The sequence below is a fragment of the Nocardiopsis sp. NPDC057823 genome (assembly GCF_042797335.1).
Classification (GTDB): Bacteria; Actinomycetota; Actinomycetes; order Streptosporangiales; family Streptosporangiaceae; genus Nocardiopsis; species Nocardiopsis changdeensis.
Genome location: NZ_JBHVLR010000012.1, coordinates 55,733 through 165,871, shown reverse-complemented (window position 1 = coordinate 165,871; position 110,139 = coordinate 55,733). Strand labels below are relative to the sequence as shown.

Below are 110,139 nucleotides of genomic sequence, written 5' to 3'. Positions count from 1 at the left end.
GGCGTCGAACCCCGCACGGTCTCCGAGGCCGTGGCCGCGCAGCCCGAGCTGACCCTCACCGCCGTCGTCACCGCCGTGGACGCCGACCGGCTGCTGCCCGACCTGGCCTGCCACGACGACCTCGTCGACCGCGGCCTGGACATCGCCGAGAACGACGAGCGCGCCGTCAGCGAGGTGCTCACCGCCCAGATCGAGTACCCCACCGCGATCGCCCTGCACGGCCGCCGCCACCTGGCCGAGGCCCGCGCCCTGGTCGAGCACCTCAACCCGGCCGCCGCCGTCCTGGACCCCGACGACACCTCCGCCCTCACCGCGGGCCGGTTCGACACCGCCGCCGCGCACAACCGCTGCGACCCGCTGGGCGCCCACCACTGCGGCCGCACCACCGGGCGGGTGAGCACCGTGGTGTGGTCGCGGCGCCGACCGCTGCACCCCGCCCGTCTGCACGAGGCCATGGACGACCTGGTGTCGATGACCCTGCGCGGCCGCGGCCGCCTGTGGCTGGGCAGCCGCCCCGACACCGTCCTGGTGTGGGACTCCCACCGCGACCTGGCCACCGTGGCCGCCGCGGGCCCCTGGCTGGCGGCACTGCCCGAGGCCGCCCTGGAGATGGTGCCCGAGGCCCGGCGCACCGCCGCCCTCCTGGACTGGGACCCGGCGGTGGGCGACCGGGGCCAGCACCTGGCGTTCACCGGCGTGGACCTGGACGCCGGCCGGCTCACCGCCCTGCTCGACTCCTGCCTGACCACCGACGACGAGACCGCCTTCGCCGACGACCCGTTCGCCGCCGCCGAGAACTGAGAGGACACCCCGTGGCCGACCGCCGCCCCGACAAGAAGAGGGCACCCCGCAAGTTCGCCAACCCGCTGGGCGACCTGGACTACGTCGACTACAAGGACGTCGACCTGCTGCGCCGGTTCATCTCCGAGAAGGGCAAGATCCGCAGCCGCCGCGTCACCCGGGTCACCGCCCGCCAGCAGCGGCTCATCGCCGCCGCGGTCAAGAACGCCCGCGAGATGGCCCTGCTCCCCTACCCCGGACCGCAGTCCGCCCGCTGACCCCGAAGGAGTCCACCATGTCCCGTATCTGCCAGGTCACCGGCAAGGCGCCCGCCTTCGGCCACACGATCTCCCACTCCCACCGGCGCACCAAGCGCCGCTTCGACCCCAACATCCAGACCAAGCGGTACTGGCTTCCCAGCGAGCAGCGGTTCGTCAAGCTCAGGGTGAGCACCAAGGGCATGAAGGTCATCGACGCCCGGGGCATCGAGCGCGTGGTCGCCGACATCCGCGCCCGGGGGGAGAAGGTCTGATGGCCAAGAAGAGCAAGATCGCCCGCAACGAGCAGCGCAGGGCCGTCGTCGCCCGCTACGCCGAGCGCCGCGCCGAACTCAAGCGCCTCATCAAGAGCCCGCACACCGACGAGGACACCCGCGCCGCCGCCGCGGCCGAACTGCGCCGCCAGCCGCGCGACGCCAGCGCCACCCGCGTGCGCAACCGCGACTCCGTCGACGGCCGCCCCCGCGGCCACCTGCGCAGGTTCGGCCTCTCCCGCATCCGCTTCCGCGAGATGGCCCACCGCGGCGAACTGCCCGGCGTGACCAAGTCCAGCTGGTAGCCTCCGCCGCCCCGCGGTCCGGGCGCCCCCGTCCGCTCCTCCTCCTCGCGGCGGGGGCGCCCACCGGACCGTGTTCCCGCGTCCCCCTCCCACCGGGGACGTACGCCCTCTACTATGACAACCGTTGTCATTTCCATAACGTGGCGCGACCGCGCCCCGACCCTCCAGGAGCACGGGTGTCCCCGACCCCAGCACCCCCGCTGACCGCACCACCGCCCACGGCACCCGCACACCCCGCCGGCCCGCGCTGGCTCACCACCCCCGCCGGCACCGCCACCGCCGCCGCCGTCCTGGCCCTGCTCCTGGCCGCGTCCACCCTGCCCGCCATCGGCCTGGGCACCGCCCTGGTCCCGCCCGCCGAGACCGCCCGCTACCTGTGGGCCGCCCTCACCGGCGGCACCATCACCCCCGACGAGGTCACCCGCTACCAGATCATCTGGAACATCCGCACCCCGCGCGTCCTGCTGGCCGCCCTCGTCGGCGCCGGCCTGGGCGCCGTCGGCGTCGCCGTCCAGGCCCTGGTCCGCAACCCCCTCGCCGACCCCTACATCCTCGGCGTCTCCTCCGGCGCCTCCGTCGGCGCGGTCACCGTCGGCGTGCTCGGCGCCCTGGCCGCTCTGGGCCCCTACGCCGTCTCGGCCGGGGCGTTCGCCGGAGCGCTGGCCGCCACCCTGCTGGTGCACCTCATCGCCCGCACCGCGGCCGGGATCACCCCGCTGCGCCTGGTCCTGACCGGCGTCGCCCTCTCCTTCGGATTCCAGGCCGTCATGAGCGTCATCGTCTACCTCGTCCCCGGCAACGAGGCCACCTCCACCGTCCTGTTCTGGACCATGGGCGGGTTCGGCGCCGCCACCTGGGGCTCCCTGCCCGTGGTCGCCGTCCTGGTCCTGGCCGGACTGGCCGTCCTGCACTCCCTGGCCCGCCGCCTGGACGCCACCGCCCTGGGCGACGAGACCGCCGCCAGCCTGGGCGTGGACACCGACCGGCTGCGCCGCGTCCTGTTCCTGGTCACCGCCCTGATGACCGGGGCGATGGTCGCCGTCAGCGGCGCCATCGGGTTCGTGGGCCTGGTGGTCCCGCACGTCGTGCGCATCCTCGTCGGCGCCGCCCACCGGCGCGTCCTCACCGTCGCCCCGCTGGCGGGGGCGGTCCTCATGGTCTGGGTGGACCTCGTCTCGCGCACCGTCGCCGCGCCCCGCGAGCTCCCGCTGGGCGTGCTCACCGCCCTCATCGGCGTCCCGGTGTTCCTCGTCCTCATGCGCCGCCGCGGCTACCTGTTCGGAGGCCGCTGATGCGGTTGAGCCTGGACGGCCTCACCGTCGCCATCGACGGCGCCACCCTCGTGCACTCCCTGTCCCTGGACGTCCCCGACGGCTCCGTGATCGGCCTGGTCGGCCCCAACGGCTCGGGCAAGTCCACCGCGCTGCGCTGCGTCTACAGGGCGCTGCGCCCCACCGGCGGCACCGTCCGCGTCGGCGGCGACGACCTGGCCTCGCTCAAGCCCCGCGAGGGCGCCCGCCGGGTCGCCGCCCTGACCCAGGAGAACGGCAGCGACCTCGACTTCACCGTCGCCGAGGTCGTGGCCCTGGGCCGGGTCCCGCACCAGAACGGCAACGGGCCGCTCACCGCCCGCGAACGGGAGCTGTGTGCGAACGCCATGGACGCCATGGACATCGCCCACCTCGCCCACCGGGGCGTGCTGACCCTGTCCGGCGGCGAGCGCCAGCGCGTCCTGATGGCCCGCGCCCTGGTGCAGGAGCCCCGGGTGCTCGTGCTCGACGAGCCCACCAACCACCTGGACGTGCGCCACCAGATCCACCTCCTGTCCCTGCTGCGCGAGGTCGGCGCCACCACCCTGGTCGTCCTGCACGACCTCAACCTGGCCGCGGCGGCCTGCGACCGGATCGGCGTCCTGAGCGGGGGACGGCTGGTGGCCGCCGGCGCCCCCTCCGAGGTGCTCACCCCCGACCTGGTGCGCGAGGTGTTCGGCGTGGAGGCGACCGTGGTCCCCCACCCGCTGACCGGCGCGCCCCAGCTCCTCTACCGGCTCACCCATCAGGAAGGCACCCCGTGAACCACCCTCCCCTCCCCCTGCGGCCGCTGGCCGCCGTGTCCCTGGCCCTGGCGGCCCTGGCCGCCACCGGCTGCGGCGCCCGGGTCGAAGAGGACCCCGCGCAGGCGGGCGCGGCGCCCGAGACCGCCACCGTGAACCGCTGCGGCGAGGAGGTCGAGTACACCACCCCGCAGCGCGCCGTGGTCTACGAGGGCGGCAGCGCCGACAAGATGTTCGCCCTGGGCCTGACCGACCACGTGCACGGCTACGTGATGCCCCCGGCCAACCCGCCGGTCACCGAGTCGCCCTGGGCCGACGAGTACGCGCGGGTCGAGTTCCTCAGCGACGACCTGCTCAACCGCGAGCTGGTCGTGGACGCCGAGGCCGACTTCGTGGTCGCCGGGTGGAACTCCGGGTTCAGCGACCAGCGCGGGATCACCCCGGAGATCCTGGACGGGCTCGGCATCCAGAGCTTCATGCACACCGAGTCGTGCTTCAACTACCCCGGCTTCCCCGAACGGGTCACCCCGTTCGAGGGGCTGTACACCGACCTGGAGCGGCTCGGGGCCATCTTCGGCGTGGAGGACCGGGCGGCGGAGCTGGTCGCCGACTACCGGGCCCGGGTCGAGGCGGTCCAGGAGCAGGCACCCCAGGGCGACCCGGTGCCGGTGTTCCTCTACGACTCGGGCACCGACCAGGCGTTCACCGCCGGGTCCCAGGTCCCGCCCAACGACATCATCCGCTTCGCGGGCGGGGAGAACGTCTTCGGCGACCTGGACGAGCGCTGGACCCAGGTCGGCTGGGAGGCCGTCGTGGAGGCGCGGCCCGAGGTGGTCATCATCCTGGACTACGGCGACCAGCCCGCCGAGGACAAGATCGCGTTCCTGAAGGAACTGCCCGCGCTGTCCGACGTCCCGGCCGTCGCGGAGGAGAACTTCTTCGTCCTGGACTACAACGAGGGCATCTCCGGGCCGCGCAACATCGACGGCCTGGAGAAGTTCGCCGAGTACCTGCGCGAGCACACCGCCTGACCGGACCCGGCGCCCTCCCCGCACCCCCGCCGGGGAGGGCGCCGCCCCCTCCCGCCGCGCTCCGCCGCACACGCCCCCGGGCGCCCCGGTGTTCCCCCCGGTGTCCCGGTGTTTCCCCCCGGGGCGCCCGGGTAGTGGCCCGCCCACGACGGAACGAAGCACCTGCGGCCACGAGGAGGGGGCATGAAGGCTGTCGTCTGGAACGGCACCCGCGACGTGCGCGCCGAGACGGTGCCCGACCCGCGGATCGAGGAGCCCGCGGACGTGATCCTGCGGGTCGGCAGCTCCGGGCTGTGCGGCTCCGACCTGCACCTGTACGAGGTCCTGGGCCCCTTCATGCACGAGGGCGACATCCTGGGGCACGAGGCCCTGGGCACCGTCGAGGAGACCGGCCCCGGGGTGACCTCGCTGGCGCCCGGCGACCGCGTGGTGATCCCCTTCCAGATCTCCTGCGGCCACTGCGCCATGTGCGAGAGCGGCCTCCAGACCCAGTGCGAGACCACGCGCGACGACGACCAGGGCACCGGCGCCCCCATCTACGGCTACAGCTCCCTGTACGGATCGGTCCCGGGCGCCCAGGCCGAGTACCTGCGCGTGCCCCGGGCCGAGGCCAACGCCATCCCCGTCCCGGCCCAGGGCCCCGACGAGCGGTACCTGTACCTGTCCGACGTGCTGCCCACCGCCTGGCAGGCCGTCCGCTACGCCGACGTCCCGCCGGACGGCTCCGTGGCCGTCCTGGGGCTGGGGCCCATCGGCGACATGTGCTGCCGGGTGGCCCGCCACCTGGGCGCGGGCCGGGTCTTCGGGGTGGACCCGGTGCCGGAGCGGCGCGCCCGCGCCGCCGCCCGCGGCGCCGAGGTGTTCGACCCCTCCGACGGCACCGACGGCCTCATCGGCGAGATCCGCGAACGGACGCGCGGCCAGGGGCCCGACGCCGTCATCGACGCCGTCGGCCTGGAGGCGCAGGGCCACGGCTCGGCCCGCCTGGCCCAGCGGCTCACCTCGTTCCTCCCCAAGGGCGCCGCGGCCAAGCTGATGGAGACCGCGGGCGTGGACCGGCTCGCGGCCCTCCAGACCGCCATCGAACTGGTCCGCCGGGGCGGCACCGTCTCCGTCATCGGGGTCTACGGCGGCACCGCCGACCCGCTGCCGATGCTCACCATGTTCGACAAGCAGATCCAGCTCCGCATGGGGCAGGCCAACGTGCGCCGCTGGGCGCCCGACATCCTCCCCCTGCTCGACGACAGGGACGTCCTGGGGGTGGAGGACTTCGCCACCCACCGCGTCGCCCTGGACGACGCGGCCGACGCCTACGCCATGTTCCAGGCCAAGCGGGACGGGGCCGTCAAGGTCGTCTTCCGTCCCTGAACACCGCGCCCGCGCACGACACCCGCACCACGACACGCACACGAGGGAGGTGGGTCCCATGCCCGGGACCCGGGAACTGCCCGACACGCTGCGCAGGTCCTCCAAGAAGGCCCAGCGCACCTGGATCAAGGCCCACGACTCGGCCGTGGACCAGTACGGCGAGGGCGAACGCGCCCACCGGGTGGCCATGGCCGCCGTCAAGCACTCCTTCGAGAAGGTCGGCGACCACTGGGAGGCCAAGGACGGCAAGGGTGCCTCCGACTCCCGCGCCTCCGACCCCGGCGCGAAGAACCGCAAGGGGTCCAAGGGCACCGCCGGGGGTGTGGACGCCAACGCCAGCAAGGACCACCTGTACGAACAGGCCCGCCGCCTGGGCGTCCAGGGGCGCTCCAAGATGACCAAGGCCGAGCTGGTCGACGCCCTGCGCAAGGAGAGCGGCACCCGCACCAAGCGCGCCCGCGGCTGACCGGCACCGACCCGCGGGGGCCGCGCACCGACCGCGGCCCCCGCACCCCAGGGGGAGACATGACGCAGAACGTCGCCGACCACCTGCTGCGCCGGCTGTCGCAGTGGGGCGTCACCAAGATCTTCGGCTACCCCGGTGACGGGATCAACGGCCTGGTCGCCCAGATGGGCCGCCTGCCGGAGGGACCCCGCTTCGTCCAGAGCCGCCACGAGGAGATGTCGGCCTTCGAAGCCGTCGGATACGCCAAGTTCGGCGACGGGCCCGGCGTGTGCCTGGCCACCGGCGGCCCCGGCGCCATCCACCTGCTCAACGGCCTCTACGACGCCAAGCTGGACCGGGTCCCGGTCGTCGCCATCGTCGGCCAGGCCGACCGCACCGCGCTGGGCGGCTCCTACCAGCAGGAGGTGGACCTGCACTCCCTGTTCAAGGACGTCGCCGCCTACCTGGCCACCGTCACCGTCCCCGAACAGCTGCCCAACGTCCTGGACCGGGCCGTGCGCACCGCCCTGGGCCGCTCCGCGCCCACCGTCCTGATCATCCCCGGCGACGTCCAGGAACTGGACTACACGCCGCCCGAGCACGCGTTCAAGCATGTGCCCTCCAGCGCGCCCGACCGCCTCCACGAGCACCCCCGGACCCTGCCCCCCGTCCACGCGCTGGACCGGGCCGCGCAGGTCATCGACGCCGGGGAGCGCATCGCGATCCTCATCGGCCAGGGCGCGCGGGGAGCCGGCCAGGAGGTCCTGGACCTGGCCGACGCCACCGGCGCCGGCATCGCCAAGGCGCTCCTGGGCAAGGACGTGCTCCCCGACGACCTGCCCGAGGTCACCGGCAGCATCGGCCTGCTGGGCACCCGCCCCTCCTGGGAGCTGATGCGCGACTGCGACACCCTGGTCATCGTCGGCTCCAACATGCCCTACACCCAGTTCCTGCCGCCGTTCGGCCGCCGGGCCGTGCAGATCGACACCGACCCCGGCGCCATCGGCATGCGCTACCCCACCGAGGTCAACCTGGTGGGCGACGCCAAGGCCACCCTGCGCGCGCTCCTGGAGCGCCTGGACCGCCCCGACGAGCTCACCGGGCCGCGCCGCCGCTGGCGCACCTCCATCGAGGAGGGCGTCGCCCGCTGGTGGGACGTCCTGGACGCCCAGGCCCGCATCCCCGCCGACCCCGTCAACCCGATGCTGATCGTGCACGAACTCTCCCTGCGCGCGCCCGACGACGCGGTGATCACCGCCGACTCCGGGTCCGTCACCAACTGGTACGCGCGCCTGCTCAAGATGCGCGCGGAGATGCGCGGCTCCCTCTCGGGCACGCTGGCGACCATGGGGTGCGCCGTCCCCTACGCCATCGGGGCCAAGTTCGCCCACCCCGACCGGCCCGCGATCGCCCTGGTCGGCGACGGCGCCATGCAGATGAACGGGCTCATGGAGATGCTCACCGCGCGCCGCTACCACGAGCTGTGGGACGACCCCCGGCTGGTGGTGTGCGTCCTGCACAACAACGACCTCAACCAGGTCACCTGGGAGCTGCGCGCCATGGGCGGATCGCCCAAGACCCCGTTCTCCCAGGACCTGCCGGAGCTGTCGTACGCGGCCTTCGCCGAGCAGGCCGGGCTGGTAGGCATCACCGTGGACGGCCCCGACGGCGTCGGCCCGGCCTGGGACCGGGCCCTGGCCGCCGACCGGCCGGCCCTGATCGACGTCCGCTGCGACGCGGACATGCCGCCCATCCCGCCCCAGGTGGACCGCGAGCAGCTCGTGGACACCGTCAAGGCCCTGCTGTCGGGCGACCCCGACCGGCGCGGCGTGGCGGTCCGGGGCCTGGCCGCCAAGGCCCGGGAGTTCTTCCCCGGCAGCGGCTGACCGCGCCGGCCGGGCACACCGCCCGGCGGCACGGGGGCACCGCCGGACACGAAGGGGCGGGGCGGACCGGGTCCGCCCCGCCCCCCGCGCGCGGTCAGCCGGCCTGGATCTCGCCGCCGGTCGGCGCCAGCGTCTCCCCCGTGTAGTACGACGACAGCCGCCCACTGGCGAAGAACACGTAGGAGGGCGCGATCTCGTCCGGATCGGCCGCCCTGCCCATCGGCGCCTGCTCCCCGAAACCCTCGGCCCCCTTCTCCCCGAGGGTGGCGGGGATGAGCGGCGTCCACACCGGCCCGGGTGCCACACAGTTCACCCGGATACCGCGGTCCATGAGGGCCTGGGAGAGCGACAGCGACAGGTTCATCACCGCGGACTTGCTCGCCGCGTAGTCGATGAGCGTGTCGTTGCCGCGCAGCCCGTTGATCGACCCGGTGATGATGATCGACCCGCCCTCGGGGATGTGCGGCACGGCCTCGCGCACCGTCCAGAACACCCCCATGACGTTGACGTCGAACGTCCGGCGCAGCTGTTCGGTGGTCAGGTCGGTGATGTCCTCCACCGGCGCCTGGGTGGCGGCGTGCTCGACCAGGATGTCGATCCCGCCGAGCTCCTCCACCGCGCGCTCCACCAGGTGGGAGCAGTACGACTCGTCGGCGAGGTCGCCGCGCACCCCCACGGCGCGCCGCCCCTGCTCCTGCACCAGGCCCACCGTGTGCTGTGCCTCGGCGTCCTCGCTGAGGTAGCCGAACACCACGTCGGCCCCCTCCTTGGCGAAGGCCACCGCGGTGGCCCGGCCGATGCCCGAGTCGGCTCCGGTGATCAGGGCCCGCTTCCCCTCCAGCAGCCCGCTGCCCCGGTAGTCGCGCATCTCGTCGCGCGGCCGGGGATCCATCGGCTCGGTGCGCCCCGGATAGGGCTGGCTCTGCGCCGGCGGACGTTTCTCGGTCATCACCGATCCCCCCTCTCCTCTTCCCGCGTGCCACTGCCCGGTTCCCCCGCCTTCACACATGGCCCGGGCGGCCGCCCGGGCCGCCGGGAGCCCGCCCGGGCGTACGGGCGTGTCACGCGTTTGCCCGGGGCCCGAACCGGTCAGTGGCCCCCGGACGGAGCCGGAGGCCACGGCTGTGAGCAGGGGGTACAGATGAACGACGAGACGCGCGACGCCAAGGACCGGGCGCTGGACGCCGCCCGTACCGATTCCGAGGGTCCGCTGACCACCGACACCGGCGTACGGGTGGAGGACACCGACAACTCGCTCTCCGCCGGCACGCGCGGGCCGACACTGCTGGAGGACTTCCACGCCCGGGAGAAGATCACCCACTTCGACCACGAGCGCATCCCCGAACGGGTCGTGCACGCCCGCGGCGCGGGCGCCTACGGGCACTTCCGCCCCTACGAGAGCCTGTCGGACGTGACCGCCGCCCACTTCCTGAGCGGCCCGGACGTCGTCACCCCGGTGTTCGTGCGCTTCTCCACCGTCGCCGGGTCGCGCGGCTCGGCCGACACGGTGCGCGACGTGCGCGGGTTCGCGGTGAAGTTCTACACCGAAGAGGGCAACTACGACCTGGTCGGCAACAACATGCCCGTGTTCTTCATCCAGGACGGGATCAAGTTCCCCGACTTCGTGCACGCGGTCAAACCCGAGCCGCACAACGAGATCCCGCAGGCGCAGTCGGCGCACGACACCCTGTGGGACTTCGTCGGCCTCCAGCCGGAGACCACCCACATGATCATGTGGCTGATGTCGGACCGGGCGCTGCCGCGCAGCTACCGGACCATGCAGGGGTTCGGGGTGCACACCTTCCGGTTCGTCGACCGCGCGGGGCGGGGCACGTTCGTCAAGTTCCACTGGAAGCCGCTGCTGGGCACCCACTCCCTGGTGTGGGACGAGGCGCAGCGCATCCAGGGCAAGGACCCCGACTTCAACCGCCGCGACCTGTGGGAGTCCATCGAGCGCGGGCAGTTCCCCGAGTGGGAGCTGGGCGTGCAGCTGGTCCCGGAGGAGGACGAGCACGCGTTCGACTTCGACCTGCTGGACGCCACCAAGATCATCCCGGAGGAGCAGGTGCCGGTCCGGCCGGTCGGGAGGCTCACCCTGGACCGCAACCCCGACAACTTCTTCGCCGAGACCGAGCAGGTCGCCTTCCACACCGCCAACGTGGTGCCGGGGATCGACTTCACCAACGACCCGCTGCTCCAGGCCCGCAACTTCTCCTACCTGGACACCCAGCTGCTGCGGCTGGGCGGCTCCAACTTCCAGCAGATCCCGGTCAACCGGCCGCTGGCACCCGTCGACCACAACCAGCGGGACGGGTTCGCCCAGCACCGGGTGCACCGGGGCCGGACCTCCTACTTCCCCAACTCGCTGGGCGGCGGCTGCCCCGCCCTGGCCGACGAGGGCGTCTACCGGCACTACACGGAGAAGGTCGAGGGGCACAAGATCCGCGAGCGGGCGGAGAGCTTCAAGGACCACTACTCCCAGGCCACCCTGTTCTACAACAGCCTGGCGTCCTGGGAGCGCGAGCACCTCGTCGCGGCGTTCCGCTTCGAGCTGGGCAAGTGCGAGGAGCCGGAGGTGCGCCGGCGGGTGGTCGCCAACCTCACCAACGTCGACCACGACCTGGCGGTGGCCGTGGCCCGGGGGGTGGGCGTGGAGGCGCCCGCGCAGGGGGCCTCGCCCAACCACGGGCGGTCCTCGCCCGCGCTCAGCCAGGCCGAGACGGCCTTCGGGTCGGTGGTGGGCCGCAAGGTCGCGATCCTGGTCGCCGACGGCGTGGACGCGGCGAGCGTGGAGGGGCTGCGCGAACCGCTGACGGCCGAGGGCGCCGTCGTGGAACTGCTGGCCGTCACCGACGGGACGGTGCGCACCTCCGACGGGGGGACCCTGGCCGTGGACCGTGCGCTGCCCACGATGTCCTCGGTGCTCTACGACGCGGTGGCGGTGCCCGACGGCGCCGACGCCGTCACGGCCCTGTCCGGGGACGGCATGGCCCGCCACTTCGTGCTGGAGGCCTACAAGCACCACAAGCCGCTGGCCCTGGTGGGCGCGGGCGCGGAGCTGGGGATCGCGCCGCCGCTGCCCGAGCACGCGGTCACCCCGGCGCAGCGGACCCGGGAGGAGCTGGGCGTGGTCGTGGCCCCGGAGGCCGACGGCACCTGCGCCGCCGAGTTCTCCCGGCTCATCGGGCTGCACCGCGTCTGGGACCGGCCCACCGACGCCGTCCCGGCCTGACCCCGCGCCCCGACCCACTACGAGGGGCCGCGCCACCCGCCGGCACGGCCCCTCCCCATGTCTCCCGTGCTCCACGCGTTCCCGTGCCCCCGGATTCCCCACGTCCCCGACCCCCGAGGCCCACGCGCCCCCGTGGCCCCAGGCTCCCCACGTCCCTCGTGACCTCCGTGGTCCCCGTGACCCACATGGGCCCCGAGGCGCGCAGCCCTTGGTGTCCGGCCCCGTGTCACGCGGCGCGCTGGGCCGCCTCCAGCTCCTCCTCCACCCGGGCGGGCAGGCGCCGGCGCCGGGCCAGCACGGCAGGGAGCCGGTACAGCGCCGCCGCCAGCGCGCGCCGCCGGACCCGGTCGGCCGGGCACCGGGCGGCGACCCGCAGCGTCCGGTCCCGGACGACCGCGGGCCTGCGGCGCAGCCACACCGTGAGCAGGGCGTTGCGCTCCTGGAGGACCGCCCGCCGCAGCCCCGGCGGGCGGTGCGGGGAGGGGTGGTGGCGGACCACGGCCCCGGGGAGGAGCCGCAGCTCCCACCCGGCCGCCGCCAGGTCCAGGGCCAGCAGCTCCTCCTCGCCGCCGAAGAACAGCAGCGGCTCGAACCCGCCGGCCTCCTCGAACGCGCTGCGCCGCACCACCGCGGCACAGGCCAGGAACCCCATGACCCGCGGCTCGGCCCCGCCCCCGGGCAGGGGCGCGCGCAGCTGGGCCTCGGTGACCGGGTCCGGGCGCCCCTGCGGCCCCACCCGGACGGCCGCGGTCACCAGCCCCCACCCGGGATGGGCGTCCAACGCGTCGGCGGCCGCCTCCAGGGAGCCCGGCTCCCACCACGAGTCGTCGTCGCAGAAGGCGACGTAGGGCGTGCGCGCCCGGGCCGCCCCCGCGTTGCGGGCCGCGCAGCCCAGGTTGCGCTCCCGGCGCAGGACCCGGACCCCGGGGAACCGCTCCCGCACCGCCGCCGCGGTGCCGTCCGAGGACCCGTTGTCCACGACCACGACCGGGGGCCGGGGCTCCAGCCCCTCCAGCCGGGCCAGCGTCCGGCACAGCTCGCGCACCCGGTCGCGGGTGGCGATCACCACCGTCACCCGCGGCCCCCGCCCGCCTTCCGCGGCCCGGCCCCCTCCGTCGGCCCCGCGGTCCCCGCCCGGCGCGGTGCTCACGGGTTCGACGCGACCGCCCTCCCCGAGCGGTTCCGCAGCTCCACGAAGTGGTCGATGGTGCGCCGCATCCCCTCGCGCACCCGCGTCCTGGGCTCCCACCCCAGGAGCTCCCGGGCGAGCCGGATGTCGGGCCGGCGGAACCGCGGGTCGTCCTCGGGGCGTTCGACGAACACGACCCCCGACCGCGTCCCGGTCAGGGAGGCCACCAGCCCCACGAGCGAGATCACGCTCAGCTCCTCGTCGCTGCCGATGTTGACCGGCCCGCGCACCCCGCGCCGGGCGCCCAGCGCCATGAGCCCGCGGACGGTGTCGTCCACGTAGCACAGCGACCGCGTCTGCCGCCCGTCCCCGGCGACGGTCAGCGGCCTGCCCTCCAGCGCCTGGTTGACGAAGGTGGGCACCAGCCGCCCGTCGTCGGCCCTCATCCGCGGGCCGTAGCTGTTGAAGATGCGCGCGATCCCCACGTCGGCCCCCCGGGCCCGGCCGTGGGCCATGACCAGCGACTCCGCGTACCTCTTGGCCTCGTCGTACACGCTGCGGGGCCCGACCGGGTTCACGTTGCCCCAGTACGTCTCCCGCTGCGGGTACTCCAGCGGGTCGCCGTACACCTCGCTGGTGGAGGCCAGGACGAACCGGGCCCCGCCCTCCTCCGCCAGCGCCAGGGCGTTGCGGGTGCCCAGGCTGCCCGCCTCCAGCGTCTCCACCGGCAGGCGCAGGTAGTCGGGCGGCGAGGCCGCCGAGGCCAGGTGGAACACGGTGTCCACCGGCCCCTCGACCTCGACCGGCCGGACGAGGTCGGCCTCCTTCAGCCGGAAGCGGGGGTGCCCGAACAGGTGCTCCACGTTGCCCGGGCGCCCGGTCGCGAAGTTGTCCAGGCACACCACCTCCGCCCCCTGCTCCAGCAGCCGTTCGCACAGGTGGCCGCCGAGGAACCCCGCCCCGCCGGTCACCACCGTCCTCCCCCAGTGCGTCACCGTCTCCACGTGCGTCTCCCTCCTCGTGCCGTCGGGCCTGGGACGTCCGGTCAGGGCCAGGAGACCTCCTGCGCGGGGCACACGACCATCTCGCGCACCTCGCACCCGGCCGGGCGGGTGAGGGCGAACAGGACGGCCTCGGCGACGTGCTCGGGGTCGTTGAGGGCGGCGTCGGGCCCGGGCCGGTACTGCTCGGGCCTGCCGTCGAAGAAGGCGGTGTTCATGCCCCCGGGGATCAGCAGGGTGACCCCCACCTGCCCGGCGGTCTCCGCCGCCAGCGCGCGGGTGAACCCCACCACCCCGAACTTGGACGCGCAGTAGGCGGTGGCGTCCCCCACCGCGCGCACCCCCAGGGTCGAGGCGCAGTTGACCACCCTCCCCCCGGAGTCGCGCAGGTGGGGCAGGGCGGCCCGGGTGACGGCGGCGGTCCCGAGCAGGTTGACCGCCAGGACCTTCTCCCAGTCGGCCGCGGGCACGTCGGTCAGCGAACCGCAGGCGTCGATGCCCGCGGCGTTGACGACGGCGTCGATGCGGCCGTGCCGCTCGACCACCCGCCGGACCGCCAGCTCCACCTCTTCGCGCTCGGCCACGTCGACCTGCTCGAACGGCACGTCCCCGCCGGGATGGCGGCGGTCGAGCACGATCGGCTTGCCGCCCGCGTCCTGTACGGCGCGGACCGTCGCCGCGCCCAGCCCGGACGCGCCTCCGGTGATGACGGTGTTCCCCAAGGAGACCATGTCCCCCTCCTCTCCCTGTCCTCCGCACCCGGTCCGGGCGCGGTTCACGACACGGCCTCCCGGCCGCGTATGCGCGTGATGATCCCTGTGGTGGACCGCCCCGGGATGAGCGGGACCGTGACCACGTCCCCGCCCCAGGAGCGCACCACCGGCGTCTCCGGCATCCGGGACGCCTCGTAGTCGCCGCCCTTGACCCACACGTCGGGCCGCAGGCGCGCCAGCTCCCGCACCGGGGTGGGGTCGTCGAAGATCCGCACCCCGTCGACGCAGTCCAGCGCCGCCAGCAGCCGGGCCCGGTCCGCCTCCCCCACCACGGGGCGGCCCTCCCCCTTGAGGGCCCGCACGGAGGCGTCGCTGTTGAGCAGGACCACGAGCCGGTCCCCCAGGCGGCGGGCGTACCGGAGCAGCTCCACGTGCCCGGCGTGCAGGATGTCGAAGCAGCCCCCGGTCGCCACCAGGCGCTCCCCGCCGCGGCGGGAGAGGGCTCCGGCCGCCCCCGTGAGCGCGCCGAGCGCCTCGGGGCCGCGCTCCCCCTCCGGGGCGAACGCCCCCGCCCCGCCGCCGGCGACGAACTCCGACGCCGCGGCCACCCCCACCCGGACGGCGGCGGCCTCGCCCCGCCCGTCGGCCAGGGCCGCCGCGCAGGCCGCCGCGAAGGCGTCGCCCGCGCCGCAGGGGTCGGACCCCCCTGCCGCGGGGACGGCGCGCACCCGCTCGCCCTCCCCCCGCGGATCGGCCCGGACCGCGCCGTCCTCCCCCAGGGTGACGGCCACGCAGCGGGCCCGCCAGGTGCGGGCCAGGTGGGCGGCCCGCTCCAGGGCCGCGCCGGGGTCGCCGTCCTCCACACCGGCCTCGGCGGCGTTGGGCGTCACCACCCATGCCCCCGGCACGGGCGGCGCCCCCCGGGGGTGGGGGTCCCACACCAGCGGGACCCGCTCCGCGCACGCGGCCAGCAGGTCGCGCACCTCCGGGCGCGACGTCAGCCCCCGGCCGTAGTCCGAGACCAGCACGGCGTCGGCGCCCGCCAGCGCACCCGCGACGGCGTCCCGGTCCACCGCCCCGTCGATCCGGCCGCCCCCGCCGTCCACCCGGGCGACGGTGCGGCCGTCCGCCATGATCCTCGTCTTGGTGGGGGTGCCGGCGGCCATGGGCAGGCCCACCAGGCGCACCCGCGCCCCCAGCACCCCGGCCAGGGTCTCGGCGGCGGCGTCCCGCCCGAGCCCCGTGACCAGGGTGACGGCCCGCCCGCCGCGGGCCGCGCGGTGGGCGGCCAGGGCCGCGCCCCCGGGCCGGTGGCGCGCGGCCGCGTCCTCCACTACCGGCGCGGGCGCGTCGGGGCAGTCCCGGTGGGAGGTCCCCCGCAGGTCGACGTCGAGCAGGGCGTCCCCCAGCACCGCGATCGTTCCCGCTGCGGAGTTCACGTCGCCCCCCTCTCCCGTGCGGCCGCCGCCTCCCGGGGCGAGGGCACCGACGCCGCACGCTCCCTCAGTCCCCGCTCCACCCCCGAACAGAACACGTGCACCAGGGCCAGGTGCACCTCCTGCACCGTGGACGTGTCGGGCGCGGGCACCGCCACGGTCTCGTCGCTGAGCGATTCCAGCACCGTGGGGCCGGGCCCGGTCAGCGACCAGCACAGCACCCCCAGCTCCCGGGCCGCCTCCGCGGCGGCCAGCACGTTGGCGCTGCTCCCGCTGGTGGACATGCACACCAGCAGGTCCCCGCTGCGGGCGTGGGCGCGCAGCTGGCGCTCGTACACCCGCCGGTAGCCGTAGTCGTTGGCGATGGCGGTCACACTGGAGGTCTCCGCGTGCAGGGCGATCGCCGACAGCGGCTCCCGCTCCCCCTCGAAGCGCCCGGTCAGCTCCGCCGTCAGGTGCTGGGCCTCGGCGGCGCTGCCCCCGTTGCCGCAGCCGAACAGGCGGTGCCCCGCACCGAGCCTGCCGGCGGCCAGGACGCCCCACTCCTCCACGCGCCCGGCGTCGGTCAGCTCCAGCGCCGCCGCCAGGGACCGCAGGTGGCCGTGCATCACTCCCCCTCCCCCCGCCGGACGGCGGCGATCGGCTCGGGCCGCTCCCTGCCGGGGAGCGGGACCGTGCGCGGACCCAGCAGCCCGCGGTAGCACTCCTCGCTGCCCCGGGCCACCTCGGCCCACGAGTACAGGGACCGGGCGCGCTCGGCGGCGGCCGCCCCGAACTCCGCGCGGGTCTGCGGGTCCGAGGCGAGCCAGGCGATCGCGTCGGCCGCCGTGCGCGGGTCGCGCTCGGGCGTCAGCAGGCCGGTCTCCCCGTGGACCACGGTGTCGAGGTGGCCGCCGACCCGGGAGGCGACCACCGGGACGCCGCAGGCCATGGCCTCGACCGTGGACATCCCGAACGGCTCGTACCAGGGCAGGTTCACGGCGATGTCGCACGAGCGCAGCAGCGCCGGCACCTCCGACCGGTCCACCGCCCCCAGGAAGCGCACCCGGTCGGCGACCCCCTCCCGGGCGGCGATCCCGCGCAGCCGCCCCACCTCCGGGTCCCGGTCCAGACGCCCCGGCGCGGGCCCGCCCGCCACCAGCAGCTCGGCGCCGGGGACCCCCGCCAGGGCGCGGATCACCGTGTCCACCCCCTTGCGGGGCACCAGGCGGCCCAGGCTGAGCAGGCGCACGCGCTCGCCCCGCGGGCGCGGGGCGGCCGGGCCCGCGGGGGTGAACCTGTGCGTGTCCACCCCGCACGGCACCACGGCGACCCGCCCCGGGGCGATCCCCCAGGACAGGAGTTCGCGCCTCTCCTCCGCCGAGGTCGCCACGACCAGCTCGCTGCGGGCGGCCACCGCCCGCTCGACCGGGATCCTCTCCCGCGGGCTGGTGTCGGCCGTGCCCTGGTGGCGCGCCTTGACCACCCCCAGGGCGTGGAAGGTCTCCACCACCGGCAGGCCGAGCCGCCCGGCCGCCTCCAGCGAGGCCTGCCCGCTCATCCAGAAGTGGGCGTGGACCACGTCGGGGCGGTCCACGCGCCAGGAGGCGCGCAGCCGCCGCGCGAACTCGCCCATGTAGGGGAGGAGTTCGTCCTTGGGCACCGGCTGCTCGGGCCCCGCCCGCACGTGCTCGACCCGTAGGCCCGGCCCCACCGACACCGTGTCGGGTCTGTGGACGTCGGTGCGACGCGTGTGGACGACCACCTCGTGCCCGCGTTCGGCCAGCGCCAGGGCCAGCTCGGCCACATGGACGTTCTGCCCTCCCGCGTCCTCGCCCCCGATCGCGGCCAGAGGGCTGGCGTGCTCGGAGACCATGGCGATCCTCATCCCGTCACCTCCTCGATCAACCGGTCCCAGTCGTCCAGGAACCTGGTGAGTCCGTAGCGGCGCAGCGCGGCCCGCCGGGCCTGCGCGCCGACCCGTTCGGCCAGCCCGGGGTCCTCGACGAAGGACCGGGCCGCCTCCGCCAGGAAACGGGGGTCGGTGGAGACCGCCCCCGCCCCGGCCGGCACCGCCTCGTAGGCCTCGGTCGCGCCGAGCGCGACCACCGGCAGGCCGAGCATCATGGCCTCGATGAGGGACAGCCCCAGCGAGGTCCACCTCGACGTGTGGACGTAGACGCTGGTCCGGGACAGCTCGTCGTGCATCAGCGCCTGGGGCAGGTCCTCGCGGACGCGGATGCGCCCCTGCGGGGTCCCCAGGTGCTCGGGGACGCCCTCCACCCCCATCCCGAACAGGTCCAGGGGGACCTCCTCGGCCAGGCCGGCGAGGAGGTCGGTGCCCGTGAACCGCCAGCGGCGCAGCGGCTCGTTGACGACCACCCCCGCGCGCGGCTCCCGGGCGACCCGCCGGTGGCCGGGGTCGGGGACCCCGTGCTCCACCACGCGCACCGGCGCCCGCCCGCAGTCCCACATCAGGGCGTTGAACCCGGTGACGTGCACGACCGGGATGTCGTCGCGGTCGGCGAGGGGGTGCCGGGTCAGCGGCACGTCCCCGCGCGGCGTGTTGTGTTCCACGTACACCGCGGGCACGTCCCGCCCCGGGACACGGCCCAGCAGCCGCTCGGCCAGCCCGACCTCGTGGGGGCGCTGGAGCACCACCAGGTCCGGCTCGCTCGCGCCCACCTCCTCCCAGGGCACCTCGCGGGCCCGGTCGGGCCAGTCCCAGGTGCGCGCACGCCCCCGGCCGTCGGGGCCCCGGTCCGGCGTCACCGGCAGCAGGAAGGTGTGCGCCCCCTGCACGAAGGCGGTGGTCCACGACCCGTGGACGTGCCAGAGCAGGATGCGGCGCCCGCGCACCGGCGCGCGCTCCCCCGCCGGGGAGGTCCGCTCCTCCCCATCGGTCACGGTCATCGGTCCTCCCGTATCTCGTCGACGGCGGCCAGAACGCTCTCGGGGGAGACACCGGACAGGCAGGGGTGGCCCGGCACCGGGCACACCCGCGCCCGGCTGCCCGCGCACCGGGCGCCCTGGTCCCCCAGGACCCGGACCCGGGAACCGCGCGGCGCCCACACGGCCGCGGGGACCACCGGCGAGAACAGGGACACCACGGGGGTGCGCACCGCCGCGGCCAGGTGGGCCGGCCCCGTGTTCCCGCACACCGCGGCCGCCGCCCGGGACAGCACCCCGGCCAGTTCCGGCAGGCGGGTGCGCCCGGCCAGGACCACCACGCCCGGGTCCCCGTGCGCCCGGGGCACCCGGTCGGCCTCCTCGGCCGAACCGGTCAGGACGACGCGGCCGCCGCGGGCGCGCAGCGCCGCCACGATCTCCCCCGCCTTGGACGCGGGGATCGCCCGGGCGGGGGCGTCGGAGCCGGTGTGCACCACCGTGTACCCGTCCGGCCCGGTGAGCCCCCGGGTGTCGGGCAGGGGCCCGCGCACCGCGGGCAGCCCGTCGTCGCCCGGCGCCGGCTCCATCCCGCAGGCCCGGACCAGGGAGAGCATCCGCTCCGTCTCGGGCAGCCCCTCCTCCACCCGGTGGCGGACGTCGAGCAGGCTCCCGGGGTAGTCCTCGCTGATGGCCCCGATCCACGGCACCCCGGCCATGCGCAGCACCAGCGCCAGGGGCAGCGGCGACTGGTGGAAGGAGGTGGGCAGGACCGCGCGGTCGATGCCCAGGCCGGCGAGCAGGCGCACCAGGCGCCGCACCCGCACCGGGTCCACCGGCGGCGGGTCGGCCGCGATCCACGGCACCGTGCAGGTGATCACCCGGTCCACGCCGGGCAGCATCCGGGCCGCACCGGCCCCGCGCGGCCCGGCCAGGTAGACGACCCGGTCCGCGTGCCGGGCCACGGCCCGCACCGCCGGGCCGGACAGCAGGACGTCGCCCATCCCGTCCGGGCGGGCCACCAGGACCGTGCCCGCCCTCACGGCGCACCTCCGCCGAGCAGCCGCACCACGGCGCCGAACGGGTCGGCCGCCGACTCGGGGGCCGCACGGCGCTCCTCCCCGCGCGTGGCCGCGGTGGGCACCAGGATCCCGCGCGCCCCGGCGGCCCGGGCCGCCTCCACGTCGGAGCCGATGTCGCCGATCACGGCGCACTCGTACGGGCGCACGCCCAACCGCTCCGCCGCCTCGCGCACCAGCCCCGGCGCCGGTTTGCGGCAGGCGCAGCCGTCGTCCTCCCCGTGGGGGCACACGCACCAGGCGTCGAAGCGGCCCAGGAGGCGCTCCACCCGCTCGTTGACCGCACCGACCTCCCGCTCGGTCAGCAGCCCCCGGGCGATCCCCGACTGGTTGCTGACCACCGCGACCGACAGGCCGCAGCGGACCGCCAGCTCCACCGCCCGGGCGGCGCCCGGGCGCGGGCGCACCCGGTCGGGGTCCCCGTTGTAGGGGACGTCCTCGATGAGCGTGCCGTCCCGGTCGAACAGGACCGCGCGCACCGCCGGGCGCCGGGACGCGCCCGCGTGGACCACCGCCCCCCGCAGCCGGTGCAGGCACGCCAGGGGCGGAACGGCCGCGCTGGTCACCGCCATGTCGGCGACCTCGGCGAAGGTCCGCGGCCCCGGGCGCACCCGCTCCAGGGCGAATCGTGCGGTGCGCCCCGCCCACCACAGCGCCAGCGCCCCGGCGGGGAGCCGGCGCCCGGCCAGGGCGGCCCCGACCGCCGCGGCCAGGACGGCCGTCGTCACCACGTGCCGCCGCAGCGCCCCGCGGCCCTCGCCGACCCGCCGCCGCCAGCCCCGCCCGTGCAGGCGGTCCATGAGCACGTCGTCGGCGTTGCCGCGCTGGGCGCCCAGGCTCCGCAGCCGGCCGCCCCCGCGCAGGGGGTGGACGCACACCCGGTCGCCCCACTCCAGGCGAAAGCCCGCGTCCACCACGCGCAGGGCCAGGTCGGTGTCCTCCCGGTAGGCCCGGCGGAACCGGACGTCGAAGCCGCCGACCCGTTCCAGGGCGGACCTGCGGTAGGCCATGTCCGCCGTGATCCACCGCGCCCCCGCCAGCGCCAGCGTGGCCCGCTCGGCGTCGGTGGGCGCGCGGCCCTCGGGCGGCGGGACGACGATCCGCCCCTGGACGCCGCCCACGTCCTCCGGGCGGCCGTCCAGGTCCTCGCACAGGCGCGCGGCCCAGTCGCCGGGCGGGGCGACGTCGTCGTCCAGGAACACGATCCACGGCGCCCGGCAGGAGTGCCACCCGGCCTGGCGGGCGGCCGCGGGACCGCGGCCGCCGCTGCCGAGCACGCGCAACCGCGGGTGGTCGGGCACCTCCAGCGGAGCGCCCCGCCCGAGCGGCCGGTCGTCGACCACCACGATCTCCCGCGGCGCCGCCCCCTCGGGCGCCTCCACCAGCGGCCGCAGCGCCCGCGCCAGGCTCTCGCGGCCCACCGTGGGCACGACCACCGCGTACTCCACGCGCGCGCTCACGCCGCCTCACCCCGGCGGCGGCGCACGAGGAACGGGCCGATGGCCAGCACGTCCACCGGCGCGGACCCGAAGCACTCCAGCGCGTCCCGGGGCGAGTCCACCATCGGCCGCCCGGCGGTGTTGAGGCTGGTGTTGACCAGGACCGGCAGGCCCGTCCGGCGCTCGAACTCCGACAGCAGGCGGGCGGTGAGCGGCTCGTCCGTCGCGGAGACCGTCTGCACCCGGGCCGTGCCGTCCACGTGGACGACCGCCGGGATGCGATCACGCCACTCCTGCGCCACCTGGTGCACGAAGAGCATGTACGGGCTGGGCAGGGGGCCGCCGAAGAAGATCTCCGGGGCCCGCTCCTGCGCCACCATCGGGGCCACCGGCCGGAACCGCTCCCGCCCCTTGACCCGGTTCAGGCGCTCCAGGTTCGCCGGGTCGGCGGGGTGCGCCAGCAGGGAGCGGTGCCCCAGCGCCCGCGGACCGTACTCCGAACGGCCCTGGAACCACGCCACCAGGGCGTTGTCCGCCAGCGCGGCGGCGACCGCCGCGGGCAGGTCCGCGGGGCGCTCCATGTCGACCTCGGCGTCGCGCAGCAGGGCGGCCAGCTCGTCCTCGTCCCAGGAGCGCCCCAGGTCCGCGCCGGGCATCGGCTGCGGGTCGTCGCCGGTCTTGGCCGCCACGTACAGCGCCCCTCCCAGGGCGGTCCCCGCGTCCCCCGCAGCGGGCTGGACCCACACGTCGTCGAAGGGGCCCTCGCGGAAGACCCGGCTGTTGGCGACGCAGTTGAGCGCGACACCGCCCGCCATGGTCAGCCGCCGCAGGCCCGTGCGCTCGTACGCCCAGCCCACGACGCCCAGGAGCGCCTCCTCCACGGCCTCCTGGACGCTCGCGGCCAGGTCGGCGTGCTCGGGCCCGGGCTCGGTACCGGGGCTGCGGGCGGGGGCCAGGGACTCCCAGGGCACGTCGCGGGCGCGCACCCGCCCCTCCCCCTCGTACCGCAGGTGCTCGCGGACCGCGTCGAGCATCGTCGGCCTCCCGTAGGAGGCCAGGGCCATCACCTTGTACTCGTCACTGGAGCGGTGGAAGCCCAGGTGCTCGGTCAGCTCCTCGTAGACCAGCCCCAGCGAGTCCGGCAGCGGCTGGCGGACCAGCACCTCGAACTCCCCGCCGGTGTAGGAGCCGACCAGGTGGGACCCGGACTCGCCCCGGCCGTCGGCGACCAGGACCACGCAGTCGCGGCGGCCCTCGAACGGGGGCGCCGCGAAGACCGCCGACGCGGCGTGGGCCACGTGGTGGGCCACGTGGACGACCCGCCTGCGGTCCAGCCCGGGCAGCGCCGACGCCAGGAAGTGCGGCGCCCGTTCGACGTAGAACAGACGCAGGTGCTCCCAGCGGGCGTCCTGCCCCGGCCCGTCGGGGTCGGCCAGGTCCGGGTGGTAGGAGTAGGTGACCGCGTCCAGGTCCCGCGGCGACAGCCCGCCCTCCTCCAGGCACCAGCGCATCGCCGCCACCGGCAGCTCCCAGGTGGAGAAGGGGACCGGCTCCTTCCCGTGCTTGCGGCGCGAGAAGCGCTCCTCCTCGGCCGCGGCCACCGTGCGGCCGTCCACGACCAGCGCTGCGGCCGGGTCATGGAAGACCGCGTTCACACCCAGGACACGCATTGCGGTTCCTCCCCCTCTCCACGGACCGGCGAGCCGATGCTCGACGCAAGCACTCGACTACCTGCGGGAACGGTCGCTAAACATGGGCGCCGGACATGGGTGCGCGGCCCGAAGCGCCGCCGGGCGAAGGGGTTTACGCGCCGCGGCGCGGGCTAGTGGCCAGGTGCACTCCCATTGGCTCCGACCCGAGGAGGGGGACCGGAAATGGCGACGAAGAGCATCTCCGACGTGATGACCACCCAGGTCCGCACCGTCTCACCCGACACGTCACTGCAGGAGGTCGCGCGGATCATGCGCGACGCCGACCTGGGCGACGTCCTGGTGACCGAGAACGACCACCTGGTGGGCATCGTCACCGACCGGGACATGGTCGTGCGGTGCGTGGCCGAGAACGGGAACCCCGCCGACCACACCGCCGGCGAGATCTGCAGCTCCGACGTGGCCACGGTGCCGCCGCAGAGCGACATCCGCGACGCCGTGAACACCATGCGCGAGGGCGCCGTACGCCGGCTCCCCGTCGTGGACGGCGACCGGGTCGTGGGCGTCGTGAGCATGGGCGACCTGGCCCAGGCCGTCGACGAGAAGTCGGCCCTGGCCGACGTCAGCTCCGCGGATCCCAACCGGTGACGCGGCGCCCCTGCGACGGGCGCCTCCCGCCCGGCCACGGGGGGCCGGACGGGAGGCCCGCGGTCGGCGAACGCCCCCTGGTCCTGGTGAGCCGCTCACTGGGACTGGGGGACTTCGTCACCGCCGTCCCCGCGCTGCGGGCGCTCGAACGGGCCCTGCCGCAATGGCACCGGGTCCTGGCCGGGCCCTCCTGGTACCGCCACCTCCTGCGCCTGGCCGGACTCCGCTGGGAGGTCCTGCCCACCCCCGCGCTGCACGTCCCCGAACCGCGCCCGCGCACGGCCCCCGAACTCGCCGTCAACCTTCACGGCCGCGGCCCGCAGAGCACGGCCGCCCTGGCCGCGCTGGCGCCCCGCCGCCTGTGGACCCACCGGCACCCCGAGGCCCCGCACCGGCCGGGCCCGCCCTGGCCCGACGGGATCCACGACGCCGACGTCTGGGCCGCCCTGACCACCTGGCACGGCGTCCCCGCCGACCCCCGCGACCTGCGCTGGCCCCGGCCTGAGCAGCCCGAGGGGGCCGACCGGCCCATCGCCCTCGTCCACCCCGGGGCGGCCTCCCCGGCCCGCCGGTGGCCGCCCGAGCGCTTCGCCCGCGTCGCACGGGACCTCTCCGGCCTCGGCCTGCACGTCCTGGTCACCGGCTCCCGGCAGGAGGCCGCACTGGCCGAACGCGTCGCGGAGACCGCCGGCCTGCCCCAGGGGTCGGTCCTGGCGGGCCGCACCTCCCTGGGCCTGCTGGCCGGGCTCGTCGCCCACGCCCGGCTCCTGGTGTGCGGCGACACCGGCGTGGCGCACCTGGCGACCGCCTACGGCACACCCTCGGTCCGCCTCTTCGGGCCGGTCCCCCCGGCCCTGTGGGGCCCCCGCCGGGACGGCCACCTGCACACCTGCCTGTGGTCGGGCCGCCGCGGCGACCCCCACGGCACGGAGCTCGACCCGGGCCTGGCGCTGCTCGGGACCGGCGAGGTGACCGCCGCGTGCCGCCGCCTCCTGGAGGCCACCGCACCCCGGGCCGCCCGGCACATGGACGGCCACTCCGGAGTCAACACTCCAGAAAAGAAGTGACCGAAACGTTAGCAACCGTCTCAGTGGGCACATAGGCCACGAGGTCACCCACCGGAGCCGCTCACACGGCACCGGGTGAACACGGTCGGATCCGACCGCCGTGACCTGGGCGGAAGACCGGTACCACCCGCCCGGCGCACAACGAGGACGCGGCACCGCACCGGCGAAGGCGCCGACCGCGGACCGCATCACGAGCACCACTCCCGCTCACGTGGAGGAAGCCATGCCCATCGAGACCGGCCCCGCAGTCGACGAGAAGGAAGTCGAGGGGCGCTCGGCGGAAGAACTCCTGGAAGGGCTCCAGGCCCTGCCCCAGGACGACCCGGAGGCGATCCGCATCCAGGAGGAGGTCCTGGAGCTGTACCGGCCCCTGCTGTACCGGATCGCCCGCCACTACAGCGGACGCGGCGAACCCTACGAGGACCTGCGCCAGACCGCCCACCTGGGCCTGGTCAAGGCCGTCCACGGCTACAACCCCCACCGCGGCAAGAAGTTCATCTCCTACCTGCTGCCCACCGTCACCGGCGAGATCAAGCGCCATTTCCGAGACCACACCTGGGCGGTGCGCGTGCCCCGCCGCCACCAGGAGCGGCGCGGCCGCCTCCACCGGGTGAGCATCGAGTTCCAGCAGCGCCACGCCCGCGAGCCCGGCATCGACGAGCTCGCCCGCGAGATGGACCTGCCCCGGGCCGAGGTCGAGGAGCTGCTCCAGGCCTCCGAGGCCTACAGCACCCTGTCCCTGGACCTGCCCGACCACAAGGACGAGGAGGGGAGCCCCACCTTGGAGGAGAGGATCGGCGGCGAGGACGAGTCCTACGAACTGGTCCTGGAACGCGAGTCCCTGCGCCCGGCCATGTGCTGCCTGGACGACCGCGAGCGCGTCCTGCTCCGGCTGCGCTTCTTCGAGGACCTCACCCAGGCGCAGATCGCCGAGGAGATCGGCTGCTCCCAGATGCACGTCTCCCGACTCCTGGCCGCCACCCTGGACAAGCTCAGGGAACGGGTGGACCGGGACGACACGCCGAGCTGAGGGGCACGGTGACCCGCGACGTCCGAAGGACCGAGCGACTCCCCGCCCGCGCCGCCCGCCGGGCCCGGCGGGCCCTGACCCGGGGCACACCGGAGCGGGAGACCGCCGTCGTGGTCCTGAAGGCCGCCCTGGCCGCCACCCTGTCCTGGCTGGTCTCCTTCGGCCTCATCAAGGCGACGACACCCGCGTTCGCGCCGTTCGCCGCCCTGCTGATGGTGGAGACCACCCTCTACCGCTCCCTGCTGCGCTCGCTGCGCATGCTCGGGGCGGTCCTGCTGGGCCTCGCCCTCACCACCGTCCTGGCGATCCTGGCGGGACCGGGGTACGCGGTCTTCGCCCTGGCGGCGCTGGCGGCCCTGCTGATCGGCCGCTGGCGCCGCCTCGGCGACCAGGGGAACCAGGTCGCCACGGCGGCGTTCTTCGCCTTCTCCGTCTTCGTCTCCCTGAACGGGGCGCAGGCGGTGGTGTCCCAGGCCGCCGAGATCTTCGCCGTCGTCCTGATCGGGGCCGGCATCGGGGTGGCCGTCAACCTCCTGCTGCTGCCGCCGCTGCGCCTGCGCGGCGCCGCCGCGGCCGTGGCCTCCCTGGCGGGCGGGCTGCGCGGCCTGTGCGAGGACATGGGCGGTGCCCTGCGCGAGGGCCGCCCCGACCGCGACACCGCGCAGCGGTGGGGCGAACGCACCGACGAGCTGCTGAGCAGCGTCCGGCAGGCGCGCGAGGCCACCGGGACCGCCCGGGAGAGCACCCTCTACAACCCCCGCCGGGTGTTCCACTCCGGCACACCCCACGTCCGCGACCACGACCGGCTCGTCGACGCCCTGGAGCGCGCCGTCCACCGGGCCGCCTCCATCGCCCGCAGCCTCACCTACAGCCCCCAGGACGACCGGGACACCGGGCCCGCCATGATGGCGCGGTGCGGGGACCTGCTGCTGACCGCCGCCGAGGCGTGGCGCGTCCTGGAGGAGTGGGAGGACACCGAGGTCCCCGGCTGGGACCCGCCGGTCGAGGGGTTCCACACGGCCGTCGAACGCGCCGACCGCTCCGAGCGGGAGCTGGAGCGGCACTGCCGGAGCGGCGGCGGCCCGCCGCTGGACGACCCCTCGCTCCCCTACGGGGTGCTCCTGGTGGAGTCGGTGCGCCTGCTCGACGAGCTCCAGGCGGTGGACGAGGTCCTGGCCGCCTCCGCGCCGTCCTCCCGCTGAGCCGTGCCGCCCTCCGGCCCGGAACCGCCCGGGGCCGTTCGCAGACCGTGCGGACACCCGCCGACGGCGGGACCGGACGTGAGAGCGTTGCCCCGGGGCTCCCGCCCCGGGAACCGCACCGTCTCCTCCGGAAGGGCGACCATGCCGACTCTGTTCACCCGCATCATCGACCGCGAACTGCCGGGCCACTTCGTCTGGGAGGACCCGGTCGCCGTCGCGTTCCTCACCATCGCGCCGCTGCGCCCCGGGCACACGCTCGTCGTACCGCGCGCGGAGGTGGACGACTGGACCACCGCCGACCCGGAGCTGCTGGCCCACTGCACGGGCGTGGCCCGGGCCGTCGGCCGGGGTGTGAAGAAGGCGTGGGACGCCCCGCGGGCGGGACTGATCATCGCCGGCCTGGAGGTCCCCCACCTGCACATCCACGTGTCACCGATCTGGGAGCCGAGCGACCTCGACGTCTCGGACCTGCCCGTGGAGAAGGACGACGCCGTGCTGGGCGAGGCCGCCGACCGGCTGCGCCGGGCGCTGACCGAGCTGGGCTACCCCGAGGCCGTCCCGCCCCGCTGAGGAACGGCGCGGCGCCCCCGGGGGCCGCGGTCCCCGGCTCCGGCCCGCGCCCGTTGGACAACGGGCGCGGGCCGGAGCAGAGTTGGACCGTCGTACCGGCCGGCCCGCCCGCGCGGGACACCCCGGCCGCACCGCCCACCTGAGGAAACCCGCACGATGACCTACGTCGCCGCCCCCGAACGCTACGACGGAACCATGCTCTACCGGCGCACCGGCCGGTCCGGCCTCGACCTGCCCGTGCTCTCGCTGGGGTACTGGCACAACTTCGGCGACGACCGCCCCTTCGAGACCCAGCGGGCCATCGCACGCCGCGCCTTCGACCTGGGCATCACCCACCACGACCTGGCCAACAACTACGGGCCGCCCTACGGGGCCGCCGAGATCAACTTCGGCCGCCTCATGCGCGAGGACTTCGCCCCCTACCGCGACGAGATGGTCGTCTCCACCAAGGCCGGGTGGGACATGTGGCCGGGGCCGTACGGGCAGGGGGGCGGCTCCCGCAAGTACGTGCTGGCCTCGCTGGACCGGTCGCTGCAGCGCATGGGCCTGGACTACGTCGACATCTTCTACTCCCACCGGCTGGACGCCTCCACTCCCCTGGAGGAGACCATGGGGGCGCTGGACACCGCCGTGCGCCAGGGCAAGGCGCTGTACGTGGGCGTCTCCTCCTACGACGCCGAGCGCACCCGGAGGGCGTACGAGATCCTGCACGGGCTGGGGACGCCGCTGCTCATCCACCAGCCCTCCTACTCGATGCTCAACCGGTGGATCGAGACCGAGGGGCTGCTCGACACCGTCGGCGAACTGGGCGTGGGCGTCATCGGGTTCACGGCGCTGGCCCAGGGGCTGCTCACCGACCGGTACCTGAACGGCGTGCCGGAGGGGTCCCGGGCCACCCAGGACAAGTCCTTCGACGCCGGGTGGCTGTCGGAGGAGACGCTGGGGCACCTGCGGGCGCTCGCCGGCATCGCCGCGGAGCGCGGGCAGACGCTGGCGCAGCTGGCCCTGGCCTGGGCGCTGCGCGACCCGCGTGTGACGTCGCTGGTCATCGGGGCGTCGTCGGTGGCGCAGCTGGAGCAGAACGTGGCGGCGCTGGGGAACCTGGAGTTCACCGACCGGGAGCTGGCGGCGATCGACGAGCACGCGATCGACGGCGGCGTGGACCTGTGGCACGACGCCCGGACCGGCGCGCTGTAGCGGCGGGGGCGGGGGCGGTGTAGCGGCCGGGGCGGTCGCGCCGACGGAGGCCGTCGTCGGCGCGACCGCGGCTCCCCGCGGGTCAGCGGGTCAGCGAGCGCAGGAGCGCGGACCACTCGCCGGGGGTGAAGGAGAGGTGGCCGGCCTCGCGGTGCTGCGTGTCCCGGACGTCCGTGGCCCGAGGGGTCTCCCGAACCTCCACGCAGTTGCCCTCGCAGTTGCTGTAGGTGCTCTTGCGCCATTCGTCCATGGATATGCCCTTCGCGTTCTTTGACAGTTTCGACCTACTTGTACACCGTGCTTCCCATTGAGAAACAGAACACGCATGTGAGGGGCGAGGCCCCGTCCCGGGCGGAGGGGACCGAGCCCCTGGCAACGCACAAGGAGACCCCCCGCGCGGACGCGGGGGGTCGGGTGAGGGATCGGAAAGGTCAGCGGCTCACGGAGCGCACCAACGCCGCCCACTCCATCCGGTCGAAGGTCAGGTGTCCGGCCTCACGGTTCTGCGTGTCCCGGACATCGGCGCCCGCGACGAACTCGCGCGCCTCAACGCAGTTCGAGCCGCCGTCCGAGTAGGTGCTCTTGTGCCACTCAGCCATGGACTGCCCTCCTGGATTTCGACAACCGTTCGGGTTCTACCCACACCCCGCGTCCTCATCCGGGACTTGATACCTCCCACGCGAACGCGGGAGCCGAGGGGAGGATCGGAAAGGTCAGCGGCTCACGGACTGAAGGAGAGCCGCCCACTCCACCCGGTCGAAGGTCAGGTGCCCGGCCTCACGGTTCTGCGTATCCCGGACATCCGCGCCGGCCGCGAACTCGCGCGCCTCAACGCAGTCATTCGATCCCCCGCTGTAGCTTGACTTGTGCCACTCAGTCACTGCCCAACCTCTTCACTTCTTCGCGGACGGCCCGGAGAGAGGTCTCCGGATCCCATGCCAACCCTTGCAGACTCCCCAGCAACATCCTGCGCTGGGCAACCACTGTCGCACTGGTCAGGATGCGTCCTTCTTCAGCGCTCTCAACGTAAGCGAGTTCCGTGGAGTCTCGCATGGTGATCACCCGGAAGGAACCTGAGTTACCAGGGTGCCTAGGGTGATCCGCCGGCATGACCTGTAGCGTAATGCGCCCGCTCTCCGCCAGATCAGCGAGGTGCGTGAGCTGCTCCCTGGTGACTTCCACTCCTCCGTACCTGCGGTGCAGCAGAGTCTCATCCAGCACCAGCCAGAGCAACGGGCGCAGCGATTCCGCGAAATGCCTCGCGCGCGTGACTCGCTCGGTCACACTTCTTTCCAGCTCATCCGGCGAAAGCCACGGCAAAGCCGTGCGAACCAGCGTCTGGGCATACCGCTCGATCTGCAGATAGCTGGGCAAGGCCAGAGCTTGGTACTCCCATATGGCCTCCGCGTCCTGGATGGCCGTGGCGATCTCCGACAGCCAGGGCGCACGGTTGCTGCCGGTCAGGTCCTCCCACAGGCGCGAGAGTCTCCCGAAGCCGATCGACTCGTCCAGCGCTTTCCGCAGCCTCGGCGACGGCGGAGCCTTTCCGCGCTCCACGTCCGATATCTGGCTTTTGCTGCTCTGGACACGATTGGCCAGCGCGGTTTGCGTCAGCTCCGCCTCGGTGCGCAGGCGTGCCACCTCACGGCCGTAACGCGACAGAACCTGTTTCGGTACAGGGGGCATACGTCCAGGAGAGCACATCCGCCGCTCCCTCCGGAGCGATTCCGTGAAATTCCGAAGGCACCGGAACCTCGCCGCTGAGCAGACAAGTCCCTTTACCTGGCACTTTCCATCGGCGGACACTTCAAGTCGTACCCGAGCCCACTATGTGCCAGGAGCCGCCGCATGCCGCCCGCACCGTCTTCGGAACTCCACGAGGAGGCCGTCCTCGCCCTCCACTCCGCGCTGCGACGGCGCGGGATCGCCGCGGGGGACGGCGACCTCCCCGGCTCCGTCCGCGCCGAGTACGCGGGGCGCCGCGTGACCGTCCGCCACGTCGACCGGCAATGGTGGCGCCCGATGCCCGGCGAACCCCACGTCACCGTCCCGGTCGCCCGCTCCGGCGACGAGGACGCCCTGGCCCGCGACCTGGTCGCCGAACTCTTGGGACGGCTGTGAACCCCTTGGGCTTCGACGACTTCGCCCGCCTCACCGCGCCCCGCGCCCGCCCGGTCCCGGCGCCCCGGCCGGCCGAACGGCTTCCGCTCCCACGACGGACACGCACACACCGACCGACCACAGAAGGGAACGACGCCATGTCCCGGACCGAACCCGGCGGCCCCCGCCGCAAGCGGCCCCCGACCCCGGCCCAGCAGGAACGCGCCGACGAACTGTTCGACGACCTCTCCTCCGCCCTGCGCGACATCGAAGAGCCCGATGCCGACCCGGTCACCGCCCTGCGCGACGCGGACCGCGCCTTCGGCATCCTCCACGCCCACCTGTGCAGGGGCGGCGCCCTGCCCACCCCCTGGCACAAGGCCCGGCGCCCCTGAAACGCCCCCGCGCCCCAAGGGCCCCTACGCCCCGGCCGCGGCGGCGACCCGCACGCGGCCGGGGGCCCGCCGTGCCGGCCCCCGGCCCGCCTCCGGCGGCAAGGACCGGAGCCGACACCGCCCTACCCCTCACACTCTTCAGGCAGGAAAAAACACCACGGCCACCGGCGACACGGCCGTCCCCCGCCTCACCCCTCGCTCTCCAGGATCCACCGCAGCGTACGACGGCCGATCCGGCTCATCGGCGGATTGCTCTCGCGGTAGTACCAGACCAGCCCCAACGCCTGCTCGAACGCCCAGGCCCGCCCGCGCTCCCACTCCGCGTCGCCGACCCCCAACGCCTCCCGGAACACGGCCCGGGGACCCTCCTCCAGCACATCCCAGGCGCACAGCAGATCCAGCGCCGGATCGGCCGCCCCCAGCCCGCCCACGTCCACCACACCCACCAGGCGCCCCTCGCGCACCAGCAGGTTGCCCGGCATGAGGTCCCCGTGCGACATCACGTCCGGGTCGCTCCCCCGCGGCAGGTCGCGCAGCCGCCCCTCCCACAGCCGGCGCAGCCGGGGCACGTCCAGCAACCCCTCCGAACGCTCCAGGCAGGTACGCACCCACGCGTCGTGGTCGGCGATCCGGCCGCCGCGCCCCTGACCGCGGAACACCCGCCCCCGGGTGTCGATCGCGCGCACCCCGCGCACGAACTCGGCCAGGTCCAGGGCGAAGTCGGTGCCGCTCCCGGCGTCGACCCGGTCCGCGGGCGTCCCCGGCAACCGCGTCTGCACGCTCCACGGCATCGGGTACCCCTCCCCCGGCGCGCCGATCGCCACCGGCTCGGGGGTGGCGAAACGGGTGCGGCCCGCGAGCTCGCGCGCCGCCGCGGCCTCACCCTCCAAAACGAGCAGCGCGGCCTGCGGGTCGGCCGGCTGGAGGGGGAACCGGGCGACGAGGTCGTCGCCCAGCAGGAACACCGCGTTCACCGTGCCCCCGGGCAGGACCGGGACCAGCGGCAGCCCCGCCCAGTGCGGGAACTGGTCTTCGATGAGCCGTGCGGCGGTCTGCGGGGTGAGGACGATCTGGTCGCTGTGCATGAACATCGGCCCAGTCTGGCGGCCCGGCGCCCGCGGAGCACACGATTTTTCCGGCCGCCCGGCCGCCCGGCCGCTCACCCGGTCAGCGCGGCACCCGGTACGTCACGTGCGTCACCCCGGTCGCCGCCCGCGACCCCACCTGCTCCAGCCTCAGCGGCGGAACCCCCTCGAACAGCCGCGTCCCGCCGCCGAACACCACCGGCACGATGTGCAGCCGCAGCTCGTCGATCAGCCCCGCGGCCAGGAACTGGTTGACCGTGGCGGCACCGCCCGCCACCGCGACGTCCGCGTCCCCGGCCGCCTCGCGCGCCCGCGCCAGCGCGGCCCCGATCCCGTCGGTGACGAAATGGAACGTGGTGCCGCCCGCCATCGGCTGCGGATCGCGCGGATGGTGGGTCAGCACGAACACCGGCGCGTGGAACGGCGGGTCCTCGCCCCACCACCCGTTCCACTCCCGGTCCCACCCGCCGCGCACGGGACCGAACATGTTCCGCCCCATGATGTAGGCCCCCGCCCCCGCCATGAGGTCGAGTTCGGCCCGGTTCTCCTCGGGGGTGTCGAACATCCAGGCGTGCAGCGCGGCGCCCGAGCCGTCACCGCCGTCGTCGCCGAACGGGCGCTCCTCGGTCTGACCGTGCCCGGCCGCACAGCCGTCGGCCGAGATCGAGAGGTCGCAGGTCACCTTGGTCATTTCCGCTCTCCCCTTCCGGGTTCCGGGACGCCGGGCCCAGGCCGCGCGGAACCCGGTCCGGCCGGGCCGCGAACGGCGGCGGGAGGGCCGGGCCGCCCGGGGCCCGCCACCGGACACGATCCTGCCCCAGGCCGCCGACACGCCACAGCGGCCACACCGGCGGGAGGGGCGCACGCCCCCGGGCGCGCCCCGACCTGCGGGCGCCGCCACGGGGCGTCCGGGGACCGCGCAGGACGCGCGGCGGACGGCGGTCGTTCCCTAGCCGGGGAGTCCGGCGACGACCTCGTCCAGTTCCGCCAGCCGGTCCGGGCACACGTGCTCGACGTTCACCCTGCGCAACGCGAGTTCCGCGTCGTCCTCGGCGGTCATCGTGGTCGCCAGGGCGAACACGCCCTCCTCCTCTTCGCAGGTGCTCTCGGCCTCGCTCTGGATCTCCGCCCACGTGGTGTCGGTGAGCTGGTCCCTGCCCAGGGCCGCGGCCGCCGCGGCCCGGTGGGCGTCCTCGCCGGAGGGGGATCCGCAGCCGGTGAACAGGAGGACGGCCGCGACCGAGGCCAGGACCGGAACAGGGGTCGGCAGAAGTGTTCGCGTCATCATGGGGGATGCCTCTCAGAGGGCGCCGGAGCGGGCAGCGCGAAAATGTGATGCCCAACAGTGTGCAGCACGCCACCTGGAACAGGGTGTTCGGGGTTACGTGGCGTGGGCCTCACTTCCCGTACACCCGGACTTCACCCACCCGGGCAACAGCCCCCGGTCACCACCGGAGGGAGCAACCCCGCCCCGGCCGTGCCGTGTCCATCCGGCCCGCCGCCGGTCACAGCCGACCGACCACCCCGCCCGGAGCAGTCCCGCCCCGGCGGCGCCACGCCCATCCAGCCCCACCCGCGGCACTCCGCCCCCGGCCGCCCGGCCCGGAGTGAAGGGGCCCTGAGGCGCCATGCCCGCCCTGCCCCCACTCGCGTCGCTCTGCTCGGGGGAGCCGGTCCCGGTCACCGCCCCGGAAAGGACGAACTCGTACCGGCGGCGCCATGACCACCCGGCCCGCCGCCGGTCACAGCCGACCGGCCGCCCCGCCGGGAGCGCCCCCGCCCCACGGCACCACGACCACCACGGGCCGCCCCGACCGCACGGGCCCCGAACGGTCCCGGCGCTCCCCGGGCACCGCTCCCGCCCCGGGCACCGATCCCGCTTCCACTCCCGCCACGGCCTGCACCCGCGTCACTCCGCCTCGCCCCGGCGAGCGGACGCCAGCACCCGGTCCACGAGGTCCTCGACGAACCCCCGCGTCGCCGGCCGCGCCTGGAACGCACCCCGGGCGAGCACCCCGCCCACGAGCAGCGCCAGCGACGGCTCGACGTCCTCCGGCGGCAGGTGCGACCGCAGGACCGCCTCCAGCGACCGGGTCCCCGCCTCGTAGAGCCGCCGGCGCAGCTCGTCCACCTCCGGGTCGCTCCCCGCCCGCTCCAGCAGCCCCCCGAACACCCGGTCCAGGTGGCCCCCCGCCAGGTCCTCGGCGAAATCGACCAGCCCCCGCACCAGATCCTCACGCAGGTCGCCGGTGGGCTCCGGGTGGTCGGCCTCGTCGCAGATCTTCCCGATCGACGCCCGCATCAGGTCCAGGCGCGTCGGCCAGTGCGCGTAGACGGTCGCCTTGGAGTAGCCGGCCCGCTTGGCGACCTCCGCGTGGGTGACCACGCTCCACCCCTCGGTCACGAACAGTTCCGTGGCGGCCTCGACGACGTCGCGCCGGGTCCGCAGGACCCTGGGGTCCACGCCGTCCGGCTCCTTGGTTCCCATGGTGAGCGATACTAGCCGGTTTTCCACACACCCCGGCGACTTCTGAACGAGTTGTCTACTATCTGGTTGATGGGCTATTTTCTGAACCGGATGGACGACACCGCGTCGCCCGTCACGCCTGACCCGTTCCCACCCCCGAACCCCGGAGAGACCTCATGAAGACCGAACCCCGACGGCACCCGACCCCCTCTTCCCGCCCCCGTGTGCTCCACATCGGCCTCTGGGCCGCCCAGCTCCTCCTCGCCCTGGTCTTCGTCGGCGGCGGAGTCTGGAAGCTCACCACCCCCGTCACCGAACTCGCCCAGGTCTTCCCCTGGGTCGGGCAGACCCCGCCCGCGCTGCTCTACACCACCTCCGTACTCGACGTCCTGGGCGGCCTCGGCGTCCTGCTCCCCGCCCTCACCCGCATCCGGCCGGGGCTGGCCGTCCTGGCCGCCCTCGGCTGCGCCGCGCTCCAGGCGTCCGCCATCGTCTTCCACCTCTCCCGGGGGGAGTCGGACGTGGCGTTCAACGCCGTACTCCTCGCTCTCGCGGCCTTCGTCGCCTGGGGGCGCCACACGAGAGAGCCCATCGCCCCACGTTCCTGACACCGGCGTACGGCAGAATCCGAGCGACCGGCCCGACCGCACCACCCGCCCCGGGAGCCCGCGATGACGCACATGACCGACCTGCTGACCCCACACCTGCCCGCCGGGATCACCCTGCCCGAGCCCCTGGAGCGGGCCTGGGCGTGGATGGAGGCCCAGGGCTTCGGGTTCACCAACGAGCACGGGTACTTCCTCACCCCGTACCCGGGCAACCGGCAGCTGGGCGTGGTGTTCTCGCCCGGCGAGAGCCTGACCGGGCGGTTCGAACCCGGCGAGCCCGGTCACGGCGACCTCGTGCCGCTGGGCGAGATCTCCGGCGACGGCGGCATGTGCCTGCTGTGGAACGACTCCGGGACGACGCGGTTCGTCGCCCTGAGCTCGGACGGGGAGGCGTTCCTGCTGGCCGACTCCGCGGTCGACTTCCTGCGGCTCATCGCGATCGGCTACGCCGACCTCCCCTTCTCCGAACTCCTGACCGGGCCACCGGAGGAGGACGAGGCCGTGGCAGCCCTCGCGCCCTTCCGGGCCTGGGTCGAGGCGGAGTTCGGCACCGAGGTGCCCGCCCACTGGCACACGGCCGACCCCGACCCCTTCAACACCTGGGTCTCGTCCCTCAAGGGGTGGTGACCGGTATCGACCCTCGGTGGTGGGGATGGTCTCCGTCCGGCGAAGGGCAGAGTGCACAGACCGCCACCTTTACGCCATAGATCTCATCTGGCCCGCGCGGCAGCGCGGACCTGTCCCCCGTCCCGGCTAATGTCCCTCCCATGTCGGAGCGCGACCTGATCCTCGACACCCTCCGCCGGGCCCCGGGGGTCCTCTTCATCGAGCCCGGCCGCCACCTCGTCACCCAGGACGAGGTGCACGGCCGGGCCGGGGATGAGCGTGCCCGCCGCGGCCTCCCCGCCTCCCACCCCTACCTCGGCTGGCACACCCAGGCCGAGGGGTTCGACCCCTCCGGCGCCCTGGTCGGCCCCCAGCGCGTCTACTTCGGCGGCGACCGCGCCGCCGTGGCCCGCGCCCTCTCCCTCCTGGAACCGCACGGCTTCGCGGTCCTGGGCGGGCGCTCCGACACCGAGGTGTTCGTCCTGCGCCGCGACGCCGCGCCCCGCCGCGTCGACCCCGCGCTCACCGACGAGTGGCGCACCCGCCTGGAGGTCCTGGGCGACGACCGCTCCGGCCCGGTCCCCTTCCGGGACGGCGAGGAGGAACTCCTCCACGCACTCGTCGCCCACCCCGCCATGTGCGACCTCCTCGCCCCCGCCGCCCGGGCCCTGCGCCTGCGCGGCGCCCTCTCCCGCGCCGACCTCGACACCGCCCTCTCCCCCGACGGCCTCGACGCCCTGCGCCCCCACGGCGACGAGGCCGCCGCCCTGACCGCCCACGCCCTGGAGACCGGCCACCCCCGGGCCCGTCCGGCGGCCACCGTCCTGGCCGAACTCGGCCGCGCCGACGCCCGCGTGCTGAACCGGTGGAAGGACCCCGGAGCGATCCGGGCCGCCCGCGCCGCGGCCCTGGAGGGGCGCCAGGTCTCCACCTTCCTCGACCTGGCCGCCGCCGACGGCGCGGACCCCGTGTCCGCGGCCGTCGACCTCGCCGAGGAGATCAGGGCCGCGGGCGGCGAGGACGCCGCGCCCCGCGTCCTGGAGGCCGCCGTCCGCCTCGTCTCCCGCTTCGGCGGCTCCACCCGCGCCCACGCCCTGGCCGCGCTCCGCGACGAGCGGGTACCGCCCTGGCTCCGGGTCGTCGTCGCCGACCGCTGGACCCGCACCCCCGTCCCGGCCGGCGCCCCGGCCGGCGCCCCGGCCGCGCGCACGGCGCCCGAGATCCGGGCGGCTGACGCCGCCTGGCCCGACGCCGTCGACGAGGTGCGCGCCTCGGCCGGCCTGCCCCCGAGTCCCGGGTTCGACCCCGAGCACCGGCCCGGGCGGGACGCCGCGGTCGAACTGCGCGAGGCCGTCGTCGCCCGGCACCTGGACGGCCTGCGGGCCGCGCTCGCCCGCCCGGACCTCTCCGAGCCCGCCCTCGCAGTCCTGCTCGAACTCCTCCACGGTGCGAACGCCCTGCGTCCGCAGGACCTCGCCCCGTTCGCCCGCACGTGGCGCAAGCGCCTGTTCGTGAAGCCGGACCCGTACACGAGCGCCCCGCCCGCCGTCGTGACGTACGCGGCGGCCCTGGCCCGCCTGGGCGAGGCCACCGCGGACAAGGTCGCCGACACCGTGCTGCGCGACAAGCGCCAGTGGTCCCTGCCCGTCCGCCTGCTCCTACTCGGCGCGCTCGACCGCGGCCGGGACGCCGACCTCGCCGCGGAGGCCGAGATCCTCCCCCACACCCACAGCGGTGACAAGGGCACCCAGGCCGCGGCGCACGCCCTGGCCCTGGTGCGCGCCCGTCTGCGCGGGATCCCGCCGGTCGCGGCCGCCTGCGCGTCACTCCTGGAGGCCCCCGAACGGCCGCCGTTCGTGCGCCGCGGGTTCGCGCACGTCGCCGTGGCCGTGGAAGAGGGCGGCTCGGGCCTGTGGGCCCACCACTTCCGCGGGGGTTCCGTCCGGGCGCTGGAGGCCGCGCTGCGCGTCGCCGGGAACGAGGACCTCCCCGCCCCGGCGCGCCTCGCCGCCCTGGACCTGGCCGACGAGTCGTCGGCCCTGGACCGCGCCGGCCGGGCCCGGCCCGAGAACGCGGCGCGGCTGCGCGCGGAGCGCGAGGAGCTGCGTTCCCGGCTCCGGGCGTGACCGCGGCCCGGCGGGGGCGGACGGTGCCCGTCCGCCCCCGCCGCGTTCACCTCCCCGGAGGGCGCCGCGCCCGCACCGCCGTCACCGTCCGAGCGCCGGCGCGTAGAACTTCGCGGGGTCCTCCGCCAGCGCCGCCTTCACCGAGCGGCTCGCGTCGTCGACCAGCACCTCGATCGCCCCCGAGCCCACACCGTCCAGGCTGGCCCGGGCCACGTCCGCGGGATCGATCTTGGGCACGTCGTAACCGGCCATCATGTCGGTGTCGGCCGATCCGAGGTGCACCCCCTGCACCAGGGTCCCCTGGCCGGCCAGTTCGAGGCGGACCGCGTTGGTCATGTTCCAGGCGGCGGCCTTGGCCGCGGAGTAGGCCCCCGCGCCGTCGTAGGCGAACCACGACAGCGCCGACAGCACGTTCACCACCGCTCCCCCGCCGTTCGCCGCGAGCACGGGCGCGAAGGCCCGGATCACGCCGAGCGTGCCGAAGAAATGGGTGTCGAACTCCAGCCGGATCGCGTCCGGGTCGCCCGTCACCAGGTTCGCCCCGGTGGCGATCCCGGCGTTGTTGACGAGCAGGGTGACGTCGGCGGCCCGCGCGGCCGCCTCCGCCACCGAATCCGCGTCCAGCAGGTCCAGTCGCAGTGCCTCGACCCTGGGGTCACGGACCTCGACGGTCTCGGGACGGCGGGCCGCCGCGTAGACCTTCGCGGCCCCGCGGGCCAGGAGTTCGTCGACGAAGCGCCGGCCGATACCCCGGTTCGCTCCGGTGACCAGTGCGACGGAGCCGGTGACATCCATGGGTTCCCCCGAAATCTCGTGTGCGGGCGGACCAGAGCGCCGCCCCGTCCGGATACCGTAGGACCTGACGTTGACGTCAAGGGCAAGCCCGCGGACTGTGATCCACGACAAAAGGGGCGGGGAGCGGATGAGCGGTTCCATGCGCATCGGTGTGCTGGCGGAGCACGCCGGGGTGAGCACCCGGGCGCTGCGCTACTACGAGGAGCAGGGGCTCCTCACCCCGGAGCGCACGCCGAGCGGGCAGCGCGTCTACCCGCCGTCGGCGGTCGAGCGGGTTCAAATCATCCGGCAGTTCTTCGCGGCGGGGCTCAACAGCCGCACCGTCGCCGCCATCCTGCCCAGCGTCGACGCGGGGCGTGCGGCGCCCGGGGTGCTGGAGTCCCTGCGCGCCGAACGGGCCCGCATCACCGCGGGCATCGCCGAACTCCAGGAGGCCGGGCGCCGGCTCGACCGGGTCATCGAGCTCACCGAGCACCCCGACCCCGAGCACTGCCCCGCACTGCGCGAGCAGGCGGCCGCCTCCTGACGGGCGGCGCCCGCCTCACCCGGCCAGGGCGTCGAACTCCTCCCGGTTCGCGAGCACCTCGGCCATGTGCTCCTCCGCCCACGCCTTGACGCCGCGCATCAGCTCGTGCAGCGAGAGTCCCAGGGCGGTCAGCTCGTAGGTGACCGTCACCGGCACCGTCGGGGTCACCGTGCGGGTGACCAGGCCGTCGCGCTCCAACGAGCGCAGGGTCTGGGTGAGCATCTTCTGGCTGACCCCGGCCAGGCGCCGGGACAGCTCCGAGTAGCGCATCGCCCGCGGCTCCTCCCAGGATTCACCGGCGGGGCACGGCCCGCCCCTGCCCAGCGCGGCCAGGACCAGCGTGACCCACTTGTCGGAGATGCGGTCGAGCAGCTGGCGGCTGGGGCAGGCCGCCAGGAACGCGTCGTAGTCGGCCTTCGCCTGTGCCCGCCGCTGGGCCGCGGTCATCGTCGCCATCGGCCGGTCCTTCCTACCCGGGGGTGGGTTACGCACTTCGAGGTGCGTACTTCCCATTGGAGAGTTACTCCACCAGAGTGATGCCTGTCAGCTTCCGAGCGCAAGGCCCCCAGGGGCCTGAAAGGACGCCACCATGGGAACCCCCACCTTCCGCACCGCCGTCGTCCGCGTCCCGAACGGGCCGGACTCCATCGAGTTCATCGACCGTCCGCTGCGCGAGCCCGGCCCCGGCGAGATCCGCGTCCGGGTCGCCGCCGCCCCGGTCAACCCGGTCGACCTCGCGGTCGCCGCCGGGTTCTTCCACGGGATCGGGGTCATCGACCAGCCCGAGCACACGGGGCTGGGCTGGGACTTCTCCGGCACGGTCGAGGCCGTCGGCGAGGGAGTGGACCTGGCGGTCGGCACCCGCGTCGCGGGGCTGGTCGGCGGCCTCGACCGGGACTTCGGGACCTACGCCGAGCAGCTGGTGGTCCCGGCCGCCGACGTGGCCGAGGTGCCCGAGGGGCAGGACCTGGCCGCGGTGTCCACGGTGCCCCTCAACGGGCTGACCGCCGCCCAGCTGGTCGACCTGCTCGGCGACGCGCCGCAGCAGGGGAACCGGCTGCTGGTGACCGGCGCGGCGGGCGCCGTCGGCGGGTACGTGGTGACGCTCGCGCAGGAGCGCGGCTGGCGGGTGACGGGGCTCGCCCGGTCGGCGGACGAGGAGTTCGTCCGCGGCCTGGGGGCGGACTTCACCGACCGCGAGATCGGGGGCTGGGACGCCGTCGCCGACGCCGCGGCTCTCCAGGAGCGCGGGCGCGACCTGGTGCGCGACGGAGGGGTCTTCGTGGGCGTGCAGCCGGTCTCGCCGATCGCCCCGGAGCGCGGGATCGACCTGCGCGCCGTGAATGTGGTGCCGGACGGCGCCCGCCTGGCGGACCTGCTCGCGCGCACCGCCGCGGGCGAGCTGCCCACCCGCGTGCACGCGGTCGTCCCGCTGGCCGACGCCGCCGACGCTCACCGGTCCTTCGCCAAGGGCGGCATCCGCGGCCGCTACGTCCTCCAGCCCTGACCCTGACCCGCTCCCCGCGCGCGGGGAGCAGACCATCGCCCCGGAGTCCTTGCCGCCGCCGACGGGACCATCCCCGCGTGCGCGGGGAGCAGATCGGAGGCCGGCGCCGCTCAGCGCGGGCCTCGGGACCATCCCCGCGTGCGCGGGGAGCAGACACGCCAGTACATCGCGGAGAAGGAAGCCGAGGGACCATCCCCGCGTGCGCGGGGAGCAGGACGCCCCGCCGTTCTGACCACCCCGGGGCGGGGGACCATCCCCGCGTGCGCGGGGAGCAGTCCTGCACCGTGATCACACCCCGGCCGCCGCCGGGACCATCCCCGCGTGCGCGGGGAGCAGTTCAGCACGCGCGGGTCGATGGGGTAGTTGTCGGGACCATCCCCGCGTGCGCGGGGAGCAGGTTCGGACATCGGGGCTCCTCTGGTGGGCCGCGGGACCATCCCCGCGTGCGCGGGGAGCAGAGGGGAAGCCACCAGTGCCTGCCCCACTTCTTGGGACCATCCCCGCGTGCGCGGGGAGCAGAGTAAATGACCTGCGACGATTCCACCGAAGATAAGGCGATTTTACAAGTTCTCAAGAATCAGTCACAGAACCCACAGGAGCACTTTCTACGCATCAAATGCGAAATCACCCCTCGACTCGGCGGCTGCTGAACATCTCCTCCACCATGAGCTCCACCGTGCGCTCCCGCTCCGGCCCGGCCACCTGTCTGGCCATGGCGGCGAGGCGCTGCGCCTCCTCGGTGGTCGGCAGCAGTCCGACAAGGAGCCCGGGCAACATCAGGCGCCGCAGCAGCAACTCGTTCGCCGAGGTCACGTGGGGCCGCCGCACCACCGACACGTTCACCCGGACCGCGTGCTCGTTCCCCGGCGGAACCCCCGGGCGGTCGCACTCGATCGCCACGTAGCGAAAACCGTGCGCGAGATCGCAGGGGGCGCAGCCGAGCGGCCCCCGGCCGGTCCGCTCACCACAGTCGGCACAGGTCAGCCGGTCGAGGGCGGCGTCCACCACACGCCAGTCGTGGCGGTCGGGTTCGTCGGCCACCATGGCGGCGAGCTCCACCTCGTCGCCCCCGCCGAATTCCTCGACGAAACCGGCCCAGCCCTCCTCGACGACACCGTTCACCAGGCCCCGGCACATGCCGCACGCGGGCGCGCCCGCGTACTCGTACCCGCCGCATTCGGCGCACCGCCGCAGGGCGGCTCCCACCTCAGGCCGTCCCATCGCCCCTCCCCGGTCCGCCACCGACGATAGCGGGGCACGCCCCCGGCAGAGTTATCCCCAGGTCCGGCGAACCGGTACCGGGGCCGGGCCCTCTGGCACAGAATGGAAAGCGCCCGGGAAGCCCACCAGAGGGGCCTTCCATGTGCCGTCGAGAGCAGAGGCGGGTGCGAGTCCATGTGCGTCACCGAGATCGCCGTCGGAGGAGCCGTGACCACCGAATCCCCGCGCGGGCACGCCCTCCGGCCCCCGGCGGAGCCCGTCCGGCGCTCCCGCACCGCCCGACCATGACGCACACCCTCGCCCACGAAGGCCGCGTCTTCCTCAACTTCCGCCACTACAGGTTCTCGGACCCCCACTCCCACGCCTTCCGGTGGGTGGACGTCAAACACCTGCGGTTCTCCGGCTCCCCCGGCGACCGGGAGCTGCTCGCCGCGCTCATCGGGCACGAGCAGTTCCGGGACACGTACGCGGGCTACGGCGCCCACCCGGAGGAGACCCGGCACGGTTCGTACTGGCTGGCGGCGATCTCCCCGGAGGCGTACGAACCCGTCGAAACCGCAGAGAGCGCGGCGGTCCTGCGCGCCTGGGCCGGGCAGTACGGGGCGGTGCCCGCCGACCTGGAGGCCGACCTGCGGCGCGAGGTGTTCGACGTCCTGGACGCGGCCGCGCGGGTCTTCCACCTGAACGGGGTCGGAGAGGAGGATTTCCACGACTGGGGAGGTGTCCACGGCGAATTCCACGAGTTCGTGTCCATCGACCGCGCGCGGGGCCGGATCACCCTGCTCGTCGCCGCCGACGACTGACCGTCGGGGCCGGGCGCCGACCGCGCGACCCGGCGGCCGTCCGCCTGACGCGCAGTGCCCGCCCGGACCGTTCCCGCGCGACGGGGCACTACCCGGCGGGGGCGTGCAGGCGCAGGTAGCGGTCGAGGTCCGCCGCGGCGGTGAGCATCGCGACCCCGCGCGCCGTCAGCTTGCGCTGCCAGTCCTCCAGGGCGGCCGCCAGCGCCTCGGTGTCGCCCGCCGCGCGGACGCGGCGCACCACCGCGGCGATGTGCTCCAGCGGGTACCCGCCGCGGCGGAGCAGGTGGGCGAGTTCGGCGTCGCGGATGTCGTCCGCGCGGAACACCCGGTACCCGGTGACCGGTTCCCGGGCGGGCGCCAGGATCCCCGCCGCCTCCCAGTTGCGCAGGGTCGCCGGGGTCACCTCCAGCCGCCGGGCGAGCCCGCCGATGGTGCGGGGAGCACGGTCGCCGGTCCGCGCCGGAACGGCGTCGCCCTGCGCCACGAGGTGGTCGACCGCCGCGCGCACGGCGTCGAGGGTGGCGCGGTCGCGCAGCGACTGCCGGTGCCCCTCGTCGATGGCCGTCAGGGCCTCGTCGAGCCGCCCGGTGTTCACCGCGCGCATGATCCGCCCGGCGGCGGCGTGCCCGTGGGCGGCGATGAGGGACATGTAGGCGCGCAGGGCCGCCGCGTGCACCTCGGTGTACACCCGGTATCCGCTGGGCGTGCGCTCCGCCGCGGGCAGGCACCCGTCCCGTTCGTAGTTGCGCACCGCCTGGGTCGAGATGCCGTGCTCGCGCGCGAGGTCCGTCGGTCTCAAGATTCGATCACCGCTTTGAGACTTTACAGCACCGCTTCGGAAGATCGACGGAGAAAGTCTCAACAGCTCTTTCAGAGATACGCTTGAGACACATGAACCTGGACATCCACGACCTCGCCGCCCCGTCCTGTGAGCTTCTCGCCCTGGGCGAGCCCACGCACTCCGAGCCCGCCTTCCCGCTGGTCCGCAACGAGCTGTTCGCCCGGCTGGCCGAACACGGTTTCCGCTCGATCGCCCTGGAGACCGACCGCGCCGCCGCCCTCGCCGTCGACGACTTCGTCCACGGCCGGACCTCCCCGAGCCTGGACGCCGTGATGCGGGAGGGCTTCTCCCACGGCTTCGGCGAGCAGGCCGCCACCCGGCAGCTGGTGGTCTGGATGCGGGAGTACAACCGCGACCGCCCGCCCCGGGAGCGGCTGTCCCTGCACGGTTTCGACGCCCCGACGGAGATGGTCTCCGCCCCGAGCCCGCGCCGCCACCTGGAGCACGCCCGCGACTTCCTGGGCCTGGACCTCGACGTCGCGGCGCTCGCCGGCGACGACGACCTCTGGAGCCGCACCGAGGCGATCATGGACCCGGCCGCGTCGGTGGGCGCCACCGACGCGGCGCTGCGGCTGCGGGCGCTCGCGGACGACCTGCTGACCGAGCTCTACGCCCGTGCGCCGGAGCTGGTCGCGGCCACCTCGCGCACCGCGTGGTCGGCGGCCCGCACCCACCTCACCACCGCCCTGGACCTGCTGCGCTACCACCGGGCGGCGGCCGAGCCCCTGGACCCGGCCGTGCGGACCTCCCGCATGCTGGGTGTGCGGGACGCGGTCATGGCGCGCAACCTCCTCGACATCCGGGAGGCCGAACGCCACCGCGGGCCGACGCTCGTGTACGCGCACAACCGCCACCTCCAGGGGAACCCGAGCCACTGGACGCTGGCGGGCATGGACCTGGTCTGGTCGGGGGCGAGCTCCATCGTCAGGGCGGTGGTGGGTGAGCGGTACTCCTTCGTCGCCGGAAGCCTGGGCCGCAGCGACGCCCTGAGGCTCGCCGCCCCCGAACCGGGCACCCACGAAAGCCTGCTGGACGAACGGGTCGACGCCTGGGGGCTGACGGAGGCGACCACGGACCCCGCGGCCCGGTTCCGCCGCGACCCGACCCCGGAGCAGGGGTACTTCCCGCTCGACGCGGAGACGCTCGCCACGGCCGACGCCGTGCTGCACATCCGCGACGGGGCCGCCGCGGCCGCCTCCCTCTGAGCCGCCCGTCGGGGCCGGGCCGCGGCCCGGCCCCGACGACGGGCCGTCCCTCAGAACCGGTCGAGGTTCTCCCGCACCCACTGCGCGAACGTGCGGGCGGGGCGCCCCGTCACCCGTTCCACCGTGCCGTCGACGGTCCTGGAGGCGGGGTCGGAGGCGGCGTACCAGCCGATCACGTACTCGGCGTCCTCCCGTGGCACCCCGGTGGCGGTCAGCCGTTCGACGGCCTGCTCGTGGGTGATGCGGTCGAACGCGATGTCGCGGCCGGTCGCCCGGGACAGGGCCGCGACGCGCTCGCTCGGGGTGAGCGCCTCGGGCCCGGTGAGGTTGTAGGCCCTGCCCGCGTGGCCGTCCTCCAGCAGCGCGATCGCGGCCACCTCCCCGATGTCGCCCTCGTGGACCAGGGCGCTGGGGAAGTCGTAGGGCTCGCGCACGACCCCTTCCTTGCGGATCGCGTCGGCCCAGGTCAGCGTGTTGGACATGAACTCCTGGGGTTCCAGGCGGGTCCAGTCCACCCCCGAGTCCGCCACGGCCTGCTCCACCGGTCCCATGCCGCCGCCCCACACCACGGTGATGCGGTGCACCCCGGCGTCGACGGCCCGCCGCACGAGTTCGGGGCCGACCTCGGCGAGCCCGGCGGTCACCGTGATGTGCAGGCGGTCGACACCGGCCAGCGCGGCCCCCAGTTCGGCGGGAGCGGTGTGCGTTCCGGCGGCGATCTCGACCCCGGCGGGGAGTCTGTCGCGGGCGGCGGCCGGGTCGCGGGTCAGCGCCCGCACCCGCTCGCCGCGGCGCAGCAGCTCCGCCACGACGTGCCGTCCGGTGTTCCCGGTCGCCCCCGTCACGAGCGTCGTCATCGTGGATCCCCTTCACTTCCCGGCCCGGTCCCTCCCGGGCGGCTGGGGATGACGTTAAGAACTCAACCCGACTTGAGGTCAAGGAACGGCGTCGGCCTCCGGGGAGCGGGGAATAATCCGCCCGCCGGCGCTCCGCCCCCGAGGGCGACCGCCGCGCGGCTCAGTCCCGGTGCACCGGGTCCGGGTGTGCCGGGCCCGAGCGTGCCGGGTCCGGAACGGGCACCGTGATCCCGGCCAGCTCTTCGAGTCGGAGCCACAGGTCTCCGACCAGCTCCGGCGGGGCCGCCTCCCGCGGTTCGATCCGCACCGGCACGCCGCGCCTGCCGTTCGCGGGCGCGTAGAGTTCGCCGCCCCGGACGCCCAGATCGGTGAGGGCCCGGACCGCGGGCCAGGCGGCGGCGTCCTTGCCCTGCGCCCACGGCGTGTAGGGGTTGCGCCGCACCGGGACCGTGTGGTCGCGGATGCCCGGGCGGTGCGGGGTCCTGGCGTCCACGCCGATGCCCGGTCGCACCACCAGGGACCGCACGGGCGCGTCCGCGGCGCGCAGCCGCCGGTCGAGCTCGAACCCGAACACCTCCGTGAGCGCCTTGGCCCGGCTGTAGGCGACCACGCCGATCCGGGAGGTGCCGTGCACGTCGGTGACGGGCCGGCGGAGCAGGTCGACGAACCCCGTCGAGGTGTGGACGATCCGGGCGGGGGCGCCGCCGCGTTCGCCGCTGCGGACCAGGGCGGGCAGCACCCCGGCCGTCAGGGCCACGTTGGCGACGACGTGCGTGCCGAGCTGCATCGGGAGGCCGTCGACGGTGACCTCTGACGCCTTCATGGCCATCGAGCCGCCGTTGAGGAGCAGGCCGTCGATGCGGTCGAGCTCCATCAGTGCGGCGGCGGCCTCCGCCACCGAGGCCTTCGAGGCGAGGTCGACGACCACCCGGTCCAGGGCGGCATCGGGTACCTGGGAGCGGATGGCGGCCTCGGCCGTCCGCAGGCGTTCGGGCGAGCGTCCGGCGAGCACCACGCGGGCGCCCGCGCCGGCGAGCTGCTCGGCGGCGAAGTACCCGACGCCCGCGGTCGCGCCGGTCACCACCACGGTACGACCGCGCTGGTCGGGGATCCGCGCCGGATCCCAGACCTCCTGTGCCTCCTGTGTCCCCCGTGTCTTCTGTGTGTCCTGTGACCTGCGCGCCATGGCCTACTCCTCGCACCCAAAACGGATAACTTATCCGCTGACCCTAGCACCCAAAACGGATGAGCTATCCGCTTCCTCCGCAGAAGGGAACGTGATCCGGATCCCTCATCCGTTTCCCGGGCGGCCGGATAGGATCCCGGACATGACCTCGACCCCGCTCCGCGCCGACGCCGCTCGCAGCCGCGACCGCATCCTGGCGGCGGCCCGCCGCGCCGACCCCAGGGATCTGCGCCTCAACGAGGTGGCCCGCGAGGCGGGGGTGGGCGTGGGCACCGTCTACCGGCACTTCGCCACGGCGCACGCGCTCGTGGAGGAACTCACCCGGGACGCCCTGCACCGGCTGAACGCGATCGCCGTCGAGGCCGCCGTCGACCCCGACCCGGCGCGCGCCTTCGAGAGCGCGCTGCGCGCCGTGGTGGACCTGCACCTGGAGTCGGGCGGCCTCCAGGCGGTCCTGCTCGCCGAGCAGGACATGAGCCCCGAGATCACCGAGCTCAAGGCCGCCACCTTCGACGGGCTGAGCGACGTACTCGAACGCGCGCAGCGCGCCGGGGTGGTGCGCACCGACCTGTCGGGCGACCGGATCGAGCGGCTCATCTGCGGGATCGAGTACGCCATCCGTCTCTCGGCCCCGGACGCGGACGCCGACGAACCGGACCCTGACGACCGGGCCCTGTTCGTCGACGTCCTCCTCGCCGGCCTCCGCCCCTAGCCACCGCCCCGACCCGCCCCGGCCGCTTCAGCCACCCCGAGCACCCGTCACCCCAACTGCCGCAGACACCCCGGTAATCTCGATAGCCCCGGCCGACTCACTCACCCACGGCCACCTTGCCCGCTCCGATCGCCCGCGCCCTGCTGCTCCGCCCACGCCAGTCGTCCCAAGAACCCCGGCTGCCCTGCCTGCCCCAGCCATCCCAACCACCTCAGCCAACCCGGCTGCTCCTGCCGTCCTGAGCACCCCGGTCAGCTCGGCTGCCGCGCCCTGGCAACCCGGGCACCCCGACTGTCCCGAGGCACCCTGCCCATCTCGGCCGCCCCGAGCGCACCGTCCGCCCCAGCCGACCCGGGCGCCCAGGTCTGCCTGGTCAGCGCGGGTGACATGTATGGCCTAGGTGGGCGGTGCGGGCTCCGGGTCGGCACGCGGGCGAACGCCCTGGACGGTACTGGGGGCGCGGGCGCCGGGTCGGTGCAGGCGGACGACCCCGACCAAGGGGACGGCTCGGCCAGCGCGAACGGCCGACAGGAGCGAACGGGCCGGGCGGAGGGTGGGGGCGGCGCGGGAGGGCGCCCCGCCCGGCGGCCGTCCGGCCGGACGGCCGCCCCCGGGAACGAAAGGGCTCCGAGAACAGAAGGGCCCCGCCAACGGAAAGGCCCCCGCCGACGGAAAGGGCCCCGGAGGGCCGAAGCCGCCCGGGGCCGGGGAGTGGCTGCGCGGGCGCCCCTAGAAGGGCGGCATCATCGGCTGCGGCGGGGCCGCCTCCGGGATCAGCAGGAAGGCGGCCGCCCCGGCGAGCACGAACAGCACGCCGACGATGATCCCGACCATGGCGGCCCACTTGGCCCAGGGCCGCGTGGTCGCGGTCCCCAGGAGCAGCGACAGCAGCGACGTCACCACGGTGAGCAGGGCCAGCGTGCCGCCCGCGGCGATCTGGATCCGGATCTGGGCGATCTGCTCTGCGGCGATCGGCTCGCCGCCGACCAGGATCATGCTGGTGAGGATCTGCACCAGCTGCCCGGACAGGATGGTCACGGCGAGCAGGGCGACGCCGACGAGCGCGAAGGTCTCGGCGGAGAAGGCGCCCCCGACCGCGGGCTCAGCGGCGGCCGCCCCGGTGCCCTCCTCGTCGGAGACCTCCCCCTCGTACTGCTCCGATGCGCCGTACTCGGCCTCGGGCGCCTCGGCCACGGCGGTCGCGGGCTCGAAGGTCGGCTGTCCGGCCCCCTCCGGCGCCCGGCCGGTGTCCTCGCGTCCCGTGTTGTCTTCCGGTGTGGTGCTCATCCGGTCACGGTACCCGCGGCACGGTATCGGTAAGACCCGGGAAACGCCTGTTCAACACACTGTTCCGGAGCCGTTCATGACCTTCCGCCGGGCGGGACCGGGCCGAACCCGTCCGCCAGGGCGGTCAGCGCGACCCGCAGCAGGGCGCCCGTCCCGGCGGGCTCGCCGCCGTGCAGGGCCTGCCGCTCGGCCGCCGCGCGCAGGGCCGCGTTCAGCGCGGCGGACCGGACCCGCACGGGGAAGTCGCCGGGGCCGACGCCCACGCGTTCGGCGAGGATCTGCGCGAACACGTCCTCGGCGGCCCGGTGCACGTCCAGCCAGACGGCCATCAGCCCGGGCTCGTGCGGGGTCATGCGGATCAGGGCGGCCACCGGCTCCTCCACCGCCTCCCCGCCCCCTGCGAACGCGCCGACCCGGTCGAGGTGGTCCACCAGCGACAGGTCGGCGGGCCAGCCGCGCAGGTGGTCGGCCATGACCTCCAGTCCGCTGGTGAGCAGCGGCCGGACGCAGCCCTCCTTGTTGGGGAAGTAGCGCCACAGCGTGCGCGTGGAGATACCGATGGCGCGGGCGATGTCGTCGCCGGTGGTCCCGGCCACGCCCCTGTCCGCGAACAGCTCCATGGCCGCACGGGCGATCTGGAGCCGGATGATCCGCTTGCGCCGCTCGGTCATGGGCGGCCTGCCCTTCGCCACCGCCTCCATCGTCCCCGCCCTCCCCTTCGCCGCCGTCACCCGGATCAGCCTATCCTCTATGTCACTGCCGGACAAAATGTCACTCAGCGACAAAAAAGACGTAGGATGGCGTGCGCGGCCGGAGGGGCCGCCGTACAGAACGAGGGGGCAGCGATGGAGACGGGTCTCAAGGGCAGAAAGGTCATCGTCACCGGGGGCGGCTCGGGCATCGGCCGCGCCGCGGTCCTGGCCTTCGCCACCGAGGGCGCGTCGGTCCTGGTGGCCGACATCAACGGGGACGGCGCCCGTTCCGCTGCCGAGGAGGCGCGGGCCGCGGGCGTCGCGGCGCAGGCCGTCGTGGGCGACCTGAGCGCGCCGGAGGTCGTCGCCGAGGTGGTCCGCACCGCCGTGGAGGAGCTGGGCGGCGTCGACGTGCTGGTCAACAACGCGGGGATCATGGACGACATGTCCGCGACCGCCGACGTCGGGGACGAGATGTGGGAGCGGCTGATCCGGGTCAACCTCACCGCCCCGTTCCTGCTCACCCGCGCGGTCCTGCCGATCATGAAGGAGCAGGGCTCGGGGTCGGTCGTGTTCACCGCCTCGGAGGCGTCCCTGCGCGGCGGCGCGTCGGGGACCGCGTACACCGTCTCCAAGCACGGGGTGATGGGGCTGGTGAAGTCGACCGCCGTCATGTACCGCGACCACGGCATCCGGGTGAACGCGGTCGCCCCGGGCGGCACCGCCACCAACATCGCCGTCGGCACTCCGACCAGCGTGGACGGGCCGACCGCCCTGGGCCGGTACGCGAACGGCATCGGCCGGATCGCCGCCGCCGAGGAGCTGGCCGCCGCGATCGTGTTCCTGGCCTCGGACGCCGCGAGCAACGTCAACGGGGCGATCCTGCCGGTCGACAACGGCTGGTCCGCCGTCTGACCCGCGCCCTCCCGAACCCCGGCCGGAATCCCGGCCGGGGCTCCGGCGCGCCCTCCGCCACCGCTCCCCCGCCCCGGAACGGCGCCCCGCCTCCGCCGGCGAAAAGCGCACGGTAAAGCGCGAACAAAGCCCCCTTTCCCCGAACTTTACCCGGCGAGACCGACAGGGGCTCGCAGGCCCCTGCACTGCCGCATTCTTTTTCACTGACCCCCGACAGGGTCCCGAAAAAGAACATAGGGAACAAAAACCCCAGGCCCCGGCCTTGTCCGCCGCTCTCCCGCATTGCTACATTCACCCCCATGATCGAGCACCGGGAAACCCACGTGGTCGAGATTCCCAAACTCCTGGTCAGCGTACGCAAAGCAGCGGAAATCCTGGACCTTTCGGAAAGGGTCGTCTACGAACTCTGCTACGCACGGGAGCTGGAATCGGTGAAGGTCGGCCCGAAGAAGTGGATACGTCGGATCACCTGCGAATCACTCAATCGGTACGTGGAGAAAGCACGAAGAGAATCAGGAATACCGGAACCGCCGCCGGATCGACACGGACCCCCGAAAAGAGGATTCGAATGAACACCCTCCGAATCAGTTCCGATCGTTCTTCCGAACCCCTCCCCGCGGCTCCGCCCCCGCGGGAACCGTCCTCCGATCCGCTCGCCGCGCCCGCGCGCACCGCCGCGCCCGCCCGGCCGCGGGTGCCCGCACCGCAGCCGGCCCCGCCGGCGCCCCCGGCCCCGCCCCGGCCGCCCGCCGAACCCCTGTCGGTGAGCGGGCCCCGCAAGGTCATCGTCACCGCGCGGCACATCGCCGCCCTGCTGGAGCGCGAGCCGTCGCTGTGGCCCGGACTGACCGCGTGCGTCACCGACACCGACGGCCGGATGATCGTGCACTACGCGGTCCTGGCCCCCGGCGGCACCGAGGTCCCCGCCCCGGCCACGGACCCCGAACCCGCCGCGCGCTCCGCGAATTCCGCGCGCTCCTCGGCGCCCTCCGCCCCGGCGGGCCCCGCCGACGACACCGCCGACCGCGAGGGGGACGGCGGCGGAGACCGGCCCGTGCGCGTCCCCTCCCCCGGCCCCGCCACCGGCGCAGTGCCCGCCCGTTGGCGGATACTGCTGGCCGGGGTGCGCGAGTCGCACCGGGTCCAGGGGCGCGAGCACGTCACCGTGCTGCGCGGCATCTACGCGGGCCTGCCGGTCACCGTGCTGTTCACGGTCCTGGCCTGCGCGTGAACCGGAGCGGGCCGCGCTGCGGGCACCACCGCCGCGGCCTCTGAGCCCGCCCGCCGGCCCCGGCCCGCACCACCCGCCCGCCCCGGGCGGGAGACGGCGCCCGGGCACGGGGCGGACACCGCCGGACCGGTCGATCGCGGGGGCGCCGACCGGTCCGCGGCCGTGGGCGGCGGTGGGTCGGGCCCACCCCGCCCACGGCCGCACGGGCCCACCCCGCCCACGGCCGCACGGGCGCTCCCCGGTCCGGTTCCACACGCCGTGGAGCCGGGGCGCGGGCGACCGGTGCCCTCCGGGTGCGATAGAGATGGGACGATCCCTTGTCGCCCCCGGGAAGGAACCCGCCGTGCTCCCGCTCGTCGTCGATCCCGTCGACCGGACCGCCCTGGTCTTCGGCGACCGCTCCCTCACCTACCGCGGACTGGCGTCGGCCGCCTCCCGGCTGGCCGCCGGACTGCCCGAGGGCGGGCGGGTCGCCGTGTGGGCGGTACCGGCCCTGGAGACGTGCGTGGCCGTGGTGGCCGCGGTCCTGGCCGGGGCGGCGGCGGTGCCGCTGAACCCCAGGTCGGGGGCCCGGGAACTGGCGCACATCGTCGACGACAGCACCCCGGACCTGCTGCTGGCCCCGCCCGGCGCCGAGCTGCCCGAGGCGCTGCACGGGCTGCGCCGGGTCGACGTGGACGCCTCCCCCGCCCCGGACGCCGCACCACCGCACCGGGAGTTCGACGAGGAGTCGACGGCGCTGATCGTCTACACCTCCGGGACCACCGGGGCGCCCAAGGGCGTGCTGCTGCCGCGCCGGGCGGTGACCTCGACCCTGGACGCGCTGGCCCTGGCGTGGTCGTGGACGGACGAGGACGTGCTGGTCCACGCCCTGCCGCTGTTCCACGTGCACGGCCTGGTGCTGGGGGTGCTCGGCCCGCTGCGCCGGGGCGGGACGCTGCACCACACGGGGCGGTTCGAGCCCTCGGCGGTGGCGGCGGCCCTGCGCGGCGGCGGGACCCTGCTGTTCGGGGTGCCGACGATGTACCACCGCCTGGCGCTGGCCGTGGAGGAGGACCCGGAGCTGGCCGGAGCCCTGGCGGGGGCGCGCCTGCTGGTGTCGGGGTCGGCGGCGCTGCCGCTGCCCGACCACGAGCGGCTGGCGGCGGCCACCGGGCACCGGGTCGTCGAGCGGTACGGGATGTCGGAGACCCTGATGAACACCTCGGTCCGCCCCGGGGACGGCTCCGCGCCGGGCGGGGTGGGCACCCCGCTGGCGGGGGTGGACCTGCGGCTGGTCGAGGAGGACGGGACGCCGCTGCCGCCGGGCGACCCGGAGGCGGTGGGCGAGGTGCAGGTGCGCGGGCCGAACCTGTTCACCGGCTACCTGAACCGCCCGGAGGCGACGGCCGAGGCGATGACCGCCGACGGCTGGTTCCGCACCGGTGACATGGCGGTGCGCGCGGCGGACGGATCGGTGCGGCTGGTGGGGCGCAAGAGCACCGACCTGATCAAGAGCGGCGGGTACAAGATCGGCGCCGGGGAGATCGAGAACGTCCTGCTGGCGCACCCGGCGGTGGCGGAGGCGGCGGTGACCGGGGAGCCCGACCCGGACCTGGGCGAGCGGGTGGTGGCCTGGGTGGTGCCCCGGGGCGAGGCCCCCACGCTGGAGGAGCTGGCCGACCTGGTGGCCGCCCAGCTGGCCCCGCACAAACGGCCGCGCGCCCTGCGCGTGGTGGCGGCGCTGCCCCGCAACGACATGGGCAAGATCCTCAAGCGCTCCCTGGGCGGCTGATGGAGCGCCACCTGCGCACGCGCTTCCCCGTCGACGACGCCGAGGTGTCGCGGCTGCACGCCGCCGCGTTCGGGCACCCGTACGCGCTCGTGCCCTGGGGCGAGCGGCTGCGGCGGCACAGCCGGTCCTGGGCCGGGGAGTTCCACGACGGGCGCCTGGCCGGGTTCGTGCACGCGGTCTGGGACGGGGGCGGACACGCGTTCCTGCTGGACACCGCCGTCGCCCCGGCCGCACAGCGGCGGGGCGTGGGCGGCCGGGTGGTCGCGGCCCTGGTGGCGGACCTGCGGGACCTGGGCGTGGAGTGGGTGCACGTGGACTTCGAGCCGCACCTGGAGGGGTTCTACCGGCGGGCGGGGTTCGGGGGCACCGCGGCGGGCCTGCTCCGCCTGCGCTGACCCGGTCCCGGGCTCCGGCCGCCGGGGGCCGGAGCGCCCCCGGCCCGGGGCGGGGCGCAGGCCCCTCCCCGGGCGGCCGGCCGGGGCGGCGCCGGCGCGCCTCAGTCGATGGTGAGCTCGCCCATCCGGTCCCAGCCCTCGCCCTCCACGACCCGGCTGACGATCAGCGGGGTCTCGGTGAGCAGCGGCTTCATGGCCGCCAGGCCCTCCCGGAAGTGGTCGCTGTTCACGTGGGCCTCGGCGGCGCCGTCCTTGAACGCCTCGACGAGCACGAACTCGTTCTCGCGCTCGACGCTGCGGGACCACTCGAACCACAGGTTGCCGGGCTCGGCCCGGGTCGCGGCGGTGAAGTCGGCGACCGCGTCGAGGAAGGAGTCCCCGTCCTCGGGGCGGACCCGGAACTTGACGACGATGAGGATCATGGCGTGCCTCCTTGCAGGTGGGTGTCTCGGGGCACGCGGTGCGGCCGTGCCCCCGGGCCTCACTCTGGCAGAAACGGGACCCCGCCGAGGCCCGCACGGGGCCCGCGCGGGGGTCGTGATCATCACTCGCCCCGGACCGGCCCGCATCCCTGCCACCGCCCCCTCAGGGCACCGGCGGCGCCGCGGCCGGAGGCCGCGCCCCGGCCCGCGCCCCTCAGAGGGTGAGCAGGGTGGAGACCACCGCCAGGGCGGGAGCGGTCCCCTGGACCATGGCGGCGCGCGTCTTGGCGGGGTCGCGGGTGACCAGGACCAGCGCGGCGGCGGCCATGGACCCGGTCCCGGCCAGGATCAGCGCGGTCCCGGCGGCCGGCACCGGCCCCCACAGCACCAGCCCGGCGACCGTGACCACGGCCAGGAAGAGGTTGTAGAAGCCCTGGTTGTAGGCGAGTTCGCGGGTGGTCTCGGCGTCCTCGGCGGAGATCCCGAACGTTCTGCGGGTGGACGGCGCGGTCCACCGGAACGATTCCAGGACGAAGATGTAGACGTGGACCAGCGCCGCGACGGCGGCCAGGATCACGGTGACGGTCTGCACGGGCACCTCGGGTGTGGGACGGGGACGGTCACCCCCAGCCTGGCCCGGACGGCCCGCCGTCGGCGTGCGACACTCCGGCACCCCGGACCGCGCTCACGCCGTCCCCACGCCACCCCGCCCCATGACACGCGGCGGCGCGGCGGCCCTGGACGGTGGCCGCCGCGCCGTTCGCTCCCGCGGGGTCAGGGCAGGTGGAAGACCTCCCGCAACGGCACCATGCTCGCGTCCGGGGCCGCCTGGAGCCCCTCGAAGAACGGCGCCATCTCGGCCTGCCAGCGGGCGTTGACCTCGGTGCGGGCCATCAGCTCACGGGCCCGGTCGAAGTCCTCCGTCTCCAGGTAGCCGATGATGGTGCCGTCCCCGGCGGAGAACAGGGAGTAGTTCCCCCACCCGGCCTCGGTCAACGCCTCGCGCATCTGCGGCCAGACGTCGGCGTGCCGCTCCTCGTACTCCTCCAGCCGGTCCGGGCGGACCTTCAGCACGAAGCAGATCCGTTGCACGGTCGGTCCTCCCCGCTAGAAGTCGAAGTCGTCGACGTTGTCGGCGTTGAAGACCTGCGGCGGGCCCAGGACGATCTCGCCGTCGGTCTCGAACGTGAACTCGCCCAGCCGCCCGGCGGTGAAGGTCTCCCCCGCCGCGCCGGTGATCTGCCCGGCCTTGAGCGCCGCCCCGGTGTACCCGGCCAGGTAGCCCAGGTCGAGCGGGTTCCACAGCGCGAACTGGTCGACCGTGCCGTCGTGGACGAACTCGCTCATCTGGTTGGGCGTGCCCAGGCCGGTGACGGCGAAGTCGCCCTTGTACTCGGAGTCGCTGATGTAGCGGGCGGCCGCGGCCAGGCCGACGGTGGTCGGGGACACCACGCCGTCCAGGTCGGGGTGGGCCTGGATGAGGCCCTGCATCTCCTGGAAGGACTGGAGGTCGTCGTCGTTGCCGTAGACCACGTCGACCATCTCCAGGTCGGCGTACTCGTCCTCGGCCAGGACCTCCTCCATCGCCTCGATCCAGGCGTTCTGGTTGGTGGCGTTGGGGGTGGCGGACAGGACCGCGAAGGTGCCCTCCCCGCCCAGGTCCTCGGCGATCATCTCGACCAGGGTGCGGCCGACCAGTTCGGTGGAGGACTGGTTGACGAACACGTCGGTGCAGTTGGCGTTGGAGTCGTAGCCGACGATGGCGGCGCCGTTGTCGCGGGCCTCGTTGAGGGCCGGGCAGACCGCGTCGGGGTCGTTGGCGGCGATGACGATGACGTCGCTGCCCGCCTGGCTGGCCGCGTTGATGTACTCCACCTGGGAGTCGGCGGTGGCCTCGGTGCCGCCGCGCTCGGTGGCGGTGCCGCCGAGCTCCTCGACGGCCTCGGTGCCGCCCGTGTTGACGATGTCGAAGAACGGGTTGTTCAGCTGCTTGGGCAGGAAGTCGATCTTGAGGCCCTCGGGGATCTCCGCGTTGGGGTCCGCGGTGCCGGTGGGGCCGCTGCCGCCCGAGTCCTGGGCGTCGTCGATGGTGGTCCCGCCGCAGGCGGCCGTCATCAGGACGGCGGCGAACGCGCAGGCTCCCATGAGGAGGTGGCGGGGACGGTGTGTCATGACTTTTCTCCGTTGAGTGGACGGTCACCGGACACGGCTCCGGTGGGGGGCGCGGGCGAGCGGCGGGAGCGTACCCGGGCCACGATGTTGGGGGTGACGACGGAGGCGATGAGGATCGCGCCGGTGACGACCTGGAGCACGTCGCTGCCGATGCCGAACAGCTGGAGGGCGTTGCGGATGACGCCGAGCATCAGCACGCCCGACATCACACCGAGGATCGACCCCACGCCGCCGAAGATGGACACGCCGCCGAGCAGGACCGCGGCGACGACCTGGAGTTCCAGGCCCATGGCGGTGTCGGCCCGGGAGGTGCCGTACTGGAGGGTCCACAGGACGCCCGCGCCGGAGGCGACGGCCCCGCTGAGGGTGAAGAGCCAGAACTTGGTCCACTTCACCGGGACCCCGGTGAACCGGGCTGCCTCGTCGTTGTTGCCGATGTCGTACAGGGACCGGCCGAACGCGGTGGCGTGCAGCGCGACCGCGAACACCAGCGCCATGACCAGGATCGCGACGGCGATCCAGGGCAGCCCCGGGATGCCGAGGAAAGGCTGGCGCACCCCGCTCACCCAGTCCTGCGGGTAGCTGGCCACGGCCCGGTCGCCCAGGAGGACGTAGGCCAGGCCCCGGTACAGGGCCATGGTGCCGATGGTGACGGCCAGGGACGGCAGCCCGCAGACGGTGATGAGGAACCCGTTGAGGGCGCCCAGCGCCAGGCCCAGCAGCAGGGCGGCGAGGATCGCCGTCTCCAGCGGCGTCCCGGCCTCCCACAGGATGCCCAGGGTGGCGCTGGTCAGGGCCAGGGTGCTGGCCACCGACAGGTCGATCTCGCCGGTGATGACGATGAGCGTCATCGGCAGCGCGATCATGGCGATCGCGGCGATGCTCAGCACCAGGAAGTTGATGTTGCGGGCGGTGCCGAACATGTCCACGAACATGACCGCGATCGCCGCGACGACGATGAGCGCGCCCAGGACGGGGAGCCCCTGCGTGGACAGCGCCGACCGGAGCGGGGAGCGCGGCGCGGTGGTCCGCAGCCGTTCCCGGTCGGGGGCGGTGACGGTGTTGTCAGGCGCCACGGGCACCTCCTCCTCGAAGCCTGCGCGCCGTCCGGAGCGCGAGCAGCCGGTCCAGGCCGATGGCGGCGAGGATGAGCACGCCCACGACGGCCTGCTGCCAGAACGGGTTGATCTGCCAGATCGGCAGGGCGGCGGTGATGGTGGTCATCAGGATCCCGCCCAGCACGGCGCCGAAGACGGTGCCCACGCCGCCGGTGAGGGCGACGCCGCCGACCACGGCCGCGGCCACGACCTGGAGTTCCATGCCGGTGCCGACGGTGGAGTCGACGGTGCCGTAGCGGGCGGTGAACAGGACCCCGGCCAGGCCGGCCAGGGCGCCGTTGAGGGCGAAGGCCAGCACGACGCGGCGCCCGGCGGGGATGCCCGACAGGCGGGCGGCCTCGGCGTTGGAGCCGATGGCGTAGAGCTCGCGGCCGCTGCTGTACCGGGACAGGTACACGCCGATGACGATCGCGACGACGATGGCGGCCAGGGCCGGGAGCGGGATCCCCAGCAGGCCGGCCCGGCCCAGCTGGAGGAACCCGGCGGGCAGGTCGGCGGCGTTGATCTGGCGGCCGCCCGCCCACCAGTGGTCCAGGCCCCGGTAGATGTACAGGGTGCCCAGAGTGACGACCAGGGCGGGCACCTTGACGGTGGTCACCAGCAGGCCGTTGAACAGGCCGCACAGCAGGCCGATGGCGGTCCCGGCGAGCATGCCGACGGGGACGGGCAGGCCGGGGAAGGCCGCGAACAGCGCGGCGGTCCCGAAGGCCGACAGGCCCAGGACCGACCCGACCGACAGGTCGACGTTGCGGGTGATGAGCACCAGGGACTGACCGACGGCGAGGATGACCAGGACGGTGGCGCCCAGGAAGAGGTCGCGCACGCCCTGGCTGGACAGGAAACCGGGGTTGTGCGCCCAGGTCGCCGCGATGAGCAGGACGACGGCCAGGAGCACGCCGATCTCGCGGAACTGGCGCCGGGGCCGGGCCGTGCGGCCGCCCTTGCCGGGCGGGGCCCCGGCCGCGGACGCTGGGGCGGTGGCGGGTGCGTGTGTCATGCGGCCTCGCTCGGTCGCTGTCCGGTGGCCGCGTACATGACCGACTCCTCGTCGGCCCGGGCGCGGTCGAGTTCGGCGGTGATGCGGCCCTCGTGCATGACCAGGACCCGGTCGGCCATGCCCAGCACCTCGGGGAGCTCACTGGAGACCATGACGATGGCCAGGCCCTGCCCGGCCAGGGTCGACAGCAGGCGGTGGACCTCGGCCTTGGTGCCGACGTCGATGCCGCGGGTGGGCTCGTCGATGAACAGCACCCGGGGCCCGGTGGACAGCCACTTGGCCAGCACGACCTTCTGCTGGTTGCCACCGGAGAGGGTGGAGACGGCGTCGTCGAGGGAGCCGTACTTGAGGCTGAGGCGCTCGCCCCACTCGCGGGCCGCGGCGTGTTCGGCGCGGGCGCCGAGCAGGCCGAAGCGGCTGAGCACGCGGCGGCGGGTGGAGGTGGCGTTGCGGCCGATGGACTCCTCCATGACCAGGCCCTGGTGGCGCCGGTCCTCCGGGACCAGGGCCATGCCCGCGCCGATGGACGCCTTGGGCCGTCCGGCGGGCAGGGGGCTCCCGGCGACGCGGACGCTCCCGGCGTCGTAGCGGTCGACGCCGAAGACGGCGCGGACGACCTCGCTGCGCCCGGCTCCGACGAGCCCGGCCAGGGCGACGATCTCACCGGCCCGGACGGAGAAGGACACGTCGGCGAAGACCCCGGCGCGGGTCAGTCCCTCGACCTCCAGGACGACGTCGCCGTGCTCGGCCTCCTCCTTGGGGTAGAGGCTGGTGACCTCGCGGCCGACCATGCGGCGCACGACGGTGTCGACGTCCAGGTCGGAGGTGGGGTCGCAGGAGACGAACGCGCCGTCGCGGACGACGGTGATGCGGTCGCACAGCGAGAACACCTCGTCGAAGCGGTGCGAGATGAACAGCAGCGCCGACCCGGCGTCGCGCAGGGTGCGGGCGACGGTGAACAGCCGCTCGGCCTCGACCCCGGACAGGGCCGCGGTGGGCTCGTCCATGATGAGCACGCGCGCCCGCCGGGTGAGGGCCTTGGCGATCTCGACCAGCTGCTGGTCGGCGATGGACAGGCCGTTGGCGGGCCGGTCGGGGTCGATGTCGACGCCCAGGCGCGCGAAGGCCTCGGCTGTCTCGGCGCGCACGCGCGCCCTGTCGATGGTGCCCAGGCGGGTGCGGGGCTGGCGGCCGATGAAGATGTTCTCGGCGACGCTGAGGTCGGGGAAGAGCGTGGGCTCCTGGTAGATGACCGCGACCCCGGCGCGCTGGGCGTCGGCGGGGGCGGTGAAGACCGTGGGCTCCCCGTCTGACAGGATCTGCCCGGTGTCCGGGCGGTGCACGCCCGCGATGGTCTTGACCAGGGTGGACTTGCCCGCCCCGTTCTCCCCGACGAGGGCGTGGATCTCTCCCGCGCGCAGTTCCAGGGACAGGCCGCGCAGGGCGCGGACGCTGCCGAAGGACTTGGTGACGTCGACCAGCGCGAGGGGCGGGGGGACCTCCGATGGGTCCACGTGGCCCTCCTTCTCCGGTGCGGGGTCCGTCGGGAGTTTCCCGAAGCACCCCTCAAAAACGTTTTAATATGAAGTGGATGTTAAGTGGCACACACCGGCCAGTCAAGGGGATCACCAAGAAAACCCCAGGTGTCAACCGCATAACGGAACCGGACCGGACAAGGCGCCGTCCTCGGCGCCCGACACCCCGGCGCCCCTCCGGAGCACTTTCATTGACACGTTTCAATCGCGGTGTGACCATGGGTTCGCAAGCGGTCCCGGCCCGGCCGGGAGCACGCCGATACCATGCGAGGGCCCTCGCCCCCGACCATCCGGGAGACCCCCTTGTCCAGCAGTACCCGTCCTTCCCATCCCAAGGTGGGGATCACCGAGGTCGCCAGGCACGCGGGCGTCTCCCCCGGCACCGTCTCCAACGTGCTCAACCGGCCCGAGCGGGTGGCCGCCGGAACCCGGCAGCGGGTGGAGCGGGCGATCGCCGAGCTGGACTACGTGCGCAACTCCTCCGGCAGCAGCCTGCGCTCGGGGCGCAGCAGTTCGGTGGGGCTGCTGGTGCTGGACGTGACCAACCCCTTCTTCACCGAGGTCTCGCGCGGGGTGGAGGACGAGGCGGCCACGCAGGGGCTGGCGGTGGTGCTGCTCAACTCCGCCGAGGCGCGCGAGCGCCAGCGCCGCAACATCCGGCTGCTCGCCGAGCAGCGCGCCGCGGGCGCGGTGGTGATGCCCGTCGACGACGACCTGTCCGACCTGCTGTGGCTGCGCCGCCAGGGCACCGCCTGGGTGGCCCTGGACCGGGGCGACGTGGGCGAGGACACGGGGTGCAGCGTCAGCGTGGACAACCTGGCCGGCGGGCTGATCGCCGGCCGCCACCTGATCGGGCTGGGCCACGAGCGGGTGACGTTCCTGTCGGGCCCGTTCTCCATCGAGCAGGTGCGGCTGCGCCACGAGGGGCTGCGGGCCGCCTTCGCGGAGGCGGGGATGGACCCCGACACGTCGGTGCGGCTCGTCGAACGCGGCCAGCTCAACCCGGGGCAGGGCGAGCAGGCCGTGGACGAGGTGCTGGCGGGCGGGCCCCGCCAGCGCCCGGGCGCGGTGCTGTGCGCCAACGACCAGCTGGCCCTGGGGCTGATGAAGGGCCTGGGGCGGCGCGGGCTGCGGGTGCCCGACGACATCTCGGTGATGGGGTACGACGACGTCGACTTCGCCGACCTGATCCACCCGGGGCTGACCACGATCGCCCAGCCCAAGTACGACCTGGGTCGGGCGGCGATGCGGCTGCTCAACTCGGAGCTGGACGACCCCGAGCACCGGCACGAGCGACTGCTGTTCACCCCGGAGCTGGTGGTGCGGGGCTCGACCGCCGCCCACCGCACCGCCTGACCCCGCCGGGGCGGGACGGGGCGCGGGCCCGGCGGGGAGGCGGGGCCTCCGGCGGGGCCGGCGGCCGTTCCCGGAGGCGGGGCGTGCCTCGGGCCGGGGCCGGGGGTTCCCGAAGGCGGTGCCGCCCCCGGCGGTCAGGGGGCGCCCTCTGCGGCGGCCCCGTTCCCGGGCCCCGGGTGTCCGTCTCCGGGGGTGCGGGCTCCCCGGCCGCCGACCGGACTCCGCAGAAATTACCTTGCGCGTACGATCGGATACTCCGCGTGGGGTAGGCACCCCGTATGGATTCCTTGAACGCGTTGGCCCTCGTGTGCAGCCTCAAGCCCTCGCCGGCCCCGTCGAGCAGCGAGCTGATGGCCCGGCAGGTCCTCGACGCCCTGGCCGAGCACGGCGTCACCGGCGACTCGGTCCGCGTCGTCGACTTCGACGTCCACCCCGGCGTGAAGACCGACATGGGCGGCGGTGACGCGTGGCCCGGCATCCGGCGGCGCATCCTCGACGCGGACATCCTGCTGGTGTCCACGCCCACCTGGGTCGGCCACATGTCCAGTGTCGCCCAGCGCGTCCTGGAGCGGCTGGACGCCGAGCTGTCCGAGACCGACGACCAGGGCAGGCCGAGCATGTTCGGCAAGGTCGCCGTGACGGCGGTGGTCGGCAACGAGGACGGCGCCCACAAGATCACCGCGGACCTGTACCAGGCGCTGGGCGACACCGGCTTCACCATTCCGGCCCAGGGCGGCACCTACTGGAACCACGAGGCCATGAACCCCAAGGACTACATCGACCTGGAGCGGACACCGGACGCGGTCGCCTCCGCGACGGCCACCCTGGCCCGCAACGCGGCCCACCTCGCCCGGCTGCTGCGCGAGCGCCCCTACCCGGCGCCCTGACTCGAAGCCCTGGCTCTGTGTCACCGGCCGGGGGTTGGTACGGCTCCCCGGCCGGGGTCCCGGCGGGATCCCGGGAGGGACCGGCCGCGGAGCCGGGCGCACGGCCGGGCCCGGCGGCCCGGGCACACGGCGGAGCGCGCCCCGGGCACGCGGCGGGGTGCGCCGGGACGCGATCGTCACCGGTTGCGGGGTGTCCCGGCTCGCCCGGTGAAGGCGTCCGTCGGTTCCCCGCAGCGGCGGAAGAGGAAGAGCCCGTACCGCGCGATGTCGTCCAGCCACCGGGCCCGCAGGTCGAACCCGTGAGCCTCGACCTCGTCGACCAGCCTGCCCTCGTCGAACTTCACCGAGTACCCGACGTTGAGCGACTCCCCGCGCGGGATGCGCAGCGTGATCCCGAGCCCCGGCACGGGCACCTCCTGGTCGGACCGGGCCAGCAGGACCCCCTCCACCGTGGAGGTGGCCGCGTTGTAGTAGGCCCGGGGAACGAAGTCGTCGAGGACGAATCCGGCGCCGTAGAGGTCGTTGAGCCGGGTGAGGTAGTTGAGCCGGAAGTCGGCGAACGCCGAGTACCCGGGCGGATCGTTGTAGCAGGCCCGCAGCTCCTCCCCGTCCTTGTCCAGGTCGGCGGAGACCAGGAAGCCCCCGCCCGGAGGCAGGGTGCGGGCGATCTCGCGGAGCAGCCCGGCGCGTTCCCCGCGTGTGGCGTTGCCGAAGCCGCTGCCGAGCAGGAGGACCGCGAGCGGCCCGCAGGCGTTGGCGCGCAGCCAGTCGAGACCGGCCTCGTAGCGCCCCCACAGAGCGGTGACCTCCAGCCCGTCCAGCTCTTCGACCAGGGCGGTGCCGCTGGAGCACAGGATGTCCCGGTCGACGTCGATCGGCAGGTAGGCGGTCTCCCGCAGGCGCAGGCAGCTCTCCAGCAGCAGCCGTGTCTTCTTCGCGCTCCCGCTGCCCAGCTCCGCGATCCGCCCACAGGCGAGCAGTTCGGCGATCTCGGGGGCGTGGCGCTCCAGCAGGCCGCGCTCCACGCGGGTCAGGTGGTAGGTGGGCAGCTCGGTGATCTGCTCGAACAGCCGGGAGCCGACATCGTCGTAGCCGAGCCAGGGCGGGAGGCGGGGCGGCGTGTCCTGGAGGTGGTCGCGCACGACCGTCTCCGCGGGCACCGTGTCCCCTCCGTCGGTGACCGGGAGGACGCGGACCCGAGCCGCCGGTCCGGGGGCCGTCACGGCGTCCCCGCTTCCGTGCCGCCGCGCAGGCCCGACTCCCCGCGGGCCCAGTGGTGCAGCAGCCGTTCGCCCAGGCGGTCGGCCAGGAACGCGCTGCAGCGGAGGCCGAACACGATGTCGGAGGCCAGCCCGGGTTCGGCGTCCAGCAGCGGCGCGATCACCTCGCGCCGCAGGAGCTGCTCGTGCACGGCGTCGGCCTCGACGTGCTCGGCGTAGAACCGGACGGCGGCCGGACCGCAGCCCAGCCTGCGCATGGCCTTGACCAGCCGGTCCGAGCCGGGCGAGGAGGTGAGTTCGACGAAGGCGAACTGTCCGACCAGCACCGCGCGCAGGGCGCGGTGCAGCCCGCACAGCGACATGAAGTTGACCTCGGCCAGCATCTCGGCGGGCGCGGAGTCGAGATAGGCCCCGTAGGCGGCGGAGAGTCCGAGTTCGGACATCATCTCGGCGAAGAGCCGGGCGTGCGCCCGCCCGGGGTCGCCCGCGCCGTACTCGTCGTGCTGCACGGTCACGAGGGCGGCCTTGGCCGGGCCGTCCAGGCGCGGGATGACGAAGGTCTGCGGGTCGGCCTCCTTCAGGTGGTAGAGCGAGCGGAGCGCGACGTACTCCCGCAGCTGCCACTGCTCCCCGTCGCGGCGCAGGTGGTGGGAGACGCCGAAGGAGTCGACGTGTTCGACGAGGAGTCCGTCGAGTTCGCCCCCGACGTCGGTCCCGGCGGGCACATCGTCCCTGAGCGCGCCGAGGAAGGCCCGCTCCAGGCCGGCGCGGAGCGACAGCAGCGCCGGGTCCCACTCGCGGGCGTCGTCGACCCCCTCGAACCCGCGGTAGTGCAGCTCGTAGCAGCAGTAGAGGGCGAGCTGGAGGTCATCGCCGTAGGGTTCGACCCCGTCCAGGCCGGGGGGCTCGGCGGGGTCGCCGCGCAGCGCGGACAGGACCGCCTCGGACACCGGGCCCCGGGGTTCGGGGAGCGCCGGAGCCGTGGTCGGGGTGGCCGCGGACACCGGTGGTGTCGGAGTCAGAGACGGTGTCGGCCGCATCGTGGTGGTCATGGGCCCGCCTTTCGGTCGCGCTCGTTGGGCTCGTCGTTCTCACCGCGTTCGTCGTTCCCGCCGCGTTCGCCGTGTCCGCCGTGCCCGTCGCGTACGCGTCGACGGTGGCTGGTGTCGCAGAACGGGCGGCGCCGGCTGCGGCCGCACGTGCACAGCGCGGTCACCGCGCGGTCGCTGAGCAGGCGCGTTCCGTCGGGCATCTCCACGTCGACCGGGCCGAAGACGAGGATCGGTCCCTCTCCGGTGACGACGACCCGGCGGCGGTCCTCAGACATGGCGCGCCTCGATGACCACGAGTTCCTCCTCGGTCTGGTCGGGGGCGAGCAGCCCGCGGGCCCGCAGCGCCGGGGCCCGCGACCGCAGCACCGGACCGAACGGGATGCGACCCCGGGCCAGGACCGCGGGCACCAGTCCGGCCTTCTCCAAGCGGTCCAGGGTGGCCTGCTCGTCGGCGAGCTCGGACTGCACGAGCAGGAGCACGCCGTCCTCGCTGAGGACGGAGGGCGCCCCGGCACAGATGCGGTCCAGCAGGAAACGCCCGTCCGGCCCCGCGTCCCAGCACCTCGCCATCCGGTGGCGGGGCGGCAGCAGCGCGGGCGCGGGAACGTAGGGCGGGTTGGCGAGTACGAGGTCGAACCGGCGCGGGAGCACGGGGGCGAACAGGTCGCCCTGCCGAACCGTCGCGGGGATCCCGTGGAGCCGGGTGTTGAGCCAGCTCGTCAGCACCGAGCGGCGCGACAGGTCGACCGACGTGACACTGGCCGCTCCGGCCCGGAAGGCCTCGATCCCCAGTGCCCCGGTCCCGGAGCCGACGTCGAGGACCGAGCGCCCGGCGGCCCGGCCGAAGCGGCGCAGCACGAACCGGAGCAGTGAGGTGTCGTGCTGTGCCCGGTACACGCCGGGCAGCCTCATGAGCAGCATGGAAGAGCCACTACCCGACTCGCGTCCCGGGCAATCGCCCCGGCCGGCGGCGGCCGCCGTCGGCCGGGGCGGCGACGCGTGTCCGACCCGGCACGGGGCTGAGCGGACGTCCGGGGCTTCGGGGAGCGGGGGACCCCGGCCGGGCGGGGACCTCAGGGGAGCGGCAGCTCGATCCGTCCGTCCTCGCGGGACAGTCCGGCCAGGCCCACCCGGGCGGGCACCGTGCCGACGGGCACGTCGAACACCAGGACCGTCTCCATCCCGGCCGCCCGGGTCACGATGGCGTTCGCCCCGTCGACCCGGAAGCGGTAGGTGGCCTCCCGGTCGGCCTCGTGGGCGCCGCCGGCGGTGTCGTACAGAACGTGGCCGTCCGCCGGGAACAGCGCCATGGAGTACGGCCGCCGCACCGCGAGCGCCACGCCGACCACCACGTGTACACCGTCCGCGCCGCGGTCGACGGTCCGCACGGCCGTGACCATGGCCCGCAGCCGGTCCCCGGCCGCGGTGACGGGCCCGGGGGCCGGGAGGGGCTCGGGCAGATCAGCGCGGACGTGCCCGTTGACCATGAGGTGGGACGGGACCGCGTCCCGCGGAAGGTCGAACACCAGCCCGGCCAGGACGGTCCCGGGGCCGTAGAACGTTCGCGGGTGAACGGTGCCGGTGTGTCCGAGCGTCGCCTCCTGGTGGAAGGTGTGGGTCCGGCCCAGGGTGTCGTGCAGGACATGGAGCGCCGGTGAGAAGCCGCCCAGGGCCGGCGCGGGGTTGTGCACGACCATCCCGACGACGACGAACCGGCCCTGCGGGGCCAGGGTGCCGTCCACCGAATCCAGGCCCGTGATCCCGTCCCGGATGCCCGTAACGGTGAAGCGGAACCCGTCGGCCTCGACGGTCCGGTCCGGCACCGTGTCCGCTGGACGGGGCCGTGTGCGGGCCTCGCTCAGGATCGGGGCGTTCTCCCCTGCCACGGGCCGGGCCGCGCCGGCCTCGGGGAACACGGCGAGCTCCCCGTGGCGGGGTGTGCGCCAGCTCCGCATCCGGACCCTGATCCGCCGCCTCGGGTCCCGCTCCCACTCCACGCTCAGCCCGTGCCCGCGCAGGACGCCGACGACCTCGTCGCCCAGTGCGGCGCGGGTCGCGTCCGAACCGTCCGGGGTGTCGAAGGTCAGGTGCAGCGGGTCGTCGCCGGTGTCCTGCTCGTGGTAGAAGACGTAGCCGCGCGGATCCGAGCCGTCGTCCAGCCCCTCCTCACGGATCTCCGACACACCGCACCGCTGGCAGCAGGCGAAGTCCTCACGGGCGACGATCCCGTGCTCCTCCAGGGCGAACAGCGCCTCGGTCAGCCGTTCGGCGTCGGTGGCCCCTCCGGTCAGCCCGCTCTGCCACTCCCGGTGGGCGGCGAACTCCCCGCGCAGCACCTCCACCAGCCACGCGCGCAGGTCCGCCCGGCCCACGCCCTCCAGTTCCCCGTACTCCCCCGCCCGGATCCCGTCGGGCAGGTCGATCATCAGGCCGCCGTCGATGACCCGCTCGACGATCTCGTCGTAGGTCTCCTCCCCCATGTCCACCGCCTGGCGGATCTGGGAGTAGAAGGGGTCGAGGACCTCTGCGGGGTCCAGGTCGGCGAGTCGGGGGTGCACGGAGGGCCTTTCGCAGTGGGACGGGGCGCCGTCGTCGGCTCACCCCTCCTGACGCTGGCCGGGGCCTTCCGGTTCCGGTCCCCGTCGGCCGCGCTCCGACCGGCGGGGGCGGCGCGCGGTCGCCGGGCGGTGCTCTCCGGAAGGGCCTCCCGGGCGATCGGGCGGTCCGGGACGTCGCAGATGGCGGCGCGCCGCCGGAAGGCACCCTTCCCCCCGGGGGGACACACGGCGCCCTTGTGCGCCCCGCTGAGAAAGCACTCCCGGCCGTGCGGGACGGAGAAGAGCCACCTGCCCGCGGCTCCTCCCACTCCGGCGCGCGGCGGCGCCGCGCTTCCGGTTCGGGGAACGATGCGGCGGCCGCGGGAAGGCCCGCCGGCCCGGCGAGGACCGCGGCGGTGGCGTGGGCGTCCCGGCCGGTGTACACGCCGTGCCGTCGGCATCGTCGACAGCGGGGCCGGCAGCCGCGAGACTTCCCAGAGTCACCGTTCACATACGGAGAGAAGGTGCTTCGCGGTGCCGTGGACCATGGCTCGACACGTTGCGTTGGCGGTGCTGGTCCCGGTGGTGCTGGTGCCGCTCACCGGCTGCTCCTCGCCGGAGGCCCCCGTCGGTTCCGTCGGCTCGCCGCCCTCGGCCACCGTGCCCGCGGAACCCTCGGCGTCGCCGTCCCCCATCCGGATGGACGCCGGGTTCACGCGCCTGGAGGAGGAGTTCGACGCCCGGCTCGGCGTCTACGCGCTCGACACCGGTACGGGGCGGGCGGTGGAGTTCCAGGCGGACGAGCGGTTCGCCTACTGCTCGACCTTCAAGGTCCTGGCCTTCGGCGCCGTACTCGACCGGACGCCCGTGGAGGAGCTCGACCGGGTCGTCACTTTCTCCGAGGCCGACCTGGTCTTCCACTCCCCCGTCACCCAGGAGCACGTGTCCAGCGGCATGACGTTGCGCGAACTTGGGGACGCGGCCCTGCGCCACAGCGACAACACCGCCTCCAACCTGCTCTTCGAGGAACTGGGCGGGCCGGAGGGGCTGAGGGAGGCTTTGCGCGGGATCGGCGATGAGGTCACCAGCGTGGACCGGGTCGCGCCGGAGATGGCGGAGGCCGCCCCGGGCGATGTCCGCGACACCAGCACTCCGCGCGCGATGGCCACCAGCCTGCGGGAGTTCGCGTTGGGGGACGTGCTGTCGGAGGACAAACGCGACATCCTCGTCACCATGATGCGCGCCAACACCACCGGCGACGACCTGATCCGGGCCGGTGTCCCCGAGGGGTGGGAGGTCGGGGACAAGACCGGCGCGTGCGGATACGGGACGCGGCACGACATCGGTGTGCTGTGGCCGCCGGAGGGCGATCCCGTGGTCTTGGCGGTCATGTCCGGCCGCGACGAGGCGGGCGCGGGGTACGACGACGCCCTCATCGCGAAGGCCACCGAGCTGGTGGTCGAGGCCCTCGGGTAGACGCGGCACCGCACATCCGAGCGCTGTCAACGCCAGCCGCCCGCGCAACGCGTCCCTCCCAAGCCCCGCGAACACCTCAGCGCCCATCCCGCTCCGCCTGAACCGGGCTCATCTGCGCTCCGTCTACACCTGCCTCACCGAGGCCGGCACATCCCCAACTACGTGGGGCCTGCCCGCTCACTTCCGCTCCGCCCCCTCACGCACCGTGCAGGCCGCCCACTGCCGAATGCTGTTACCCGGACTGCTGTCGTCATCTCAGGCATCGCCGCCGCAGCCACCGCCCTTGTCACCCTCGTGTCACCCCCTCGCCCTGTACTGCAAGCAGTCCAAGTCGTTGAGGGCCGCCATCGAAGCGCTCACCGATGAGATGGCGCAACGGCGGCTTGTCCGAGCCGACCGGGGAGAAGTGACGCCCCACTAGGGTGCCGGTGTGACTACCCAATGGACGGTCCATGGTGAGAAGCTCGTGGACGAGAACCGGCACATCCGCCTGTCCACCGTCGACATCGCCCTCCCCGACGGGGTGTCCTTCACCCAGTACGCGGTGAAGATGCCCCCGGCGGCGATGACGTTGGTCATCAACGACGCGCGGGAAGTGCTGCTCATGCGGCGGCACCGGTTCATCATCGACCGGTGGGTGTGGGAGCTGCCCGGCGGGTACGTCAACACCGCCGAGGACACCGGGTCGGCGGCGGCCCGCGAGGTCGAAGAGGAAACCGGGTGGCGGCCCGAGTCCATGGAGCACCTGGTGACGTTCCAGCCCGCCATCGGGTCCGTGGACCAGCCGCAGATCATCTACCTCGCCCGCGGCGCCACGCCCACCGACACGGTGCCGGACATCAACGAAGCCCAAGAGATCAAGTGGTGGCCGCTGGAAGAGGCGGTGGCCATGATCACCCGCGGCGAGATCGTCGGGGCGTCCACCGTCGTCGCCGTGTACCGGGCCCTCAGTCTGATGTGAGGGCTGCCGCGCGGGCGTGGAACCCCTGAACCTCCTGTCGCTCGCAGGCAGTGGCCGCATTCGGACAGCGAAACGCCCCGTCCTCGGAAGGGAACGGGGCGCCGGCGGACCGGACTACCGACCGCGGGAGTAGGCGATGTTCAGCCCGATCGCGGCCCACACCCACCAGATGATGCCGGTGGAGAAGGCGCCCACCAGGACCACGGCCAGGGCGGCCGCGGCGGTGACGTTGTGGGCAACGAGGATCCTGCCTGCGGCCACTTCTTCTCCTTGCTGGTGTGTGCCGTTCCGAGGGAACGGGACCGGGGGTACTTTGACTACCCTCGACCCCTGAGCACGGTGACCGTGATCTGGAGGATCAGACTGGCATCCAGCCCTGCCACCTCCCTCCATATCCGTCTGCCACACCCTCATTGCATAGGCGCCCAGACAGAGGAATCGGACACCTGGACGAAAAATGTTCAGGCGCCTACACTGACAGCATGGGCATCCCCGAAACCCTCACTCACCTGCGCAAGCTCCCCAAGTCCGCTGCTGAAGAGACAGACCCGCTCATCCGCGCCCGCATTGTCGGCGAGATCCTTGCCGCCCTCGCCGAGGTAGAGGACGCCCTCAAAGCGGTCCGTCAGCCCGCCGTCGCCGAGCTGCGAGAACAGGGGCACACAGTCCGCGCTCTCGCCGCCGAACTCGGCCTCTCTCCTGCCCGGGTCGACCAGATCGCCAAGGGCAAGCGGGCATAACGAAAATGAAAGCACCCCTCCCGCGAAGGGAGAGGCGCATGTCTGCGGTCAGTACTTGACTTCCACGTCGGGGCGAGACGCGTGCGGGGCGAGATACCCGGCAGGGAACGTCATTATCAGGCTGACGACGCCGATGACGAGCGCGTCGATGGAGGACCCATCCACATCCGGCAGGAACCCCGCAACGAGCGGAGTGAGGATGTTGGCGATCGCCGTGACAACCACCTTGGCGATCCATCCCCGCATGCGCGGGGCTCACGGGGCACCGGGCGAGCTTGAGGTTCTCCACGCCGGTCCATCCCCGCGTGCGCGGGGCTCACGCCTCGGCCTCGTCCGCCAGGGCGCGGGCCCGCGGTCCATCCCCGCGTGCGCGGGGCTCACTCGATCGCCGACCAGGTCGCCGCGAGCGGATCCGGTCCATCCCCGCGTGCGCGGGGCTCACCGGTCCCACCGCTGCCCGGCCCGGCCCTGCACCGGTCCATCCCCGCGTGCGCGGGGCTCACAGGTCATCGGGTCGCGCGGGTGGGATCTCACCCGGTCCATCCCCGCGTGCGCGGGGCTCACGCGGATGTCCGAGCCGGTCTCGAACTCGATCGCGGTCCATCCCCGCGTGCGCGGGGCTCACATGAACGAGGACGTCGTTTTGGCTGTGCCCGGCGGTCCATCCCCGCGTGCGCGGGGCTCACCCTGCCGGACTACTCCAGTAGCGCGTATTCACCGGTCCATCCCCGCGTGCGCGGGGCTCACTCGCCCAGCAGCAGCCGCACCCGCACCCCCGCCGGTCCATCCCCGCGTGCGCGGGGCTCACTCACGGAGGCCATGGCCGCGCGACCCCGCTGCGGTCCATCCCCGCGTGCGCGGGGCTCACAGTTAATGACCTGGGACAACGCGGGGCGTTATCTCCGCGTTATACGAGTGCCGACAGGCTACGACCGAAGACTTCAGACACTGTGGCATGGAGACCAGGACTGGCTCAAGGTGAATGGGCTTCTGTGATTCCTGAAGGGCGAGCGGGCGCTGACGGCAGCTAAGCGACATCGTGTCCCTGAGCCTGCGCATCCACCTCACCTGCCAGAGCGTGGTGGACCAGCTGTTTCCCCCACCGCCTCCCGCTTGGGGCGAGACTTGCAAGAGCCGTTGCTCGAGCGATCGACATCTCCGTGGCCCCACCGCTTCGATCATCGTTTGTGGTCGCTGGGGTGTGGCAGCTCCTAGTCTCTCCCGCCTGGGCAGTAACTCGGGTGGTGGTCTTGTCATGGAAACCCAGCGTCCAGGTGATGATCGGCTTAGGACCTAGAGTCACGAGCTGACGCAGCGCGAAGGTGCGCACCGCTGTTCCGGGAATGCCGATGTCGCGGATCGGGTCGGCAAAGGGTGCGAAGTCGGTGGGTCACAGATGCGTCCAACCTCCTTGGCCTCCCTACAGCCGGTCCCCCATGTTGGGCGATTCCGGAGGGTGCATCCCGCCGCCATCCCTGATGTCCACTTCACAAGTGGGTCGGTCGTAGGACTGGTCATTGGGGATCAACAACACTTCGGCAACCTGCTCAGGGTTCTCGACGGCGAGCCAGTCATCGCCCGTGTGGGGATCGTCAGCCGGCCCGAACGCCTGGGACGAGTAGACCGTCTGACACCCCAGCACCACGCGCTCCTTGTCGACCGCGCAGGCGTCCACTGCGGGGTCGGAATATTCGTTGGCGCCGTCGAAGCGGAAATAGAAATGGACCCGATCACCTTCGGAGGGCACCTGCGGGTGGGGCTCAAGGAGCCAGTCAACGACTTCGGCGGTGACTCCGAGAGCCTGCCCGTCCGCGTCCACAACCCCCACCCTGACACCGGCCTCACCGCGCTCCGCCGTTGTGTCGGTGCAGCCCCAGGAAGAGCAACCGGACAGGACGAGAATCATCAGAGCCAGCGGGGCAACGGCGAATACTCGTGCAGGTAACACAGAGGTGGCCTCCGGTCGGGGTGGGTTGAGGCAGTGTATCCAGGCGGCGCATTTGGCAGACGCCGGTGATCGTGTAACCGGTATTCGTCTCTCCCCACCTCTTGTTGCGCTCTGAGTGATCGTCAGGGGCGTCGTGAGACCACAGGATGCCCACCTCAGCGGCCAGCGTGATGAGAAACAGCGGGTCACCGAACCGGAGGCTGAGTCGCCCGTTCTCAGTCCCTCCCCGCGTGCGCGGGGCTCACCCTCCCGCCGGTTCCGGTGTCACACTGTTGTTCTTGCGCTGCCCGCTCCGGCGCTCCCCCTACTGGAGGTGTGCATGTCGTCTACGTACGTGATGGGCGCGGTCGCGCTGGCGTTGGTCGCTGGTGGGATCGCTGCTTCCTGGGCCGCATCGATGCTGGCGGATCCGCTGGGGCCGGCGTTCATCACCGCTGGAGTGGTCTTGGGGTTCGCGGCGTTCGCGGGTACCCCGGCCCGACCAAAGGACAAGCCGAAGCCTGTGGGGAAGTGATCGCATGAAGCTGCGTGTGCTGGTGTGCGTCGCTGTCGCGGTGCTGGTGGTGTCCGGGTGTGCGTCGCAGGCCCCTGAGGAAGCGGAGCCGTCGGAGTCTCCGTCGCCGTCTACTGCTGCTGTGGAGTCGCCGTCCGCGTCGCCATCTGTGGAGGTGGACCCGAACAGCGCTCGCCTGATCTGCGACAAGTTGCGTCTGCGGGACGTGTACATCAACGCCGACAATCTGGAGCCGCACGAGGAGGCGCAGATCGTCATCCTGGAGATGGAGGCGAACACGGCCGCTTTGGAGGCGAACGCGGAGCCTGCGCTGCGGGAGATCGCGCTGGAGCACATGGGCGACGGCGAGGCGGCTGTTGAGCTGATGGTGCCATGGTGTCAAGAGAACACGGAGCCGTTGTTGGAGTCGGATCCGTGGTGAGGTTGTCCCGGCGCTCTACGTCCGCCCCCCAGTGATGGAGCGCCGGGACAAGGGGCGCCCGGCGCGGGGACGGTGCGCCGGGCACGATCAGTGGGTGGTTAGGTGGTCGGTCCATCCCCGCGTGGGCGGGGCTCACCGCCAGCCCCTGATCAGTGTCGTGTCCTTCGGCGGTCCATCCCCGCGTGCGCGGGGCTCACGTGATCGTCACCGCCGAGGACGGGGGCGGAACCGGTCCATCCCCGCGTGCGCGGGGCTCACTGCCCCTGGCCCGCCAGGTAGTCGGCGCGGGCCGGTCCATCCCCGCGTGCGCGGGGCTCACTTGTACGGCTTGCCGTCGGCATACGTGATGGCGGTCCATCCCCGCGTGCGCGGGGCTCACGGCGGCGACGAGGCCGTCGTCGTGGACCTGCCCGGTCCATCCCCGCGTGCGCGGGGCTCACGGCGCCACCCCGTAGGCGCTGGCCAGCTCCTTCGGTCCATCCCCGCGTCCGCGGGGCTCACTGCCAGACGGTACCGGCGAACCACTGCCCTTCCGGTCCATCCCCGCGTGCGCGGGGCTCACGGCCGGGAGTGTGCAGCTCCCGGCCCAGAAGTCGGTCCATCCCCGCGTGCGCGGGGCTCACACGTCGACGTGCTCGGTGCCGGCGGGCACCGCCGGTCCATCCCCGCGTGCGCGGGGCTCACTGCCAGCCTCCGAGAGCGGGCAGGCACCGCAGCGGTCCATCCCCGCGTGCGCGGGGCTCACTCGGCGGGCCGCCGCCAGCCGCGCGGCGAGTTCGGTCCATCCCCGCGTGCGCGGGGCTCACAGTTAATGACCTGGGACAATGCGGGGCGTTATCTCTGCGTTATGCGAGTACCAATGGGCTGTAGCCGAGGACTTCGGACACTGTGGCATGGGGCCGGGGCGGGCTCAAGGAGGGGAAGGCAAAGGAGGGCAAGGCACCTGTGGCTCCCGGCCGGGAGCCACAGGTGTCAGGGGGTGATGCGGCGGGCGGCCGACTCCCAGCGGGAACTCGGGCCCTCGGGGCGGTAGGTGACCGTCTCGGCGGAGGCGGCCACGATACGGCGCAGGGCGGCCAGGTCGCCGTCCACGGCCCCGACGGCGCGGGCCTGCACCAGCAGGTTGCCCATGGCGGTCCCCTCGGCGGGGCCGGCGACGACGGGGAGGCCGACGGCGTCGGCGGTGAGCCGGCAGAGCAGCGTGTTGTTGGCGCCCCCGCCGACGATGTGGACCACGTCCACGTTCCGTCCGCTGAGCTCGGCGGCCTGGTGGACGGCCCGGCGGTAGGCCAGGGCCAGCGAGTCCAGGATGCAGCGCACGAACCCGGCCTCGCTCTCGGGCGGGCGCTGGCCGGTCTCGGCGGCGAACGCGGCGATGCGCGCGGGCATGTCCCCCGGCGGCAGGAACCGGGGGTCGTCCACGTCCACCACGCAGGCCAGGGCCGGCGCCCGGGCCGCGTGCTCCAGCAGGTCGGCCAGGTGCGCCTCCCGCCCCTGTTCGCGCCAGGTGCGCAGCGACTCCTGGAGGAGCCACAGGCCGCTGACGTTGCGCAGGTAGCGGACGGTGCCGTCCACACCGAGTTCGTTGGTGAAGTTCGCGGCCCGGGACGCCTCCGTGCGGACGGGGGCGTCCAGTTCCACCCCGACCAGGGACCACGTCCCCGAGGAGATGTAGGCGAAGTCCGCCGTGGCGGCGGGCACCGCGACCACCGCCGAGGCGGTGTCGTGGGAGCCCACCGCCACGAGCGGGGCGCCGCCGAGGTCGCCGCGCAGGGGCGCGACGACGGTTCCGGGTTCGACCAGGTCCGGGAGCAGGGCGCGGGCGTCCACGCCGAAGGATTCGGCGAGCACGTCCAGGCCGCGGGGGGCCCAGCGGCGTTCGCGGACGTCGACCAGGCCGGTGGTGGAGGCGTTGGTCAGCTCCGCGGCCTTCACCCCCGTCAGCCAGTACCCCAGCAGGTCGGGGACGAGCAGCAGGTCCCGGGCCGCCGCCAGGCGGGCGCTCCCCGCCTCGGCGGCCAGCTGGAACACCGTGTTGAACGGCTGCACCTGGAGGCCGTTGACCGCGTACATCGCGTCGGCGGGCCAGTGCCGGAAGACCTGCTCGGGGATCCCGTCGGTGCGGGCGTCCCGGTAGTGGACCGGGTTGCCCAGCAGGGCGCCGTCGGCGTCCAGCAGGCCGTAGTCCACCGCCCAGGAGTCCACCCCCACCGAGGCGAGCCTGTGGGCGCCGGCCGCCCGCCGCAGCCCCTCGACCGCCCCGGCGTACAGGGACAGCACGTCCCAGTGCAGGGTGGTGCGGTCGGCGGCGGGCACCGCGGTGGGGCCGTTGGCGAACCGGGTGACCTCCTCCGTGAGGAGCCGCCCGTCCCGGACCCGCCCCGCGATGACCCGGCCGCTGGACGCGCCCAGGTCGACCGCCGCGTGGACGGCGCTCATCGCAGGAACGCCGCGGCCACGCCGCCGTCCACGGGCACGTGCAGCCCCGTGGTGTGCGACAGGTCCCCCGCCGTCAGGGCGAAGACCGCGTTGGCCACGTGCTCGGGCAGGACCTCCCGGCCCAGGATGGTCCGCTGGGCGTAGAACCTGCCCAGGTCCTCCTCCTCGACCCCGTACACCTTGGCGCGCTGGGCACCCCACCCTCCGGCGAAGATCCCCGACCCGCGCACCACGCCGTCCGGGTTGATCCCGTTGACGCGGATGCCGTGGCCGCCCAGCTCGGCGGCGAGCAGCCGCACCTGGTGGGCCTGGTCGGCCTTGACCGCGGAGTAGGCGATGTTGTTGGGTCCGGCGAACACGGCGTTCTTGGACGCGATGTAGACGATGTCGCCGCCCATGCCCTGCGCGATCATGAGGCGCGCCGCCTCGCGGGACACCAGGAACGACCCCTTGGCCATCACGTCGTGCTGGAGGTCCCAGTCCTGTTCGGTGGTCTCCAGCAGCGGCTTGGAGATGGACAGCCCCGCGTTGTTGACGACCAGGTCCACGCCGCCGAACGCCAGGGCGGCCTCGCGCAGCGCGCGGGCCACGGCGTCGGCGTCGCTGACGTCGCAGGCCACGCCGACGGCGACGTCGGAGTTCCCCAGTTCGGCGGCGGCCGCGGCGGCCTTGTCGGCGTCGAGGTCGGCCACGACCACGCACGCCCCCTCGGCCGCCAGCCGGGTCGCGATCGCCTTGCCGATGCCGCTGGCGGCGCCGGTCACCAGGGCGACCCGGGTGGCCAGCGGCTTGGGCTTCGGGAGCCGGGCCAGCTTGGCCTCCTCCAGCGCCCAGTACTCGATGCGGAACTTCTCCGACTCCTCGATGGGCCGGTAGGTGGAGAGCGCCTCCGCGCCGCGCATCACGTTGATGGCGTTGACGTAGAACTCCCCCGCCACCCGCGCGGTCTTGGCGTCCTTGCCGAAGGAGAACATCCCCACGCCCGGGACCAGCACGATCGCCGGGTCGGCGCCGCGGATGGCCGGGCTGTCGGGGGTGGCGTGGCGCTCGTAGTAGGCGCTGTACTCGGCCCGGTACTCCTCGTGCAGCTCCTTCAGCCGCGCGACGGCCTCCTCCAGCGGGGCGTCGGCGGGCAGGTCCAGGACCATCGGCCGGACCTTGGTGCGCAGGAAGTGGTCCGGGCAGGAGGTGCCCAGGGCGGCCAGGCGCGGGTGCTCGGCGCGGGACAGGAAGTCCAGGACCGCGTCGCTGTCGGTGAACCGCCCGACCTGGGGGTGGTCGGTGGAGGCCAGGCCGCGGATGACGGGGGCCAGGGCGGCCGCCCGCTCGCGGCGTTCGGCCTCCGGCAGGGCCTCGCGGCCGGGCAGGACCGGGCCGAAGGGCTCGGGGCGGCCGCGCTCGGCGATGAAGCGCTCGGCGGTGCGGATGATCTCCAGGGAGTTGGCCTGGGACTCCTCGCTGGTCGCGCCCCAGGCGGTGATGCCGTGGCCGCCCAGGATGGCGCCGATGGCGTTCGGGTTCTCCTTCGCGATGGCGGCGATGTCCAGGCCGAGCTGGAAGCCGGGACGGCGCCAGGGCACCCACACGACGCGGTCGCCGAAGCACTCGCGGGTGAGGGCCTCGCCGTCGGCGGCGGTGGCCAGGGCGATGCCGGAGTCGGGGTGCAGGTGGTCGACGTGCGGGGCGTCGACCAGGCCGTGCATGGCGGTGTCGATGGAGGGGGCGGCTCCGCCCTTGCCGAAGAGGCAGTGGTCGAACGCGGCGACCATCTCGTCCTCGCGCTCCTCGCCGGGGTAGACGTCCACCAGGGCGCGCAGCCGGTCCAGGCGCAGGACGGCCAGGCCGTCCTCGGTGAGGGTGCCCAGGTCGCCGCCGGAGCCCTTGACCCACAGGATCTCGACGGGCTCGCCGGTGACGGGGTCGGTGCGCTCGCCCTTGGCGGAGGTGTTGCCGCCGGCGAAGTTGGTGTTGCGCGGGTCGGCGCCCAGGGTGTTGCTGCGGGCGATCAGCTGGTCGACGACGGTGTCGGACACGGGGTCCCCCTGTACTGAGGTGCGGTCTGCGCGTTCGGTGCGGTCGGTCTGCCGGGGTCCGGTGGTGCTCACGCGCCCCACCCGGCCTGGGTGCCGCCCTTGCGCTCGGCGACGACGCGCTCCGTGTAGCCGGAGCGGGCGTGCGCGGCCATGGGGTCGGGGTCCAGACCCTGCTCGGCGCGGAGGTCGGCCAGCAGCGGGCGCACGTCGGTGTTGTAGGCGTCCATGAGGACGGCGTTGGCGGCCAGGACGTCACCCTCGCGCTGGGCGTCGGCCAGGGCGTCGGCGTCCACGAGCAGGGCCTTGGCGGTGGCCTCCTGCACGTTCATGACCGAGCGGATCTGGCCGGCGATCTTGGGCTCGATGTTGTGGCACTGGTCGAGCATGAACGCGACCTGCGTGTCGGCGTCCAGCCCGCCGCCGCGGACGACCTCGTACATGATGCGGAAGAGCTGGAAGGGGTCGGCGGAGCCGACCATGAGGTCGTCGTCGGCGTAGAAGCGCGAGTTGAAGTCGAAGGCGCCGAGCTTCCCCGCGCGGAGCAGGAAGGCGACGATGAACTCGATGTTGGTGTGGGCGGCGTGGTGGCCGGTGTCCACGCACACGACGGCGCGGTCGCCCAGTTCCAGGCAGTGGGCGTAGGCGGTGCCCCAGTCCGGGACGTCGGTGGCGTAGAAGGCGGGCTCGAAGAGCTTGTACTCCAGCAGCATGCGCTGGTCGGGGCCGAGCCGGTCGTAGACCTCGGACAGGGCCTGGGCGAGGCGGTCCTGGCGGGCGCGCAGGTCGTCCTGGCCGGGGTAGTTGGTGCCGTCGGAGAACCACAGCTTGAGGTCGCGCGAGCCGGTGGCGTCCATGATGTCGACGCACTCCAGGAGGTGGTCGACCGCCTTGCGGCGCACGGCGGGGTCGGGGTTGGTGACGCTGCCGAGCATGTAGTCGTCGTCCTGGAACACGTTGGAGTTGATGGCTCCGATGGAGATGCCCAGCCCGCGGGCGTGCTCGGCCAGGGCGGCGTAGTCGTCGACCCGGTCCCAGGGGATGTGCAGGGCGACGGTGGGGGCCACGCCGGTGAGGCGGTGGACCTGGGCGGCGTCGGCGAGCTTCTCCCACGGGTCGCGGGGGACGCCCTGCTGCGCGAAGACCTTGAAGCGGGTGCCGGAGTTGCCGAACGCCCAGGAGGGGAGCTCGATGTGCTGGCGCCGCAGGACCTCCAGGGCGCCCGCGCGACGGTCGGAGGAGGGTGTGGCCACGGCGGATCTCCGTTCGCTGCTGCTGTGTCGACCAGGTGCCGCCTGAACAAGGCACTTGAATCGTTTTAAACAATGCTGAGCGAAGATTATCCCTGGGGTGGGAAGGGCGTCAAGATGCGATTATGCCGTGGAACACATCCCTGGCCACCGGCTTGCTGAATCGTTTTTACCATGGTGCGGCCCGGCGCGGCCCGAAGCGGCGGCCGTACACGGCGAAGGGCGGCCCGGCGATGATCCGCCGGACCGCCCCGCGGTCGTTTCGGTCGCCCGTACCGGGCCGCCCGTACTCGGTCACCCGTCCCGGTCCTCGGGCCCCGACCCTCGGGGCCGAGGCCTCGGGTCCCGGCTCTCGGGCCCGGTCCGTCAGTCGCTCCCGCCGGACCAGGGCAGCGTCTCCGGGTGCTCCTCCGCCCGGTGCGGGATCACCACCACCGGGACCTCGGCCCCGTGCAGCACCGCCTGGCTGACCGACCCCAGGAACAGCCCGCGCAGGCCACCCCGGCCGCGCGAGCCGACCACCACCAGGTCGGCGTTCTCCGCCTCCGCCAGCAGCGCCCGCTCCGGGGCCTGGCGGCTGCGCACCACCGACACGTCGACGCCCTCCGCCTCGTCGCCGACCTCCTCGAACATCGCGGCGACCAGCTCACCCGAACGCTGCTCCAGCAGCTCCTCCGGCGGGGTCCACCCCGAGGCGGCCAGCGCCTCGGGGGCGAAGGGGGTGGCCATCTCCCAGCTGTGCACCACCGTCACCGCGGACCCGTCCTCGCGCGCCCGCCCCAGGGCGAACCGGAGGACGTGCAGGGAGGCTTCCGAGCCGTCCACCCCGACCACGGTGCGGTTCCTGCGGCCGGCGTGCGCCCACTTCTCCGGAACCACCGCCACCGGGCAGTGCGCCCGGGCGGCCAGGCGCACCGAGGTGGAGCCCATCACCGCCGAGCGCAGCGCGCCCAGCCCGCGCGAGCCCACCACCAGCAGGTCGTCGTGCCCGGCCCGCTCCAGCAGCGCCGGGGCGGGGTCGTCCATCACCAGGGACACCTCCACCCGGGCCGCCGGGAACAGCCCGCGCACCCGGTCGGCGGCGGCGCTCAGGGTCTGTTCCCCGTGCGCGATCAGCTGCTGGGTCGCCGAGGGGCGCGTGGGCCCCTCGGACATCACCACGATCGGCATCGGCAGCGCGAGCACGATGTCCAGCGGGCGCCCGGTCCGCTCGGCCTCGGCGGCCGCCCATTCCAGGGCGGCGTCGGCGTGCCCGGACCCGTCCACGCCCAGGACGATCTTGGGGGACCGTGGGTCGTCGTCTGTCATCGGCGGACTCCTCCTGTATCGACGTCCTCACGGGTCACCTGCCCTCGCACCGGGGCCGAAAACACCGCGTAGGGCCCGCCGGGGCGGGCCCTACGCCCCCTGCCGCGGGGGCTCACAGGTCCACGACGACCTTGACCTGGTCGCCGGGCGGGGCGGCGAACACCTCGGCGGCCTCGGCCAGCGGCACCCGCCGGGTGATCAGCCGCTCCAGCCAGGCGTGGTCGGCCTTCTCCAGGGCTCCGGCGGCCTGCTCGTAGTGGCGCCGGTTGGCGTTGACCGAGCCGAACAGCACGTCGTTCTCCAGGACCAGGCGCCGGCCCATGAGGTCGGAGTCGATCTGCACCGGCCCGCCGGCGCTGCCCAGGCCGACGAAGCACACGATGCCGTCGGCGGCGTTGTGCTCCATGGCGTCGAGGATGACCGGGGTGGCCCCGGTGGTCTCGACGATGACGTCCAGCGGCACCCGCGCGGCCAGGTCGGCCACGCTGCCGGTGTGGTAGGTGGCACCCAGGGCCGCCACCAGCTCCGGTTTGACGCCCTCCTCGGCCCGGTCCAGGACGTGCACGTCCAGGCCGCGCTGCACGCCCAACAGGGCGGCGAGCAGGCCGATCGGGCCGGCCCCGGTGACCAGGACGGTCTCCGGGTCGAACCAGGCGCGGCCGCCGATGCGCTCGATCTGCTCCCAGGCCTTGGCGACGACGGTGGCGGGCTCCATGAGGACGCCGACCCGCTCCAGGGCCGGGGCCAGGGCCACCGCGTAGTCGGCCTCCACCGTCCACTGCTGGGAACCGAAGCCGTCGAGTTCCTTGATGCCGCGCTCGGTGAATTCGCCGTTGCGGCACATGTCGAACTCGCCGTGGCCGCAGGGCCCGCAGGGCAGCGGGTCGGGGCGGCGCACGATGCCCACCACCAGGTCGCCCGGGGAGAACCCGCTGCCGGGCGGGGCCTGGCGGACCCGGCCCAGGGACTCGTGTCCCAGGATGAGGCGGTCGCGGCCGGGCGGAGCGGCGCCGTACTCGCCGCCGGCGATCTCGCGGTCGGTGCCGCACACCCCCAGGGCGATCCCGTCGACGAGGAGGTCGTTCTCCCCGGGCACGGGGGGCTCGACGTCCTCCACCCGCACCGATCCGTTCCTCATGGGTTCCACTGTGAGCGCCTTCATCCGTCCCCCGCCGTGTCCGGTCCTTTCGGGCGCGGCCGGGCGGCCGCACCCGGAGTGGTTCCCCCGTCGGGGTCCGGGCATGGCCCGCGGACGGTGTCTTGACCCGGCCGTGTCCGGCGCTTGGGGCGGACCCGAGTGCCCGGCCCCGCGCCAGGTCGGCCCGGCGCGGCCGGTGGGGATGGCGGGTCCGATGGGGATGGCGAGGGCTGGGCTGTTGCGCGGTGGGGCGGGGTGGTGTTAGGCAAGGCTGACCGAATCGCCCCCCTTCCCCCGGAGGTCGCCGTGCCCCACCCCTCCCTCAGCCGACGCGCCCTGCTGGCCGGTACCGCGGGCGCGCTGGGGCTGGCCGCGGCCGGCTGCGGCCGGGGCCGCGACGACGCGGACCCGGGCGCGTCCGCGGGCCGCGGCGGGTACCCGCTGACCGTGGAGCACAGGTTCGGCGCCACCGAGATCCCCGCCGAACCCCAGCGGATCGTCACAGTGGGCCTGACCGACGTGGACGCCGTGCTGGCCCTGGGCGCGGGCCCGCGGCTGGTGGGCGTCACCAACTTCTACGAGGAGTTCGCCCACGGGGTCTGGCCGTGGGCGCAGGGCTCGCTGGGCGGGGCCGCGCCGGAGGTGATGCCGCGGCCGGAGGGCGACCGGCCCGACCTGGAGCTCATCGCCACCCTGGAACCGGATCTGATCGTCGGGCTGTACAGCGGCCTGACGCAGGAGGACTACGACGCCCTGTCGGTGCTGGCGCCCACGGTCGCCCAGCTCGGCGACTTCCCCGACTGGGGTGCGCCCTGGGACGAGATGACTCTGGCGATCGGCCGGGCGCTGGACCGGGAGGAGGAGGCCGCCGGGCTCGTCGCCGGAGTGGAGGCGCGGTTCGCCGAGATGAGCGCGGCCCACCCGCGGTTCCAGGGGGCCGGCGCCGTGGTCGCCGAGCGGTTCGACCGGACCTTCGTGGTGCGCTCCCCCACCGACCCGCGCACGCGGTTCCTGGAGGCGCTGGGGTTCGAGACGCCGGCGGAGATCGCCGAGCTGACCGGGGACTCCGACGCCGCCCCGCTGCCGGAGGAGGACTTCGAGCTGCTCGACCGCGACCTGCTGCTGTGGAACGCCGGGTTCAGCCCGGGGCTGCGCGAGGACCTGGCCGACCACCGGGTGTACCAGAGCCTGGACGTGGCGGCGCAGGGGCGCGCGCTCATCGTGGACGACGTGGTGGTGTCGGGCGCGCTGACCTGGAGCACGGTGCTGAGCCTGCCGTACGCGCTGGAGCAGCTGGTCCCGCGCATCGCCGCCGCCGTCGACGGCGCCCCGGACACACCCGCCTGAGCAGGGCGCCCGCCACCGCCACCGCCACGGCGCGGAGTGTCCCCCGGCTGCGGCAGCATGTCCGGTATGAACACCTCCCAGGCATACCGCGACAGAGCACGCGAAGCGGGCGTCCCCGAACACGCCATCGACCTGGCGCTGAGCCTCGTCCTGCCCCAGACCGAGCTCAGTCCCTCGAACAGGGACGGCGGCGCCCCGGTCGGGCGGTACGGCGGCCTCCCCTCGCTTCCCGAGGGCATGGAGTGGGACAACGGCCTGGACCTGGTCGCGACCGTCGACTGCGCCGCCCTCCCCCCGGACGGCTGCCACCTCCCGCTGCCGCGCGAGGGCCACCTGCTGTTCTTCACCGACAGGACCGACCCCGACTGCCAGACGTCGGGGCAGGTCTCCGACTCCGTGGTCTACGTCCCCGCGGGAACGCCCACGACCGAGCGCGCACTCCCCGAGGACGGCAGCGCCCTCCCCGTCATCGAACCGCGCCCTCTCTACGCCCGGGTCGTCCCGAGCCTGCCGACGAGCGCCGACGACGCGGTCCTCTCCGACCCGGAGACCGCGCGCCTCTACGAGGAGTACCAGCTGGAGGACCACGGCCACCGGACGGTGGAGTGGGAGGACGGCATCATCCTGGGCGGATACGCCTACTCGCCGCAGGACCCGCCCATCATGGACTCCTCCCCCGAGGACGAGAAGGGGGGCTGGGTGCTGCTGGCCCAGGCCCAGCTGGACATGCCCGAGGACCCCGGGATCGTGGCGTGCCCGTTCTGGATCATCCAGCGCGACGAGCTCCGGGCCCGGAACTTCGCGGCGGCGGAAATGGTGATGTGGTCCTACCACTGAGGCGGTCCCGGGGCCCCGCGTCCCGGTCCGGAGGGTGATCCGGAGCCGGGAACCGGGCCCGGGCTCCGGGTCCGGACTCCGGGGACCCGAGGTCAGGCGGGGGCGCGGACGGCGCCCAGGGCCCGGGCCGTCGCGTCGTCGGCCGGGAAGAACGACTCGATGGCGAGCTCGGAGACGGTGACGTCCAGCGGGGTGCCGAACGTCGCCACCGTGGACAGGAACGACAGCTCCCGCCCGCCCAGGCGCAGCCGCAGGGGCACCGCGATGGGCGGCGTCCCGCGGGGCGGCCCCGGGTCGCCGCCCGGGTAGGCGGCCAGCTCCCGGTAGAGCCCGGCCAGGCCGGCGTCGCCGGACCAGTCGGCCTGGAGGCGCAGTCGGTGCAGCAGGTGCGCCCGCCACTGGTCGAGGTTGACGATGGCGGGCGCCATGCCGCGCGGGTGCAGGCCCAGCCGCAGCACGTTCACGGGCGGGGCCAGCAGGTCGGGATCGACCGCCTCCAGGAACAGGCCGATCCCGGTATTGGCCTCGATGAGGGTCCAGTCGCGGTCCACGACCACCGCCGGATACGGGTCGTGCCCGGCCAGGATCCGGCGGACGGCCTCCCGCACCGGGCCCATGTCGGCGTCGTCCAGCGGGCGTTCGGCGAAGACCGGTGCGTACCCCGCGGCGAGCAGCAGCCGGTTGCGCTCGCGCAGGGGGACGTCCAGGCACTCGGCCAGCCGCAGGATCATCTCGCGGCCCGGGCGGGAGCGGCCGGTCTCCACGAAGCTCAGGTGGCGGGCGGAGACCCCGGCACGCAGCGACAGCTCCAGCTGGCTGAGCCTGCGGCGGCCGCGCCACTCCCTGAGGAGCCCGCCGGCCTCCGCGCGCTCGGTCGTCCCGGTCACTCCGCCCCCTTCCCCGGTTGCTGCGGACCACCTTAGACGGGCGGTGCGTCAGGCCAGGTCCGCGCGGCCCAGGGCGCCGGCCTCCAGGGCGGCCAGCCCGGCGACGGCGCCCGCCTGCACCAGCAGGAACGCCGTGCCGAACCCGTTCGGGTCGACCAGGACGCCCAGGCCCAGGGCGCCGGTGGCCGCGACCCAGACGGCGTTGATCGCGATGACGGCCCGTACCGCCGCGCGGGTCAGGCCGCGCCCCGAGGCCAGCAGGGCCAGCCAGGCGCCGAAGCCCAGCAGGAAGACCCCCGCCGGGACGAGCAGGGCGGCGGGCAGGGCGAGCAGGCCCGGCAGCCACGGGGAGGCGGCGGTGAGCAGCGCTCCGGCGGCGAGGCAGGTGGCCGCGTCGGTGCCCAGCAGCAGGCGCAGCGGCCGGGTGGCGGAGGCGGTGGCGGGAGCGGTACGGGTGGTCATGGTGGTTCCCCTTCCGGGTCGTGTCCGTCGACACCACCGAGCATCCCGGCCGGAGGGAAGGGCGTCGATTACCTCTCGGGTAATCGAGGACGCGAACAGCCCCGTTGAACTGCGCGAACACGAATCAGATCCGTTGCGCGAAGGTTCGGCGGGAGGGGTCCGCGTGAGCGGTCCCGGCGGGACGGAGGGGCGGTCGGCCGGAGAGGGCGCCCCACGGCCGGGGTGGGAACGAGGGCGTCCGGGCGGGGAGACGGCATCCGGAAGCGGCGCCCCACAGAGGTGGGGAGGGAAGGCGGCGCCCAGGTGCAGCGCTCATGGGCACGGCTCGGCGGCACGGGCGCCCTGGAGGCGACCCCGATACCCCTACCTGGTTGGGGAATGTAGACTGCCGCCGTGACCGCGACGACGCAGCGACCCGCCTTCGCCCCGGGGCTCTCCCCGTGGGTGCGGGCGCTGCTGCTCGCGGTGCTGCTGGCCGCCTTCGGTGCCATGCACACGCTCGGCCACGCCGACCACGGGGACCGCGGCCACGGTGCCGCGCACGCGGCACCCGCCGCCCAGGCGGCGCACGGTGCGCACCCCGCGCCCGCCGCCCACACGGCGCCCGTCGCGCACACCCTCTCCGGGGCGCACGTGGAGCCGGTCCTGGAGACCGCCTCCTCCGCGCTGCCGGAGCTGGACCCCACGTCGGTGTGCCCCACGCTCGCCGGCCCCGGGCTGCCGTGGGCCGGGCTCGCCGCAACGGCCTTCACGCCCTGGCCCGGGCCGCCCGCGCCCGCCGCCGCGACCGGTGCCCTGCGCGGCGACGACCCGCCGTCGGTGGCCGCCGGGAAGCGTCCGGTCCTCTCCGATCTCCAGGTGTTCCGTATATAGGATCCGCGCGGGCGCCGGACGGTCCCGCGCGGCCGCTCCGCGCCCGCCTCTCGCCGATAGCACGGAGAACACCCACAGACGAGAGGAAACGAGGTCGCCATGACCTTCGTGAACCGTGCCCTCAAGGGCACCGCCGCCGCACTCTTCGCCGCACTGGCCCTGGCCGCCTGCGGCACCGACGACGCCCCGGCCGACCCCCGGGAGCCGGCCGCGCAGGAGAGCGCCGCGGAGTTCAACGACGCCGACGTGCACTTCGCGCAGATGATGATCCCGCACCACGAGCAGGCCGTGGCCATGGCCGACCTGGCGCAGACCCGCGCCGGGGAGGAGGTCTCCGACCTGGCCGAGCGCATCCGCGACGCCCAGGGGCCCGAGATCGAGCAGATGACCGGGCTGCTGGAGTCCTGGGGCGCGGACACCTCCCCGGAGGGGATGGAGCACTCGGACGGGATGATGGAGGGCATGCTCTCCGAGGAGCAGATGGCCGATCTGGAGTCCGCCGAGGGCGAGGAGTTCGACCGCCTGTTCCTGGAGCACATGATCGCCCACCACGAGGGCGCGGTGGCGATGGCCGAGGCCGAGCTGGCCGAGGGGGTCGACCCCGAGGCCCGCGCGCTGGCGCAGGAGATCGTGGACGCGCAGGAGGAGGAGATCGCGGAGATGCAGGGGATGCTGGGCACCGGGCCCGCCCCGGACGCGCCCTCCGGGTCCCCCGAGGGGCACGAGGGGCACTGATCCGCCCGTGCGGGGCCCGGCGTGCCACCGGCGCGCCGGGCCCCGCCCACCCGGTCCCCTCCAGGACCGGTCCCGCACAGCCGGTCGGCGTCCCCGGGTGGTCGTCTCCCCGGCGACCGGCACGGTCCGCCTCCTGCCCCGGTCGTTCCCGCCGGGGGTCGGGGCGCTCCGGCTGTGAGCGAAATATGCCCCGGGATGCCCCGTATGAGCGAACCTTTTCCGGGGACGGGAGTCTTATAGGACACCAGCGTTCTAAGGAAACGAGGACCCACAGTGATGGGCACGATCCCCCCGTCGGCTCCGGGCCGGTTCGGCATCGCTCTGGCGGCGCTCGCGCTCGCGGCGACCGCCTGCACCTCCTCGGACGGAGGCGACGACCCCGGCGGTTCGGGCTCCGAGGCCGCGGTCCTCACCATCGCCCCCGAGGCCGGCGCGGAGGCCGTCGCCCCGAACACACCGGTCACCGTCACCGCGGAGAACGGGACCATCTCCGAGGTCACGGTCGACCAGGTGGTCCCCGGCCAGGCCGAGGACGAGGCCTCCCCCTTCGAGATGACCGGCACCCTCAGCGAGGACGGCACCGCCTGGACCGCCGACTGGAACCTGGCCCCCGGCGCCGACGTGACCGTCACCGCCACCGCGGAGAACGCGGACGGCGAGCCCACCGAACTGGTGCACGAGTTCACCACCGAGGCGGCGGTCGAGGGGCAGCGCCTGGAGCTGAGCCACAACTTCCCCACCTCGGGTGAGACCGTGGGCGTGGGCATGCCGATCACCATCGGCTTCGACCTCCCGGTCACCGAGAAGACCGCGGTGGAGAACTCCCTCAAGGTGGTCTCCGAGCAGGGCGTGGCGGGGTCGTGGCGGTGGCTCGACGACAAGACCGTCGTGTTCCGGCCCGAGACCTACTGGGAGCCCTACCAGCAGGTGAGCGTGGAGATGCACCTGGCGGGCGTGCGGGCCGCCGAGGGGGTGTACGGGGTGCGGGACCACCGCCTGGAGTTCGAGATCGGCCGCGAGCTGCGCATGGACATGAACGTGCCCGACCACGAGATGGTCGTCACCGTCGACGGCGAGGAGGTGCGCACCATCCCGGTGAGCAACGGCGACGGGACGTCGAACTTCTCCACCACCAGCAGCGGCGTCCACGTGCTCATGGAGCGGTACGAGACGCTGCTCATGGACTCCGACACGGTCGAACTGCCCGCGGGGCGCAACGGGTACAGCACCACGGTGCAGTACGCGGTGCGGACGTCCAACAGCGGCGAGTTCGTCCACGAGGCGTCCTACAACGGCAACATCGGCAGCGCCAACACCTCCAACGGGTGCACCAACCTGCGGATGGACGACGCCCGGTGGTTCTTCGAGAACACCCTGATGGGCGACGTCCTGGAGACCACCGGGACCGACCGCGTCAAGGAGTGGGACAACGGCTGGGGCTACTGGCAGCTGAGCTGGGACGAGTGGCTGGCCGAGAGCGCCACGGGCGAGCCGCAGGTCACCGACGGCTCCAACCCGCCGGGGTCGCCGTTCGGCGCGCAGGCCGACGAAGCGGACGAGGAGTAGGCGCGAACGCCTCCGGGGGCGCGGGCCGATCCGGGCCCGCGCCCCCGCCGTCCTCCCTCCGGGCCGGGGGCTCCGGGAAGCGGGCGGGCACGGCGCCCCGGCGGCCCTCGGGGCACGGGCCCGGGAGATGGCGGGGATCCGGGGCGTCGAGCACGATGAGTTCCGCGGCGGAGCCTGGTCGGTACCACCGACACGTCGTCGAACGAACGCGAGGAGAGCGCCATGACCGCCACCTACACCTGGGACGTCTTCTCCACCCTTGACGGCTACGGCTCCTACGGCCCCGACGGGGACTGGGGAGGGTACTGGGGCAAGCAGGGACCGGAGTTCCTCGCCGACCGCCGCGCCGTGCTCGGCGCGGACCAGCGCCTGGTCCTCGGGGCGGCCACCTTCCGGCAGTTCACGGAGCTGCTGGGCCCGATCCCCGAGGCCGAACTCGACCCGGTGAACGCCCGGATGCGGAGCATGCCGACCACGGTGGTGTCGACGACGCTCACCGGCCCCCTGGACTGGCCGGACGCGACCCTCGCGGCCGGTGACGCCGTGGACGTGGTCGCCCGGCTCAAGGAGGAGTCCGGGGTGCCGCTGCGCTCACACGGCAGCCTGTCGATGAACCGGGCGCTGATGGCCGCCGGGCTCGTCGACCTCCTCCAGGTGACGCTCTTCCCCGTGGTCAGCGGCCGGACCGGGACCGGCCGGATCTTCGAGGGGGCGGCCGACTTCGACCTCGAACTGGTGGCGAGCCGGACGTTCGACGGCCGTATCCAGGAGCTCGTCTACCGGCCCGCCCTGCACGACTGAGAGGCGGGCACAGCCGTTCCGGGCCGCGGGGCGCCGCCGTGGCGCGGAGCACACGGTGGCGCCCGTCTCCCCGCCCTGTGACGGGCGTCCCCTCCGGCGTGCGCCCGGGAGGACGGCCGCGGCGGCGCCGCGGCCGTGTTCCAGCAGGCGAGGGGGCGGCCTCCGGGGCCCTGCGGGCCCCGGGCCGGGGACGGGCGGTGCGGCGCGGAGACCCGCCGTTCCCGCGCTTCTCACGGTCGGCGCTCAGGGAACTCCCAGGTCCGCTTCCTACCGTCGTGTCCATGACGAACACCACCGACCAGAGAACCGCGCGTGCCCGGCACCGGCCGGCGCGCACGAAGAAGGCATGGATCGCGGCGGCCCTGTCGGCGGTCCTCGTGCTCGGCGGGTGCGCCGCCACGGGCTCCGCCGACGGGGCCCCGGCCGCGACCACGTCCTCGACGGCGGACGCGGCGGCCCCGGCCTCGACGAGCGAGGAGACGGTCACCGGCACCGCGGCCGCCGCCCAGGCGTTCATGGAGACGCTGTCGGACGAGCAGCGCGAGCAACTGCTTTACGCCTACGACGACGAGTCCAAGACCACGACGTGGTCGAACTTCCCGGTCACGTTCGTCGACCGGGCCGGGCTGGACCTGGACGACCTGACCGGGGAGCAGCGGGCGGCGGCCATGGAGGTCCTCGAAGCGCTGCTGAGCGAGGAGGGGTACGAGACCGTCACCGGCATCATGGGCGGCGATGAGTTCCTGTTGGAGAACAGCTCCAGCACCGAGGACTCGCTGGGGCGGTACTACATCGCCTTCTTCGGCGACCCCTCCGACACCGGCGCGTGGCAGGTGCAGTTCGGCGGGCACCACCTGGGCCTGAACGCCACGCTGGACGGCTCCGACGACTCGGTCACGTTCGCACCCACGCACCTGGGCTCCCAGCCCGCGGTCTACACGAACGAGGAGGGCGAGGAGGTCCAGCCGCTCGCGGGCATGTACGAGACGGCCTTCGCCTTCTACGACAGCCTGACCGAGGAGCAGAAGGCCGACCTGTACCAGGGGTCGGAGGTCCGGAACCTGACCTGCGCGCCCGGCGGGACCTGCTCGTACCCGACGGGGACCGGTCTGGCCGGGGCGGACCTGACCGACGAGCAGAAGCAACTGCTCCTGGACGTGGTCGCGAACTGGGTCGGCTTGGCGGACGAGGAGACCACGGCCGCGGCCCTGGCCGAGATCGAGGCGACCCTGGACGAGACCTACGTGAACTGGTCCGGGGCCACCGAGTACGACATGTCCCGGGGCGACGGCATCTACTTCCAGATCTCGGGGCCGGACGTCTACGTGGAGTTCGCCGACCAGCAGGGGTCGGCGGGCGCCGACGTGGACGGGTACACCACGTCCGGGTGGGGCCACATCCACACCGTCTACCGCGACCCCGCCAACGACTACGCCGGCAGCGTCACCCAGCAGGAGGCGACCGGCATGGGTGGGCCCGGGGAGGGCGACCCTGGAGAGGGCGGGCCCGGAACGGGCGAGCCGCCCTCCGGGGCCCCGGGGGACGGTGCGCCCGGCGACGAGGGGTGACCGGCGGCGGAGCCGTGTTCCACCCGGGCGGGGGGCGACGGGGGTCCGGCCCCCTCGCCGCCCGCCCGGCGCGGGGGCTCCCGGCCGGACTACTCCGCGGGCGGGGCGCCCCCGGCGAGGGCCTGCACGTCCGCGTAGGAGACGGCGCCGGGCAGCGGCAGCCCGTCGCGGACGGCCAGGGCTGTGTCCACGGCGCGACCGAGGGCGGCCCGATAGAGCAGGGAGCCGGTGCTGACCCGGGCCACGCCCAGCTCCCCCAGCCGGCGGAGGTCGAGCGCCGGGGTGGCCAGGACGTTGAGGGGCAGGGCGATCTCGACGGCGACGGCCTCGATGGCGCCGGGGTCCGCGAGCCCGGGCGCGAACACGCCGTCCGCCCCCGCCTCGGCGTAGGCCGCGAGCCGGGCGAGCGTGTCGTCGAGGTCGGTGCCGCCGAGCCAGTGGACGTCGGTGCGGGCGTTGACGAAGACGGCGGGGGCCGCCTCCTTGACGGCGGCGATCTTGCGGGCGGCCGCCTCGGGGGCGATCAGCTCCCCGCGGGTGCTGTCCTCGATGTTCACCCCGTCGACGCCCAGTCCGGCGACGAACTCGGCGACGGCGGCCGGGTCGTCGGAGAACCCGTCCTCGATGTCGACGGTCAGGTACCGGCCCAGGCGCGCGCCGACCAGGTCGCGGGCGAGGCGGGCGGTGGCCTCCCCGCCGCTGCGGGAGGCGTCGGCCAGGCCGTGCGCGGCGGCCACGCCCAGGCTGGTGGTGCCGACCGCGGGGAAGCCCTCGCGGGCGAGCAGCCGGGCCGAGGCGACGTCCCAGGCGTTGGGCAGCACGAACGGTCGGCCGGGCCGGTGGAGATCTGCGAACGTCACGGGGCGCGCACCTCTCTGCGGATGGTTCCTGCTGCGGTACCGGCCATGCTAGACCGCGGGGCCGGCGCTCCCCCGCATCACCGCCGCCGGACGCTCAGGCGTCGGGGCGCGCGACAGTACATGGACGCCCCCCGGGGGGCCCGTCGACGGCGGCCACGGCGGCGTCGAAGAGCGTGCGGGGGTCGGTCAGGGACATGGGGTCTCTCCGTGGTGGGGGCCTCTCCGCCAGTGGCCGAAGCCGGGGCGCCACCAGTACAGCTCGGTGCGGTCGGCGGGCCAGGGCACGCGGGGGTCGGCGGCGAGCTCGATGTCGTCGATGAGCAGGTCGATGTGGCGGAACCCCCGGTCGCGCACGTCGTGCTCCGTCGCGGGCCGGGCGTGGGCGCGTCCGGCCTCGCGGGACACGCCGTGGGCGGCGTAGTGGCGCTGGGCCTCCAGCAGCGACGACCGGTTCGCGCCTCCCCCGGACAGCGGCCACCGCAGCTGGACGGGGTCGTCCTGCCAGCGGCAGATCGGGCAGATGCCGTGCCCTCCGGGCCCGTCCCCGTGCACGAGGTACCCGCAGCACGGGCACGGCCACGGCCCGGGCCCGGGTGGGCGGGGCTCGGGGGGCATGGGGGCGCTCGCTTTCGGTCGGGGGTCGCAGCGTACCGCCGGGGGCGGGAGGGCGGCGAGGAGCCGGACCGAAAGGGGGCGCTCAGCAGGGCCGAATCCCGGGTCCCGTCGGGCGCGGGGCAGGGACGAAACACCACAGAGAACCACGAAGCTCCGCCCCCGGCGGGGCGCGGCGGGTGGGCTCTTGGCTCCGGCCGCCGGTGACCAGGAGGATGTCCGAAGCAGGGCGCACGCCCGCGAGGAGAGGAAGGGGACCGCGATGGCCGGTGCCACACGGAGCGCGCTTTCGGACCGACTCATCGGCTCCAAGATCCGCGGGGATCTGGCCGAGCGACTGGGCCTGCCCGAGGAGGCGATCTCGGTCGAGAGCACCGGGGGCCGCGTGACCTTGTCCTCGGTCCTGCCGGTCACCGAGGAGCAGCGGCGCGAGGCGATCGAGATCGCCGCCGCCACCCACGGGGTGACCGGCGTGTCCGCCGAGGGCCTGGACGTGGAACGGGCCCCGCGGCAGCGTTCCGCCGACTGACGCCGCGGGGCCGGGCCCGGAGGCCGGGGCGCCTCAGCCCTCGACCTCGGAGCGGTCGCCGCCCCAGAGGGTGTGGAAGACCCCCTCGCGGTCGGTGCGGCGGTAGGTGTGCGCGCCGAAGTAGTCCCGCTGGCCCTGGGTGAGGGCGGCGGGCAGCCGGTCCGCGCGCATCCCGTCGTAGTACGCCAGCGCCGCGGCGAACCCCGGCACCGGCACCCCCTCGGCGACGGCGAGGGACACGACGGACCGCCAGTCGTCCTGGGCCCGGCCGATCTCCCGCGCGAACTCCGCGTCCGACAGCAGCGACACCAGTCCCGGGTCGGCCTCGTAGGCGGCCGTGATCCGGTCCAGGAACGCGGCCCGGATGATGCAGCCGCCGCGCCAGATCCGGGCCACCGCGCCCGCGTCGATCCCCCAGCCGTACTCCGCGCTCGCGGCGGCGATCTGGTGGAACCCCTGCGTGTACGACACGATCTTGGACGCGTACAGCGCCTGCTCCACCCGGTCGGCGAACGCCTCGGCCCGCTCCGGCGGCAGCGGCCGGGCCGTCGGCCCCGGCAGCCCGCGGGAGGCGGCGCGCAGGTCGGCGTGGCCCGACAGCGACCGGGCGAACACCGCCTCGGCGATCCCCGACACCGGGACGCCCAGGTCCAGGGCGGTCTGCACCGTCCAGCGGCCGGTGCCCTTCTGCTCGGCCCGGTCCTGGACCACGTCCACGAACGGCTTCCCCGTGGCGGCGTCCACGTGGGAGAGCACCTCGGCGGTGATCTCGATGAGATAGGAGTCGAGGCGGCCGGTGTTCCAGCGCCGGAACACGTCGGCGATCCGCGCCGGGTCGTACCCCGCGATGTCGCGCAGCAGCTGGTAGGCCTCGCCGATGAGCTGCATGTCGGCGTACTCGATGCCGTTGTGCACCATCTTGACGAAGTGCCCGGCGCCGTCGGGGCCGACGTGGGTGACGCAGGGCGCGCCGTCGTCGGCCCTGGCGGCGATCCTCTCCAGCATCGGGCCCAGGGCCTCGTAGGACTCCGCGGACCCGCCGGGCATGATGCTGGGCCCGTTCAGTGCGCCCTCCTCGCCGCCGGAGACCCCGGTGCCGACGAAGTGGATGCCGCGCTCGCGCAGTTCGCGCTCGCGGCGCCGGGTGTCGGCGAAGTGCGCGTTGCCGCCGTCGACGATCATGTCGCCGGGTTCCAGCAGCGGGGCGAACTCGGCGATCACCGCGTCGGTGGGCTCGCCCGCCTTGACCATGACGACGAGGCGGCGCGGCCGCTCCAGGGCCGCCACGAACTCCTCGGCGGTCTCCGTCGCGACGAAGTCGCCTTCGCCGCCGAACTCCTCGACGAGGGCGCGGGTGCGCGCCGCCGTCCGGTTGTGCACGGCCACCGTGTAGCCGTTGCGCGCGAAGTTGCGTGCGAGGTTGCGCCCCATCACCGCGAGGCCTGTGACACCGATCTGAGCCGTACTGCCCATGTTCGTCCGCTCCTGGACCGAGAACCCGAATCCTCTCGACGGAGCGCCGCCCGGCGGGCCGTGGCGCGATCCGCCCGTACCCCTGGGACCCTACAAGCGCCCGCCGCCGCGGCGCGGTGTCCACGCGCCGGTGGCCCGGTGTGAAACGCCACCCCGGCCGCCGGAATCCCGGCGGGCGCGGCGGCGTTCGCCGCCGGAGCCGGGGCGCCGGACCGCCCTCGTGGCGATCGGCGCCCGGATCGCGCAGGATGGGTGACCGGAGCGGGCGGACCGCCGCCCGCACGGCACCGACCGCAGACCGCTCGGAAGGCTCCTCTCTTGACCGCGACTCCACGGACCGCACCGCCCCTGCGCATCGGCCTGGGCCTGGCCGCCGTCGGGCGGCCCGGCTACATCAACCTGGGCCGGGACACGGACCTGCCCGCCGTACGCTCGCCCGAGGCGCTGCGGGAGCGGGCGTTCGCCCTGATGGACGCCGCCTACGAGCGCGGCGTGCGCTACTTCGACGCCGCCCGCTCCTACGGCCTGGCCGAGGAGTTCCTGGCCGGGTGGCTGGCGGCCCGGCCCCGGGTCGCGGACGTGGTGGTCGGCAGCAAGTGGGGCTACACCTACACCGCCGGCTGGCGCACCGACGCCGATGTCCACGAGGTCAAGGACCACGGCGTCGCCGAGTACCGCCGCCAGCTCGCCGAGACCCGCGCGCTGCTCGGCGGCCGGCTGGGCGTCTACCAGGTCCACTCGGTGACCCCCGAGAGCCCGGCGCTGGGCGACACCGAGCTGCACGGGGAGCTGGCCCGGCTGGCCGCCGAGGGGGTGACCGTCGGCCTGTCCACCAGCGGCCCCCGCCAGGCGGAGACCATCCGCGCGGCGCTGGAGGTCACGGTGGGCGGGCGGCCCCTGTTCAACAGCGTGCAGAGCACCTACAACGTGCTGGAGCGCTCCGCGGGCGAGGCGCTGGCGCAGGCGCACGCCGAGGGCCGCACGGTGATCGTCAAGGAGGCCATGGCCAACGGCCGCCTGGCCGGCCCGCACCTGGCACCGGAGCTGGAGCCGGTGGCGCGGATCGCCCGCGAAACGGGTACGACGAGTGACGCCGTCGCGTTGGCGGCCGTCATCGCGCAGCCCTGGGCCGACATCGTGCTCTCCGGGGCCGCCACCGTCGACCAGCTCGCCGCCAACCTCCGCGCCGCCGACATCGTCCTGGACCCCGGACAGCGGGACGGGCTCGCCGCGCTGGCCGAGCCCGCCGACGCCTACTGGGCGCGGCGGTCCCGGCTGGCCTGGCACTGAGACCCGCCCGACCGTCCCCACACCGAACGGAGCACCGATGACCCACTTCCTGCCGTCCGCCGACCCGGTCGCGACCGCCGCGCGCGGTCTCGCCCTGGCCCACCCCGGCCTGATCGAGGTCCACGAGGACCCCCTGTTCCTGCGCGCGAGGACCCGCGCCCCGGGCCGCACCGTCGCGCTGGTGTCGGGCGGCGGCTCCGGGCACGAGCCGCTGCACACCGGCCTGCTGGGGCCCGGCGGCCTGGACGCCGTCTGCCCGGGCGCGGTCTTCGCCTCCCCGCACAACCGGCAGATCCACGCGGCCTGCGCGGCCGTCGCCGGGGACGGCGGGGTCCTGCTCATCGTGAAGAACTACACCGGCGACGTCATCAACTTCGGGATCGCCGCCGAGCGCCTGCGCCACGAGGGGGTCCCGGTCGCCACCGTCCTGGTCGACGACGACCTGGCCACCGACGGCGAGGACTCCGCGACCGGCCGCCGCGGCACCGCGGCGACCGTCGTGCTGGAGAAGCTGCTCGGCGCCCGCGCCGACCAGGGGGCCGGGCTCGACGAGCTCGCCGACCTGGGCGCGCGGATCGTGGCGCGCTCGCGCAGCATCGCGGTGGCCGCCCGGGCGCAGACCTCCCCGGCGACCGGGGAGCCCGCCTTCGCCCTGGACGCCGGGACCCTGGAGTACGGGGTGGGGATCCACGGCGAGCGCGGCACCGGCACCGTCGAGCGCCTCCCCGTCGAGAAGCTGGTGGAACGCATGGCCGACGACCTGCTCGCGGCCCTACCCGCCGGGCAGGAGCGCGTGCTGGCGCTGGTCAACGGCCTGGGCGCCACCACCGGCCTGGAGCTGCACGCCGTCGGCTCGCTGCTGTACGACGCGCTGTCCGCGCGCGGCGCCGAGCCCCTGGCGGTGGTGCCCGGGACCTTCACCGCGGCCCTGGACATGTCCGGGTTCTCCCTCACCCTGACCCGGATGGAACCGGAGTGGGTACAGCTGTGGACCGCGCCCTCGGACACCCCGCTGGTGCTCCCCTCCCGCACGCTGACGGCGGAGGCCGCGGCCGGGGCGGTGGTGCGGCCCGGGCCGGCCCCGGAGGCGGAGGGCGCCGCCGACCCGTCCGGCCGGACCGTCCTGGACCGCTTCGCCGAGGCCGTCGCGGAGTCGCGCGACGACCTCACCGCGCTCGACCAGCTCGTCGGCGACGGCGACTTCGGCGACAACCTCCTGGGCGGGGTGCGCCGGGCTCAGGCCCTGGACGGGGCGGCGGGCGGCGGCATGGGGGCGCTGGCCCGGGCGTTCCTGGACGACGTGGGCGGTACCAGCGGGCCGCTCTTCGGCCTCCTGTTCCAGCAGCTCGGCGCGGTGGCCTGGCCGGAGGAGGGGGTGCCAGACGCGCGCTCGGCGGCGGAGGCCGCGGAGGCGGGCCTGGCCGCCGTCCGGCGGGTGGGCGGCGCCGAGGTCGGCGACAGCACCCTGGTGGACGCGCTCGCGCCCGCCGCCCGGGCGCTGGGGGACGCCGCCCGGGACGGGTCGGACGCCCCCTTCAGCGCCGCGGCCGAGGCCGCGGCCCGGGGCGCGGCGGGTACGGCGGACCTCACCCCGCGGCGCGGCCGCGCCAGCTACGTGGGCGAGCGCGCCGTCGGGGTCCCCGACCCCGGTGCCCTGGGGGTGGCGCTGCTGTTCCTCGTCCTCGCGCGGGTCTACGAGCCGGAGGCGGCCGCGGGCCTGCCCGGCCTGCGGGAGGTCGCCGGCCGCTGACCGGGCCGGCCGCGCCGGGGCGGGCCCCTCCCCTTTCAGGGGCCCGGCCCCGGCCCGTCATCCCCGGTGGTCGTGCAGTCCGAGCAGGTCGATGGCGGCCTGGCGCATCTCGACCTTGCGGACCTTGCCGGTGACGGTCATGGGGAACGCGTCGACGACGTGGACGCGGCGCGGGATCTTGTAGTGGGCCAGCCGCCCCTCGCAGAACTCCGCCAGCGCCCGCTCGGTGAGGGGTTCGGCGCCCGGGCGCATGATCACCCAGGCCATGAGCTCCTCGCCGTACTTGCGGTCGGGGACGCCGATGACCTGTACGTCCGCGATGTCGGGGTGGGTGTACAGGTACTCCTCGACCTCGCGGGGGTAGATGTTCTCGCCGCCGCGGATGACCATGTCCTTGATCCGGCCGACGATGTCCACGTAGCCCTCGTCGTCCATGACGGCCAGGTCGCCGGTGTGCATCCAGCGGGCGGAGTCGATGGCCTCGACGGTCTTGTCCGGTTCGTCCCAGTAGCCGAGCATCACCGAGTAGCCGCGGGTGCACAGCTCCCCCGCCTCGCCGCGCGGCGCGGTGACCGTGGTGCCGGGGCGGACCACCTTCACCTCCAGGTGCGGCATGACCCGGCCGACGGTCTCGGTGCGGCGGCGCAGGTCGTCGTCGCGGCGGGTCATGGTGGACACCGGGGAGGTCTCGGTCATCCCGTAGCAGATGGCGACCTCGGCCATGTTCATCTCGCCGACGACCCGCTTCATGACCTCCACCGGGCAGGGCGAGCCTGCCATGATGCCGGTGCGCAGGGTGGACAGGTCGTAGCGGGCGAAGTCGGGGTGGTCGAGCTCGGCGATGAACATGGTCGGCACCCCGTACAGGGAGGTGCAGCGCTCGTCCTGGACGGCGCGCAGCGCGGCCGCGGGGTCGAACGCCGCGGAGGGCAGCACCATGCACGCGCCGTGGGAGGTGGCCGCCAGGTTGCCCATGACCATGCCGAAGCAGTGGTACAGCGGGACGGGCAGGCAGACCCGGTCGTGTTCGGTGTAGCCCAGGCCACGGGCGACGAAGTACCCGTTGTTGAGGATGTTGTGGTGCGACAGGGTCGCGCCCTTGGGGAACCCGGTGGTGCCCGACGTGTACTGGATGTTGACGGGGTCGTCGCAGGACAGCTCGGCGGCGCGGGCGTCCAGGGCGCCGGGGTCGACGGCGCTCCCGGCCTCCACCAGGGCGTCCCAGTCGGGGGTGCCGATGAACACGGTCTCGGTGAACCGGATCTCGGCGAGCATCGCCCGGTAGTCGCTGGACCTGTGCGCGGTGGCGGCGACCATGAGCCGCATGCCGGACTGGCGGACCACGTAGTCGAGCTCGTGGGAGCGGTAGGCGGGGTTGACGTTGGTCAGGACCGCCCCGATGCGCGCGGTGGCGTACTGGGTGAGGACCCATTCGGCGTTGTTGGGGGACCAGATGCCGACCCGGTCGCCCCGGGCGACGCCGCGGGCCAGCAGGCCCCGGGCCACCGCGTCGACGGCCGCGTCGAACTCGGCGTAGGTCCAGCGGCGGCCGGTCTCGGCCTCCACCAGCGCTTCGCGGTCGGGGTGGCGGGCGGCGGTGCGCGCCAGGTTCGCGCCGATGGTGTCGCCCAGCAGGGGGGTGTCGGAGGTCCCGGACGCGTAGGAGAGTCGTGTGTCGCCCATGGGGCCGAGCATCGGGCACGCCGCCGGGGCCCGCCACCCCCTTTCGGGGGTGGTCTCCCGACGGCGCCGGTGTGTAATCCTGGTCACACGGCCGTTCCGGCCGCCGTCCGCACGGCGGGAGGCGGCGGCCGTGCCCCGTGCCGACGGGGCGTCCGCCCGCACCCGCCGCGCCCGGTGGCCCACAGGAGGATCCGATGGCCCTCGCGCATCTCCCGTCCGGTTCCCTGGTGCCCCGGGTGTCCGTGCTCGTCCGCGCCGCCCTGGGCCGGGCGCGGCGCACCACCGGCCTGCCCGTGCTGTTCGGCGGCACGGCGGCGCCGGAGCGGACGGCGGTGCGGCTGACCGAGATCGCGGGGGCGCGCACCGACGCCCTGCGGGGGCTGGTGATCCGGGGCGGCAGCGGCCTGGGCGGGCGGGTGCTGGTCACCGGCCGGCCGGGCAGCGTGGACGACTACGTCGCCGACCGGCGGATCAGCCACGAGTACGACGCGCCGGTGGGCGCCGAGGGGCTGCGCGCGGTCGCCGCGGTGCCGGTCGTGGTGGCGGGGTCGGTGGCGGCGCTGCTGTACGGCGGGGTGCGCGAGCCGCTGCCGATCGGCGCGCGCACGGTGGCCGCGCTGGAGCACGCGGCGTCCCGGCTGGCCGCCGAGCTGGCGGTGCGCGCGGAGGTGGAGCGCCGGGTGGCGGGGGTGGAGACCGCCGAGATCACGCGGGCGGCGCGCGACCCGCGTACGGGGCCCGACTGGGAGCGGCTGCGCGAGGCGCACGCCGAGCTGCGGGCGATCGCCCAGGAGGTGACCGACCCGGAGCTGCGCGACCGGCTGCGCGGCGTGTGCGACCGGCTGTCCGGCCCGGCCCCCGGGCGGGCGCCGGCCCCGGCGCTGGCGCCGCGGGAGGTGGACGTGCTCGCGCTGGTGGCCGTGGGCTGCGGCAACGCGGAGGTGGGCCGCCGCCTGGGACTGGGCGCGGAGACCGTCAAGAGCTACCTGCGCGGCGCGATGCGCAAGCTCGGCACCCACACCCGGATGGAGACGGTCGTGGCGGCCCGCCGGGCGGGCCTCCTGCCCTGACCGGCGCTCACGGGGACTCGGCCGGGGGCGCCTCGGCCAGCGACACGCTGTTGCCGTCGGGGTCGCGGGCGACGACGTGCCGGACGCCGTTGCCGTAGGTCTCCACCGGTTCGCGGCCGGCGCCGTGGGCGGTCAGCCGCGCCAGGATCCGGTCGAGTCCGGTGACGCCGAGGGTGAGTATGCCGCCGCCTGCGCGGTCGGGGTGGGCGGCGACGACGACCCAGGCCGCCTCGTCCACCCGCCACATCGTCTCCTCCCCGACCACCTCGTCGGCGGGCCGGCCGAAGAGCGCCGTGTACCAGCCGAGCGAGGCCTCCACGTCCGTGACCGGCAGGACCGCGTACAGGTGGGTCATCGAGGCCATGGCCGTCCCCTCTCTCCGTTCGCCGGCGGCGCCGGGCGCTCCGGCCCCCGGAGGGCGCAGGCTACCGCAGGCCGCCGACACCGGCCCGGGTGCCCCGCGGGGCGCCCGGGCCGGACGGGTCAGAAGGAGTAGCCGGGGATGTCGGAGCGGACGGTGAGCCACTGGGTCTCGGTGAACGCCTCGATGTTGGCCTGCGCCCCGCCGAACCGGGAGCCGGTGCCGGAGTCGCGCCACCCGCCGAACGGGGCGTTGGCCTCGTCGGCGACGGTGTGCTCGTTGATGTGCAGCTTGCCGGTGTCGATGCGGTCGGCGATCCGCATGGCCTCGCCGACCTCGCCCAGCAGGCTGACCGACAGCGCGTACTCGGAGTCGTTGACCAGCGCGACCGCCTCGTCCGGCGTGGCGAACGGCAGCACCGGGGCGACCGGGCCGAACAGCTCCTCCCGCCAGGCGGGCATGTCCGGGGTGAGGTCGCACAACACGGTCGGCCGGTAGAACAGCCCCTCGAAGGTGCCGCCCGCGGCGAGCCTGCCGCCCGCCTCGACGGTGGCGGTGACGATGCCGTGCACCCGCTCCAGCTGGCCCCGGTCGATGATCGGCCCCAGGGCGACCGACCCGGCGGCCGGGTCGCCGACGGGCAGGCGGCCGGCCTTCTCGGCCAGCGCCGCCACGTACTCCTCGTACAGGGACTCGTGGACCAGGTGGCGGCCGGTGCTCATGCAGATCTGGCCCTGGTGCAGGAACGACCCCGTCGCCCCGGCGGAAACGGCCCTGGCCAGGTCCGCCCCGGGCAGCACGACCTGGGCGTTGTTGCCGCCCAGCTCCAGGTGGGCGCGCTTGAGGTGGCGGGCGGCGGCCTCGCCCACCCTGCGGCCGGCCGGGGTGGAGCCGGTGAAGGACACCACGCGCACCGCGGGCGCGGTCACGACGGCCTCGCCCACGTCGGCGCCGCCGGGCAGCAGCTGGAGCACCCCCGCGGGCAGCCCGGCCTCCTCGAAGACGCGGACGATGGACACCCCGCCCGAGACGGTGGTGCGCGGGTCGGGCTTGAGCAGGACGGCGTTGCCCAGGGCCAGGGCGGGCGCGACCGAGCGGATGGCCAGGATGAGCGGGAAGTTGAACGGGGCGATGACGCTCACCACCCCGGCCGGGCGGCGGCGGGCGAACGACCAGTGGTCGTCGTTGGAGGTGAGGACGTCGCCGTGCGGGTGGGTGGGCAGGGCGGCCGCCTCGTGGCATTCGGCGGCGGCGATGGTCGTCTCCATGGCGGCCTTGGGCGGGATGCTCCCGGCCTCCCTGACGATCCAGTCCCGGATCTCCTCGGCGTGCCGCTCGAACAGGTCCCCGGCGCGGCGCAGCACGGCGGCGCGCTCGGCGGGGGTGCGGGCGGCCCACGCGCGGCGGGCGCCGTCGGCGCGTTCGGCGGCCTCGGCGGCGTCGGCGGCGGTGGCCAGGCCGACCTCGCCCAGGGCCTCGCCGGTGGCGGGGGCGGTGACGGTACGGGTGGCGGGGGCGGGCCGCCAGCCGTCGGTGTGGATGCGTGACGACCAGCGGCCGTCCGCCAGCAGGGTCTCGGTCATGGGTACGGGCCTTCCCGGGGGGTGGTGGGGACGGTTTCGGTCAGTCGGCGTGCAGGACGACGGCCAGTCCCTGGCCGACGCCGATGCACAGGGCGGCCAGGCCCCAGCCGCCGCCGCGGCGGCGCAGCTCGTGGGCGAGGGCGCCCAGGATGCGGGCGCCGGAGGCGCCCAGGGGGTGGCCGATGGCGAGGGCTCCGCCGTTCGGGTTGACGATTGCCGGGTCCAGTTCGCTCCAGGACCGGATGCAGGCCAGGGCCTGGGCGGCGAAGGCCTCGTTCAGCTCCACGACGGACAGGTCGCCCCAGCCGATCCCGGCGCGCTCCAGGGCGATCTCGGCGGCGCGGACCGGGCCGATGCCGAACACGTCGGGGTCGACCCCGGCCGCGCCGCGTCCCGCGATGCGGGCCAGCGGCCGCACGCCCAGGGCCTCGGCGGCGGAGGTATCGCCGATGAGCAGGGCGGCGGCGCCGTCGTTGAGGGGGGAGGCGTTGCCCGCGGTGATGGTGCCGTCCTCCCGGAAGGAGGGCTTGAGGGCGGCGAGCCGGTCGGCGGAGGTGGCGCGGACGGACTCGTCGCGGTCGAGCGCGGCGCCGGGGACCTGGACGATCTCGTCGTCGAACACGCCCTGTTCCCAGGCCCGGGCGGCCCTGGTGTGGCTGGCCAGGGCGAAGGCGTCCTGGTCGTCGCGGCCGATGCCGTGGGCGGCGGCGAGCCCCTCGGTGGCCTCGCCCAGCGACACGGTCCACCGGCCGGGCATGCGCGGGTTGACCATGCGCCAGCCCAGGGTGGTGGAGTGCAGGGCGGCGTCGGCGGCGGGGAAGCCCTTGGCGGGTTTGGGCAGCACCCAGGGGGCGCGGCTCATGGACTCCACTCCCCCGGCCAGGACCAGGCGGGCGTCGCCGGTCTGGACGGCGCGGGCTGCCTGGATCGCGGCCTCCATGCCCGAGCCGCACAGGCGGTTGACGGTGACGCCGGGGACGGTGGTGGGCAGCCCGGCGAGCAGGGCGGCCATGCGGGCGACGTTGCGGTTCTCCTCCCCGGCGCCGTTGGCGTTGCCCAGGACGACCTCGTCGACGGCCCCGCCCTCCAGGGCGGGGGTGCGTTCGACCAGGGCGCCGACCACGTGGGCGGCGAGGTCGTCGGGGCGCACCCCGGACAGGGCGCCGCCGTAGCGGCCGAAGGGGGTGCGCACCGCGTCGAGGATGTGGACGTCGGCCATCACCGGGCCCCCGTTCCGGTCAGGGAGCGCAGCACCGACAGCTCGGTCGTGGTGGGCTCGGGGGTGGTCTCCGGGTCCGGGGCGACCCTGAGGTCCCAGCCGGTGGCGGCGCGCACCTCGTCGACGGTCACCCCGGGGTGCACGCCGGTGAGGACCAGTTCGCGGGTGTCGGGGTCGGGTTCCAGGACGCCCAGGTCGGTGATGACGCGGGTGGGGCCCCGGCCGCGCAGGCCCAGGCGCTCGCGGTCGCCGGGGCCCGAGCCGTGGCCGACGGAGGTCACGAAGTCGACCCGGTCGACGAACGCGCGCGTGCTGTGCCGGACGATGATGACGACCTCCCCGCAGGAGGCGGCGATCTCGGGGGCGCCGCCCGCGCCGGGCAGGCGCACCTCGGGGTCGGCGTAGTCGCCGATGACGGTGGTGTTGATGTTGGCGTAGCGGTCGATCTGGGCGGCGCCCAGGAAGCCGACGTCGATGCGCCCGGCCTGGAGCCAGAGGTTGAACACCTCGGGCACGGAGACGACCGCGTCGGCGCTCTCGGCCAGCACGCCGTCGCCGATGGACAGCGGCAGGTGGGCGGGGACGGTGCCCAGGGTGCCGGACTCGTAGATCATCCACAGGCCGGGGGCGTGGGTGCGGCGGGCCAGGTTGGCGGCGGTGCTGGGCAGGCCGATGCCGACGAAGCAGGACATGCCGTCGCCCAGGGCGCGGGCCGCGGCCACGGTCATGATCTCGTCGGAGGTCCAGTCGGAGGTCCGGGTCGCGGTGGTCACAGGGCGGTCCCCTCGGGGGTGGCGGCGGGCGCGGTGGCGGTGAGGTCGGCGAGCCAGCGGGTGAAGGCCTCGCGGTCGCGGCCGACGGCGTCCCAGGACCTGTACGCCTCGTTGTCGCGCTCGTAGTAGCCGTGCGCGTAGGAGGGGGCGGCGCCGCCGGGGACGACGCTGACGCGGTCGACCACCCGGGCGGGGAGGACGACCTGGCCGGGGACGGGTTCGAGGGTGTCGACGACCTCCTCGACGGTCACCAGGACCCGGTCGGCCGCCAGGGCGGCCTCCTTCTGGATGCCGATGATGCCCCACATCTGGACGTTGCCCGCGCGGTCGGCGCGCTGGGCGTGGATGACCGTGACGTCGGGGTTGAGGGCGGGGACGGCGGCCAGCTCCTGCCCGGTGAAGGGGCAGACGACGGTCTTGATGTGGGGGTTGTGCGCGACCAGGTCGGTCCCGCTGTAGCCGCGCAGGACGGCGAAGGGCAGTCCGGAGGCGCCGGCGAGGTAGCGGTTGGCCATCCCGGCGTGGCTGTGCTCCTCGATCTCCAGGGGGACGGGCCAGCCGGTGGTGACGGCGTCGCGGAACCGGTGCAGGGAGCCGACCCCGGGGTTGCCGCCCCAGGAGAACACGAGCCTGCGGGCGCAGCCGGCGCCGATCATCCGGTCGTAGACGATGTCGGGGGTCATCCGGACCAGGGTGAGGTCGCGCAGCCCCTGGCGGATGATCTCGTGCCCGGCCTCGACGGGGATGAGGTGGGTGAACCCCTCCAGGGCGACCGTGTCGCCGTCGTGGACGAGTTCGGCGATCGCCTCGTCCAGTGGCGCGATCATGAAGGACCTTCCGTTCGTATAGCGAACTATTGTTCTCAAGGCGAACAACTGAGGAGACCGTAACCCCGCCACCGGAGATCCGTCAAGGTCGCGCGCCCCCGGCGGGGCGGGCCGGGCACGCGGAAGGGCGCCGCGGCCCGGCCTCCGCCGGGGCGCGGCGCCCCCCTGCCCGCGGACCGGGGCTCCCGGGCCGGTCCGCGGGCGCCCTCAGGCGCTCCCGCCGCGTTCGAGCTCGTGGCGCAGGCCCTCCAGCTCGGCGCCGCCGGACATCCGGTGGACCAGGTCCTCGGGCCGGACCTCGGAGCGGGCGGCGTCCAGCACGACCTCGCCCAGGTCGAGCACCACGAAGTGGTCCCCGACCAGGTGGGCGTGGTGCGGGTTGTGGGTGATGAACACGACCCCCAGCCCCTCCTCGCGGGCGGCGGCGATGTACTTGAGCACCATCCCCGACTGCTTGACGCCCAGGGCGGCGGTGGGCTCGTCCAGGATCAGCACCCGCGCGCCGAAGTACACGGCCCGGGCGATCGCCACCACCTGGCGCTGGCCGCCGGACAGCTTCCCCACGGGCGCGTCGATGTCGGGCAGGACGATGCCCATCCGGCGCAGCTCGGCGTCGGCGATCCGCCGCATCCCCGCGGCGTCCGCCATCGAGAACGGGCCCCACCGCAGCAGCTTCTCCTTCCCGAGGAAGAAGTTGCGCCACACCGGCATCAGCGGCGCCATCGCCAGGTCCTGGTGGACGGTGGCGATGCCCAGGTCGCGGGCCTGGCGCGGGGAGGACAGGGCGACCTCCCGCCCGTCCACCCGGTACACCCCGGTGGTGGGCGGGTGCAGCCCCGCGATGATCTTGATCAGCGTGGACTTGCCCGCGCCGTTGTCGCCGAGGATGCAGGTCACCTCCCCGGCCCGCACCACCAGGTCCACCCCGGTGAGCGCCCGGACGGTGCCGAAGGCCTTGCCGACCCCGGCCAGTTCCAGCAGCGGCGCATCGGTCATGTCGTCCCCCTGTCGGCCTGGGCGCGGAACCACGCGTTGAGGACGACGGCGGCCAGCAGCATCGCGCCGACGAAGAACATCACCCAGTAGTTGTCCCAGCCCGCGTACACGATGCCCTGCCGGGTCATCCCGTAGATGAACGCGCCGACCGCCGCGCCCACCACCGTCCCGTACCCGCCGGTGAGCAGGCAGCCGCCGACCACCGCCGCCATGATGTACAGCAGCTCGTTGCCGATGCCCTCGCCGGACTGGACGGTGTTGAACGCGAAGAGCAGGTGCATGCCGGAGAACCAGGCGAAGAACCCCACCGTCATGAACAGCCCGATCCTCACCCCCGCCACCGGCACGCCCATCGCCCGGGCGGCCTCGGCGTCCCCGCCCACCGCCTGGATCCAGTTGCCGACCCGGGTGCGCAGCAGCACCCAGGTGGCCAGTGCGGTGAACAGCGCCCACCACAGCACGGTGACGCGCAGGTCCAGCCCGCCCACCGGGAAGGACGACGCGAACACCGCCCGGGCCGAGGCGAACCCGTCCATGTCGGAGATGTTCCGGGTGGACACCCCGTCGACGACGATGCGGGTGATCGCGACGTTGAGCCCCTGGAGCATCAGGAACATCGCCAGTGTCACCAGGAAGCTGGGCAGCCGGGTGCGCACCAGGATCCACCCGTTGAGGAACCCGATGCCCAGCGACACCGCCAGCGCGATCGCCACCCCGGCCCACACGTTGAGCCCGAACCACCAGGCGGTCATCGAGGCGGTGAGCGCCGAGGAGACCACCGCGACCCCGGCCGACAGGTCGAACTCGCCGCCGATCATCAGCAGCGACACCCCGACCGCCATGATGCCGATGGTCGACGCGGCGTACAGGACCGTGCCCATGGCCGAGGCGGTGCGGAAGGGCTCGGCCACGGCGAAGAACACCGCGAACACCACCACCGCGCCCAGCAGCGACCCCAGCTCGGGCCGGGTGGCCAGGCGGCGCAGCGGCGACCGGCGGTTCGGCCCCGCCGTGCCCTGCCCCCCGCCCGCGGCGGGGTCCGGCGCCCGGAGCGCCTCCGTGCCCGCCATGGCTACCGGGTCCCCCTCTCCGCGTACTCGGCGACCTGCTCGATGTTGGTCCCGTCGATGAACGCCGGGCCGGTCAGGACGGCCTCGCCGCCGCCGAGGGTGTTGCCGTTGGTGTTGAACAGCCACAGGGAGTCGACCGCCAGGTAGCCCTGGAGGTAGGGCTGCTGGTCGACGGCCCAGGCGACGTCGCCGGCGCGGACCAGCTCGACGAGTTCGGCGCTGGTGTCGAAGGTGGCCACGGTGGCCTGGGACCCCGCGTCGGCGACGGCGTCCACGGCGGTGACGGCGATGGGCGCGCCCAGGGCCGCCACGTGGTCGACGTCGGCGGACTCCTCCAGGCGGGAGGAGATGGTGGAGCGCACCTCGGGCATGTTGGCGCTGTCGACGTACAGGACCTCGGACTCGCCGTCGAAGGCCTCGGCCAGGCCCTCGCAGCGGGCCTCCAGGGAGACGTTGCCCTGCTCGTGGATGACGCAGACGGCGTTCCGGGCCCCCTCCTCGTTGAGGCGCTCGCCGTAGGCCTCCCCGGCCAGGCGCTCGTCGGTGCCGAAGTACTGCTGGACGCCCATGTCCTGCCACTGGTCCATGCCGGCGTTGAGGGCGACCACGGGGATGCCCGCCTCGGTGGCGGCGGTGACGGCGTCCCGCATGGCGTCGGGCGAGGGCAGGGTGACGGCGATGCCGTCGACGCCGCGGTCGACGGCGTTCTGCACGAGGTTGGCCTGCTCGGAGGCCTCGGGGTCGGCGGTGTACTCCAGGTTCACGCCGCTCTTCTCGGCCGCGGCCTCGGCGCCGGTGCGGACGATGTCCCAGAAGGTGTCGCCCTGGACCTGGTGGGTGATCATCGCGATGGTCAGCTCGGGGGCCGGGGCGCCGTCTCCGGCGGGTTCCCCGCGTCCCCCCTCGGAGCTGCACGCGGTGGCGGCCAGCAGTGTCGCGGCGGCGGCCAGGGCCAGTGAGGTGCGGGGTTTCGGGCGTTGCATGGGTCGTGGGCCCTCTCGGTCGGGGGACGGTTCGGTGGTGCGGCGGGCCGGGTCAGGGCCTCCTCTGGCGGCGGGCGCCCAGGCCGCAGGAGTTGAGGTAGCGGCGGGTGCGCTCGGCGATGGGCGCGGGCACGTCGGGCTCGCACGGATACAGGTCCTGTTCGACGATGACGAACAGGCGGGCGTCGACGTCGCGGAGCGCTTCGATGACGGCGGCGGGGGCGGGCTCCCCGGCGGGCGGTTCCACGCACACCCCCAGTTCGACGGCCTCGCCGAAGGACAGGCCCTCGGCGTGGACGCGGCGCAGGACCGCCGGGTCCATCTGCTTGATGTGGACGTAGCCGACGCGTTCGGCGTAGCGGCGGATCAGGTCCACGGCGTCGCCGCCACCGTAGGCCACGTGCCCGGTGTCCAGGCACAGCGACACCAGGTCGGGGTCGGTGGCGTCGAGGAAGCGCTCGATCTCGGGCTGGGTGAGCACGTGGGTGTCGGCGTGGGGGTGCAGGCACAGCCGCACGCCGTAGTCGCCCAGGAGCATGCGGCCCAGCTCGTCGGCGGTGGCGGTGAGCTCGGCCCACTGGCGGGCGTCCAGGTGGGGCGGTTCGGTGTAGGCGCCGGTCTTCTCGTCGCGGAACATGGGCGGGATCAGCACGAGGTGGCGGGCGCCCACGGCGGCGGTGAGCCCGGCGACGGCGCGCACCACGGCCACGGTGTCCTCGCGGGCGCGGGGGTCGTGGAGGTTGCCGAACGCGGTGCCGCCGCTGACCTTCAGCCCCCGGCGGCCCACCTCGTCGGCGAGCCGGTCGGGGTCGGTTGGCAGGTAGCCGTAGGGGCCCAGTTCGAGCCACTCGTAGCCGGTGGCGGCGAGCTCGTCGAGGAAGCGGTCCCAGGGGACCTGGCGTTCGTCGTCGGGGAACCACACCCCCCAGGAGTCGGGGGCCGATCCCAGGATCAGCCCGTCCTGGGCGGGGCCGGTGGCCTCTGTCATCCGTTCGGTCCCTTTCTGAAGGTGACGGGGCTACAGGTGGTGGCGGCGGGCGGTGCGGGCGCGCTCGTAGGCCTCGCGGGCCCGGCGCGTGGTGTCGAGCTCGGAGGTCTGGGCGACGGGCACGTCCCACCAGGCGCCGGAGTCGGGCCCGGGGGCGCGGGGGTCGGTGCGCACCTCGATGACGGTGACCCCCGTGCCGTCGCGGGCGCCGCGCAGGGCGTCGCGCAGGTCGTCCAGGGTGCGGGCGCGCACCGCGCGGGCGCCCAGGGAGGCGGCGTTGGCGGCCAGGTCGATCGGCAGCGGCGGTCCGTCGTCGCGCCCGGTGACGGGGTCGCGGCGGCGGTGGGCGGTGCCCAGGCGCTGGGAGCCGACCGACTCCGACAGCCCGCCGATGGAGGCGAAGCCGCGGTTGTCCACGACGACGACGGTGACCTTGAGGTCCTCGGCGACCATGGTGGCGATCTCCTGGGCCATCATCAGGTAGGAGCCGTCGCCGACCAGGACGACGACCTCCCGGTCGGGGGCGGCCATGCGCACCCCCAGCCCGGCGGCGACCTCGTAGCCCATGCAGGAGTAGGCGTACTCGACGTGGTAGGCCTTGGGGTCGCGGGCCCGCCAGAGCGCCTGGAGGTCGCCGGGCATGCTCCCGGCGGCGTTGACCACCACGTCGCGGTCGTCGAGGACGTCGTTGAGCACGCCCAGGACGGCGGTCTGGGCGAGCAGGCCGTCGGCCGCCGGGGCGCGGTGCAGGCGGTCGACCTCGGCGGCCCAGTCCGCGGCCAGCTCCCGGGCGCGGCGTTCCTGCGCGGCGGGGACGCGGTACCCGTCCAGGGCGGCGCGCAGGGCGGCCAGGGCCTCGCGGGCGTCGGCGACCACGGTGAGGGCGCCGAGCTTGGCGGCGTCCGCGCGGGCGATGTTGACGTTGACCAGCCGCACGCCGGGGTCGCCGAACACGCTGCGGCTGGCGGTGGTGAAGTCGCTGTAGCGGGTGCCCACCCCGACGACCACGTCGGCGTCGGCGGCCAGGGCGTTGGCGGCGGCGGTCCCGGTGGCGCCCAGCCCGCCGACCGAGCACGGGTGGTCCCAGGGCAGGGCCCCCTTGCCGGCGTGGGTGTCGGCGACGGGGATGCCGGTGGCCTCGGCCAGCGCCCGCAGCTCGGCCGCCGCCCCGGAGTACACCACCCCGCCCCCGGCGACCAGCAGCGGGCGCCGCGCGGCGCGGACCGCGGCGGCGGCGCGTTCCAGGGCGGCGGTGTCGGGGCGGGGCCGGTCCACGTGCCAGACGCGGTCGCGGAAGAACGCCTCGGGCCAGTCGTGGGCCTCGGCCTGCACGTCCTGGGGCAGGCACAGGGTGACGGCGCCGGTCTCGGCGGGGTCGGTGAGCACCCGCATCGCGGCCAGGGCCGCGGGGACCAGCTGTTCGGGCCGGGTGACGCGGTCCCAGTACTTGGAGACCGGGCGCAGGGCGTCGTTGACGGTGGCGT

111 protein-coding genes, 1 pseudogene and 3 CRISPR repeat arrays (2 of these 115 only partly in view) are annotated in these 110,139 nt (G+C 74.4%); of the genes and pseudogenes, 49 read left to right on the top strand and 63 right to left on the bottom strand.

All coding sequences use genetic code 11. From position 1 onward, the window contains the following. The 10 genes from ACFVNO_RS20170 to ACFVNO_RS20125 form a co-directional block, all read left to right on the top strand. On the top strand, positions 1–801 hold the 3' portion of the coding sequence (locus ACFVNO_RS20170; protein ID WP_355259493.1) for a GTP-binding protein. It extends 285 nt beyond the left edge of the window; only the last 801 of its 1,086 coding nucleotides appear in the window; its start codon lies beyond the left edge, outside the window; the stop codon is at positions 799–801. A gap of 11 nt (positions 802–812) precedes the next feature. Next, positions 813–1,058 (top strand): 30S ribosomal protein S18, encoded by a 246-nt coding sequence (gene rpsR, locus ACFVNO_RS20165; RefSeq protein WP_355259490.1) that lies wholly within the window; start codon positions 813–815, stop codon positions 1,056–1,058. A 17-nt stretch (positions 1,059–1,075) separates the two neighbouring features. Next, positions 1,076–1,312, top strand: coding sequence for a 50S ribosomal protein L28 (gene rpmB / locus ACFVNO_RS20160; protein ID WP_220561467.1), 237 nt, complete (start codon positions 1,076–1,078; stop codon positions 1,310–1,312). Then, the gene (gene rpsN, locus ACFVNO_RS20155) at positions 1,312–1,617 is read left to right on the top strand and encodes a 30S ribosomal protein S14 (RefSeq protein WP_220561468.1); all 306 of its coding nucleotides are present in this window, start codon (positions 1,312–1,314) and stop codon (positions 1,615–1,617) included. The genes rpmB and rpsN overlap by 1 nt, the downstream gene beginning before the upstream one ends. A 176-nt stretch (positions 1,618–1,793) precedes the next feature. Next, the gene (locus ACFVNO_RS20150) at positions 1,794–2,909 is read left to right on the top strand and encodes a FecCD family ABC transporter permease (RefSeq protein ID WP_378894597.1); all 1,116 of its coding nucleotides are present in this window, start codon (positions 1,794–1,796) and stop codon (positions 2,907–2,909) included. Continuing rightward, on the top strand, positions 2,909–3,691 hold the full coding sequence (locus ACFVNO_RS20145) for an ABC transporter ATP-binding protein (protein ID WP_355259486.1): 783 nt from the start codon (positions 2,909–2,911) through the stop codon (positions 3,689–3,691). Before ACFVNO_RS20150 ends, ACFVNO_RS20145 begins: the two co-directional genes overlap by 1 nt. Further along, positions 3,688–4,701, top strand: coding sequence for an ABC transporter substrate-binding protein (locus ACFVNO_RS20140; protein WP_378894593.1), 1,014 nt, complete (start codon positions 3,688–3,690; stop codon positions 4,699–4,701). The genes ACFVNO_RS20145 and ACFVNO_RS20140 overlap by 4 nt, the downstream gene beginning before the upstream one ends. Positions 4,702–4,884: 183 nt before the next feature. After that, a complete protein-coding gene (locus ACFVNO_RS20135) occupies positions 4,885–6,069 on the top strand; it encodes an alcohol dehydrogenase catalytic domain-containing protein (RefSeq protein ID WP_355259483.1) in 1,185 nt (394 codons plus the stop codon). 58 nt (positions 6,070–6,127) lie between these two features. Beyond that, positions 6,128–6,535, top strand: a complete 408-nt coding sequence (locus ACFVNO_RS20130; protein WP_355259480.1) for a ChaB family protein — start codon at positions 6,128–6,130, stop codon at positions 6,533–6,535. A 59-nt stretch (positions 6,536–6,594) separates the two neighbouring features. Further along, the gene (locus ACFVNO_RS20125; protein ID WP_378894588.1) at positions 6,595–8,400 is read left to right on the top strand and encodes a thiamine pyrophosphate-requiring protein; all 1,806 of its coding nucleotides are present in this window, start codon (positions 6,595–6,597) and stop codon (positions 8,398–8,400) included. 94 nt (positions 8,401–8,494) lie between these two features. Here the strand turns inward: ACFVNO_RS20125 and ACFVNO_RS20120 are convergent, their stop codons facing one another. Then, positions 8,495–9,349, bottom strand: coding sequence for an SDR family oxidoreductase (locus ACFVNO_RS20120; protein ID WP_355259474.1), 855 nt, complete (start codon positions 9,347–9,349; stop codon positions 8,495–8,497). A 192-nt stretch (positions 9,350–9,541) separates the two neighbouring features. On the opposite strand from ACFVNO_RS20120, the gene ACFVNO_RS20115 reads away from it, so the two are divergent. Continuing rightward, on the top strand, positions 9,542–11,632 hold the full coding sequence (locus ACFVNO_RS20115; protein WP_355259471.1) for a catalase: 2,091 nt from the start codon (positions 9,542–9,544) through the stop codon (positions 11,630–11,632). A gap of 226 nt (positions 11,633–11,858) precedes the next feature. On the opposite strand, the gene ACFVNO_RS20110 is transcribed toward ACFVNO_RS20115, so the two are convergent. The 10 genes from ACFVNO_RS20110 to ACFVNO_RS20065 all read right to left on the bottom strand — a co-directional run bounded on the left by ACFVNO_RS20110 (position 11,859) and on the right by ACFVNO_RS20065 (position 22,964). Continuing rightward, entirely contained in the window at positions 11,859–12,707 is an 849-nt protein-coding gene (locus ACFVNO_RS20110) for a glycosyltransferase (RefSeq protein WP_355259609.1), read from the bottom strand. A gap of 71 nt (positions 12,708–12,778) precedes the next feature. After that, positions 12,779–13,765, bottom strand: coding sequence for an NAD-dependent epimerase/dehydratase family protein (locus ACFVNO_RS20105; RefSeq protein ID WP_378894584.1), 987 nt, complete (start codon positions 13,763–13,765; stop codon positions 12,779–12,781). A 41-nt stretch (positions 13,766–13,806) separates the two neighbouring features. Next, positions 13,807–14,493, bottom strand: coding sequence for an SDR family oxidoreductase (locus tag ACFVNO_RS20100; RefSeq protein ID WP_355259468.1), 687 nt, complete (start codon positions 14,491–14,493; stop codon positions 13,807–13,809). Positions 14,494–14,537: 44 nt separating this feature from the next. Continuing rightward, positions 14,538–15,914: a PfkB family carbohydrate kinase gene (locus ACFVNO_RS20095; protein WP_378894580.1), complete on the bottom strand. Its 1,377-nt coding sequence runs from the start codon at positions 15,912–15,914 to the stop codon at positions 14,538–14,540. Continuing rightward, the gene (locus ACFVNO_RS20090) at positions 15,911–16,519 is read right to left on the bottom strand and encodes an SIS domain-containing protein (protein WP_355259462.1); all 609 of its coding nucleotides are present in this window, start codon (positions 16,517–16,519) and stop codon (positions 15,911–15,913) included. The genes ACFVNO_RS20095 and ACFVNO_RS20090 overlap by 4 nt, the downstream gene beginning before the upstream one ends. Next, positions 16,519–17,778 (bottom strand): glycosyltransferase, encoded by a 1,260-nt coding sequence (locus ACFVNO_RS20085; protein ID WP_378894577.1) that lies wholly within the window; start codon positions 17,776–17,778, stop codon positions 16,519–16,521. The genes ACFVNO_RS20090 and ACFVNO_RS20085 overlap by 1 nt, the downstream gene beginning before the upstream one ends. Continuing rightward, a complete protein-coding gene (locus ACFVNO_RS20080; RefSeq protein ID WP_355259456.1) occupies positions 17,775–18,803 on the bottom strand; it encodes a glycosyltransferase in 1,029 nt (342 codons plus the stop codon). Before ACFVNO_RS20080 ends, ACFVNO_RS20085 begins: the two co-directional genes overlap by 4 nt. Continuing rightward, a complete protein-coding gene (locus tag ACFVNO_RS20075; protein WP_355259453.1) occupies positions 18,800–19,819 on the bottom strand; it encodes a glycosyltransferase family 9 protein in 1,020 nt (339 codons plus the stop codon). Before ACFVNO_RS20075 ends, ACFVNO_RS20080 begins: the two co-directional genes overlap by 4 nt. Next, positions 19,816–21,315: an HAD-IIIA family hydrolase gene (locus tag ACFVNO_RS20070; RefSeq protein WP_378894572.1), complete on the bottom strand. Its 1,500-nt coding sequence runs from the start codon at positions 21,313–21,315 to the stop codon at positions 19,816–19,818. Before ACFVNO_RS20070 ends, ACFVNO_RS20075 begins: the two co-directional genes overlap by 4 nt. Further along, the gene (locus tag ACFVNO_RS20065) at positions 21,312–22,964 is read right to left on the bottom strand and encodes a carbamoyltransferase (RefSeq protein WP_378894570.1); all 1,653 of its coding nucleotides are present in this window, start codon (positions 22,962–22,964) and stop codon (positions 21,312–21,314) included. The genes ACFVNO_RS20070 and ACFVNO_RS20065 overlap by 4 nt, the downstream gene beginning before the upstream one ends. Positions 22,965–23,168: 204 nt before the next feature. On the opposite strand from ACFVNO_RS20065, the gene ACFVNO_RS20060 reads away from it, so the two are divergent. The 6 genes from ACFVNO_RS20060 to mgrA all read left to right on the top strand — a co-directional run bounded on the left by ACFVNO_RS20060 (position 23,169) and on the right by mgrA (position 28,657). Next, the gene (locus ACFVNO_RS20060; protein ID WP_355259444.1) at positions 23,169–23,591 is read left to right on the top strand and encodes a CBS domain-containing protein; all 423 of its coding nucleotides are present in this window, start codon (positions 23,169–23,171) and stop codon (positions 23,589–23,591) included. An 83-nt stretch (positions 23,592–23,674) separates the two neighbouring features. Then, positions 23,675–24,658: a glycosyltransferase family 9 protein gene (locus ACFVNO_RS20055; protein ID WP_378894689.1), complete on the top strand. Its 984-nt coding sequence runs from the start codon at positions 23,675–23,677 to the stop codon at positions 24,656–24,658. Positions 24,659–24,881: 223 nt separating this feature from the next. Continuing rightward, on the top strand, positions 24,882–25,688 hold the full coding sequence (locus ACFVNO_RS20050; protein ID WP_378894566.1) for a SigB/SigF/SigG family RNA polymerase sigma factor: 807 nt from the start codon (positions 24,882–24,884) through the stop codon (positions 25,686–25,688). Between the two features lie 8 nt (positions 25,689–25,696). Further along, entirely contained in the window at positions 25,697–26,890 is a 1,194-nt protein-coding gene (locus ACFVNO_RS20045) for an aromatic acid exporter family protein (RefSeq protein WP_378894563.1), read from the top strand. A gap of 141 nt (positions 26,891–27,031) precedes the next feature. After that, complete coding sequence (locus ACFVNO_RS20040) at positions 27,032–27,460, top strand: HIT family protein (RefSeq protein ID WP_378894560.1); 429 nt, start codon at positions 27,032–27,034, stop codon at positions 27,458–27,460. Positions 27,461–27,616: 156 nt separating this feature from the next. Beyond that, the gene (mgrA, locus tag ACFVNO_RS20035; RefSeq protein ID WP_220561574.1) at positions 27,617–28,657 is read left to right on the top strand and encodes an L-glyceraldehyde 3-phosphate reductase; all 1,041 of its coding nucleotides are present in this window, start codon (positions 27,617–27,619) and stop codon (positions 28,655–28,657) included. 82 nt (positions 28,658–28,739) lie between these two features. On the opposite strand, the gene ACFVNO_RS20030 is transcribed toward mgrA, so the two are convergent. The 4 genes from ACFVNO_RS20030 to ACFVNO_RS20015 form a co-directional block, all read right to left on the bottom strand. Next, positions 28,740–28,907 carry a DUF397 domain-containing protein gene (locus tag ACFVNO_RS20030; RefSeq protein WP_355259430.1) on the bottom strand — a complete coding sequence of 56 codons (168 nt, stop codon included), beginning with the start codon at positions 28,905–28,907 and terminating at the stop codon, positions 28,740–28,742. Positions 28,908–29,088: 181 nt separating this feature from the next. Continuing rightward, positions 29,089–29,256, bottom strand: a complete 168-nt coding sequence (locus ACFVNO_RS20025; protein WP_378894555.1) for a DUF397 domain-containing protein — start codon at positions 29,254–29,256, stop codon at positions 29,089–29,091. A 114-nt stretch (positions 29,257–29,370) separates the two neighbouring features. Further along, on the bottom strand, positions 29,371–29,538 hold the full coding sequence (locus ACFVNO_RS20020; RefSeq protein ID WP_378894552.1) for a DUF397 domain-containing protein: 168 nt from the start codon (positions 29,536–29,538) through the stop codon (positions 29,371–29,373). Beyond that, positions 29,531–30,343, bottom strand: a complete 813-nt coding sequence (locus ACFVNO_RS20015; protein WP_378894549.1) for a Scr1 family TA system antitoxin-like transcriptional regulator — start codon at positions 30,341–30,343, stop codon at positions 29,531–29,533. The genes ACFVNO_RS20020 and ACFVNO_RS20015 overlap by 8 nt, the downstream gene beginning before the upstream one ends. Positions 30,344–30,505: 162 nt before the next feature. Here ACFVNO_RS20015 and ACFVNO_RS20010 point away from each other — a divergent pair, with 162 nt between their 5' ends. Continuing rightward, a complete protein-coding gene (locus ACFVNO_RS20010; RefSeq protein ID WP_378894546.1) occupies positions 30,506–30,778 on the top strand; it encodes a hypothetical protein in 273 nt (90 codons plus the stop codon). A gap of 137 nt (positions 30,779–30,915) precedes the next feature. Then, the gene (locus ACFVNO_RS20005) at positions 30,916–31,152 is read left to right on the top strand and encodes a hypothetical protein (protein ID WP_378894543.1); all 237 of its coding nucleotides are present in this window, start codon (positions 30,916–30,918) and stop codon (positions 31,150–31,152) included. Between the two features lie 188 nt (positions 31,153–31,340). Here ACFVNO_RS20005 and ACFVNO_RS20000 read toward each other — a convergent pair whose 3' ends face one another. The 4 genes from ACFVNO_RS20000 to ACFVNO_RS19985 all read right to left on the bottom strand — a co-directional run bounded on the left by ACFVNO_RS20000 (position 31,341) and on the right by ACFVNO_RS19985 (position 34,725). Next, the gene (locus ACFVNO_RS20000; RefSeq protein WP_378894540.1) at positions 31,341–32,243 is read right to left on the bottom strand and encodes an aminoglycoside phosphotransferase family protein; all 903 of its coding nucleotides are present in this window, start codon (positions 32,241–32,243) and stop codon (positions 31,341–31,343) included. Between the two features lie 76 nt (positions 32,244–32,319). Then, positions 32,320–32,928, bottom strand: a complete 609-nt coding sequence (locus tag ACFVNO_RS19995) for a dihydrofolate reductase family protein (protein ID WP_378894537.1) — start codon at positions 32,926–32,928, stop codon at positions 32,320–32,322. Positions 32,929–33,186: 258 nt separating this feature from the next. Next, complete coding sequence (locus ACFVNO_RS19990; RefSeq protein WP_378894534.1) at positions 33,187–33,522, bottom strand: hypothetical protein; 336 nt, start codon at positions 33,520–33,522, stop codon at positions 33,187–33,189. 624 nt (positions 33,523–34,146) lie between these two features. Then, positions 34,147–34,725: a TetR/AcrR family transcriptional regulator gene (locus tag ACFVNO_RS19985; protein WP_220561584.1), complete on the bottom strand. Its 579-nt coding sequence runs from the start codon at positions 34,723–34,725 to the stop codon at positions 34,147–34,149. A 203-nt stretch (positions 34,726–34,928) separates the two neighbouring features. On the opposite strand from ACFVNO_RS19985, the gene ACFVNO_RS19980 reads away from it, so the two are divergent. The 3 genes from ACFVNO_RS19980 (at position 34,929) to ACFVNO_RS19970 (ending at position 38,044) form a co-directional block, all read left to right on the top strand. Further along, on the top strand, positions 34,929–35,312 hold the full coding sequence (locus tag ACFVNO_RS19980; RefSeq protein ID WP_355259406.1) for a DoxX family protein: 384 nt from the start codon (positions 34,929–34,931) through the stop codon (positions 35,310–35,312). 63 nt (positions 35,313–35,375) lie between these two features. Beyond that, positions 35,376–35,939, top strand: coding sequence for a hypothetical protein (locus ACFVNO_RS19975; RefSeq protein ID WP_378894529.1), 564 nt, complete (start codon positions 35,376–35,378; stop codon positions 35,937–35,939). Positions 35,940–36,079: 140 nt separating this feature from the next. Continuing rightward, positions 36,080–38,044 carry a hypothetical protein gene (locus ACFVNO_RS19970; protein ID WP_378894526.1) on the top strand — a complete coding sequence of 655 codons (1,965 nt, stop codon included), beginning with the start codon at positions 36,080–36,082 and terminating at the stop codon, positions 38,042–38,044. 81 nt (positions 38,045–38,125) lie between these two features. On the opposite strand, the gene ACFVNO_RS19965 is transcribed toward ACFVNO_RS19970, so the two are convergent. Beyond that, positions 38,126–38,839: an SDR family oxidoreductase gene (locus tag ACFVNO_RS19965; protein WP_355259397.1), complete on the bottom strand. Its 714-nt coding sequence runs from the start codon at positions 38,837–38,839 to the stop codon at positions 38,126–38,128. A 127-nt stretch (positions 38,840–38,966) separates the two neighbouring features. Between ACFVNO_RS19965 and ACFVNO_RS19960 the strand changes: the two genes are divergently transcribed. After that, on the top strand, positions 38,967–39,365 hold the full coding sequence (locus tag ACFVNO_RS19960) for a MerR family transcriptional regulator (RefSeq protein ID WP_355259394.1): 399 nt from the start codon (positions 38,967–38,969) through the stop codon (positions 39,363–39,365). 15 nt (positions 39,366–39,380) lie between these two features. Here the strand turns inward: ACFVNO_RS19960 and ACFVNO_RS19955 are convergent, their stop codons facing one another. Beyond that, positions 39,381–39,821 carry a helix-turn-helix domain-containing protein gene (locus ACFVNO_RS19955; RefSeq protein WP_220561588.1) on the bottom strand — a complete coding sequence of 147 codons (441 nt, stop codon included), beginning with the start codon at positions 39,819–39,821 and terminating at the stop codon, positions 39,381–39,383. Positions 39,822–39,954: 133 nt separating this feature from the next. Between ACFVNO_RS19955 and ACFVNO_RS19950 the strand changes: the two genes are divergently transcribed. Further along, on the top strand, positions 39,955–40,872 hold the full coding sequence (locus tag ACFVNO_RS19950) for an NADP-dependent oxidoreductase (RefSeq protein WP_355259391.1): 918 nt from the start codon (positions 39,955–39,957) through the stop codon (positions 40,870–40,872). Between the two features lie 2 nt (positions 40,873–40,874). Then, positions 40,875–41,391: a CRISPR direct-repeat array (repeat unit 29 nt; unit sequence GGGACCATCCCCGCGTGCGCGGGGAGCAG). 105 nt (positions 41,392–41,496) lie between these two features. On the opposite strand, the gene ACFVNO_RS19945 is transcribed toward ACFVNO_RS19950, so the two are convergent. Beyond that, positions 41,497–42,093 carry a hypothetical protein gene (locus ACFVNO_RS19945; protein WP_378894520.1) on the bottom strand — a complete coding sequence of 199 codons (597 nt, stop codon included), beginning with the start codon at positions 42,091–42,093 and terminating at the stop codon, positions 41,497–41,499. Between the two features lie 284 nt (positions 42,094–42,377). Here ACFVNO_RS19945 and ACFVNO_RS19940 point away from each other — a divergent pair, with 284 nt between their 5' ends. Beyond that, positions 42,378–42,896, top strand: a complete 519-nt coding sequence (locus ACFVNO_RS19940) for a hypothetical protein (RefSeq protein WP_378894515.1) — start codon at positions 42,378–42,380, stop codon at positions 42,894–42,896. An 88-nt stretch (positions 42,897–42,984) separates the two neighbouring features. Here ACFVNO_RS19940 and ACFVNO_RS19935 read toward each other — a convergent pair whose 3' ends face one another. Continuing rightward, a complete protein-coding gene (locus ACFVNO_RS19935; protein WP_378894512.1) occupies positions 42,985–43,695 on the bottom strand; it encodes a MerR family transcriptional regulator in 711 nt (236 codons plus the stop codon). Positions 43,696–43,787: 92 nt separating this feature from the next. On the opposite strand from ACFVNO_RS19935, the gene ACFVNO_RS19930 reads away from it, so the two are divergent. After that, positions 43,788–44,942 (top strand): erythromycin esterase family protein, encoded by a 1,155-nt coding sequence (locus tag ACFVNO_RS19930; RefSeq protein WP_378894509.1) that lies wholly within the window; start codon positions 43,788–43,790, stop codon positions 44,940–44,942. A gap of 50 nt (positions 44,943–44,992) precedes the next feature. Here ACFVNO_RS19930 and ACFVNO_RS19925 read toward each other — a convergent pair whose 3' ends face one another. Beyond that, positions 44,993–45,799 (bottom strand): NmrA family NAD(P)-binding protein, encoded by an 807-nt coding sequence (locus tag ACFVNO_RS19925; RefSeq protein ID WP_378894506.1) that lies wholly within the window; start codon positions 45,797–45,799, stop codon positions 44,993–44,995. 160 nt (positions 45,800–45,959) lie between these two features. After that, complete coding sequence (locus ACFVNO_RS19920; RefSeq protein WP_378894503.1) at positions 45,960–46,985, bottom strand: SDR family NAD(P)-dependent oxidoreductase; 1,026 nt, start codon at positions 46,983–46,985, stop codon at positions 45,960–45,962. A gap of 142 nt (positions 46,986–47,127) precedes the next feature. Here ACFVNO_RS19920 and ACFVNO_RS19915 point away from each other — a divergent pair, with 142 nt between their 5' ends. After that, positions 47,128–47,697 (top strand): TetR/AcrR family transcriptional regulator, encoded by a 570-nt coding sequence (locus ACFVNO_RS19915; RefSeq protein ID WP_355259370.1) that lies wholly within the window; start codon positions 47,128–47,130, stop codon positions 47,695–47,697. A 729-nt stretch (positions 47,698–48,426) separates the two neighbouring features. Here the strand turns inward: ACFVNO_RS19915 and ACFVNO_RS19910 are convergent. Continuing rightward, the gene (locus tag ACFVNO_RS19910; RefSeq protein ID WP_355259367.1) at positions 48,427–48,984 is read right to left on the bottom strand and encodes a hypothetical protein; all 558 of its coding nucleotides are present in this window, start codon (positions 48,982–48,984) and stop codon (positions 48,427–48,429) included. Positions 48,985–49,058: 74 nt separating this feature from the next. Beyond that, the gene (locus ACFVNO_RS19905) at positions 49,059–49,715 is read right to left on the bottom strand and encodes a TetR/AcrR family transcriptional regulator (protein ID WP_378894501.1); all 657 of its coding nucleotides are present in this window, start codon (positions 49,713–49,715) and stop codon (positions 49,059–49,061) included. Between the two features lie 114 nt (positions 49,716–49,829). On the opposite strand from ACFVNO_RS19905, the gene ACFVNO_RS19900 reads away from it, so the two are divergent. From ACFVNO_RS19900 to ACFVNO_RS19880, 5 genes are all read left to right on the top strand, one after another. Next, positions 49,830–50,591, top strand: a complete 762-nt coding sequence (locus ACFVNO_RS19900) for an SDR family NAD(P)-dependent oxidoreductase (protein WP_378894499.1) — start codon at positions 49,830–49,832, stop codon at positions 50,589–50,591. 299 nt (positions 50,592–50,890) lie between these two features. Beyond that, a complete protein-coding gene (locus tag ACFVNO_RS19895; protein ID WP_355259361.1) occupies positions 50,891–51,163 on the top strand; it encodes a helix-turn-helix domain-containing protein in 273 nt (90 codons plus the stop codon). 191 nt (positions 51,164–51,354) lie between these two features. After that, complete coding sequence (locus tag ACFVNO_RS19890; RefSeq protein WP_378894496.1) at positions 51,355–51,822, top strand: hypothetical protein; 468 nt, start codon at positions 51,355–51,357, stop codon at positions 51,820–51,822. 343 nt (positions 51,823–52,165) lie between these two features. Then, positions 52,166–53,596, top strand: a complete 1,431-nt coding sequence (locus ACFVNO_RS19885; protein ID WP_355259355.1) for an acyl-CoA synthetase — start codon at positions 52,166–52,168, stop codon at positions 53,594–53,596. Beyond that, positions 53,596–53,991 carry a GNAT family N-acetyltransferase gene (locus tag ACFVNO_RS19880; RefSeq protein ID WP_355259352.1) on the top strand — a complete coding sequence of 132 codons (396 nt, stop codon included), beginning with the start codon at positions 53,596–53,598 and terminating at the stop codon, positions 53,989–53,991. Before ACFVNO_RS19885 ends, ACFVNO_RS19880 begins: the two co-directional genes overlap by 1 nt. Positions 53,992–54,092: 101 nt before the next feature. On the opposite strand, the gene ACFVNO_RS19875 is transcribed toward ACFVNO_RS19880, so the two are convergent. The 7 genes from ACFVNO_RS19875 to ACFVNO_RS19845 form a co-directional block, all read right to left on the bottom strand. After that, entirely contained in the window at positions 54,093–54,413 is a 321-nt protein-coding gene (locus tag ACFVNO_RS19875) for a putative quinol monooxygenase (RefSeq protein ID WP_378894491.1), read from the bottom strand. 214 nt (positions 54,414–54,627) lie between these two features. Further along, complete coding sequence (locus ACFVNO_RS19870; protein WP_220561604.1) at positions 54,628–55,005, bottom strand: DUF1304 domain-containing protein; 378 nt, start codon at positions 55,003–55,005, stop codon at positions 54,628–54,630. Between the two features lie 182 nt (positions 55,006–55,187). Next, entirely contained in the window at positions 55,188–55,505 is a 318-nt protein-coding gene (locus ACFVNO_RS19865) for an L-rhamnose mutarotase (RefSeq protein WP_220561605.1), read from the bottom strand. A 15-nt stretch (positions 55,506–55,520) separates the two neighbouring features. After that, the gene (gene rhaS, locus ACFVNO_RS19860; RefSeq protein ID WP_220561606.1) at positions 55,521–56,585 is read right to left on the bottom strand and encodes a rhamnose ABC transporter substrate-binding protein; all 1,065 of its coding nucleotides are present in this window, start codon (positions 56,583–56,585) and stop codon (positions 55,521–55,523) included. Then, positions 56,582–57,667 (bottom strand): ABC transporter permease, encoded by a 1,086-nt coding sequence (locus tag ACFVNO_RS19855; RefSeq protein ID WP_378894486.1) that lies wholly within the window; start codon positions 57,665–57,667, stop codon positions 56,582–56,584. The genes rhaS and ACFVNO_RS19855 overlap by 4 nt, the downstream gene beginning before the upstream one ends. Continuing rightward, positions 57,651–58,700 (bottom strand): ABC transporter permease, encoded by a 1,050-nt coding sequence (locus ACFVNO_RS19850; protein WP_378894483.1) that lies wholly within the window; start codon positions 58,698–58,700, stop codon positions 57,651–57,653. The genes ACFVNO_RS19855 and ACFVNO_RS19850 overlap by 17 nt, the downstream gene beginning before the upstream one ends. Beyond that, positions 58,697–60,214: a sugar ABC transporter ATP-binding protein gene (locus ACFVNO_RS19845; protein ID WP_378894480.1), complete on the bottom strand. Its 1,518-nt coding sequence runs from the start codon at positions 60,212–60,214 to the stop codon at positions 58,697–58,699. The genes ACFVNO_RS19850 and ACFVNO_RS19845 overlap by 4 nt, the downstream gene beginning before the upstream one ends. Positions 60,215–60,499: 285 nt before the next feature. Between ACFVNO_RS19845 and ACFVNO_RS19840 the strand changes: the two genes are divergently transcribed. Together ACFVNO_RS19840 and ACFVNO_RS19835 are read left to right on the top strand one after the other, a co-directional pair. Beyond that, on the top strand, positions 60,500–61,591 hold the full coding sequence (locus ACFVNO_RS19840; RefSeq protein WP_355259335.1) for a LacI family DNA-binding transcriptional regulator: 1,092 nt from the start codon (positions 60,500–60,502) through the stop codon (positions 61,589–61,591). Between the two features lie 278 nt (positions 61,592–61,869). Next, the gene (locus tag ACFVNO_RS19835; RefSeq protein WP_355259332.1) at positions 61,870–62,478 is read left to right on the top strand and encodes an NAD(P)H-dependent oxidoreductase; all 609 of its coding nucleotides are present in this window, start codon (positions 61,870–61,872) and stop codon (positions 62,476–62,478) included. Positions 62,479–62,654: 176 nt separating this feature from the next. Here the strand turns inward: ACFVNO_RS19835 and ACFVNO_RS19830 are convergent, their stop codons facing one another. From ACFVNO_RS19830 to ACFVNO_RS19810, 5 genes and pseudogenes are all read right to left on the bottom strand, one after another. Continuing rightward, positions 62,655–63,701, bottom strand: a complete 1,047-nt coding sequence (locus tag ACFVNO_RS19830; protein ID WP_378894476.1) for an L-histidine N(alpha)-methyltransferase — start codon at positions 63,699–63,701, stop codon at positions 62,655–62,657. Next, positions 63,698–64,750, bottom strand: a complete 1,053-nt coding sequence (locus ACFVNO_RS19825; RefSeq protein ID WP_378894473.1) for an iron-containing redox enzyme family protein — start codon at positions 64,748–64,750, stop codon at positions 63,698–63,700. Before ACFVNO_RS19825 ends, ACFVNO_RS19830 begins: the two co-directional genes overlap by 4 nt. A 77-nt stretch (positions 64,751–64,827) precedes the next feature. Continuing rightward, positions 64,828–65,025 (bottom strand): annotated as a pseudogene (locus ACFVNO_RS19820) (CDGSH iron-sulfur domain-containing protein); the annotation flags it as partial. Continuing rightward, positions 65,018–65,662 (bottom strand): HemK2/MTQ2 family protein methyltransferase, encoded by a 645-nt coding sequence (locus ACFVNO_RS19815; RefSeq protein WP_355259594.1) that lies wholly within the window; start codon positions 65,660–65,662, stop codon positions 65,018–65,020. The gene ACFVNO_RS19815 and the pseudogene ACFVNO_RS19820, both read right to left, overlap by 8 nt. 161 nt (positions 65,663–65,823) lie before the next feature. After that, positions 65,824–67,308 carry a DUF6891 domain-containing protein gene (locus ACFVNO_RS19810; protein ID WP_378894470.1) on the bottom strand — a complete coding sequence of 495 codons (1,485 nt, stop codon included), beginning with the start codon at positions 67,306–67,308 and terminating at the stop codon, positions 65,824–65,826. A gap of 525 nt (positions 67,309–67,833) precedes the next feature. On the opposite strand from ACFVNO_RS19810, the gene bla reads away from it, so the two are divergent. Continuing rightward, positions 67,834–68,763, top strand: coding sequence for a class A beta-lactamase (gene bla / locus ACFVNO_RS19805; protein WP_378894467.1), 930 nt, complete (start codon positions 67,834–67,836; stop codon positions 68,761–68,763). Between the two features lie 430 nt (positions 68,764–69,193). Continuing rightward, positions 69,194–69,724, top strand: coding sequence for an NUDIX hydrolase (locus tag ACFVNO_RS19800; protein ID WP_378894464.1), 531 nt, complete (start codon positions 69,194–69,196; stop codon positions 69,722–69,724). 114 nt (positions 69,725–69,838) lie between these two features. Here the strand turns inward: ACFVNO_RS19800 and ACFVNO_RS19795 are convergent, their stop codons facing one another. Next, positions 69,839–69,985 carry a hypothetical protein gene (locus ACFVNO_RS19795; protein WP_378894461.1) on the bottom strand — a complete coding sequence of 49 codons (147 nt, stop codon included), beginning with the start codon at positions 69,983–69,985 and terminating at the stop codon, positions 69,839–69,841. Positions 69,986–70,206: 221 nt separating this feature from the next. Between ACFVNO_RS19795 and ACFVNO_RS19790 the strand changes: the two genes are divergently transcribed. Further along, positions 70,207–70,464, top strand: coding sequence for a hypothetical protein (locus ACFVNO_RS19790; protein WP_378894458.1), 258 nt, complete (start codon positions 70,207–70,209; stop codon positions 70,462–70,464). Positions 70,465–70,512: 48 nt separating this feature from the next. Here the strand turns inward: ACFVNO_RS19790 and ACFVNO_RS19785 are convergent, their stop codons facing one another. Together ACFVNO_RS19785 and ACFVNO_RS19780 are read right to left on the bottom strand one after the other, a co-directional pair. Next, the gene (locus tag ACFVNO_RS19785; RefSeq protein WP_355259314.1) at positions 70,513–70,689 is read right to left on the bottom strand and encodes a hypothetical protein; all 177 of its coding nucleotides are present in this window, start codon (positions 70,687–70,689) and stop codon (positions 70,513–70,515) included. Between the two features lie 5 nt (positions 70,690–70,694). Beyond that, a CRISPR array of direct repeats spans positions 70,695–71,332; the repeat unit is 29 nt; unit sequence CGGTCCATCCCCGCGTGCGCGGGGCTCAC. 552 nt (positions 71,333–71,884) lie between these two features. Further along, a complete protein-coding gene (locus ACFVNO_RS19780; protein ID WP_378894455.1) occupies positions 71,885–72,370 on the bottom strand; it encodes a hypothetical protein in 486 nt (161 codons plus the stop codon). Positions 72,371–72,930: 560 nt separating this feature from the next. Here ACFVNO_RS19780 and ACFVNO_RS19775 point away from each other — a divergent pair. Next, positions 72,931–73,347: a hypothetical protein gene (locus ACFVNO_RS19775; RefSeq protein WP_378894452.1), complete on the top strand. Its 417-nt coding sequence runs from the start codon at positions 72,931–72,933 to the stop codon at positions 73,345–73,347. A 107-nt stretch (positions 73,348–73,454) separates the two neighbouring features. Beyond that, positions 73,455–74,153: a CRISPR direct-repeat array (repeat unit 29 nt; unit sequence CGGTCCATCCCCGCGTGCGCGGGGCTCAC). Positions 74,154–74,319: 166 nt separating this feature from the next. Here the strand turns inward: ACFVNO_RS19775 and ACFVNO_RS19770 are convergent. The 5 genes from ACFVNO_RS19770 to ACFVNO_RS19750 all read right to left on the bottom strand — a co-directional run bounded on the left by ACFVNO_RS19770 (position 74,320) and on the right by ACFVNO_RS19750 (position 81,536). Continuing rightward, the gene (locus ACFVNO_RS19770; protein WP_378894449.1) at positions 74,320–75,786 is read right to left on the bottom strand and encodes a rhamnulokinase family protein; all 1,467 of its coding nucleotides are present in this window, start codon (positions 75,784–75,786) and stop codon (positions 74,320–74,322) included. After that, positions 75,783–77,900, bottom strand: coding sequence for a bifunctional aldolase/short-chain dehydrogenase (locus ACFVNO_RS19765; protein WP_378894446.1), 2,118 nt, complete (start codon positions 77,898–77,900; stop codon positions 75,783–75,785). The genes ACFVNO_RS19770 and ACFVNO_RS19765 overlap by 4 nt, the downstream gene beginning before the upstream one ends. After that, on the bottom strand, positions 77,888–79,069 hold the full coding sequence (rhaI, locus tag ACFVNO_RS19760) for an L-rhamnose isomerase (protein ID WP_355259302.1): 1,182 nt from the start codon (positions 79,067–79,069) through the stop codon (positions 77,888–77,890). The genes ACFVNO_RS19765 and rhaI overlap by 13 nt, the downstream gene beginning before the upstream one ends. Before the next feature lie 363 nt (positions 79,070–79,432). Continuing rightward, the gene (locus tag ACFVNO_RS19755) at positions 79,433–80,374 is read right to left on the bottom strand and encodes a universal stress protein (protein ID WP_378894443.1); all 942 of its coding nucleotides are present in this window, start codon (positions 80,372–80,374) and stop codon (positions 79,433–79,435) included. 112 nt (positions 80,375–80,486) lie between these two features. After that, on the bottom strand, positions 80,487–81,536 hold the full coding sequence (locus ACFVNO_RS19750; protein ID WP_378894441.1) for a glucose 1-dehydrogenase: 1,050 nt from the start codon (positions 81,534–81,536) through the stop codon (positions 80,487–80,489). A 282-nt stretch (positions 81,537–81,818) separates the two neighbouring features. On the opposite strand from ACFVNO_RS19750, the gene ACFVNO_RS19745 reads away from it, so the two are divergent. Beyond that, entirely contained in the window at positions 81,819–82,859 is a 1,041-nt protein-coding gene (locus ACFVNO_RS19745; RefSeq protein WP_378894439.1) for an iron-siderophore ABC transporter substrate-binding protein, read from the top strand. A 66-nt stretch (positions 82,860–82,925) separates the two neighbouring features. Further along, on the top strand, positions 82,926–83,696 hold the full coding sequence (locus ACFVNO_RS19740; protein WP_378894437.1) for a DUF1963 domain-containing protein: 771 nt from the start codon (positions 82,926–82,928) through the stop codon (positions 83,694–83,696). Positions 83,697–83,788: 92 nt separating this feature from the next. Here the strand turns inward: ACFVNO_RS19740 and ACFVNO_RS19735 are convergent, their stop codons facing one another. Then, the gene (locus tag ACFVNO_RS19735) at positions 83,789–84,583 is read right to left on the bottom strand and encodes a helix-turn-helix domain-containing protein (RefSeq protein WP_378894435.1); all 795 of its coding nucleotides are present in this window, start codon (positions 84,581–84,583) and stop codon (positions 83,789–83,791) included. 48 nt (positions 84,584–84,631) lie between these two features. Then, the gene (locus tag ACFVNO_RS19730; RefSeq protein WP_378894433.1) at positions 84,632–85,045 is read right to left on the bottom strand and encodes a hypothetical protein; all 414 of its coding nucleotides are present in this window, start codon (positions 85,043–85,045) and stop codon (positions 84,632–84,634) included. A 393-nt stretch (positions 85,046–85,438) separates the two neighbouring features. Between ACFVNO_RS19730 and ACFVNO_RS19725 the strand changes: the two genes are divergently transcribed. From ACFVNO_RS19725 to ACFVNO_RS19705, 5 genes are all read left to right on the top strand, one after another. Beyond that, positions 85,439–85,918 (top strand): hypothetical protein, encoded by a 480-nt coding sequence (locus ACFVNO_RS19725; protein WP_378894430.1) that lies wholly within the window; start codon positions 85,439–85,441, stop codon positions 85,916–85,918. A 99-nt stretch (positions 85,919–86,017) separates the two neighbouring features. Next, positions 86,018–86,653 (top strand): DUF305 domain-containing protein, encoded by a 636-nt coding sequence (locus ACFVNO_RS19720; RefSeq protein WP_355259278.1) that lies wholly within the window; start codon positions 86,018–86,020, stop codon positions 86,651–86,653. 273 nt (positions 86,654–86,926) lie between these two features. Then, complete coding sequence (locus ACFVNO_RS19715) at positions 86,927–88,219, top strand: Ig-like domain-containing protein (protein ID WP_378894427.1); 1,293 nt, start codon at positions 86,927–86,929, stop codon at positions 88,217–88,219. A gap of 222 nt (positions 88,220–88,441) precedes the next feature. Further along, positions 88,442–89,020: a dihydrofolate reductase family protein gene (locus tag ACFVNO_RS19710; RefSeq protein ID WP_378894424.1), complete on the top strand. Its 579-nt coding sequence runs from the start codon at positions 88,442–88,444 to the stop codon at positions 89,018–89,020. A gap of 281 nt (positions 89,021–89,301) precedes the next feature. Next, a complete protein-coding gene (locus ACFVNO_RS19705) occupies positions 89,302–90,588 on the top strand; it encodes a DUF3500 domain-containing protein (protein ID WP_378894421.1) in 1,287 nt (428 codons plus the stop codon). An 89-nt stretch (positions 90,589–90,677) separates the two neighbouring features. On the opposite strand, the gene ACFVNO_RS19700 is transcribed toward ACFVNO_RS19705, so the two are convergent. Both ACFVNO_RS19700 and ACFVNO_RS19695 read right to left on the bottom strand, forming a co-directional pair. Next, a complete protein-coding gene (locus ACFVNO_RS19700) occupies positions 90,678–91,448 on the bottom strand; it encodes an isocitrate lyase/phosphoenolpyruvate mutase family protein (RefSeq protein ID WP_378894418.1) in 771 nt (256 codons plus the stop codon). Positions 91,449–91,634: 186 nt separating this feature from the next. Further along, a complete protein-coding gene (locus ACFVNO_RS19695; RefSeq protein WP_378894415.1) occupies positions 91,635–92,063 on the bottom strand; it encodes a CPCC family cysteine-rich protein in 429 nt (142 codons plus the stop codon). Between the two features lie 259 nt (positions 92,064–92,322). Between ACFVNO_RS19695 and ACFVNO_RS19690 the strand changes: the two genes are divergently transcribed. Next, on the top strand, positions 92,323–92,589 hold the full coding sequence (locus ACFVNO_RS19690; protein WP_220561636.1) for a BON domain-containing protein: 267 nt from the start codon (positions 92,323–92,325) through the stop codon (positions 92,587–92,589). Positions 92,590–92,622: 33 nt separating this feature from the next. Here the strand turns inward: ACFVNO_RS19690 and gndA are convergent, their stop codons facing one another. Continuing rightward, a complete protein-coding gene (gndA, locus tag ACFVNO_RS19685; protein WP_355259257.1) occupies positions 92,623–94,062 on the bottom strand; it encodes an NADP-dependent phosphogluconate dehydrogenase in 1,440 nt (479 codons plus the stop codon). A 318-nt stretch (positions 94,063–94,380) separates the two neighbouring features. Between gndA and ACFVNO_RS19680 the strand changes: the two genes are divergently transcribed. Both ACFVNO_RS19680 and ACFVNO_RS19675 read left to right on the top strand, forming a co-directional pair. Continuing rightward, the gene (locus tag ACFVNO_RS19680; protein WP_378894410.1) at positions 94,381–95,352 is read left to right on the top strand and encodes an aldo/keto reductase; all 972 of its coding nucleotides are present in this window, start codon (positions 94,381–94,383) and stop codon (positions 95,350–95,352) included. 37 nt (positions 95,353–95,389) lie between these two features. Continuing rightward, a complete protein-coding gene (locus ACFVNO_RS19675; RefSeq protein WP_378894407.1) occupies positions 95,390–97,102 on the top strand; it encodes a dihydroxyacetone kinase family protein in 1,713 nt (570 codons plus the stop codon). Positions 97,103–97,159: 57 nt separating this feature from the next. Here ACFVNO_RS19675 and ACFVNO_RS19670 read toward each other — a convergent pair whose 3' ends face one another. Beyond that, positions 97,160–98,785 (bottom strand): AMP-binding protein, encoded by a 1,626-nt coding sequence (locus ACFVNO_RS19670; protein WP_355259248.1) that lies wholly within the window; start codon positions 98,783–98,785, stop codon positions 97,160–97,162. 194 nt (positions 98,786–98,979) lie between these two features. Here ACFVNO_RS19670 and ACFVNO_RS19665 point away from each other — a divergent pair, with 194 nt between their 5' ends. Then, on the top strand, positions 98,980–99,855 hold the full coding sequence (locus ACFVNO_RS19665) for a helix-turn-helix transcriptional regulator (protein WP_355259245.1): 876 nt from the start codon (positions 98,980–98,982) through the stop codon (positions 99,853–99,855). A 7-nt stretch (positions 99,856–99,862) separates the two neighbouring features. On the opposite strand, the gene ACFVNO_RS19660 is transcribed toward ACFVNO_RS19665, so the two are convergent. The 10 genes from ACFVNO_RS19660 to iolD all read right to left on the bottom strand — a co-directional run. Continuing rightward, complete coding sequence (locus tag ACFVNO_RS19660; protein WP_355259242.1) at positions 99,863–100,219, bottom strand: VOC family protein; 357 nt, start codon at positions 100,217–100,219, stop codon at positions 99,863–99,865. Between the two features lie 119 nt (positions 100,220–100,338). Further along, complete coding sequence (locus tag ACFVNO_RS19655; protein ID WP_378894402.1) at positions 100,339–101,799, bottom strand: benzaldehyde dehydrogenase; 1,461 nt, start codon at positions 101,797–101,799, stop codon at positions 100,339–100,341. Between the two features lie 40 nt (positions 101,800–101,839). Further along, a complete protein-coding gene (locus tag ACFVNO_RS19650; RefSeq protein ID WP_355259236.1) occupies positions 101,840–103,018 on the bottom strand; it encodes a thiolase family protein in 1,179 nt (392 codons plus the stop codon). Beyond that, a complete protein-coding gene (locus tag ACFVNO_RS19645; RefSeq protein WP_355259591.1) occupies positions 103,018–103,746 on the bottom strand; it encodes a CoA-transferase in 729 nt (242 codons plus the stop codon). Before ACFVNO_RS19645 ends, ACFVNO_RS19650 begins: the two co-directional genes overlap by 1 nt. A 41-nt stretch (positions 103,747–103,787) precedes the next feature. Further along, positions 103,788–104,618 carry a CoA transferase subunit A gene (locus ACFVNO_RS19640; protein WP_220561645.1) on the bottom strand — a complete coding sequence of 277 codons (831 nt, stop codon included), beginning with the start codon at positions 104,616–104,618 and terminating at the stop codon, positions 103,788–103,790. A 207-nt stretch (positions 104,619–104,825) separates the two neighbouring features. Then, positions 104,826–105,614, bottom strand: coding sequence for an ATP-binding cassette domain-containing protein (locus tag ACFVNO_RS19635; protein WP_355259233.1), 789 nt, complete (start codon positions 105,612–105,614; stop codon positions 104,826–104,828). Beyond that, on the bottom strand, positions 105,611–106,684 hold the full coding sequence (locus ACFVNO_RS19630) for an ABC transporter permease (RefSeq protein ID WP_355259230.1): 1,074 nt from the start codon (positions 106,682–106,684) through the stop codon (positions 105,611–105,613). The genes ACFVNO_RS19635 and ACFVNO_RS19630 overlap by 4 nt, the downstream gene beginning before the upstream one ends. A gap of 2 nt (positions 106,685–106,686) precedes the next feature. Further along, positions 106,687–107,667: a sugar ABC transporter substrate-binding protein gene (locus tag ACFVNO_RS19625; protein WP_378894396.1), complete on the bottom strand. Its 981-nt coding sequence runs from the start codon at positions 107,665–107,667 to the stop codon at positions 106,687–106,689. 52 nt (positions 107,668–107,719) lie between these two features. Then, a complete protein-coding gene (locus ACFVNO_RS19620) occupies positions 107,720–108,655 on the bottom strand; it encodes a TIM barrel protein (RefSeq protein ID WP_378894393.1) in 936 nt (311 codons plus the stop codon). Between the two features lie 30 nt (positions 108,656–108,685). Then, on the bottom strand, positions 108,686–110,139 hold the 3' portion of the coding sequence (gene iolD / locus ACFVNO_RS19615) for a 3D-(3,5/4)-trihydroxycyclohexane-1,2-dione acylhydrolase (decyclizing) (protein ID WP_355259221.1). Its footprint extends 430 nt past the window's final position; the window shows 1,454 of its 1,884 coding nt (coding positions 431–1,884); the start codon falls outside the window, past its right edge; it ends in the stop codon at positions 108,686–108,688.

Coding starts and splice junctions, on each gene's coding strand:
- ACFVNO_RS20025 (WP_378894555.1), bottom strand. CDS start 29,256: ATGGCTGAGTGGCACAAGAGCACCTACTCGGACGGCGGCTCGAACTGC.
- ACFVNO_RS19835 (WP_355259332.1), top strand. CDS start 61,870: ATGGATTCCTTGAACGCGTTGGCCCTCGTGTGCAGCCTCAAGCCCTCG.
- ACFVNO_RS19650 (WP_355259236.1), bottom strand. CDS start 103,018: ATGGCCGACGTCCACATCCTCGACGCGGTGCGCACCCCCTTCGGCCGC.
- ACFVNO_RS19990 (WP_378894534.1), bottom strand. CDS start 33,522: ATGACGCGAACACTTCTGCCGACCCCTGTTCCGGTCCTGGCCTCGGTC.
- ACFVNO_RS19960 (WP_355259394.1), top strand. CDS start 38,967: ATGAGCGGTTCCATGCGCATCGGTGTGCTGGCGGAGCACGCCGGGGTG.
- ACFVNO_RS19955 (WP_220561588.1), bottom strand. CDS start 39,821: ATGGCGACGATGACCGCGGCCCAGCGGCGGGCACAGGCGAAGGCCGAC.
- ACFVNO_RS19920 (WP_378894503.1), bottom strand. CDS start 46,985: ATGGCGCGCAGGTCACAGGACACACAGAAGACACGGGGGACACAGGAG.
- ACFVNO_RS20005 (WP_378894543.1), top strand. CDS start 30,916: ATGTCCCGGACCGAACCCGGCGGCCCCCGCCGCAAGCGGCCCCCGACC.
- bla (WP_378894467.1), top strand. CDS start 67,834: ATGGCTCGACACGTTGCGTTGGCGGTGCTGGTCCCGGTGGTGCTGGTG.
- ACFVNO_RS19775 (WP_378894452.1), top strand. CDS start 72,931: ATGAAGCTGCGTGTGCTGGTGTGCGTCGCTGTCGCGGTGCTGGTGGTG.
- ACFVNO_RS20085 (WP_378894577.1), bottom strand. CDS start 17,778: ATGAGGATCGCCATGGTCTCCGAGCACGCCAGCCCTCTGGCCGCGATC.
- ACFVNO_RS20135 (WP_355259483.1), top strand. CDS start 4,885: ATGAAGGCTGTCGTCTGGAACGGCACCCGCGACGTGCGCGCCGAGACG.
- ACFVNO_RS20100 (WP_355259468.1), bottom strand. CDS start 14,493: ATGGTCTCCTTGGGGAACACCGTCATCACCGGAGGCGCGTCCGGGCTG.
- ACFVNO_RS19925 (WP_378894506.1), bottom strand. CDS start 45,799: ATGACGACGCTCGTGACGGGGGCGACCGGGAACACCGGACGGCACGTC.
- ACFVNO_RS19930 (WP_378894509.1), top strand. CDS start 43,788: ATGAACCTGGACATCCACGACCTCGCCGCCCCGTCCTGTGAGCTTCTC.
- ACFVNO_RS19640 (WP_220561645.1), bottom strand. CDS start 104,618: ATGATCGCGCCACTGGACGAGGCGATCGCCGAACTCGTCCACGACGGC.
- ACFVNO_RS20010 (WP_378894546.1), top strand. CDS start 30,506: ATGCCGCCCGCACCGTCTTCGGAACTCCACGAGGAGGCCGTCCTCGCC.
- ACFVNO_RS19695 (WP_378894415.1), bottom strand. CDS start 92,063: ATGCCCCCCGAGCCCCGCCCACCCGGGCCCGGGCCGTGGCCGTGCCCG.
- ACFVNO_RS19630 (WP_355259230.1), bottom strand. CDS start 106,684: ATGGCGGGCACGGAGGCGCTCCGGGCGCCGGACCCCGCCGCGGGCGGG.
- ACFVNO_RS19995 (WP_378894537.1), bottom strand. CDS start 32,928: ATGACCAAGGTGACCTGCGACCTCTCGATCTCGGCCGACGGCTGTGCG.
- ACFVNO_RS19740 (WP_378894437.1), top strand. CDS start 82,926: ATGAACACCTCCCAGGCATACCGCGACAGAGCACGCGAAGCGGGCGTC.
- ACFVNO_RS20015 (WP_378894549.1), bottom strand. CDS start 30,343: ATGCCCCCTGTACCGAAACAGGTTCTGTCGCGTTACGGCCGTGAGGTG.
- ACFVNO_RS19655 (WP_378894402.1), bottom strand. CDS start 101,799: ATGACCGAGACCCTGCTGGCGGACGGCCGCTGGTCGTCACGCATCCAC.
- ACFVNO_RS19825 (WP_378894473.1), bottom strand. CDS start 64,750: ATGACCACCACGATGCGGCCGACACCGTCTCTGACTCCGACACCACCG.
- ACFVNO_RS20145 (WP_355259486.1), top strand. CDS start 2,909: ATGCGGTTGAGCCTGGACGGCCTCACCGTCGCCATCGACGGCGCCACC.
- rpmB (WP_220561467.1), top strand. CDS start 1,076: ATGTCCCGTATCTGCCAGGTCACCGGCAAGGCGCCCGCCTTCGGCCAC.
- ACFVNO_RS19675 (WP_378894407.1), top strand. CDS start 95,390: ATGACCCACTTCCTGCCGTCCGCCGACCCGGTCGCGACCGCCGCGCGC.
- ACFVNO_RS19985 (WP_220561584.1), bottom strand. CDS start 34,725: ATGGGAACCAAGGAGCCGGACGGCGTGGACCCCAGGGTCCTGCGGACC.
- gndA (WP_355259257.1), bottom strand. CDS start 94,062: ATGGGCAGTACGGCTCAGATCGGTGTCACAGGCCTCGCGGTGATGGGG.
- ACFVNO_RS20030 (WP_355259430.1), bottom strand. CDS start 28,907: ATGGACGAATGGCGCAAGAGCACCTACAGCAACTGCGAGGGCAACTGC.
- ACFVNO_RS20050 (WP_378894566.1), top strand. CDS start 24,882: ATGCCCATCGAGACCGGCCCCGCAGTCGACGAGAAGGAAGTCGAGGGG.
- ACFVNO_RS19850 (WP_378894483.1), bottom strand. CDS start 58,700: ATGACACACGCACCCGCCACCGCCCCAGCGTCCGCGGCCGGGGCCCCG.
- ACFVNO_RS19720 (WP_355259278.1), top strand. CDS start 86,018: ATGACCTTCGTGAACCGTGCCCTCAAGGGCACCGCCGCCGCACTCTTC.
- rpsN (WP_220561468.1), top strand. CDS start 1,312: ATGGCCAAGAAGAGCAAGATCGCCCGCAACGAGCAGCGCAGGGCCGTC.
- ACFVNO_RS19840 (WP_355259335.1), top strand. CDS start 60,500: ATGCGAGGGCCCTCGCCCCCGACCATCCGGGAGACCCCCTTGTCCAGC.
- ACFVNO_RS20115 (WP_355259471.1), top strand. CDS start 9,542: ATGAACGACGAGACGCGCGACGCCAAGGACCGGGCGCTGGACGCCGCC.
- ACFVNO_RS19670 (WP_355259248.1), bottom strand. CDS start 98,785: ATGGGCGACACACGACTCTCCTACGCGTCCGGGACCTCCGACACCCCC.
- ACFVNO_RS20000 (WP_378894540.1), bottom strand. CDS start 32,243: ATGTTCATGCACAGCGACCAGATCGTCCTCACCCCGCAGACCGCCGCA.
- ACFVNO_RS19710 (WP_378894424.1), top strand. CDS start 88,442: ATGACCGCCACCTACACCTGGGACGTCTTCTCCACCCTTGACGGCTAC.
- ACFVNO_RS19900 (WP_378894499.1), top strand. CDS start 49,830: ATGGAGACGGGTCTCAAGGGCAGAAAGGTCATCGTCACCGGGGGCGGC.
- ACFVNO_RS19690 (WP_220561636.1), top strand. CDS start 92,323: ATGGCCGGTGCCACACGGAGCGCGCTTTCGGACCGACTCATCGGCTCC.
- ACFVNO_RS19880 (WP_355259352.1), top strand. CDS start 53,596: ATGGAGCGCCACCTGCGCACGCGCTTCCCCGTCGACGACGCCGAGGTG.
- ACFVNO_RS19915 (WP_355259370.1), top strand. CDS start 47,128: ATGACCTCGACCCCGCTCCGCGCCGACGCCGCTCGCAGCCGCGACCGC.
- ACFVNO_RS19645 (WP_355259591.1), bottom strand. CDS start 103,746: ATGACCGTGGCCGCGGCCCGCGCCCTGGGCGACGGCATGTCCTGCTTC.
- ACFVNO_RS19665 (WP_355259245.1), top strand. CDS start 98,980: ATGGCCCTCGCGCATCTCCCGTCCGGTTCCCTGGTGCCCCGGGTGTCC.
- ACFVNO_RS19945 (WP_378894520.1), bottom strand. CDS start 42,093: ATGGGACGGCCTGAGGTGGGAGCCGCCCTGCGGCGGTGCGCCGAATGC.
- ACFVNO_RS20120 (WP_355259474.1), bottom strand. CDS start 9,349: ATGACCGAGAAACGTCCGCCGGCGCAGAGCCAGCCCTATCCGGGGCGC.
- ACFVNO_RS20065 (WP_378894570.1), bottom strand. CDS start 22,964: ATGCGTGTCCTGGGTGTGAACGCGGTCTTCCATGACCCGGCCGCAGCG.
- ACFVNO_RS19940 (WP_378894515.1), top strand. CDS start 42,378: ATGACGCACACCCTCGCCCACGAAGGCCGCGTCTTCCTCAACTTCCGC.
- ACFVNO_RS19975 (WP_378894529.1), top strand. CDS start 35,376: ATGACGCACATGACCGACCTGCTGACCCCACACCTGCCCGCCGGGATC.
- ACFVNO_RS19625 (WP_378894396.1), bottom strand. CDS start 107,667: ATGCAACGCCCGAAACCCCGCACCTCACTGGCCCTGGCCGCCGCCGCG.
- ACFVNO_RS20060 (WP_355259444.1), top strand. CDS start 23,169: ATGGCGACGAAGAGCATCTCCGACGTGATGACCACCCAGGTCCGCACC.
- ACFVNO_RS19730 (WP_378894433.1), bottom strand. CDS start 85,045: ATGACCACCCGTACCGCTCCCGCCACCGCCTCCGCCACCCGGCCGCTG.
- mgrA (WP_220561574.1), top strand. CDS start 27,617: ATGACCTACGTCGCCGCCCCCGAACGCTACGACGGAACCATGCTCTAC.
- ACFVNO_RS19660 (WP_355259242.1), bottom strand. CDS start 100,219: ATGGCCTCGATGACCCACCTGTACGCGGTCCTGCCGGTCACGGACGTG.
- ACFVNO_RS20080 (WP_355259456.1), bottom strand. CDS start 18,803: ATGACCGTGACCGATGGGGAGGAGCGGACCTCCCCGGCGGGGGAGCGC.
- ACFVNO_RS19895 (WP_355259361.1), top strand. CDS start 50,891: ATGATCGAGCACCGGGAAACCCACGTGGTCGAGATTCCCAAACTCCTG.
- ACFVNO_RS19910 (WP_355259367.1), bottom strand. CDS start 48,984: ATGAGCACCACACCGGAAGACAACACGGGACGCGAGGACACCGGCCGG.
- ACFVNO_RS20090 (WP_355259462.1), bottom strand. CDS start 16,519: ATGCACGGCCACCTGCGGTCCCTGGCGGCGGCGCTGGAGCTGACCGAC.
- ACFVNO_RS19790 (WP_378894458.1), top strand. CDS start 70,207: ATGGGCATCCCCGAAACCCTCACTCACCTGCGCAAGCTCCCCAAGTCC.
- ACFVNO_RS19875 (WP_378894491.1), bottom strand. CDS start 54,413: ATGATCCTCATCGTCGTCAAGTTCCGGGTCCGCCCCGAGGACGGGGAC.
- ACFVNO_RS19705 (WP_378894421.1), top strand. CDS start 89,302: ATGACGAACACCACCGACCAGAGAACCGCGCGTGCCCGGCACCGGCCG.
- ACFVNO_RS20125 (WP_378894588.1), top strand. CDS start 6,595: ATGACGCAGAACGTCGCCGACCACCTGCTGCGCCGGCTGTCGCAGTGG.
- ACFVNO_RS19635 (WP_355259233.1), bottom strand. CDS start 105,614: ATGACCGATGCGCCGCTGCTGGAACTGGCCGGGGTCGGCAAGGCCTTC.
- ACFVNO_RS19965 (WP_355259397.1), bottom strand. CDS start 38,839: ATGGATGTCACCGGCTCCGTCGCACTGGTCACCGGAGCGAACCGGGGT.
- ACFVNO_RS20040 (WP_378894560.1), top strand. CDS start 27,032: ATGCCGACTCTGTTCACCCGCATCATCGACCGCGAACTGCCGGGCCAC.
- ACFVNO_RS19815 (WP_355259594.1), bottom strand. CDS start 65,662: ATGAGGCTGCCCGGCGTGTACCGGGCACAGCACGACACCTCACTGCTC.
- ACFVNO_RS19755 (WP_378894443.1), bottom strand. CDS start 80,374: ATGACAGACGACGACCCACGGTCCCCCAAGATCGTCCTGGGCGTGGAC.
- ACFVNO_RS19950 (WP_355259391.1), top strand. CDS start 39,955: ATGGGAACCCCCACCTTCCGCACCGCCGTCGTCCGCGTCCCGAACGGG.
- ACFVNO_RS20130 (WP_355259480.1), top strand. CDS start 6,128: ATGCCCGGGACCCGGGAACTGCCCGACACGCTGCGCAGGTCCTCCAAG.
- ACFVNO_RS19620 (WP_378894393.1), bottom strand. CDS start 108,655: ATGACAGAGGCCACCGGCCCCGCCCAGGACGGGCTGATCCTGGGATCG.
- ACFVNO_RS19970 (WP_378894526.1), top strand. CDS start 36,080: ATGTCGGAGCGCGACCTGATCCTCGACACCCTCCGCCGGGCCCCGGGG.
- ACFVNO_RS19780 (WP_378894455.1), bottom strand. CDS start 72,370: ATGATTCTCGTCCTGTCCGGTTGCTCTTCCTGGGGCTGCACCGACACA.
- ACFVNO_RS19770 (WP_378894449.1), bottom strand. CDS start 75,786: ATGAGCGCCGTCCACGCGGCGGTCGACCTGGGCGCGTCCAGCGGCCGG.
- ACFVNO_RS19750 (WP_378894441.1), bottom strand. CDS start 81,536: ATGAAGGCGCTCACAGTGGAACCCATGAGGAACGGATCGGTGCGGGTG.
- rhaS (WP_220561606.1), bottom strand. CDS start 56,585: ATGACACACCGTCCCCGCCACCTCCTCATGGGAGCCTGCGCGTTCGCC.